This window comes from Streptomyces sp. NPDC087845 (assembly GCF_044742755.1).
Taxonomy (GTDB): Bacteria; Actinomycetota; Actinomycetes; order Streptomycetales; family Streptomycetaceae; genus Streptomyces.
Window position 1 is genome coordinate 451819 of the sequence record NZ_JBIUVC010000005.1, and the last position, 80886, is coordinate 532704.

67 protein-coding genes and 5 pseudogenes (1 of these 72 only partly in view) are annotated in these 80886 nt (G+C 71.3%); 18 read left to right on the plus strand and 54 right to left on the minus strand.

What is annotated here, in order from left to right; all coding sequences use genetic code 11:
- Positions 1-2629, minus strand: the 5' portion of a protein-coding gene (locus tag ACIOMQ_RS16520) for a DNA polymerase III subunit alpha (RefSeq protein ID WP_402189255.1). It extends 824 nt beyond the left edge of the window; 2629 of the gene's 3453 nt are visible here — the first part of the coding sequence; its start codon is at positions 2627-2629; its stop codon lies off the left edge, out of view.
- A gap of 355 nt (positions 2630-2984) precedes the next feature.
- Between ACIOMQ_RS16520 and ACIOMQ_RS16525 the strand changes: the two genes are divergently transcribed.
- A complete protein-coding gene (locus tag ACIOMQ_RS16525; protein ID WP_362206325.1) occupies positions 2985-4019 on the plus strand; it encodes a DUF3533 domain-containing protein in 1035 nt (344 codons plus the stop codon).
- A gap of 3 nt (positions 4020-4022) precedes the next feature.
- Here the strand turns inward: ACIOMQ_RS16525 and ACIOMQ_RS16530 are convergent, their stop codons facing one another.
- Positions 4023-4643, minus strand: coding sequence for an ATP-binding protein (locus ACIOMQ_RS16530; RefSeq protein WP_401755267.1), 621 nt, complete (start codon positions 4641-4643; stop codon positions 4023-4025).
- 81 nt (positions 4644-4724) lie between these two features.
- Between ACIOMQ_RS16530 and ACIOMQ_RS16535 the strand changes: the two genes are divergently transcribed.
- The 6 genes and pseudogenes from ACIOMQ_RS16535 (at position 4725) to ACIOMQ_RS16560 (ending at position 9451) form a co-directional block, all read left to right on the plus strand.
- The gene (locus tag ACIOMQ_RS16535; RefSeq protein ID WP_401269965.1) at positions 4725-5570 is read left to right on the plus strand and encodes a helix-turn-helix domain-containing protein; all 846 of its coding nucleotides are present in this window, start codon (positions 4725-4727) and stop codon (positions 5568-5570) included.
- A complete protein-coding gene (locus ACIOMQ_RS16540; RefSeq protein WP_401755262.1) occupies positions 5567-5773 on the plus strand; it encodes a DUF397 domain-containing protein in 207 nt (68 codons plus the stop codon). The genes ACIOMQ_RS16535 and ACIOMQ_RS16540 overlap by 4 nt, the downstream gene beginning before the upstream one ends.
- Before the next feature lie 50 nt (positions 5774-5823).
- Positions 5824-6044, plus strand: a pseudogene (locus ACIOMQ_RS16545) (IS5/IS1182 family transposase); the annotation flags it as partial.
- Positions 6045-6852: 808 nt separating this feature from the next.
- On the plus strand, positions 6853-7449 hold the full coding sequence (locus ACIOMQ_RS16550; RefSeq protein ID WP_362206329.1) for a hypothetical protein: 597 nt from the start codon (positions 6853-6855) through the stop codon (positions 7447-7449).
- Positions 7450-7603: 154 nt separating this feature from the next.
- Positions 7604-8191, plus strand: coding sequence for a hypothetical protein (locus tag ACIOMQ_RS16555; RefSeq protein ID WP_362206330.1), 588 nt, complete (start codon positions 7604-7606; stop codon positions 8189-8191).
- A gap of 384 nt (positions 8192-8575) precedes the next feature.
- Entirely contained in the window at positions 8576-9451 is an 876-nt protein-coding gene (locus tag ACIOMQ_RS16560; protein WP_362206331.1) for an alpha/beta fold hydrolase, read from the plus strand.
- 55 nt (positions 9452-9506) lie between these two features.
- Here the strand turns inward: ACIOMQ_RS16560 and fxsT are convergent, their stop codons facing one another.
- The 5 genes from fxsT to ACIOMQ_RS16585 all read right to left on the minus strand — a co-directional run bounded on the left by fxsT (position 9507) and on the right by ACIOMQ_RS16585 (position 18393).
- On the minus strand, positions 9507-13439 hold the full coding sequence (gene fxsT, locus ACIOMQ_RS16565; RefSeq protein WP_362206332.1) for an FxSxx-COOH system tetratricopeptide repeat protein: 3933 nt from the start codon (positions 13437-13439) through the stop codon (positions 9507-9509).
- Positions 13423-14778 (minus strand): FxsC protein, encoded by a 1356-nt coding sequence (gene fsxC, locus ACIOMQ_RS16570; protein ID WP_401270016.1) that lies wholly within the window; start codon positions 14776-14778, stop codon positions 13423-13425. Before fsxC ends, fxsT begins: the two co-directional genes overlap by 17 nt.
- Positions 14779-14988: 210 nt before the next feature.
- Complete coding sequence (gene fxsBH / locus ACIOMQ_RS16575) at positions 14989-17223, minus strand: radical SAM/SPASM protein FxsBH, inactivated beta-hydroxylase extension form (RefSeq protein ID WP_402189258.1); 2235 nt, start codon at positions 17221-17223, stop codon at positions 14989-14991.
- A gap of 30 nt (positions 17224-17253) precedes the next feature.
- The gene (locus tag ACIOMQ_RS16580) at positions 17254-17421 is read right to left on the minus strand and encodes an FXSXX-COOH protein (protein WP_362206335.1); all 168 of its coding nucleotides are present in this window, start codon (positions 17419-17421) and stop codon (positions 17254-17256) included.
- A gap of 282 nt (positions 17422-17703) precedes the next feature.
- Positions 17704-18393, minus strand: coding sequence for a hypothetical protein (locus tag ACIOMQ_RS16585; RefSeq protein WP_362206336.1), 690 nt, complete (start codon positions 18391-18393; stop codon positions 17704-17706).
- 263 nt (positions 18394-18656) lie between these two features.
- Here ACIOMQ_RS16585 and ACIOMQ_RS16590 point away from each other — a divergent pair, with 263 nt between their 5' ends.
- Positions 18657-19583, plus strand: a complete 927-nt coding sequence (locus tag ACIOMQ_RS16590) for a DUF4231 domain-containing protein (protein WP_402189260.1) — start codon at positions 18657-18659, stop codon at positions 19581-19583.
- Between the two features lie 55 nt (positions 19584-19638).
- On the opposite strand, the gene ACIOMQ_RS16595 is transcribed toward ACIOMQ_RS16590, so the two are convergent.
- The 9 genes and pseudogenes from ACIOMQ_RS16595 to ACIOMQ_RS16635 all read right to left on the minus strand — a co-directional run bounded on the left by ACIOMQ_RS16595 (position 19639) and on the right by ACIOMQ_RS16635 (position 28711).
- Positions 19639-20115: a hypothetical protein gene (locus tag ACIOMQ_RS16595; RefSeq protein WP_401755253.1), complete on the minus strand. Its 477-nt coding sequence runs from the start codon at positions 20113-20115 to the stop codon at positions 19639-19641.
- Positions 20116-20325: 210 nt separating this feature from the next.
- Complete coding sequence (locus tag ACIOMQ_RS16600) at positions 20326-21225, minus strand: S1 family peptidase (RefSeq protein WP_401269952.1); 900 nt, start codon at positions 21223-21225, stop codon at positions 20326-20328.
- Positions 21226-21477: 252 nt separating this feature from the next.
- Entirely contained in the window at positions 21478-22293 is an 816-nt protein-coding gene (locus ACIOMQ_RS16605) for a DUF1684 domain-containing protein (protein WP_402189262.1), read from the minus strand.
- A gap of 4 nt (positions 22294-22297) precedes the next feature.
- Entirely contained in the window at positions 22298-23617 is a 1320-nt protein-coding gene (locus ACIOMQ_RS16610; RefSeq protein ID WP_402189313.1) for an NtaA/DmoA family FMN-dependent monooxygenase, read from the minus strand.
- Positions 23618-23634: 17 nt separating this feature from the next.
- Complete coding sequence (locus tag ACIOMQ_RS16615) at positions 23635-24702, minus strand: LLM class flavin-dependent oxidoreductase (RefSeq protein WP_362206341.1); 1068 nt, start codon at positions 24700-24702, stop codon at positions 23635-23637.
- Between the two features lie 225 nt (positions 24703-24927).
- A complete protein-coding gene (locus tag ACIOMQ_RS16620) occupies positions 24928-25680 on the minus strand; it encodes an amino acid ABC transporter ATP-binding protein (protein WP_401270010.1) in 753 nt (250 codons plus the stop codon).
- Positions 25681-25718: 38 nt separating this feature from the next.
- A pseudogene (locus ACIOMQ_RS16625) lies at positions 25719-25829 on the minus strand (amino acid ABC transporter permease); the annotation flags it as partial.
- Between the two features lie 156 nt (positions 25830-25985).
- Positions 25986-27845, minus strand: coding sequence for an FAD/NAD(P)-binding protein (locus ACIOMQ_RS16630; protein ID WP_402189264.1), 1860 nt, complete (start codon positions 27843-27845; stop codon positions 25986-25988).
- Positions 27842-28711 carry an amino acid ABC transporter permease gene (locus ACIOMQ_RS16635; protein WP_401269943.1) on the minus strand — a complete coding sequence of 290 codons (870 nt, stop codon included), beginning with the start codon at positions 28709-28711 and terminating at the stop codon, positions 27842-27844. Before ACIOMQ_RS16635 ends, ACIOMQ_RS16630 begins: the two co-directional genes overlap by 4 nt.
- A 543-nt stretch (positions 28712-29254) precedes the next feature.
- Between ACIOMQ_RS16635 and ACIOMQ_RS16640 the strand changes: the two genes are divergently transcribed.
- A complete protein-coding gene (locus tag ACIOMQ_RS16640) occupies positions 29255-30199 on the plus strand; it encodes an ABC transporter substrate-binding protein (protein ID WP_401938968.1) in 945 nt (314 codons plus the stop codon).
- A gap of 87 nt (positions 30200-30286) precedes the next feature.
- Here ACIOMQ_RS16640 and ACIOMQ_RS16645 read toward each other — a convergent pair whose 3' ends face one another.
- A complete protein-coding gene (locus ACIOMQ_RS16645; RefSeq protein WP_401269937.1) occupies positions 30287-31462 on the minus strand; it encodes a DUF5685 family protein in 1176 nt (391 codons plus the stop codon).
- A 368-nt stretch (positions 31463-31830) separates the two neighbouring features.
- Here ACIOMQ_RS16645 and ACIOMQ_RS16650 point away from each other — a divergent pair, with 368 nt between their 5' ends.
- Complete coding sequence (locus ACIOMQ_RS16650) at positions 31831-32274, plus strand: cell division protein SepF (RefSeq protein WP_362206345.1); 444 nt, start codon at positions 31831-31833, stop codon at positions 32272-32274.
- 22 nt (positions 32275-32296) lie between these two features.
- Here ACIOMQ_RS16650 and ACIOMQ_RS16655 read toward each other — a convergent pair whose 3' ends face one another.
- Positions 32297-33511, minus strand: a complete 1215-nt coding sequence (locus ACIOMQ_RS16655; RefSeq protein ID WP_401269935.1) for an acyl-CoA dehydrogenase family protein — start codon at positions 33509-33511, stop codon at positions 32297-32299.
- Between the two features lie 73 nt (positions 33512-33584).
- On the minus strand, positions 33585-35291 hold the full coding sequence (locus tag ACIOMQ_RS16660) for an MFS transporter (protein WP_362206347.1): 1707 nt from the start codon (positions 35289-35291) through the stop codon (positions 33585-33587).
- A gap of 544 nt (positions 35292-35835) precedes the next feature.
- Here ACIOMQ_RS16660 and ACIOMQ_RS16665 point away from each other — a divergent pair.
- Complete coding sequence (locus tag ACIOMQ_RS16665; RefSeq protein WP_401938973.1) at positions 35836-36867, plus strand: phosphatase PAP2 family protein; 1032 nt, start codon at positions 35836-35838, stop codon at positions 36865-36867.
- Between the two features lie 112 nt (positions 36868-36979).
- On the opposite strand, the gene ACIOMQ_RS16670 is transcribed toward ACIOMQ_RS16665, so the two are convergent.
- From ACIOMQ_RS16670 to ACIOMQ_RS16685, 4 genes are all read right to left on the minus strand, one after another.
- Positions 36980-37195 (minus strand): I78 family peptidase inhibitor, encoded by a 216-nt coding sequence (locus ACIOMQ_RS16670; protein ID WP_362210464.1) that lies wholly within the window; start codon positions 37193-37195, stop codon positions 36980-36982.
- Positions 37196-37653: 458 nt separating this feature from the next.
- Complete coding sequence (locus ACIOMQ_RS16675) at positions 37654-38613, minus strand: YafY family protein (RefSeq protein ID WP_362210462.1); 960 nt, start codon at positions 38611-38613, stop codon at positions 37654-37656.
- A 57-nt stretch (positions 38614-38670) separates the two neighbouring features.
- Positions 38671-39540 carry a transferase gene (locus ACIOMQ_RS16680; protein ID WP_402189266.1) on the minus strand — a complete coding sequence of 290 codons (870 nt, stop codon included), beginning with the start codon at positions 39538-39540 and terminating at the stop codon, positions 38671-38673.
- Positions 39537-40820: a glycosyltransferase gene (locus tag ACIOMQ_RS16685; RefSeq protein ID WP_362210456.1), complete on the minus strand. Its 1284-nt coding sequence runs from the start codon at positions 40818-40820 to the stop codon at positions 39537-39539. The genes ACIOMQ_RS16680 and ACIOMQ_RS16685 overlap by 4 nt, the downstream gene beginning before the upstream one ends.
- Before the next feature lie 357 nt (positions 40821-41177).
- Here ACIOMQ_RS16685 and ACIOMQ_RS16690 point away from each other — a divergent pair, with 357 nt between their 5' ends.
- Both ACIOMQ_RS16690 and ACIOMQ_RS16695 read left to right on the plus strand, forming a co-directional pair.
- The gene (locus ACIOMQ_RS16690; protein WP_362210453.1) at positions 41178-41951 is read left to right on the plus strand and encodes a hypothetical protein; all 774 of its coding nucleotides are present in this window, start codon (positions 41178-41180) and stop codon (positions 41949-41951) included.
- Between the two features lie 137 nt (positions 41952-42088).
- Entirely contained in the window at positions 42089-42445 is a 357-nt protein-coding gene (locus tag ACIOMQ_RS16695; RefSeq protein WP_362210450.1) for a hypothetical protein, read from the plus strand.
- Positions 42446-42512: 67 nt separating this feature from the next.
- Here the strand turns inward: ACIOMQ_RS16695 and der are convergent, their stop codons facing one another.
- From der to ACIOMQ_RS16725, 6 genes are all read right to left on the minus strand, one after another.
- Positions 42513-43982 carry a ribosome biogenesis GTPase Der gene (gene der, locus ACIOMQ_RS16700; RefSeq protein WP_362210447.1) on the minus strand — a complete coding sequence of 490 codons (1470 nt, stop codon included), beginning with the start codon at positions 43980-43982 and terminating at the stop codon, positions 42513-42515.
- Positions 43983-44034: 52 nt separating this feature from the next.
- A complete protein-coding gene (locus ACIOMQ_RS16705; RefSeq protein ID WP_401269923.1) occupies positions 44035-44745 on the minus strand; it encodes a lysophospholipid acyltransferase family protein in 711 nt (236 codons plus the stop codon).
- Positions 44703-45419 (minus strand): (d)CMP kinase, encoded by a 717-nt coding sequence (cmk, locus tag ACIOMQ_RS16710; protein WP_362210444.1) that lies wholly within the window; start codon positions 45417-45419, stop codon positions 44703-44705. Before cmk ends, ACIOMQ_RS16705 begins: the two co-directional genes overlap by 43 nt.
- Positions 45420-45543: 124 nt before the next feature.
- A complete protein-coding gene (locus ACIOMQ_RS16715; RefSeq protein WP_362210441.1) occupies positions 45544-46629 on the minus strand; it encodes a prephenate dehydrogenase in 1086 nt (361 codons plus the stop codon).
- Positions 46626-46988: a chorismate mutase gene (gene aroH / locus ACIOMQ_RS16720; RefSeq protein ID WP_362210438.1), complete on the minus strand. Its 363-nt coding sequence runs from the start codon at positions 46986-46988 to the stop codon at positions 46626-46628. Before aroH ends, ACIOMQ_RS16715 begins: the two co-directional genes overlap by 4 nt.
- 400 nt (positions 46989-47388) lie before the next feature.
- Positions 47389-47814 carry a YidB family protein gene (locus ACIOMQ_RS16725; protein WP_402189269.1) on the minus strand — a complete coding sequence of 142 codons (426 nt, stop codon included), beginning with the start codon at positions 47812-47814 and terminating at the stop codon, positions 47389-47391.
- 150 nt (positions 47815-47964) lie between these two features.
- Between ACIOMQ_RS16725 and ACIOMQ_RS16730 the strand changes: the two genes are divergently transcribed.
- Positions 47965-48660, plus strand: coding sequence for a DNA polymerase beta superfamily protein (locus tag ACIOMQ_RS16730; RefSeq protein ID WP_402189271.1), 696 nt, complete (start codon positions 47965-47967; stop codon positions 48658-48660).
- Here ACIOMQ_RS16730 and ACIOMQ_RS16735 read toward each other — a convergent pair.
- The 14 genes and pseudogenes from ACIOMQ_RS16735 to ACIOMQ_RS16800 form a co-directional block, all read right to left on the minus strand.
- Positions 48657-49446, minus strand: a pseudogene (locus ACIOMQ_RS16735) (DNA polymerase beta superfamily protein). The gene ACIOMQ_RS16730 and the pseudogene ACIOMQ_RS16735 overlap by 4 nt on opposite strands.
- Before the next feature lie 3 nt (positions 49447-49449).
- Entirely contained in the window at positions 49450-50472 is a 1023-nt protein-coding gene (locus tag ACIOMQ_RS16740; protein WP_362210426.1) for an ADP-ribosylglycohydrolase family protein, read from the minus strand.
- Entirely contained in the window at positions 50469-51203 is a 735-nt protein-coding gene (locus tag ACIOMQ_RS16745; protein WP_362210423.1) for an NUDIX domain-containing protein, read from the minus strand. The genes ACIOMQ_RS16740 and ACIOMQ_RS16745 overlap by 4 nt, the downstream gene beginning before the upstream one ends.
- Positions 51200-52279 carry an AAA family ATPase gene (locus tag ACIOMQ_RS16750; RefSeq protein ID WP_402189273.1) on the minus strand — a complete coding sequence of 360 codons (1080 nt, stop codon included), beginning with the start codon at positions 52277-52279 and terminating at the stop codon, positions 51200-51202. Before ACIOMQ_RS16750 ends, ACIOMQ_RS16745 begins: the two co-directional genes overlap by 4 nt.
- On the minus strand, positions 52276-52929 hold the full coding sequence (gene pnuC / locus ACIOMQ_RS16755; protein ID WP_402189275.1) for a nicotinamide riboside transporter PnuC: 654 nt from the start codon (positions 52927-52929) through the stop codon (positions 52276-52278). Before pnuC ends, ACIOMQ_RS16750 begins: the two co-directional genes overlap by 4 nt.
- Before the next feature lie 132 nt (positions 52930-53061).
- Positions 53062-54165, minus strand: coding sequence for a pseudouridine synthase (locus tag ACIOMQ_RS16760; protein WP_402189277.1), 1104 nt, complete (start codon positions 54163-54165; stop codon positions 53062-53064).
- The gene (gene scpB / locus ACIOMQ_RS16765) at positions 54165-54812 is read right to left on the minus strand and encodes an SMC-Scp complex subunit ScpB (protein ID WP_392185543.1); all 648 of its coding nucleotides are present in this window, start codon (positions 54810-54812) and stop codon (positions 54165-54167) included. Before scpB ends, ACIOMQ_RS16760 begins: the two co-directional genes overlap by 1 nt.
- The gene (locus ACIOMQ_RS16770; protein WP_402189279.1) at positions 54809-55963 is read right to left on the minus strand and encodes a segregation and condensation protein A; all 1155 of its coding nucleotides are present in this window, start codon (positions 55961-55963) and stop codon (positions 54809-54811) included. Before ACIOMQ_RS16770 ends, scpB begins: the two co-directional genes overlap by 4 nt.
- Positions 55964-56069: 106 nt before the next feature.
- Positions 56070-56681, minus strand: a complete 612-nt coding sequence (locus ACIOMQ_RS16775; RefSeq protein ID WP_401270008.1) for a hypothetical protein — start codon at positions 56679-56681, stop codon at positions 56070-56072.
- Positions 56678-57796: a ParA family protein gene (locus tag ACIOMQ_RS16780; protein WP_362210405.1), complete on the minus strand. Its 1119-nt coding sequence runs from the start codon at positions 57794-57796 to the stop codon at positions 56678-56680. The genes ACIOMQ_RS16775 and ACIOMQ_RS16780 overlap by 4 nt, the downstream gene beginning before the upstream one ends.
- Before the next feature lie 370 nt (positions 57797-58166).
- Entirely contained in the window at positions 58167-59282 is a 1116-nt protein-coding gene (ald, locus tag ACIOMQ_RS16785; RefSeq protein WP_401270005.1) for an alanine dehydrogenase, read from the minus strand.
- 143 nt (positions 59283-59425) lie between these two features.
- Entirely contained in the window at positions 59426-61489 is a 2064-nt protein-coding gene (locus tag ACIOMQ_RS16790) for a tetratricopeptide repeat protein (RefSeq protein WP_402189281.1), read from the minus strand.
- Positions 61490-61715: 226 nt separating this feature from the next.
- Entirely contained in the window at positions 61716-62342 is a 627-nt protein-coding gene (locus ACIOMQ_RS16795) for an NUDIX hydrolase (protein WP_362210399.1), read from the minus strand.
- Between the two features lie 89 nt (positions 62343-62431).
- Complete coding sequence (locus ACIOMQ_RS16800) at positions 62432-64117, minus strand: CTP synthase (RefSeq protein ID WP_362210396.1); 1686 nt, start codon at positions 64115-64117, stop codon at positions 62432-62434.
- A 439-nt stretch (positions 64118-64556) separates the two neighbouring features.
- Here ACIOMQ_RS16800 and ACIOMQ_RS16805 point away from each other — a divergent pair, with 439 nt between their 5' ends.
- Positions 64557-66359, plus strand: coding sequence for a glycoside hydrolase family 15 protein (locus tag ACIOMQ_RS16805; protein WP_362210467.1), 1803 nt, complete (start codon positions 64557-64559; stop codon positions 66357-66359).
- A gap of 227 nt (positions 66360-66586) precedes the next feature.
- Here the strand turns inward: ACIOMQ_RS16805 and ACIOMQ_RS16810 are convergent, their stop codons facing one another.
- Entirely contained in the window at positions 66587-67480 is an 894-nt protein-coding gene (locus tag ACIOMQ_RS16810) for a sulfurtransferase (RefSeq protein WP_402189283.1), read from the minus strand.
- Between the two features lie 296 nt (positions 67481-67776).
- Here ACIOMQ_RS16810 and ACIOMQ_RS16815 point away from each other — a divergent pair, with 296 nt between their 5' ends.
- Positions 67777-69402 carry a PucR family transcriptional regulator gene (locus tag ACIOMQ_RS16815; RefSeq protein WP_402189285.1) on the plus strand — a complete coding sequence of 542 codons (1626 nt, stop codon included), beginning with the start codon at positions 67777-67779 and terminating at the stop codon, positions 69400-69402.
- A 28-nt stretch (positions 69403-69430) separates the two neighbouring features.
- Here the strand turns inward: ACIOMQ_RS16815 and ACIOMQ_RS16820 are convergent, their stop codons facing one another.
- The 6 genes from ACIOMQ_RS16820 to ACIOMQ_RS16845 form a co-directional block, all read right to left on the minus strand.
- On the minus strand, positions 69431-70528 hold the full coding sequence (locus tag ACIOMQ_RS16820; protein ID WP_401269899.1) for a glycosyltransferase family 4 protein: 1098 nt from the start codon (positions 70526-70528) through the stop codon (positions 69431-69433).
- Positions 70529-70712: 184 nt separating this feature from the next.
- Positions 70713-71477 (minus strand): hypothetical protein, encoded by a 765-nt coding sequence (locus tag ACIOMQ_RS16825; RefSeq protein WP_362210384.1) that lies wholly within the window; start codon positions 71475-71477, stop codon positions 70713-70715.
- Positions 71478-71641: 164 nt separating this feature from the next.
- Positions 71642-73387: a DNA repair protein RecN gene (gene recN / locus ACIOMQ_RS16830; RefSeq protein ID WP_362210381.1), complete on the minus strand. Its 1746-nt coding sequence runs from the start codon at positions 73385-73387 to the stop codon at positions 71642-71644.
- 108 nt (positions 73388-73495) lie between these two features.
- A complete protein-coding gene (locus ACIOMQ_RS16835) occupies positions 73496-74401 on the minus strand; it encodes an NAD kinase (RefSeq protein WP_389804956.1) in 906 nt (301 codons plus the stop codon).
- Positions 74398-75213, minus strand: coding sequence for a TlyA family RNA methyltransferase (locus tag ACIOMQ_RS16840; RefSeq protein WP_362210375.1), 816 nt, complete (start codon positions 75211-75213; stop codon positions 74398-74400). Before ACIOMQ_RS16840 ends, ACIOMQ_RS16835 begins: the two co-directional genes overlap by 4 nt.
- Positions 75214-75220: 7 nt before the next feature.
- A complete protein-coding gene (locus tag ACIOMQ_RS16845) occupies positions 75221-75583 on the minus strand; it encodes a hypothetical protein (RefSeq protein ID WP_362210372.1) in 363 nt (120 codons plus the stop codon).
- 43 nt (positions 75584-75626) lie between these two features.
- Between ACIOMQ_RS16845 and ACIOMQ_RS16850 the strand changes: the two genes are divergently transcribed.
- Positions 75627-75974 (plus strand): SCP2 sterol-binding domain-containing protein, encoded by a 348-nt coding sequence (locus ACIOMQ_RS16850; protein WP_362210369.1) that lies wholly within the window; start codon positions 75627-75629, stop codon positions 75972-75974.
- A gap of 119 nt (positions 75975-76093) precedes the next feature.
- Here the strand turns inward: ACIOMQ_RS16850 and ACIOMQ_RS16855 are convergent.
- Together ACIOMQ_RS16855 and ACIOMQ_RS16860 are read right to left on the minus strand one after the other, a co-directional pair.
- Positions 76094-76935, minus strand: a pseudogene (locus ACIOMQ_RS16855) (ABC transporter ATP-binding protein).
- A 215-nt stretch (positions 76936-77150) separates the two neighbouring features.
- The gene (locus ACIOMQ_RS16860) at positions 77151-78179 is read right to left on the minus strand and encodes an HAD hydrolase-like protein (protein ID WP_362210366.1); all 1029 of its coding nucleotides are present in this window, start codon (positions 78177-78179) and stop codon (positions 77151-77153) included.
- Positions 78180-78250: 71 nt separating this feature from the next.
- Here ACIOMQ_RS16860 and ACIOMQ_RS16865 point away from each other — a divergent pair, with 71 nt between their 5' ends.
- The gene (locus tag ACIOMQ_RS16865) at positions 78251-79528 is read left to right on the plus strand and encodes a DUF1015 family protein (protein ID WP_402189288.1); all 1278 of its coding nucleotides are present in this window, start codon (positions 78251-78253) and stop codon (positions 79526-79528) included.
- 62 nt (positions 79529-79590) lie between these two features.
- Here the strand turns inward: ACIOMQ_RS16865 and ACIOMQ_RS16870 are convergent, their stop codons facing one another.
- Complete coding sequence (locus ACIOMQ_RS16870; protein WP_362210360.1) at positions 79591-80298, minus strand: tetratricopeptide repeat protein; 708 nt, start codon at positions 80296-80298, stop codon at positions 79591-79593.
- Positions 80298-80886 (minus strand): annotated as a pseudogene (locus tag ACIOMQ_RS16875) (hypothetical protein); the annotation flags it as partial. The gene ACIOMQ_RS16870 and the pseudogene ACIOMQ_RS16875, both read right to left, overlap by 1 nt.

Consider the following 80886-nt stretch of genomic DNA (forward strand, 5'->3'; position numbering starts at 1 on the left):
GCGATCCGTACGGCCGGCCCTCCTCGATCCGGGCACACTCCCCCTCGCTGATGCCGCGCACCGCGGACAGCGCGAGCCGCACGCCCCACTGCTCCCCGTCGGCCCGCTCCACGGTGTGCTCCGCCCCGGAGCGGTTGACGTCGACGGGCAGGACGGGAACGCCGTGCCGGCGGGCATCGGCGACGAGGACGCGCTTGGGCCACATACCGGGGTCGTGTTCGAGCAGCCCGGCCAGCAGGAACGCCGGGTAGTGCGCCTTGAGCCAGGCGCTCTGCAGGGCCGGTACGGCGAAGGCGACCGCGTGCGCCCGGCAGAAGCCGTAGGCGCCGAAGGCCTCGACGGTGCTCCACACCTCGTCCCGGACCTTCGCGCTGTAGCCGCGGGCTCCCGCCTGGCGGTGGAACCAGCCCTTGATCCGGGGCAGCCGGTCCTTGTCACCGAGCGCCCGCCGGGCGACCTCGGCCAGGGCCCGGTCGCAACCGGTCAGCACCGACAGCGTCTCGATGATCTGTTCGTGCCAGATGGTCACGCCGTAGGTGTCGGCGAGCACGGGTTCGAGGTCCGGGTGGGCGTAGGAGGGATTGCCGCCGTGGCGGGCCGCGACGTACCGCTCGGGCATCCCCCCGGCGACCGGCCCGGGGCGGAAGAGGCTGATGTCGGCGATGACGTCCTGCGGGTCGCGGGGCTGCAGCCGGGACAGAAGGTCCTGCTGGCCGGGGGATTCGAGCTGGAACAGGCCCAGGGTCCGGCTCTCCTGGATGATCTTGAATGCGAAGACGTCGTCGAGCGGCACCTGCCGCGGGTCGTCCAGGTCGATGCGGTTGCCGGTCGTCCGTTCGATCTCGGCGACCGCGTGCGCCATCGCGGACTGCATCCGTACACCCAGGACGTCCAGTTTGATGTTGCCCAGCGCCTCGATCTCCTCCTTGGCCGCCATGGCCATCGGGTAGTCGCCCTGGGGGGTGGGCTGCACCGGCAGCCGGTCCAGAAGCGTCGCGTCGCTGATGACCACGCCGCAGGGGTGCATGGCCATGCCATGGATCAGGGAGTCGAGCCCTTCGGCAAGCTCCCACAGCGGCCCGTACCGTCCCGCCTCGGCCGCCAGCTGACGCAGTTCGGGCAGTTCGGCGAGCGCGCCGGTGATGTCCGACGCCCGCAGATGCGGGAAACTCTTGGCGATCCGGTCGACCTCCGCCGGTGCGATCCCCAGAGCCAGGCCGGTGTCCCGCAGGGCTCGACGGGCCCGGTAGGTCTCGGGCATCGCGGTGACCGCCACGCGCTCCTTGCCGAACCGTTCGAAGATCGTGTCGTAGCACTCCAGCCTCCTGGCGGACTCCACGTCGATGTCGATGTCCGGAAGCGACGCCCGCCGCACGCTCAGGAAGCGTTCGAACAGCAGGTGGTGGTCGAGCGGGTTGGCGGTGGCTATGCCCAGGGCGTGGCAGACCATCGACCCGGCGCCCGAGCCGCGGGCCGCGACCCGGATGCCCTTCTCCCGGATGTCGGCCACGACCTGTCCGACGGCGAGGAAGTACGAGTCGAAGTTCAGCCGGGAGATCACGGCGAGCTCTTCGTCCAGCCGATCGAGCGCGGCGCGGTCGTGGTCCAGACCGCGCCGGGCCATACCGGCCTCGCTCCGCCGGCGCAGCAACTGTGCCGCGCCGCCCGCCCCGGGCCCGGCGCCGAGCACTTCCGCCTCCGGGAAGTGCGGCGTACCCAGCCCCAGATCCGCCGCGGGATCGACGGTGCACGCCGCCGCCGTGGCGACGGTGTCCGCCAGCAGACGGTCCGCCCGCCGGGGTCCCGCCCCCGCGCATTCGGCGATCAGCCGCGCGATGCCCGCCATGGCCCTCTCGTCCTTGAGCCAGCGCTGCCCGCTGTCCAGGCGGCGCCGGTCGATGGGCCGCAGCAGCCGCGCGGCGTCCAGGACATCGGCGAGCCGGTGCTGGCCGGGGTCGGCGTAGCGGACGGCGTTGGAGAGCACGGCGGTGGTACGGGTGCGGTCGGCCAGCGCGAGGGTCCGGGCGGCCAGCCGCAGCGATCCCGGCCCGGTGCCGGGCCGATCGTGCAGGACGGTCTCCAGCCGAATCCCGCCGCCGAAGATCTCCCGCCACGGCGCCAGCAGCTTCGCCGCCACGTCCTCCCGGCCCGCCGCCAGCGCGCGTACCGGCTCCGAGAGCGGCCCGAGCAGCACGATCAGGCCGGGGCCGCCGTGTTCGCGCAGCGCCTCCCACGGGACCACCGGCGCCGCACCGCCCGCGGTCCCGGCGTGCGCGGCCGAGGTGATGCGGCACAGCCGCGCCCACCCTGCCCGGTTCCGCGCGAGCAGCACGATCCGCAGCGGCGGTTCGACCACGTGCGCACCACCGCGCGCCGGGGTGCGCCGCCGCCGCACAGGAGGCGGCGGCGCGAGAGCCTCCACCGCCAGGTCGACACCGAAGACCGGCCGGACACCGGCCCCGGCACACGCCTGCGCGAACCGCACCGTCCCCGTGACCGTGTCCCGGTCGGTGAGCGCGAGCGCCGTCATGCCGCGCTCGGCCGCCCGCCGGACAAGGTGCTCGGGGTGGGCGGCGCCGTAGCGAGCGGAGTATCCGGACGCGACGTGCAGATGGGCGTAGCCCGCCATGTCGCACCTCCGTTCTCCACCCCATTTCAGCCATACGCCCGATCCCTCCATCGTACGTCCGTTCGATTACTCTAACCCTCACCAGACCCGGTCAACGACTTAATTCGAACACCTGAACGCATCTGGAGGGCTCGTAACCAGTGGCTGAAACTGTCGCCTCCCCCGCCCGAACCGGCCTCGCCCGATCCCGCGCGCCGCCCCGGGCGCGGCACACTCCCGACCCCGCGCGCCGCCCCGGGCGCGGCACGCTCCCGACCCCGGGCGCGGCACGCCCCCGACCCCGGACCGGCTCTCCGGTCAGCCATTCGGCCCAGTCCCGCCTGCACGAACGGCCGAAGCCCCGGACCGTTGGGGCATGACTTTCGCTGACGAGGTGAAGAACGCCGTCACTCCACGGGCCGCGCTGCTTGTCATCGGCGTGCTCGGACTGCAACTGCTGTTCATCGCGTCCTACGTCGGGGCACTGCACAGGCCGAAGCCGACGGACGTACCCTTCGGGGTCGTCGCGCCCCGGCAGATGTCCGCACAGCTCCTCACCGAGCTGAAGAATCTCCCGGGCGGCCCGCTGGACCCCCGTACGGTCGCCGACGCGGCCACGGCCCGCGAGCAGATCCTGAACCGCGAGATCGACGGCGCCCTGATCGTCAGCCCCACCAGCACCACCGACACCGTCCTCGTCGCCTCCGGCGGGGGAACCTCCATGGCCGACACCCTGACGAAGATCATCACGAAGGCCGATCTGGCCCAGCAGCGCACGGTGCGCTCCGTGGACCTGGCCCCCGCCTCCGGTCAGGACTTCAACGGCATCTCGTCCTTCTACCTGGTCGTGGGCTGGTGCGTCGGCGGCTACCTCTGCGCCTCGATCCTGGCGATCAGCGCCGGCTCCAAGCCCGCCAACCGGCAGCGCGCGCTGATCCGGACCGGCGTCATGGCGCTGTACTCCGTCGTCGGTGGAATCGGCGGCGCGGTCATCATCGGCCCGATCCTCGGCGCCCTGCCCGGAAGCTTCTGGGGCCTGTCGGGGCTGGGAGCGCTGACCGTCTTCGCGGTCGGCATGCTCACCCTCGCCCTCCAGGCCCTCACCGGCATCGTCGGCATCGGCCTGGCCGTCCTGATCGTGGTGATCGCGGGCAACCCGAGCGCCGGCGGCGCCTTTCCGCTGCCGATGCTCCCCGACTTCTGGCGGGCGATCGGCCCCGCGCTGCCGCCCGGGGCGGGCACCTGGGTGGCCCGCTCGATCGCGTACTTCAGGGGCAACGCGGTCACCGGACCACTGCTGGTGCTGTCCGCATGGGCGGTGGCGGGCACGCTTGTCACCCTCCTGGTGTCCCTGCGCAAGCCGGACGACACCACCGGTGCCCGGCCGCCGTTCGGCTCGACGGTCGACTGATTCTCAGGGGGAGTGCCGCACCTCCGCCCAGACCGTTTTGGTGTACGCGTCGCGGACGGTGCAGCCCCAACGATCCGCGTACGCCTCGACGAGCAGCAGGCCGCGGCCCGAGGTCGCATCGGCGGACGCGGGTCCCGCCGCCGGAACAGACGGCAGGCGCTCCGGTCGGGTGTCGGTCACCTCGATACGGATGGCATGGGGCAGAAGGAGCAGCGTCAGCCTGAAGTCACGGCCGGGGAGGCGGCCGTGGGTGATGGCATTGGCGGACAGCTCGGCGGTGACGAGGGCCACGGTTCGAGCGGTCTCGGAGTCGTACGGGCCGCCGCACCACTCGGTGAGCTGCTGGACGGCAAGGGTGCGGGCCAGCCGGGCGCCACGGCGGGTACTGCTGAGGCGAAGGCTGAACTCGGCGGTGGGGGCCGGTGATTCAAGGGGGATGCTCTCCTGGTGCGTCACGACGTCATCGTCGGACTCCGCCGCCACCGCTGACCAGGTGCAACGACCGTACGGAAGAGCGGCGGTACGGGCCGGGCGGAGCAGCACCGCCCTGAGTTGTACGGGTCCTGTACGGGTGCCGTACGGGACCGGGGCCGTGTCCCCGGAAATGGCCTTTCCGTTGAACATTGCCCAGCCGTAGTGGAGTTGAGGAACGCTACAAGTGGCTGGCGGACGGGCGCGAACGGTGGCGGAAAGGGCGTGAGGACCATGCGCGATACACGGAACAGCCGCGCGGCGAAGACGAAGGGGGACAGCGACCTGCCGGGGGTGTGGGTGGCCTACGGCAGGCTCCTCCAGCACCTGCGCAAACGGGCCGAGTTGAACCAGCAGGCGCTCGGGGACGCCATCGGCTACTCCCTGGAACAGGTCGCCTCGGTCGAGCAGGGACGACGGCCCGCGAAGGAGGCGTTCACCGTCGCGGCGGACCGGGTGCTGACAGCGGGCGGGTTGCTGGAAGTACTCCAGGTCGATGTGGACCGGGCGAAGCTCCCGCAGTTCTTCCGCAACTTCGCCCTCATCGAGGCGGAGGTGCTGAGCCGCTTCTCGTACGACCCGCTGCTGGTGCCGGGCCTGTTGCAGACGGAGGCGTACGCACGGGCCGTGTTCGGCGGCCACTGCCCGCCGCTCAGCAAGGAGATCATCGACCAGCACACGGAAGCGCGGCTGAGCAGGCAGAAGCTGCTGACCCGGGACCCGGTGGCAGAGCTTTCGTTCATCATCGGGGAGGAGGCGTTGCGCAACCCGGTGGGCGGCGCCGAGGTGATGCGCGGACAGTGGCAGCGCCTCTTGGAAGTAGGCACGTCGCGCACGGTGGAGGTTCAGGTCATGCCTGCCGGGCTCGGATTCCATTCGGGTCTCGACGGACCGTTCGTCCTGGTGGAGACGAAGGAACTCCGCCGCCTCGGGTACATCGAGTCTCAGGAGGTCGGGTGTGTCATCAGTGATCCGGCAGAGGTCAGCGCCTTCGGGTTGCGATATGGCAAGCTGCGATCGCAGGCCCTGAACGTCGAGGCGTCTGCGCGGCTCATCGAACGGCTGGTGGGAGAGACATGAGCGTGGAGCAGGTAACCGAGAGCGTTGACGAGCTGCGCTGGTCCAAGAGCAGCTACAGCGGATCGGGCGGTGGCGACTGCGTGGAGGTGGCCGCCGACGCCGGTGCGATGTACGTACGGGACTCGAAGGTCGCGGCCGGCGGGCCGGTACTGCGGGTCGGACGTGACACATGGGCCGCATTTGTAACGTTCGCGCGCGGGTAGTACCGACAGGCTTCTGTCGTGGCTGGTCAAGGTGAACTGACGGATGCGGTGTCCAGGTCCGTGACGACACGGTGGGCAAGGTGGAGTGGAAGGTTTCCGTGGACTCCACGATCAATCATGCCCGCCAACACGCGGCCGGGCTCGTAAAAGAGGGGAACCCCGCGAGGACAAACCGGAAGATCCGCAACGAGCGGAGGCGAGGCAGACCCTCCGCCGGTCTCGGGGTGGGCTGACCACCAAAGTCCATCTCGCAGTCGATGGGCGAGGGCTGCACCCCTGCATCCTCGGCCGACTCCGTTCCGACCGAGTGATGCGTCGGACGGCACCGCCGCGGGTCTACGACCTCAAAGGCGGCCAACCACCCAAGCAGGGCGGCAGGTTCGTTCATGGACGAACGAAACCCCTGGCAAAGCCGGGCGACCGCCAACGTCCCAGTCACCTCGCCAGCGGGGCGGCCGGTGTTGCAGAGCGAGCCGTTTTCCCGTCGCGTCAACTTGCCGGGGCGATCGTCCGGTCACCCGTTGCACAAGTGGTGCGCGGTGCTGGGGGAGCCCGCCTGATGCCAACTGGTGACCGAGTGCCAGGAACGGGCCCGTCAATCGAACGAGGCTCCGGGGCGGTTGGAATTGACCGGACCGCGAGAGTGCACTGTGGAAGCCGATGCCGAACGCGTTCAGAGCGGTCTTCCGGCGCATGCCCCAGCGGGCTCGGCCCTTGCGGGCGGGGCCAGGGAAATAAAGGCAATGGACGCGCTTGAGAGCTGCGGTCTCGCTCGGGAAGTCCACGGGCCCTTCCTGTCGAAATTTCAATTGTTGATTTGAGAATCGCAGCTCCCACGGGTGCATTCTCGACTCGTACCGGTGGATGTTTCCGGTGAGGGTGGCGGCGGGGCAGCGCAGCGCGATAGAAGTGTTCAGCGTTCAGCAGGGTGAGTTCCGAGAACTTCTTCGTGCCGAACCCCGGTTCCCGCATGCCATCTTGCATCGCAGGACAGTTCCGCGCGGTCCAGCGTTTGAAATCTTTACGTCATTCCTGTCCGCGCTTGATTCGTTCACCTAAAAACGAAAGAGACGGTACCCATGACCACGCAAGCCGCCGCCCCCCAGCTGACCCAGGAAGAGTTCGACACACTCCTCGACCAGATCAACGCCCACCACAAGGCGACCCTCGCCGCGATCACCGCCGGCCGCCCGAAGCCTGCCCCCTTCCAGCTGCCCGAGGGGATCACGGAGAACGACGACTACCGTGACCTGCCCCAGAGTGCAATCGATGCTTTCGGGGTGTCCCGGGACAACAACTCGAACCAGGCGACGAACAACCAGAGCCATGTCTCCGACATTGCGGACAAGCGCAACTCGGGCAGCATCAGCGAGGACGATTTCGACAGTCAGCTGGACCAGCAGAAGGAAGACAACAAAGACAAGTTCGGAAAGGATCAGGACGACCTGACCAACGAGCTCAAGAAGGCGGGGCACGCACACCCGGAAAAGCAGAACGAGATCCTTGCCGCTTTCAAGAGCGCCGGTGATTGGATCATCGACAACGTCTGGAACAAGGTCAAGGAATTCTTCCAGCAGCTCGTCGACAAGCTCAAGGAGCTGTGGAACAAGGTCGTCGACTGGTTCGAGGACAAGGTGCAGGGCCTCGTCAACTGGTGGCACGGCATCTTCGGCTGAGCCGGCCGTCACAGCGATCCGGTGAACCGCCCGGACGCCACGGCACGGCAGCAGGGACCGGACGGGCGGGGCAGCCGCACGACTGCCCCGCCCCTCCCGCCCAAGACCCACGCCACCCCCGCACCCACGGACAAGAAACAGCCCAGGAGACACGATGACAGCGCTCAGCGCCGACCAGCAGATGACCGACGACGAGTTCTACTCCCTCCTCAGCGAGCTGAACACCCATCACAAGCAGTCCCTCGCGGCGATCACGTCCGGTGAAACACGCCCCGGGCGTCCCGAGAGCGCGTCCGGACTCACCGACGACGACTACAGCAAGCTCCCCGTCGACGCCAAGAAGGCCTTCGCGGACACCCTGCAAGGAGAGCTCGGCCTGCTCGCCGACAGCAAGAAGGACATCTCCTCGCTACTGCGCCAGGCCCACGAGGGAAAGATCACCGCGGACGACCTGGCCTCCGGAGTCGAAGACAGGGAGACAAAGAACAAGGAAGGCCTCTCCGCCCTGAACGACGCTCTGACAGCAAGCCTCAAGGAATCCGGGAAAGCCCACCCGGAATCCCGGAACCTGATCCTCAGCGCCTTCAAGGCCGCGAGTGACACCTCCACAGACGTCTGGGACAGGGCCAAAACCCTCGACGACACGTCCGTGAGCGACGTTGAACACTTCTGGGACAAGGCCGGTCCCTCCTACGACGCACTGGCCGAGGACCTCAGCAACCGCTGGAAGATCTTCGCCTGACCACACGCTGCCCAGCGATGCCCCGGGGAGACTCCGCCCGCCGACACCGGCAATCCCCCGGGCCCCACTCGGCCAGAACGGCGGTCTTCACAAGTCGGTCGAACTCGCCGTCGGCCGCGGCGGCGAGGGCGGAGACGGCAGGAACAGCGGGGCGGGCGGTTCAGGGGCCATAGCTGTACGAGAACAGGGCCCTGCAGGATCTCCCTCGGCGCCCTCACCGAAGCCGAGCCGCCCCACGCCCCCGGCCAAAAGCGCCACCGCGCCCTCCAAGACCTCCACCTTTACCCAACACGCCGTCCCTGTACGTGCTCTGATGGTCCATCATCGAATTGGGCGGGGAAAAGCCGGGCACGCGGTGCCCGCACCATACGGAGGAGGCACGGAGTGCGTAGTCGGGTGCGCGCAACGGACGGGCGGCATCTGGTGGTGGAGCGTCTGGGAGATCCCCGCGGCAGACCGGTCTTTCTGCTGCACGGAATGCCCGGCAGCAGGCTCGGTCCGGCTCCGCGCGGCATGGTGCTGTACCAGCGCAAGACCCAGCTGATCACCTACGACCGGCCGGGATACGGCGAATCCGACCGGCTGCCGGGCCGCTGTGTCGCCGATGCCGTCCAGGACGTACGGGCCATCGCGGACCACCTCGGGCTGGAGCGGTTCGCCGTGGTGGGCCGCTCCGGTGGTGCCCCGCATGCCCTGGCCTGTGCCGCGCTGATGCCCGAGCGGGTCACCCGTACCGCCGCACTGGTCGGGCTGGCCCCCTGGGGTGCCGACGGCCTCGACTGGTTCGACGGGATGGCCGCCTCCAATGTGCTGGCGTACTCCACCGCGGCGGCCGATCCGGACGGGCTCGCGGAGTCGTTCATCTCACGGTCCGCGGTGATCAGGAAGAACCCGGTCCGGCTCATCGACGATCTGCGCCGGGAGCTGACGGACTCCGACCGGATGGTGGTCAACGATGCCGGGGTCCGCACCATGCTGCTGCGCAACTACCGTGAGGGGTTGCGCACTTCGGCATGGGGGTGGATCGACGACGCGATCGCGTTCAGCTCTCCATGGGGGTTCGACCCCGCGGACATCACCGGTGCGGTGATGCTGTGGCACGGCGAGAAGGATGTGTTCTCTCCGGTGGGCCACTCCCGCTGGCTGGCCGAGCGCATCCCGAACTCCACCGTCGTGGTGGAACCGGCGGCCGCGCACTTCGACGCGCTGCACGCGCTGCCCAGGATCCTCAACTGGCTGCTGGAACCGGCCGCCTGCTGAGGAACGGGCCCGGGAGAAGGGGAGCGTCCGGTCGCGGCCGGACGCTCCCCGCTGCTCATACCTGCATCGGTTCCAGTTCACGTTCGAACCGGCGCTCGTCCCGGGCGATCCGGGTCATCGGATGGTCGTCGCCGAGCTGCCGGGACAGCTCGTCGACCGTCTCCGCCCTCAGCCGCATCGCCTCGCCCTTGCGCCCCATCGCATCGAGCGTGACCGCCATGTTCGACATCATGGCCAGGGTCTCCGGGTGGTGCGCCCCGATGACGTGCCTGAGCTGTCCCGCCACCTTCCGTTCGGTCTCCAGCACGATGTCGAGATCGCCGCGTTCGGCCGTGGCGTTGGCCAGGTTCATGACGCAGAACAGGGTGTTGGGGTGCTCCGGCCCGTACACCTCCCGCATCGACGCGACCACCCGGGTCAGCACCTGCTCCGACTCCTCCACCGCACCGGCCCCCAGCTGGTAGACGCCGAGGTTGTTCAGGGCGGCCAGGGTGTACGGGTGCTTCTCCCCCGGCACCTTCATGTACTGATCGACGACCTCCTGCGCGGTGTCCCTGGCCTCGGCCGCCTCACCCGCCGCGTACAGGTCGGCCGCCAGATTGAGGTCACAGGCCAGCGACTCCGGGTTGGCGGCGGTGTACTTGGCCCGGTATCTGGCACGGGTGGCCACCGTGAGCCTGCGCGCGTCCTCCAGTCTGCCCGCCCGGCGCAGCGACACCGCCAGGCTCTTCGCCGCGCTCAGCGTGCCGGGGAAGGCCCGGCCGAGCGTGGCCTTGTAACTGTCGTACGTGCGGCTGAGGATGCCGACCGCGTCCTCGTACCGTCCGACGTCGCGCAGGTCGCGGGCCAGGTTCATGGCCGAGGAGAGGCTGTACGGGTGCTCCGCGCCGAGCACCTCGACGCGCCGGTCGAAGACGTCCTGGTCGATCTCCCTGGCCCTGGCGTACTGCCCGATGGACCGCAGGGTGAACGCCAGGTTGTTGGCCGCCGCCAGGGTCCGCGGGTGCGAATCGTGGAAGATCTGGTTGAACCCGTCGGTGGCCTCGGTCGCCAGCTCGATCGCCCTGGTGTACTCGCCGAGCGTGCCGAGGTCGGTCGCCAGGCTGCTGGTGCTCATGTACGTGTGCGGGTGCTCCGGGCCCAGGACCTCCTGCTGCATCGCCAGGGTGATCTCGTCCAGCTCCCGCGCCTCCACGTAACGGCCGCGCGAGCGGTAGATGTTGGCGAGATGGAAGCAGAGGTAGAGGTACTGGATGTCCCGCTCCCCCAGTGTCTCCTTCCAGATGGCGCGCAGCTCCTCGCAGAGCGTGGCGGCGGTCCTGAAGTCACCTCGCTTCCAGAGGTAGCGGACACGGTCGATCAGCAGCCTGCGGGCCTCCGGCTCCCTGCAATTGCGGGCGTCGGACGGGCCGAGGTGCGGCCAGATGGTGGCGAACTGCGGCCAGGTGGAGGGGTTGTCGATCGGCTCGTCGTCATCCGGCCGGGCGCCCGCCAGGATGCGGTGGACGGCGTGCCGGGCATCCCGCTGCTCCTCCTCGCTGAGCTGCGCCCGGATGACGGCCTGGACGAGCCGGTGCACCTGGATGGAGTTGGAGACCTGGTCGACCTTGGCGAGGGCGAACCGGCCGATCTCCCGGATGACCCGGCCCAGCACCAGCTTCTCCTGGAGCGAGGCGTCGTACGGCTTCAGTGCCTCGATCATCTCCTTGCTGTAGAGGAGGTTCCCCGAGATCGGCTCGGGGGCGAAGAAGGCGCAGAGCTGGAGCAGCCGCACCGCGGCGGGCGAGCGCTCCTTCAGGCGCTCGATGGAGATGTTCCAGGTGGCGGCGACCGGCTCCGGGTATCCGGCCGGCTGGTTGAGCGCCAGGACCTCCGGGGCCTGCTGCGCCAGCTGCTCCAGATAGGTGTCGATCGGGGTGGCGGTCTCCGCGATCCAGGCCGCCGCCTGTTCGACGGCGAGCGGCAGGTCGCCGACCGCGGTGGCCACCTGCGCGGCGTCCTCCTCGCTCAGCCCCGGAGCCCGGCGCTGGAGGTGCTCGATGGACTCCTCGCGCAGGAAGACGTCGACGGGCAGTGCGTCGCCGTGCTGGGACCATGCCTGGTTCCGGGAGGTGACCAGGATGTGCCCGGAGCCGCCCTGCGGGAAGTAGCGCCTGAGCCGCTCGGGGTCGTCGGCGTTGTCGAAGACCAGCAGCCAGCGGTCCGAGGGCACACCGCGCCGCAGCAGGTCCACGGCCTCCTGGGAGGCGGCCGCCATGTCGTCGCCGCCCTGGGCGCCGAGCCGGACGGCGAGCTCGGCGAGCGAGGCCACCACGTCGTCGGTCTGCTCGGACGATATCCACCAGACCAGGTCGTAGTCGGCCATGAAGCGGTGCACGTACTCCAGGGCGACCTGGGTCTTGCCGACGCCGCCGAGTCCGTACAGGGTCTGCGGCTGCGGCAGCACGACGGCCATGCCGCCGCCGAGCTGGTCGCGCATCCGCTCCAGGACCAGGGAGCGGCCGGTGAAGCCGGGGTTGCGCGGCGGCGCGTTCCAGATCCTGGGGACGGTGCCGGGGAAGCGCGGTCCGGGCGACACACCGTCGGTGAGCTGTACGGGCCGGTCCAGGGCGCGCAGCAGGGCGGCGGTGGCATGCACCTCGTCGAGCCGGAAGAGGTCGACGGGGTTGCGGTCGATGTAGGGCGCGGACAGCCGGACGTCACCGACCCTGAGCGGCAGGAGATGGCGCCGGCCGCCGCCGGGGTCCTCCGCCACGGCGCGGTCCCAGAGGTTCACCGCACGCTGCGACTTGAGGTAGGCGCTGGACAGCAGCACCACGGTACGGGCCGCGTTCTCGGTGGCGGTCGCCGGTTGCGGTGTCTCGTGCTCGGCGGACACATCGCGCGGCACGACACGGAACCCGGCCCGGGTGAGCACGGATTCGATCCAGTCGGCCCACATCCGGTTCTCCGCCACATAGCTGAGGAAGAGATCGGCCGGCAGCGCGGGCCTGCGCCGGGTGAACGCGTCACGGATGCGCAGCCGTACCTCTTCGCCGACCGGCGGCATCGAGGTGATCTGCTGGTCGGTGATGACGGAGGTCAGGCGTTCGAAGGCGGAGAGCAGCGAGTTGGTGAGGCCGGCCTCGTCGCCGAAGGTGGCGAGGGTCTCCTCGTACGCGTAGTAGGGGCGGTACGGAATCTCCACCGCGCCCCAGTAGGCGGTGAGTTCGTCACCGGACAGATCGCGCGGCAGCCGGTCGAACTTCAGCCGGGCCAGTGCCCGTCCGGCATCGGCTTTCTCCTTCTCGCCCTCGTCGATGCGCATCGGGACGGGGAAGATGGAGATGGGGCGGCCGGTGTAGCGCTCGGAGATCTGCCGGGCGACGGAGGCGGCGCCGTCGATGGACTGGTCGCTGAGGGTGAAGCAGTCGACCAGGATGTCGGGCAGGTGGACGGTGCAGATGTCGGCGATGTCGCTGAGGCCGGTCCGGCTGTCGATCAGGACGTAGTCGTAATTGGCCTTCATGTCGTCGCGCAGGGCGTCGAAGAAATGGCCGCCGCCGAGCCGGTCGTAGAAGTTGTCCCAGTCGAAGGTGGAGACGGTCGCGGAGTATTCGCGGTTCTGCCGTCCGGCGGAGACGAAGTCGAGGGTCCCGCCGTGCGGGAACTCCCAGCCGAGCGCCTCGGGCGTGAGGGACACGGCGTGCGGCTGGATGCGGGCGTAGTCGCGGTGCCAGTCGTCGGCGCGCTGGACGGGGCTGGTCGCGGCCCACGCGTACTCGGTGATCAGATCGATGACACCGGTGGTGGCACCGAGGGTCGACGGGTCGAGGAACGGGTGGAAGAACCGGTGGAGCCCCGGTGCCTCCAGGTCCCAGTCGACGGCCAGTACCCGCTTTCCGTTGGCGGCGAGTATCCAGGCGGTGTTGGCCAGGGCCATGGTGCGCCCGGTGCCGCCCTTGTACGAGTAGAAGGTGACGATGCGCCCGTCACGACTGGCCGTCATCCGTGTCCTCCGCATCCGTCGCAGGGTCGTGTGTCTCGGGGATGTAGTTCGTCTGCGCCATCGGCCCCATCAACCGTGTCCGTTCGGTGTGCCCGCCGCCGGTGGCGGGCGGGTAGACCGCCGCGTGTCTCAGATACTGCTGGGCCGCCACCTCGACCACCTGCGGCAGGATCTGCCCGAAGGCATCCATGCTGGGTACGCCCTTGGCTGCGACCCGGCAGTAGGCCCGTCCCTGACGCATCTTGGTCGGCATGGTCTGTTCGAGCTTCTCGGTCAACTCGGCCTCGGCGGCGCGGCTTTCGGGGTCCTCGCGGTTCCACGGCACGACCATCGTCACCCAGGGGCGGTTCTCGGCGTCGAAGGCGGCGAGCCGTCGGCACCGGTCCTCGTCCTGCAGGGCCCAGCGGTCGACGAGCAGGATCTCCGGCCTGCTGGGCGGCTGTTTGCCCTCCGGGTGCCCGGACTCCTCGTCGAAGGAGGAGACGGTGGCCTGGTAGTTGAGGGAGCGCACCAGGTCCTCGGCGACATAGGCCAGAGGACGGGCGGCGGCCGGGTGGTAGGGGTTCCAGTCCTGCGGATTGTCGCCGTAGTACTCGACGTTGCGCCCTTCGGGCAGGTCGTGCCGGGTGGGGGCGGCGATGGTCACCTGCATGGGGCGGGGGCCGCCGACTCCGCTGTTCGGCGGACCGAAGGCGCTGGGGGCCAGCCGGTAGTCGACGGGGCGCCCGGTGCCGAGCCTGATGGTGTCGGCGACGTTGACGATGCGCTTGGCGAGTTCGTACACCGCGCGCTCGTACTCCTCGGCGAAGAGCCTGAGCTTGATCAGTCCGTAGAGTCCGTCACTGACGTAACGGTCCCCGAAATCGCGGTGGTTGAACTGTAATCGCTCGGCCGGTCCCGGAAGCTGGCTCGGCGGTACGGGCACCCAGAGCGCCGGAACGATCGCCTCGGCGCGCTGGTTGGAGCGGGCCCGGTGATGGATGGCGCGCTGAGCGAAGGCGTACCACTCCTTGCCGCACATCTCACTGGCGAAATAGCGCGGCGAGAACAGCGGAACGAACACCCGGCAGGTGGCGAGCACCTCACCGAGCCGTTCCGACCAGCCCTCGCCGGAGCGTATCTCGCGGTCTATGAAGCCCGCGGGCGCGCCCGCGGGCAGATCGGTCATGGCCATCACATGGCCGCAGAGATCCTGGAAGAGCCGCTCGACCCACATGTCGGGGTCCGTTCCACCGCCGTACCCCGGTGTATGTGCGTAACTCAAGAAGAAGTACGGCCGATGGTCCGCCGCTCGCTGCTGCGTTGTTGCGTGCACACGACCCCCGTCCTGTGTGAGCACCCGCACCCGAGGAGTGAAGTGAATGCGAGCGAATTCATCATTCCGGAGCGGACGTTGCTCCACCCCCATGGCGTTCGGTCATTCAACGCCGGTTTTCAGTCATACGTTCCCAGACGCCGTCGATCATTCCTTGATCGAATTCGGTCTGCTCCCGTTCCTCCCAGTTGTCCTGTGCGTACGGACGGCCCCGGCTAAACCGGAATGCGAGGCTCAGATTTCTTTTCGCATCTGATCCAGCAGTCGTTTTCCGCTGGTGGTCAGCTCGGCGGCACCTTCCAGGGTGTCGAGCGCCTGCGGTACACCCTCCAGGAAGTGCGGGTCGAAATCCCCCAACGCCATCCGCTCATAGGTTTCGGCCAGCAGCCGGGAAAACGGAACCGGTTCTTCCCGCCAGGGCATCCGATGTTCCCAGGAGCCGTCCGCCGCGTAAAGATCCGCGACATCCCGAAGCGCCCGCAATTCGGCCCGCCGGAAACCCCGCAGCAGCGCGAAAGCCAACTCCTCGGCACTGCCGTCCGGGGAGATCCCCAGCGCGCCGAATCCGTGCTGTCCGACGGCGGGCTCCGCCGGGGCCAGGCCGGTCAGCGGCGTGAGGGTGGTGAGGCGGCCGGCCATCTCCCGGGTGCGTCCGGGCGCCTTCGTCCCGATCAGCGTCCACGCCTCGCCGATCCTGGCCTCCAGGCCGGCTGCGGCCCGGTCGCCGAGGGCGTCCGTGGCGCGCACGGCGAAGCACTTGCGGTACGGGTCGAGGTCGTCGAGCACGAAGCCGGGCGTCGGACCGGGCGTCGCGAGGCGGCGCAACGGCCGCCAGCCGGGTCCGGCCTCCTGCGGCCGCACGATCCGCCGCTCGGCCCCGCCGTCCCCTTCCCGCCGGACGAGGAAGCCGTCCCCGGTGGCCCGCACCAGCGCCGTGCCGCGCTCCCCCGCACCGGCGATCCGCAGTTCGCCGAGGCCGGGCAGGAAGATCCTGCCGCCGGAGAAGGTCACGCGTACGGGCAGATCGAGGCCGGCCCGCACGACGGCGGACGCGAGGTACGCCGGCATCCGGCGCGCCACCTGCACGGCCCCGGGCCGGTCCTCGACCAGCTCCATCGCGTCGAGCAGCCAGGTGCGGGTGTACGGGTGCGCCAGCACCTCGTCCAGGCCGCGGGCCCCTTCCTCGGACGCCTCGATGGTGGTGGCCAGCTCCCAGGCGGCGGCCCACCGCTCGCCGCCGTACCGGCCGATGTCGGCGTTCAGCCGGGCGAGCAGGGTGCGGGTGAGGTCCTGCTGGGCGGCGAGCAGTTCGTCGGGCTCCGCCACGGCGGGTGCGACGAGGGCCGCCGCCGTGCGCGCCTCGATGCCGCGCACCAGGGCGGCCAGATCGGCGCAGTACACGGACGGGTTGTCGAATGCGCCGGACGGCCCCGTGGAGCGGTACCGGTGGGTGTACAGGCCACCTCCGCACGAGCGCACGACCGGGCATCGGCGGCAGGTCTCGCTGACGCCGGCCAGCCCCAGCTGGCGGGCCCGCACCCCGGGGTGGGCGGCGACCTCGTCGAAGGCGTGGGTGAAGACATCGAATCCGGTGGCCGCCGCGCCTTCGTAGGCGCTCTTGAGCGAGTCGACCTGCTCCAGCTGACCGTCGGTCTCCACGACGACGAGGTCGGTGGGGGCGAGTCCCAGGGATTCGGTGAGGCTGGGGCCGCCGCTCAGCGTGGACAGCACCGAGGAGAAGAGCCGTACCGGCACCGGGCGCCCCCGCTCCTGCCAGTGGTCGAAGACCGCGAGCAGCCAGTCGGCGTAGGCGGTGGGTGATCCGTCCGGGCGGGGCGGCGGATCGTCCCAGGTGGCGTGCGGGAGCAGGAAGTCGACGAGCGGGGGGTCGAGCTCGGCGAGCGCGTCGAGGACCGCGCGCGGGTCGTTCTGGATGTCGACGGTGCACAGGAGCCCGAGGTACAGATGGCGGTAGCGCTCCTGCCGGAGCAGCTCGACGGCCTTGAGGACCAGGGGGTGGCTGCTGCGCCCGTCGGCGTAGCGGCGGTGCCGGTCGTTGGCGGCCCGGTCTCCGTCGAGGGAGATGCCGACCCTGACGCCGAATTCGTCGAAGAGGTCGAGGTAGCGCGGGCTGAGCTGGGTCCCGTTGGTGTGGATGCGGAGGTCGAGCTCCGCGATGCCTTCGAAGGCGGAGGTGAGCTCTTCGCAGACGCGCCGCAGTCGGGCGGGGCCTGCCAGCAGAGGCTCCCCTCCGTGCAGGATCACTGACACGGAGGGCAACGCATGCGTTCTGGCATGCTCGGCCAGGCGCTGAGCTGTCCGGAAGATGACGTCGTCAGAGATTGCTTTGGGGCGGGTACGCCAACTCTGATCGGCATGTTCGTAGACGTAGCAATGATCGCAGGCAAGATCGCACCTGCTGTGCACTTTGAGCACAATTTCGCGGAATGGGACCAGGGGTCCTGTCATTCCCTCAGTCTAGCCAGCATGGAACGCGATTCAGAGCGCAGAACTGAAGGTCGACGCCTGGGTGTGGCGGTCGGTCGAGGCCGAAAACACCCGGCCAAGCTTCCTGGTGGCTTCTGCGGTGCGGGTGTCGATCTTGGAGAGCGGCACAGGGTCCTTCTTCGCAACAGCGAAGGCGCGAGGGGAATCAGAGATCTTCACGGCCGTCCTTGAGGGGAGTTTTCCGGATCATGAGAAATGCAGCCAGTTTCTGTACGACCACAGCGCCCGGCGGCACGACTTTACTCCCCTGAACGGGCTTGGCAACTGCGGAGATCCACTCGTCACACGAGTGGCACACAGGGCCGTGCCTTCCGTTCGAACGGAAGGCACGTCGCGCCGCACAGGCGAGGGAAAACCCAGGTGGGGCAGGCGATTGAGGACGAGGCCGGTCCGGTCCGTGCCGCCCCGCCCCGGTGCCCGCGGCCCACGGCGCAAAGGGTGTCATTCGGCCGGGGCTGCCCGGTCGGTCCACACACCCTTCATGCAGTCCAGGGTCCGCTCGTGGGTGTCACCGACGACATCCGTGACCCTGACCCGCACATAGAGCGACTGGACCCGTTGGGCGAAGAGCTCGGAGAACGCACCCATCAACACCGTCTCGTGCCCGCCCACAGCTCCCACCAGGGGGAATCCCGCGCCGAACTCGATCAGCCGGAAGTCCTCCCCGACGGTGAATCCGGCCTCGGTCAGTTCGGCCACAGTGCCGGAGACGCTGTTCCACTGCGCGTCGGCGGAGTCGTCCGCCCCCTGCATGACCACCCGGGTGTCCCAGGACTCGATCACGGCCATGTGCTGGCCGCCGTTGAGTATCCCGACGCGCCACGCAGGCGCCTCCGCCGCCAGCAGCCCCGTCGTCCAGGCGGCCCGCCAGCCCAGGTACGGCCTGACCGTGCGGGCATACTGCGCCCGGGCCAGTACGGCCCCGAGCGAGACCGCCAGCAGACTGCCCAGCACCTGCGCGTCGATCAGCTGCAGACGCCACGGCCACTCGGTCCGCGCCTCGGCCGTCGTGTTCACCCGGATCGCTTCCCAGACGAGCAGCGCGGTCAGCAGACCGAGGAGCACGAGCGGCGTGGTGAACAGCAAAGGGCTGCGGCGGACCCGCCGTTGAGCGTCGGACAGGGGATCCATGTTCTCACCGTATGCCTCACTCATCCCCGTTCCCCCCGTCGGTCGGTCGCGAGGAAGGCGCCGGACATCAACCAGCCTCACCACGCGGTCAGTTGGAACACATTGCCACAGTGTCCCCGATCGCACGAGGGGGCCTTCCCAGGGACCGAAAAACGCCGTTGGCACCCCGCGTCCATTGCCGTGCCAACGGCACACCTCTACGCTCATGCCCCCCTTTCGACTCACCGGACGAGCACGCCCCTGACCGCAGACGGAGAGTGAACATGACGGCGATTCCCGGACCGCTCCAGAGCATGGTGTTCAGGAACGCCGATCTGCCGGAGCTCTTCCACCACACCGACGCGATCGCCGTCGCACGCCAGCGGGAGGCCGTGAACACCACCCGCGTCCAGCTGATCCTGCTGGTCGTGGGCACGGTTCCGGCCTCGGTGCCGTGGCATGTGGAGGTGGCCGAAGCGTTTCAACTGGCGGATGTGATCGCCGTGTTGGCCTATGCGGGCGTCCTGATCACGACGTATCTCACCGCCCGGCGCAAAGCAAAGTCGCAATGGCAACTCAACCGGTCCGCGGCGGAGTTCATCAAGTCGACGTGCTGGCGCTACTCGGTGCACGGCTCCCCCTTCGACACCAGCACCCAGCACCCCGAGGCCATGTTCGCGAACCGCCTCGAAGAGGGCCTTCAGGAGCTCCGGAAGGTGGGGTGGGCCGACCCCCGCGATCTGACGGCGGATTCGGGCGGACTGATCACGGACTCCATGCGCGAGTTGCGGAACAAGGCGTTCACCGTGCGCAAGGAGACGTATGTACGGGACCGGCTGATCGAGCAGCGCAGTTGGTACCGCAGGCGCCAGGAGGTGTCCCGGCGGGCCACCCTGGTCTGGTCGACCACCATTGCCGCACTCACGGCGCTGGCCCTGGTGTTCGCGCTGCTGAGGACGTTCTCCGTCACCCAGTCCTTCGCCCTGACGGGGGTGCTGTCGGCCGCCGCCGCGGCCTGTCTGGCATGGAGCGAGATGCGCCGCCACCACCCGCTGATCTCGGCCCACTCGCTGGTGGAACAGGACCTGGAGTCGATGCAGGTGGCGATGGAGACCACCCTGACGGAGCGTCAGTGGCCCCGGGCCGTCTTCGAGACCGAGCGCATCGTCTCCCCGCAGCACACCGACTGGCTTGCCAGACACCAGATGTGACACTACGTCACTGCTTGCGCGCGCGGCCGTGTGCGAGGACGGCCGCGCGCACCGGTCAGCGTTCCACGCCCTCGCGCCAGATCACGGTGACCGGGCGGCCCAGGCTGCGGGCGTACGTCACGATGTCGCCCGTGCCGCCGAGGCCGCGGGCCGGCCGGCCGTCCCACACCGCGAGCAGCCGGTCGCAGTGGTCCGCGATGTACGCGCCCGCCGCGTAGTACGCCTCGTCGGTGGAGTGCGGGTAGCCCAGCCGGACCTCCCGGACCGCCCGGTCCTTGAGGGCCCGGTAGCGGGCGAGTTCGGCCGCGTCCGCGAAACAGGATTCGTAGTCGCCGCTCGGGATGACCACGGTCAGGTCCGCGCCGCGGGCCAGGGCCAGGTCGGCGAAGAGCTGGTCCGCTCCCACCGCCAGGCTGGAGAGTGCTTCCAGGGAGCCTTCGAGGTCGCAGAGCGCGGCCTGCAACCCGGCCAGCACATGGGCTCGGGCCTCCTGCGGAATGCTGCGATGGCCGGTCACTCCGATGCGTTTCACGGACCTGGAACCCCCTGAGGTGTCTGCCGGGGGGCCCCGGAGGGCATCCTCCGGGAGGCACAGCATCCGCCCCCGTTTGCTCCTGCATGACCGACCTGCCCCACATTCTCTCAAAAACCGTGGGGTGAACGGGAGCCCCCGCCCAGGATTCGGGCGAGGGATCCGTCTTGATCGACTGCACGTTCGAAGGTCGGACTGGGGTACCGGACGTCAGTTGAGGGTGACCCCGTACGCGCTGAGTGCCTCGGTGACCGGCTGGAAGAACGTCGTACCGCCGGAGGAGCAGTTGCCGCTGCCGCCCGAGGTGAGACCGATCGCCTTCGAGCCGGAGTAGAGCGGCCCGCCGGAGTCGCCGGGCTCCGCACACACGTTGGTCTGGATCATGCCGTAGACGATGTCGCCGTTGCCGTAGTTGACCGTGGCGTTGAGGCCCGTGACGCTGCCGCTGTGGACGCCGGTGGTGGAGCCGCGGCGGCTGACGGACATGCCGACCGTGGCGTTGGCCGCGCCGGTGATGGTGACGCTGCCGACGGTGCCCGGATGGGCGAGCGAGGCATTGTCGTAGCGCACCAGGCCGTAGTCATTGGTCGGGAAGCTGGATCCGACCGTCGGGCCTATGCTCGTCGAGTTGGAGGAGTTGGTGTACCAGGGGGGATTGCCGTCGGTGCAGTGACCGGCGGTCAGGAAGTAGTAGGTGCTGCCACTGTGGACGTTGAAGCCGAGGGAGCAGCGCCAGCCGGGGGCGTAGATCGCGTCGCCGCCGGAGAGCAGTTTGCTGAGCTTTCCGGAGGTGCGCTCGATCCGCAGGGCGCCGGCGTTGGCCCCGACGGACTGCTTGATCTGCTTGATCTCGGCCTGCGAGACCGTGCTGTCCGCGGTGACCACGAGAGTGTCGGTCGCCGGGTCGATGCTCCAGGCGGTCCCCGCCACATCGGCGCCGAGGACGGCGTCGCTCGCGGCGGAGAGCTGCTTGGCGCTGAAGGTGGTGGCGCTGTTGGCCTGGGCGCTGGGGACGGCGAGCGCGGCGACGGCGACGAGGCCCGCTGCGACGGCGACGGCCCTGCGGCGTCTCGCGGTACCGCTGAGGGGGGTGGTGCGCTTGATCCTCACTTTTCATTCCTCCCGAGGGGAAGTCGGGGGTCCGCCTGTGGGGTGGCCGGACCCGTGAGGCGCAGTCGTTCGCACGGCGGCTTCCGCGGTTGCGGAATGCCGTGCTCCTGACAAGCGCTGCTCGGGAGTATTCAAGGCGTCAACTTCCGGCGCAAGAGGGCCTGCTGACCCGAAAGCGCCACCCCGCACGCGGCGGCCCCGGCAGCACGCGGGCTGCCGGGGCCGTTGTCCCGAGGAGGAGATGGCGGCGCGTCAGCCGTCGACGCGGCTCCGCTCCCCCGCCTCGACGGCGAGGGGAAGGGTGTTGCCGGGCGGCGGGAAGGGGCAGATGAAGTGGTCCGCGAAGGCGCAGGGCGGCAGGAGCGCACGGTTGAGGTCGACCGTCACGCTGCCGTCCTCGGCCGGGGCCGCGGGCCGCAGGAACCGGAAGCGGTAGCTGCTGTTCCCACTGGTGGCATCTGCGAAGACCGCCCAGAGCGAACCGTCGGGCTCGACCGCGACCTGCAGGGTGTGCTCCGCACCGCCGGCCTCGAACACGATCTCACCGCCGAGTCCGAGCCCCCGCTCGACGCCGTCGGCGTTCTCGACCCGGACCGTACGGGCGGTGTCGTACGGGCGGAAGGTGCCCGGCAACGCCCAGCGGGCGTCGTACGGGGTGGCCTCGATGGCCCGGAAGGCGCGCCGCGCGGCGGAGTGCGGGTCGAAGTCCCGTACCGCCCAGAGCCCTTCGCGACGGAGCACGACCAGCCGCCGCTCGCCGTGCGCGACCCGGGACCCATGGATCGGGCCGCGGTCGGCGGTGAGGCGGACCCGGCCGGTGAAGGGCTTGCCGTCGACTGTCAGGCCGTCGGCGGCGTCGGCGCCGAGCACCAGTTCCCCGCCGTCCTCCTGCCACTCCCCGGGCACCCCGGGGATGTGACCGTCCGGGTGGTCGGAAAGCCAGTGGGTGCCGGTGAGGGAGAGCGGTCCGTACGGTGCGGCGACCGTGGTGGTGCGCTCCTCGTGCCAGTGCTTCCAGTCCTGCGCCGCCTGCTCTGAACCGTGCGGCTGCTGTGCGTCCGTGCTCATGTGTTCAACCTTTCCACACCGGTTCGGCGAGCCCGAGATGCGACCGCAGCGTGAGACCGGTGTACGCGGAGCGGAACGCACCGCGTTCCTGGAGGAGCGGGACGACCCGGTCGACGAAGTCGTCCAGGCCGCCGGGGGTGAGATGCGGTACGAGAATGAAGCCGTCGGCGGCATCGGCGGCGACGAACTCCGTCAGCTGCGCCGCGACCGTCCGGGGGCTGCCGATGAAGGACTGCCGTCCGGTCGCCTCGATGACGGTCTGCCGGATGGACAGCCCCTTCTCCTTCGACAGCGCACGCCAGCGGGCCGCGACCGCGAGCGGGTCTCCGTGCCTGACCCGGCCCTGGACCAGCGAGGACTCGGGGTCCGGGTCGGTCTCGGGAAGCGGTCCGTCGGGGTCGTAGGAGGAGAGGTCACGGCCCCAGACCTGTTCCAGGACCAGCAGCGCGTTCTGCGGGGAGACCTGCTGGAGGCGGATCTCGGCCGCCCTCTCCTGGGCCTCGGCGTCGGTGTCGCCGAGTACGAAGGTGACCCCGGGCATGATCTTCAGCTCGTCGGGCTCCCGGCCGTACTTCGCCAGCCGCGCCTTGACGTCGGCGTAGAAGGTACGGCCGGCCTCCAGGGTGCCGTGCCGGGTGAAGATGACATCGGCGGCGGACGCGGCGAACTCGCGGCCCTCCGGGGAGTCCCCGGCCTGGATGACGACCGGATGGCCCTGCGGGGAGCGCGGGACGGTGAACTCGCCCTCGATGCCGAAGTGCTGCCCCTGATGCGTGAAGGGGCGCGAGGTGCCGTCGGGGGTCCAGGTGTCCCACAGTTCGCGGGCGGTGGCGACGAACTCGGCGGCCCTCGTATAGGGGGTCCCCCCTGTTCGAGCGGTGCCGAGAACTTGGGGGAGGTCGGCCCGGTCGAGATAGCCGCCGCGCCGGAAGTTCTCCCCCGTGAAGGCGTCCGGGGAGGTGACGGCGTTCCAGGCGGCCCGGCCGCCGCTGAGGTGGTCCAGGGTGGCGAGGCGGCGCGCCAGTTCGTACGGCTCGTTGAAGGTGGTGTTGACGGTGGCGGCGAGGCCCAGCCGGTCGGTGACGGCCGCCAGCGCGGCCAGCACCGTGAGGGATTCGGGGCGGCCCACCACGTCCAGGTCGTGGATCCGGCCGTTGTGCTCGCGCAGCCGCAGCCCCTCGGCGAGGAAGAAGAAGTCGAACCTGCCGCGTTCCGCGGTGCGGGCGAGGTGTTCGAAGGAGGAGAAGTCGATCTGGCTCCTGGAACGGGGGTCCGCCCAGACGGTCGTGTTGTTCACACCCGGGAAGTGGGCGGCGAGATGCATCTGCCTCGGTGCGGTGCTCATGCGCGTCCCCCTTCGAGGGCGTACCGGTTGGCGGGGCGGGCCAGCCCCAGGTGCTCGCGCAGGGTGCCGCCGGGGTAGAAGGTGCGGAACAGGCTGCGGTGCTGGAGCAGGGCGACGGTGCCGTTGACGATCCGTTCGAGGTCGCGCCCGGGGGTGATGGGCGTCAGGTGGAAGCCGTCCACCGCTCCGCCGCGGTGCCACCGGGCGATCAGTTCGGCGAGGTCGACCGGGCCGCCGCGGTAGTAGGAGCCGCCGGCGGCGAGCGGCGGTCCGCTCTCCAGTCCGGGTTCCGGGGCGGTCTCGGCGTCGCCGAGGTCGACGGTGAGCGCGACCAGGACCCGGAGCGTGCCGGGGTCCCGTCCGTACGCCGCGGCGCGCCGGCGCAGATCGGTGCGGATCGCGGCGGCCCGCTCGGGGGCGGTGGCCCGGACGAGGACGACATCGGCGTGGCGGGCCGCGGTCTCCCTCGCCGGGCCGCCGGTTCCGTCGACGACGGTGACCGGGTGCCCCTGCGGAGGGCGGGGCACGATCGCCGGGCCCCGTACCGAGAAGGAGGCCCCCTCGAAATTCACAGGGTGCAGCTTGTCGCGGTCGATGAAGCGCCCGGTGGCGACGGACCGGATCTCGGCGTCGTCCTCCCAGCTGTCCCAGAGCCGTGCGCTCACGTCGGCGACCTCACCGGCCTCGCCCCACAGCTCGTCGGCGGGCGCCGCCGGGCGCCGGCCGAAGAGCCGGGCCTCGGCCTCGGTCGTGGACACATCGGCGTTCCAGCCCGCCCGGCCGCGGCTCACCCAGTCCAGGGTGGCGACGGCGGACGACACGTGGAACGGCTCGGTGTGGGTGGTGGTGACGGTCGGCACCAGACCGATCCGGTCGGTGGCGGGCGCGACCCGGGCGAGCACGGCGAGCGCGTCCGGCCCCGGCCTGGCGAAGGAGTCGCCGAGGGTGACGAAGTCGAGGGCGCCGCGCTCGGCGAGCCGGGCGAGAGCGATGTAGTGGCCGGGGTCGTAGCGGGGCGGGCCGCCGATCTCGGCGGCCAGGTGGAGGGGTGCGGTTGTGGGCATGGGGGTACCTCTCGGGGCTCTCGTGGGGCTCAGTGTTCTCGGGCTTGGGCAGGCCGGACGGGTTGATCCCGGATCTCTCGACGGTCTCGTCGGCCCCCAGCGCTTCAGCACCTCGGCGTACGAACCGTCCCGCGGCGGCGAGGGCGGCGAGCGCCGCGGCGAGGGTGCGGGGGACGGACACGTGCGTACCCCTCGAAGAGAACACGGGCATGGGCATGGGCGGGGTCACAGGACCTTGGAGAGGAAGGCGCGGGTGCGCTCGTGGACCGGGTTGTCGAGTACGTCGCCGGGGGCGCCCTGTTCGACGATCCGGCCCTCGTCCATGAAGACGACGGTGTCGGCGACCTCGCGGGCGAACCCGATCTCGTGCGTGACGACGATCATCGTGGTGCCCTGGAGCGCCAGGTCCTTGATGACGTCGAGGACCTCACCGACCAGTTCGGGGTCGAGCGCCGAGGTCGGCTCGTCGAAGAGCAGCAGCTTGGGTTCCAGGGCCAGGGCGCGGGCGATGGCGACCCGCTGCTGCTGCCCGCCGGAGAGCTGCTTGGGGTACGCCCCCGCCTTGTCGGCGAGCCCGACCCTGGCGAGGAGCTTCTCCGCGGCGGCGACGGCCTCCTTCCTCGGGCGGCCGAGGGCGGCCACCGGGGCCTCGATGAGGTTCTCCCGCACGGTCAGGTGCGGGAAGAGATTGAAGTTCTGGAAGACGAAGCCGATCCGGGTGCGCTGTCGCAGGACCTCGCGCTCACGGAGCTCGTACAGCTTGTCGCCGTCCCTGCGGTAGCCGACCAGGGTGCCGTCGACGCTGATCCAGCCGTTGTCGACCTTCTCCAGGTGGTTGATGGTGCGCAGGAGCGTGGACTTGCCGGAACCGGAGGGGCCGAGGACGACGGTCACCTCGCCGGTGCGCACGGACAGGTCGATGCCGCGCAGCACTTCGAGGCTGCCGAAGCGCTTGTGGACGGAGCGGATCTCGACCATGGCGTCCGTGGATCCGGTGGTGCGGTCGGTGGTGCGGCTCATCGCGCGGCCCCCTTGGCGTAATGACGTTCGACGTGGTGCTGGAGGACGGAGAGCACGGTGGTCAGGAGGATGTACCGGACCGTCGCGACCCTCAGCAGGGGGACGACGGTGGGTGTGCCGTGGTCGACGGCGGTGGGCGTGGCGACATGTGGTCCTGTCGATGTGCCGATCGGTGGATCGCAGGTGAGGGACATGAGGGGTCCTTGAGCTGCTCGGGCCGCGGGGTGGGAGGAGGCGGACGGGGCCGACCGGGGGTCGCCGGGTCAGGCGCCGAGGGGGCCGTCGCTACAGGAGAGGTCCCGGAGGAAGGCGAGGGCCGCGCGGGCGGTGGCGTCGTTCTGCCGGAAGGCCGGGCCGCCGGTGCGCGGCCGCGTGAAGGCTCCGCCGGCGCGCGCGGTGGTGAACGGGCCGAGCGCGAAGCGGCGCGGGTGCGGGCGGCCGTCGCGCCCCAGGATCCGGCCGTCCTCGGGGCCGACCGAGAGCAGCCCGGTGCCCGTGGCGGCGGCCCCGTCCTCGTACAGCTCCCGCAGCAGCGGGCTGCGGGTGCGCTCCAGCGAGGGGTCCGGCAGCCGGGCCTCGACCAGGGCGCGGGCCTCGATCCGCTCCCCGGGCACGGTGGCGCTGCCGGCCAGGAAGACACCGCGGTGCTCATCGGTCCCGACGGTCATCCCGGCGCCGAGGAAGCGGACGACACCGGCCCGGGAGAGCGCGAGGAGCTGGTGCAGCCGGGGTCCCGGCGGACCGGAGGCGAGGTAGCTGAAGAAGCCGTGCCACCAGCCGCCGATGTCGCCGAGCCGGATCAGTTGCCCGTAGGCGGACAGCAGCCCGAGGAAGACGGCGAGGTCCGGGCTGTGGTCCGGGTCGTGGCGGCGTTCCAGGTCGGCGGTGATGTAGTCGCGCAGCCCCTCCTGGAGTGCGTCGTACGAGGGGTGGCGCACCCCGTCCAGGGGGTGGTCGAGCGCTTCGAGGTCGAGCCGGTCGGCGGGGTCGGGGACGGCGGCCGCCACCAGGGCGCGCAGTTCGGGTCCTGCCGGGTCCGCGGCGGCGTACCTCGCCTCGAAGTCGGACCAGTCGCCTTTCGTGCGTCCGGGGTGGGCGGTGAAGAGCCGGTGGTAGTGGGCGTGGCCGAGCTCCTTGTCGACATGTGGCCATACATCGCGCCGGAAGTCGACCGGCTCACCGGTCTTCAGCAGCGCCTCGGTCCGCTCCGGGCCCAGGAAGCGCGGCAGGGGCGGCCGTTCGCCCTGCCAGGCATAGCCGATCTTGGAGTGGTACGGAACGCCCCGGCGCGAACCGACGTGGAGCACCGGCTCCCTGCCGGACGGCACGTACGCGCCGTTCTCGTACCGTCCCCCGCGCCCCTCGGTGAGCAGCACCATCAGGTCGACGAAGGCGAGTCCGAAGCCCCGGACGATGACCGGTTCGCCCGCGGGCAGGTCGGTCAGATCGGTGTCGGCGGTGAAGTCGGGCGGCAGGTGGACGAGCCCGTGCCGGGCCGCGAAGCGCGCCAACTCGACCTGTTCGGGCTCCGGTTCGGCGTCGAGGTGGCCGATGGTGAGGGCGACGAGATCAGCGAGGAGCGGCCTTTCGCGCCCCTCCAGCCAGACGCGCTGGCGCCCTTCGCGCGGCCCGGTGACGCGCAGGGCCCTGCTGCGGTGCCAGTGGACGGTGGTGCCCTCCGGGAGTTCCGCCACCGCCTGCTCGTACACCCAGCGCAGGTAGACGCTCTGCAGTCGCCTGCTCGGGAAGTCGCTTCCCGTCAACGCCTTTATCTCTGCCAGGAGTTCGGGTTCTGTGCCCGCCCCGTCCGGAAGCGTCAGACGTCCGTCCCGAAGGTCCGCCGCCCAGGTGTGGAGCGCGGGCCCGGGGCGTATCGGCCCTTCCTGCCGGACCGTGTCGTCGGTGAACATCGTGACGTCCTCGGCCATGGAGTTCATCCAGAGCAGGGGCGACTGGTCGTGCCGCCAGATCCGTCCGCCGCCCGGCGGGTACGGGTCGACGAGATGGATGTCCAGCGGCCGGCCCCCGTACAGGCCGGGGGCGTTGGCGGCGATGCGCTCGATCAGGCCGGTGCCGCGCGGTCCGGCGCCGATGACGACGAGCGCCGGCGTCGTCCCGCTCACCGGGCGCCGGCCGTGCCGCGCGCGTAGTGGCGCTCGATGTAGTGCTGGCCGATGCTCAGCAGCGAGGTGACCAGGGCGTACCAGAGGGTGGCGACCAGCAGCAGCGGGATGACCTGGTAGGTGCGGTGGTACACGAGCTGCACCGAGTACAGCAGGTCCTGTACCGCGATGATGCTGACGATCGAGGTGCCCTTGAGGGTGCCGATCAGCATGTTCCCGGCGGGCGGGACGATGGAGCGCATCGCCTGCGGCAGCACGATCCGGCGGAGCCGGCGCCAGGGTCCGAGGCCGAGCGACTGCGCGGCCTCGATCTGTCCGCGTTCGACGGAGAGAATGCCGCCGCGGACGACTTCGGCGGCGTAGGCGGCCTCGTGCAGGGTGAGTCCGACGACGGCGACGGTGACGGGACCGAGGAGGTTCACCGTACGGACGCCGAGGATCTCCGGGTAGAGCGCGCCGATGTTGAACCAGAACAGCAGCTGGACCAGGATCGGGGTCGACCTGAAGAGCCAGACGTACCCCCAACCGACCGCTTGCAGAACGCGGTTGCCGGAGAGTCTGAGGACGGCGAGCAGCGTGCCGAGGGCGAAGCCGAGCACCATGACCAGCGCCGTCAGCCACAGGGTGAGGCCGAGGCCGCGCAGGACGGCGGTGGTGGTGAAGTAGTCGGCGACGACATCCCATTGGAAGGCGTCGTTGCGGACGACGGAGTGGAGCACCAGGGCGAGGAGCGCCAGTACGGCAACGGCCGCCGCCCACTGACCTGTTCGGCGCACCGGGACGATCCGGAGCCGGTCGGCCCCGTCACTCTTGACGAGCGGGGTGGTGGAGGGGGAGGAAGGGAGGGTATCTGTCTGCGCGGGCATGCGAAGGCTCCGTGGATGCAGAGATCGAACACGGGGCGTGCCTTCAGCGGAAACACAACGCGGACCGGGCCCCTCAGCACCGGTCCGCTTTCGAGATAAGCGCTGTTCGCCGCGTGTTGTCAAGCTTGTCCACACTGTGAGTCGTACGTCTCAGCTCAGTTGACGGACCACCGAATGCCTGTTCCACTTGGGCCATGCATTCGCAGCAGTGGCTGGTCAAGCGCTCCCACATCGACTTCGGTCGCGTGTGGTCCTCCTCCTGTTGAGCCGACCCCCTGTCCTTCTTTTCCGTGTGTCTCTGCCTCGCGCCGTGCGCGGCGCCTGAGCACTGTTTCCTGCGTGTCCTCACGTAACACGACGTCGCTTCGCGCTCCCTCCCCTCGCTCTGCGGAATTCGGCTGTGCGGCTTCCCCGCTCGGCCGCTCCGCCGTTTCCCGTTCCACCGCTTTCCTCGCCCCGGCCGTGGGGGCACCGCGTGCTGCCCTGCTCATGGGAGCGCCGCCGCGCCCGCGCACGGCCGACGACCCAGGAGAACCACGCCTCATGCCCCGAACCCGGCACACCGCTGCCTTCGCGCTGATCACCGCCGCCGCTCTCGCCCTCACCGCGTGCGGGTCCGGCGATCCGGCGGCCGCACCGGCCGGCGCCGCCGGGACCGCGGCCACCAAGGGAAAGGTCCCGACGACCGATGTCGTGTCGGCGGTGCGCGAGGACGAGGCCGCGGCGAAGCTGCTGCCCGCCGGCGTCCGCTCCTCCGGCACCCTGGCCATCGCCTCCAGCATCGGCAGTCCGCCCGGTGCCACCTATCTCCCGGACGGGAAGACGGTGGCCGGTACGGACATCGACTTCGCGGACGCGGTGGCCAGGAAGCTCGGGCTGAGGCTGAAGCGCGAGGTGGCCTCCTTCGAGGCGATCCTGCCGGCCCTGGACAGTGGGAAGTACGACGTGGGCACCGGGAACTTCGGGGTGACCGAGGAGCGCCGCAGGACGATCGACTTCGTCACGTACATCAATGACGGCCAGGGCTTCGCCGTCCGCGACGACAGCGGGCTGAAGGACGTCACCGACCTCACGCAGCTCTGCGGACTGACCGTGGGCACCGGCGCGGGCACCACCTTCGAGGTGACGCTGGAGGAGAACAGGCACCGGTGCTCCGACGCGGGCAAGAAGCCGTACGAAGTGAAGACCTACAGCGACCAGGGAGCGATCTGGGGCTCGCTCCAGCAGGGCCGCAGCGATGTGGTGATGTCGACCATCAACGGGCTGCGGTACGCGGTGGAACAGCAGGAGGGCGTGCGGTTCCTCAATGAGTTCAAGCGCCTCGACGTCGGCTTCGCCTTCAAGAAGGGCACCCCGCTGGCGCCCGCCTTCCAGGCCGCGGTCAACAGTCTCAAGGCGGACGGCACCTACGACCGGATCCTGAAGAAGTGGGGCATCGGCGCGTCGGCGATCAAGACCTCGCAGATCTCGCCGCCCGAGATCGAGTGACCCGGTCCGGGCCCGGTCCGCGAAGTCCCGCCCGGTCCGGACCCGGTCCGCGAAGTCCTGCCCGGCCCGCGCCGCCGCGGACCCGGCTCAGCAGTCGCACCCGCAGTCGCAGCAGTCACACGAACCGCAGCAGTCCCCGCAGTTGCTGCAACAGTCACAGGCGTCGCAGCAGTCCCCGCAGTCGCACTGCTGGCACAGTCCTTCGCGGCGCTGGTGGCTCCACGGGTCGTTGAAGGTGCCGCAGCACATCTGGCAGGTGCAGGCCAGCCCCGCCCACACCAGGCAGCCCGCGATCAGCCCGCGCCGGTCGCGCGGCGGCTCGGGCGGGGGCTGCGGCGGGCCGACCGGGCCGCCGGGGGTCGGGGCGTACGGGTTGCCGGGCGGCGGCCCGAAGGACCCGGTCTGCCGCGCGCCCGACGGCGGAACGGTTCCGTCCAGGACCGGGCCGCCCGCCGGGTGCGAGCACGCCGTGGTGCCGAACGCCCGGTCCACCGACTGCCGCAGTTCGTGCGCCAGCAGCACATGGGCCAGCTTGCCGTCGGTGAATTCCGCGTCGCGCAGCGCCAGCCGTACGCCGCGCAGCGCGTCGTCGCACAGCCGCCGGGCCTCGGCCCGCGAGGTGCCGGTCGCGGTGAGCGGGTTCCAGGCACCCGACGCGGCGTCGGCTTCCTGGTCCTCCACGGCGTCCAGCAGATGTGCCAGACGCCCGAAGAGCCGGCCCGCCTCGGCCAGCGGAGCCGCGTTCTGCGGCTTGCCCGCGAGGATCGCGGTGTGGGCGAAGGCGGCCGCGGTGGCGGTCTCGGTGGGCTCGGTGACCGTGAGCAGCGGGGTGCCGGGCCCGGCGAGCAGCTCGATGCCGGTCTGCCGGTCGACGGCGTCGACGAGCAGCGCCGTGTCGAAGCCGAGCTGTGCGCCGGTGCGCGCGCCCGCCCGGTCCCACCCCGCGGCGACCCGGCGCGCGGCGGCGGCGACCGGGCGGCGCTTCAACAGGCCGTCCCCGTCGGCGACGTGGTCCCGCACCTTCGCCGATGCCAGGACCAGGGAGACGGCGGCGGCCAGCCTGGCGCCCTCGCCGCGGGCGACCGGCGCGGTCCGCATGGCGCGCAGCGGGCAGGGCCCCGCGGTGCGTCGCCGGCCGGTGGTGCGCTCGGACTGAGCCTCCGTCAGGACCGAGACGATCAGGCCGTCATAGTTCGTGACGATCCGGGCGAACTGCCCGTGATCCGAGCGAAGTGCGAGGCAGAGCCCGCAGAGATGGGCCATCCATTCGGTTCTGAGTCCCTCGGACAACCGGTGCGTACAGGGCCTCACGATTCCGAACACGACGATCCCCCGAGAGTCGTTCACCTGTGCGCCGAGCTCGTGCGCGCGCACGACGTGCATCGTATCGAGCGCCCCGTTCACCCGTACGTCCCCCATGTCACCCGTACGGACCGGTGCAACATATTTTATTTCTTTCAGCCCGCTGATGTGGGACGAACCTTGACGAACCGCCACATCTTCTGCACCAGTACCGTCACGAATCCCCTGCGCGCCGACTATCCACTTGGCGCACGATCCGCATCATGGACGACCATAGGGACACGAAAGAGATGCGGAACGCCACGGAACCGCGGTGAGAGGAGGCGTCCATGGGATCGGTGCGCAAGGCGAGTGCCTGGCTGGGCCTCGTAGAGGACAACGACGAGCGGTACTACGACGACGACGAGTACGCCGAGGGCGCGCAGACCGGGACCGGTCAGGGCTGGGTGACGGACCCCCGGGTGCAGGTGGCCTCCGAGACGGCCGAGGAGACGGGCCGCCGGATCGCCACCGTCACCCCGGACAGCTTCCGGGACGCGCGGGCCATCGGGGAGCTCTTCCGGGACGGCGTCCCGGTGATCGTCAACCTCACGACCATGGACCCCACCGACGCCAAGCGCGTCGTGGACTTCGCCGCCGGACTGACCTTCGGCCTGCGCGGCTCGATCGAACGCGTGGCCACCCGGGTCTTCCTGCTGACCCCGGCCCACACCCAGGTCGTCAACGGCGAAGCCGTCGGCCGGCCGGCCGACGGCTTCTTCAACCAGAGCTGAGCAGGGCGCTCGCCGGACCGGTCTACCGGAACGCGTCGAGACCGGTGAGCGCCTTGCCCAGCACCAGCTGGTGCATCTCCACGGTCCCCTCGTAGGTGAGCACCGACTCCAGATTCGTCGCGTGGCGCATCACCGGGTACTCCAGGGAGATCCCGTTGGCGCCGAGGATCGTGCGCGAGGTACGGCAGATGTCGATCGCCTCCCGCACATTGTTGAGCTTTCCGAAACTGACCTGCTCCGGACGGAGCCTGCCCGCGTCCATCCGCCGGCCCAGATGGTGGGCCAGCAGGATGCCCTTGTGCAGTTCCACGGCCATGTCCGCGAGCTTGGCCTGGGTGAGCTGGAAGCCACCGATCGGCCTGCCGAACTGCTCCCGGGTCCTCGCGTAGTCGAGGGCCGCCTCGAAGCTGGCGCGCGCCGCGCCCATCGCTCCCCAGACGATGCCGTAGCGGGCGTGGCCGAGACAGCTGAGCGGGCCGCGCAGCCCGGTGACCCCGGGGAGCACGGCGTCGGCCGGCAGCCGTACCTCGTCGAGGACCAGCTCACTGGTGACCGAGGCGCGCAGCGACCACTTGTGCTTGATCTCGGGTGCCGAGAAGCCCGGGGAGTCGGCCGGCACGACGAAGCCGCGGATTCCGCCGCCCGCGCCGCCGCCCTCGTCGGTCTGCGCCCAGACGACGGCGACCCCGGCGACCGAGCCGTTGGTGATCCACATCTTGCGGCCGGTGAGCACCCAGTCGTCGCCGTCGCGCTTGGCGTACGTCCGCATCCCGGCCGGGTCGGAGCCGTGGTCCGGCTCGGTGAGGCCGAAGCAGCCGATGATCTCGCCGGCCGCCATGCCCGGCAGCCACCGCTGTCGCTGCTCCTCGGAGCCGAAGCGATGGATGGCGTACATGGCGAGCGATCCCTGTACGGAGACCAGGGAGCGGATCCCCGAGTCCGCCGCTTCGAGTTCCAGGCAGGCCAGCCCGTACTGAACGGCGGTGGCGCCCGCGCAGCCGTATCCCTGGAGGGACATGCCGAGGGCGCCGAGCGAACCGAGCTCGCGGGCCAGCTCGCGGATGCCGGGCAGCTCACCGTTCTCGTACCACTCGGCGATGTCCGGCAGGACCCGGTCGGCGGCCCAGTCGCGGACGGTGCCGCGGATGGCGAGGTCCTCGGCGCTGAGCAGGTCGTCGATGCCGATCGGGTCGGCGGGGTCGAAGGGCGGGAGCTTCGAGGGCTCGGTGGTGGACAAGAGGGTGCCTCCGGCGGCTCGCACGATGCTAAAACTAGCAGTGTTAGTCATGGCGTCGTTCCGACGTTACGGCTCAGTGTCCCGCCCGTCCAGAGCCGGTCGCCTCGGCGGGCCGCCGACGCCGGGCGGGTATCGCGAGCGGCCGCTGCGTACGGCCCTCGACGGGCGCCCCGGACGGACCCTGGAGTTCCGGCACCCCGTCCGCCCCGTCCTCGCGCGATTCACGGAGAGCCGGCGACGGGCACTCCATCACCCGCGGCAGCCGCAGCGCGGCGAGCGCCCCGAGCAGCAGCAGGGCCGCGCTGACCAGCAGCGTGACATGCAGCCCGGTGATGAAGGAATGGCGGGCGGTGGAACGCAGCGCCTCGCCCAGCGGGCCGCCCAGCCGGTCCGCCACCTGGTAGGCCTCCCCCAGCGAGTGGGCGGCGGCCGCGCCGTCCGCGGCGGGGACGCCCTCTTCGGGAAGTTTCGCGAGTCCGGGGGTGTAGGCGGCGTTCATGACACTGCCGAGCAGCGCGATCCCCATGCCCGCGCCCAGCTGGTACGAGGTCTCGCCTATCGCCGCCGCACCGCCCGCCCGGTCGGCGGGGGCGTCGCTGAGCATGGATTCGTAGGCCCCGAAGAGCGTGGACTGGAGTCCGAGGCCGAGTGCGACGAAGGCCGCCGTCAGCAGACCGGGCCGGTCGTGCTGCCCCATCGCGGTCAGGATCAGCACCGAGGCGGCCGTGAGCACGAAGCCCCAGCCGACCATCCGGCGCGGCCCGAGGCGGCGCAGTGTGTACGAGCCGGTGGCGCCCGCAGCCATGGCCGCGAAGGTGAGCGGCAGCAGCCGCAGCCCGGTCTCCAGCGGGCTCAGGCCGAGGACGAGCTGGAGGTACTGCACGGCTATCAGTTCCAGCCCGACCAGGGCCAGCATCGCGAGGATGATGCAGCCCACCGCGGTGGAGAAGGCGGGCCTGGCGAACATCCCGATGTCGATCAGCGGATGCGTACGGCGCTTCTGGCGGCGCACGAAGGCGATGAGCAGTACGGCGCCGATCAGCAGTGGGCCCAGCGTGGCCGGACTCAGCAGCCCCTCACCGGTGCCCGCCCGCTTCACCCCGAGGACGACACCGAGCACTCCGGCCGCGGCCATCAGCGCACCGAGCACGTCCCACGGGCCGTCGCCACCGCCGCGCGACTCGGGCAGCAGCAGACGGCCGACCGGCAGGACCAGGGCCATCAGCGGGACATTGATCAGAAAGACCGAGCCCCACCAGAAGTGCTCGACGAGAAAGCCGCCTATGACGGGTCCGGTGGCGGCGCCCACGGCGGCGACCGCGGTCCAGACGCCGATCGCCACGGCCCGTTCGCGCCGGTCGGGGAAGACCTGGCGGAGGATCGACAGCGTCGCGGGCATGATCATCGCGCCGCCGACGCCGAGCAGGGCACGCGCCGCTATCAGTACGCCGGGACTGCCGGCCAGCGCGGCAACCGCGGAGGCGACACCGAAGAGGGCATAGCCGAGCAGCAGGATGCGGCGCCGGCCGACCCGGTCACCCAGCGTGCCGAAGAGGATCAGCAGCGAGGCGCAGACCAGCGGATAGGCGTCCACGATCCAGAGCAGGCCGACGGCGCTGGGCCGCAGGTCCTCGGTGACGGCGGGGACGGCGACATGGAGCACGGTCGCATCGAGCGCGACGAGCAGCAGACTGAGGCAGAGGACGACGAGGACGACCCATCGATTGGCACCGTCGGCGGCTGAGCGCAGCCGGAATCGGGCTGTGGTCGTCCCGGACATGCATGTACCTCCCAAAAGGTCCCTCGCGCTCGGCAGGCCAGCCGGGAACACAGCGGTCCGCTGTCCCTCGGGGCCCGGCATCGACGGGCGAGTGATCCGTCAGCGTACGCGAGTTCGGAACACTCACACGTGGTCCACCTCATACCTCGACGACCCGTGGAGTGTGGCGTACGCCACGCCGAGCCGCCGCTCCGGGCCCCTCGGACCTGCGCGGACGACCCCCGCACCCGGCACAGAAGGTACTCGGCGCCACTCCGCGCGCAGGCGCCGGGCCCGCACGGAAAGCGTTCGGTGACCGGACGGATACCGTCCGTTTCCCCCGCCCGAGGGCCGCACAAAATTCATACCGGCACCTTCTGCGCTTTTCTGCCCGCACCCAAACACCCTTCCGAAATGAGTGCGAAATAAAAAGCACGGAGACTCACCGGCGCACTTCTTCGGATCGGAATTCATGGGCCGGCTGAGACGTACTCCACATCACATCGTCATCACAAAGAGACCGGATCGACCTGCTCGTGCACTCACTCGCTGTAACGTCGATTGGGTGCGTACCGACATCTTTGCCCGCCTGGACCGGGAGCCGGAGCCGCCGAAGATAGAGCCGCCGCGGATGAGCCGTCACCGCATCGCTCTCTTCTGCGGGACGTTGGCGTTCTATCTCGCCATCGTCGTTGCCGTGCTGGTCTCTTCCTGGCTGGTGACCCTGGACTGGAAGGTCATGCTCTTCCGGCCGTATCAGCAATGGCCGGAATTCCATGCCTTCCTCGACTACTACATCGTGCTCGGTCAGCGTGGCCCCACGGCCACCCTGGTCGCCTGCTGGCTCGGCTGGCGCTCCTGGCGGCAGCACACGCTGCGGCCGCTGCTGACGCTCGGCGCCTCGCTGCTGCTGCTCAACGCGACGGTCGGCGCGGTCAAGATCGGCCTCGGGCGGCTCGGCCCGCACTACGCGACCCAGATCGGCTCGGCGGAGCTCTTCGCCGGCGGCGATATATTTCCCTCGGGTCACACCGCCAACGCGGTGGTGACCTGGGGAATCCTCGCCTATTTGGCCACCACCCCGAGGGCCAGGCGCTACTTGTCGGCCGCCTCGGCGATCGTCTCGCTCGGCGTCGGGCTCACCACCGTCTACCTCGGCACCCACTGGCTCAGCGATGTCCTGCTCGGCTGGGCGGCGGGACTGCTGATCCTGCTGGGTCTGCCCTGGGTCGAGCCGCTGATCACCCGGGCCGAAGCCTGGATCTTCGCCCAGCGCGAGGCCCTGCGCGGGCGCGGCCGTCCCGTTCCCTCCGTGCCCGTCGCGGCCGGAGGCCCCCGGCCCGTGGTGCTCCCGCAGCCGGCCGGCGGCAACGCGGTGGAGAGCCCGGCGCTGGAGCCGGTGGCCGCCGGAGGACACACGGCGGCCACCGCAAGCACGGTCACCGGCGCCCGCCCGCGGGCGCACCCGCCCGCCCCGACGCATCTGGTGCGTTCGGAGCGGACCCCCGTCACGCCGACCGGCAGCCGCCGCCCGCCGCACGCGGACCGCACGCCGCGTGGTGGCACGGCCCCGGCCCGCCCGATGTCCGGCGGCTGAACGCCCCGGAAGCCACGGGACCGGTACGCACAACCGCTGCCCCGGACATGAGTGAAGGCCCCGACTCCGGTCGGGGCCTTCACTCATGTCCGGGGCCGGGCCGCAGGAATCCTCAGCCCACCCAGCAGCGGATGACGACGGCCTCGTCGACCTCGAAGTTGATCCGCCCGGCCCGGAACTCCATGGTGATGATCGCGCCCGGCGGCAGGGATCTGACGGTCGTCCAGCCCTGCCTGCGGGCCCGCTGCTCGGCTGCGTCGGCGGCGAGGCCGACGTACGCACCGGGTGTGTCGTCGGGCTGGGCGGGAGGGCTCGGTAGAGGTGCCATGCCTCCCACCGTAGGCGGCCGCGGACCGCGGCGGAAGCCGGGGCGCCGACCGCCGCACGGCATCCCGGCGTCCCCTGCCGGTCACACTTGTGTCACAGGATCACGACACTCGTTCCGCTCGAATCACGCCTCCTGGAGAGGGGGTCCCGGACCCGACACACAGTAATCACACAGTCCCTGAAACGATCATGTGGAAGGCCTGAAAACAAAACAGAATACCCATTGCCGGGCCACTGGGATTTCCGCACCGAATAACCCGCGTAAATGAGCATGCCGCCGAGAATTCACGCTTCCTTATGGCAGCCTTATCTTCTGGTCACAAAATCCGCATCACGGACCGGGGAGACCCCCCGCTCCCCCGCACCGCCGCCCGTATAACGGACAACCCGAACCGTCCGTGACGCGTCCGCGAACCGCCCCACCGGCCCGCCGTATCGGAACGGCGGCGGTGGCAGTGCTCAGCCCAGGGCCCGGGACAGCCGGTTCCTGGCCGCCCTGATCGCGTCCTTGAGCTCCGGCGGTTCGACGACCTCGAAGTCGATCCCCAGCATCACGACGTGGATGACCAGCACGTCGAGGCTCGGGGCCCCGGTGCGCAGCAGGCAGCTGTCGGCGCCCTCCGCCTCCAGCACCCCGGAGGACGGCGAGATCCGTTCGGCCGCGCGCTCGATCCCGGTCTTCAGCCGGATCACCGCACGGCTCGCGTACACGGTGGTGGAGATCCCCTTCGAGACATAGGCGGCCAGATCCTCGGCCGGTGCGTCGCGGGGGACGAATCGGGGGCCGTGCGGTGGCGTGGGGGTGATCCGGTCCGCGCGGAAGGTACGCCAGTCCGCCCGGTCCAGGTCCCAGGCGACGAGGTACCAGCGGCGCTCGGTGCACACCAGCCGGTGCGGCTCGACGGTCCGGCGCGACACGGAGCCGGAGTGGTCCCGGTACGCGAAGCGCAGCCGTTCGCTGTCCCGGCAGGCACCGGCCAGTGCGGTGAGCACACCCGGATCGGCGGTGGACGCGACGGGTCCGCGGAGCAGCGGGACGGTGAAGGCGTTCAGCGCGCTCACCCGGCGCCGGAGCCGGTCCGGCAGCACCTGTTCGAGCTTGGCCAGGGCGCGTACGGAGGCCTCGCCGATGCCCTCGACGCCGTTGCCCGCCGCGGTGCGCAGCCCCACGGCGACGGCGACGGCCTCCTCGTCGTCGAGGAGCAGCGGCGGCAGCCGGGCCCCGGCGCCGAGCTGGTATCCGCCGCCGGTGCCGGGGCTGGCGTTGACCGGGTAGCCCAGTTCGCGCAGCTTGTCGACGTCACGCCGGACGGTCCGCGGGGTGACTCCGAGCCGGTCGGCGAGATCGGCGCCCGACCAGTCCCGGTGCGCCTGGAGCAGTGAGAGCAGACGGAGCAGCCGTGCCGAGGTCTCCAACATGGGGCGAGTCTGCCAGGAGTTGCGGACAGCATCTGTCCGCGATCGGCCGCCGCCGGGCTACCGTGCCCGGGCCGGTTCGATCCGTACGCAGAGGTCGTTGTCGCCCGAGTAGCAGGGGGTGGCCCGAGCCCCCTCTCCGGCACCGCGGCCCGGGTAGACGAAGCTGTTCCTGCGGTCCCAGACATCGTCCAGGATGCGGGAGATCCGTACGCCGTCCGCGGACTTCCCGCCCGTCCCCTTCCCGCCCGCCGTCCCGGGCACCAGCCAGAGCGTCCACAGCTGCTTGCCCGTGACCGGCCCGGTGGCCAGCCGGTCCAGGGGCAGCGTGAAGGAGAACGCGCCCTCCGTCCCGGTGGCCGGCACGGAGCACGTCCGGTCGGGGGCGCCGGCCAGTCGCGCCTCGACGCGGGCGCCGTCGCCGAGGGCGGTCCCGTACAGCGCGCCCTCCACGGTCATTCCGTCCCGGTCGAAGGTGACCGGCCCGGCCTCGGCGTGCGGCGCGCGGATCCAGCAGCGCACGGCGAGCCGGCCGTCCGCGGTCGGGTACGGAATGCGCACCGCGATCCGTCCGGTGTCCGGCGTGCGGTCCATGAGCAGCCGCACGTCCCTGATCCCGGCCTCGACGGCCACCGCTCCGTCGTCGGCCGCGTCCGGCTCACGCACCTGGACGTCCCAGCGCCCCTCGGCGGGCTCCACGGTGCTCGGCAGCACCGCGCGCAGCCGTCCGCCGCGCAGGCTCGTGGGCAGCCGTACGGTCGTGCCGTCGCCGTCGCCGTCGCCGCCGCGCAGCCGGAGCAGCAGTTCGGGCGCCTCCCCGTCGCGGTACCGATCGAGGCCGGGGCCGAGATCGAGGTCGAAGACGATCCCGCCGTCGGCACCCACCGTGCAGTCGGCTCGCGGTGTCGGTCGCTCTGTGGAGACGGTCATGCGGGCTTCCCCTTGCGGATGGCATCGGCGGCCTTGTAGCGCAGGGCGTACGCCCCGTCCAGCACCCTGCCGCGGGTGCGGTGCAGCGTGGTGCGCAGAGCGCCGTGCGCGCGGTCGCGCGGTGCCCGGGTGGCGAGTTCGGTGAAGAGCCGCTCGTGGCGTTCGGCGATCCGCGACGGGTCGAACCGCTGCGCCGCGGCCAGTGCGGCGCGTCCCGCGCGGTGCCGTGCCTCGTCGTCGTCGATCAGGCCGAGCAGGGCGCCCGTCACCGCCGCCGCGTCGCCCACCGGCACCAGGCGTCCGTCGGCGCCGTCCTCGATGATCTCGCGGGGCCCGTGCGGGCAGTCGGTGGCGACGACGGGCAGTCCGCAGCGCATCGCCTCGACGATGGTCATGCCGAAGGACTCGCGGTCCGAGGTGACCGCGGCGATCGCCCCCTTGGGCCACTCGGCTTCCAGCGGGTTGACCGACCCCATCAGGAACACATGGTTGTGCAGGCCGAGTTCACCGATGAGCGCGAGCAGCGCCTGGCGCTCGTTCCCGGTCGCGTCGCCGCCGCCGTAGATGCGCAGCCGCCAGTCCGGACGGACGGCGACGACGTCGGCGAACGCCCGGACGAGGAGGTCGTACCGCTTGACCCTGTGCAGCCGGCCCGCGGCGATCACCCACTTGCTGGTGCCGTCGGCGGGCGCGATGCCCGGCGCGGGCACGCTGTTGGGAATGGACTCGATCCGCACGCCGGGCAGCTTGAACCCCTTCCGGTAGGCACGTGCGTCGGCCTCGGTGACGGTGGTGATCGCGTCGAGCAGGGCGTAGCGGTGCCCGATCTCGCGGCGCAACCGGTAGCTGTGGCTGTCGAGGGTGAGGTGCTCCTGCCCGACCAGGACCGGACCGCGCCGGGTCTGCCTGCTGATCTGCACATTGAGTCCGGGCCGGGTTCCGACCACCACATCCGCGTCGAGGGAGCGCAGATGATCCGCCACCCGTGCGTCGGTCAGCCTGCTGTACTGCCGGTGCCTGCTGTCGCCGCGCGGGAACACGGTTGCGGGGAGGGTGTGTTCGGCGGCGTCGCCGTCGTACGTCGGACTCTTCTTCCGCAGGTCGACGAGGTGTTTCAGGCGCACGCCCGCGGGGGCGCCGAGCGCGGGGACGTCCCGGTGCCGGAAGACCGACACGATCTCGATGTCGTGGTGCTCGGCCAGCGCTCCGGCGAGATTGAACGTGGTACGGATCGTGCCCCCGACTCCGTAGGCGTTGTGGAGCAGGAACGAAATGTGCATGAAACGCCATATCTCCCGGGTTGACTGATCAGCGACATACGCCGCTTGCCAAGACGGCAAAGGCTGACTCGCGGTTCACTCCGGATACGAGCCGGTTTCAGCCACTCTCATGGTCACCCGATCTCCCGATTTATCAATGTATCGGTGAACCCATCCATGGTCGAGTCGACCACACCACCGCGTGATCAATCGGGATGAATAGGTGGCAAACGACCTCTCGGGTCCCGAGATTCACCCTCTGCGTCGGATGGTTCGATTACGTTCCCTTTCTCGCGTGACCCCGGCCACGGATCGCCCGTTGTCTTCTTCATGAGCCGGGAACCGCCCGGCGCACGCACCGAGTTCGAGGAGCCAACCGTGCCGCGCATGCTCGACGTCAGCGAGGACGTACGCGCCGAGATCGGCGATGCCGAAGCCGACCGGCTGCTCGTCGGCGACAACACCCCAGGCAGCTACGACTGCACCTCCTGCCGCACCCCCGGCGACTCCGAACAGGAGCGCACCAGCACGGTGCTCTTCGTCGGTGACGAGACCGCCGTCCTCGCCTTCGCGCACGCGACCTGCATCCCCTCGCAGGTCGTCCGGGTCGCCGAGGAGCAGTTGCAGGGCGCGGTACGCAGCATCACCGGCGGCGACGCGGAGGGCCTCAGCACCGAGCAGGCCGTCCTCGGGGTCACCAGCGGCCTCGTCCTGATCGACGACGAGCTCCACCCGGCCCTCGTCGTCGAGCCGACCGGCGCGATCGCCCGACCGGGCACGGACGGCAGCCGGGGCGATGAATTCCTCCAGCTGCTGCTGGAGCAGGGCTTCCAGCCGGTCCACCGGATGGAAGCGATGCCCGCGGTGCTGCACGGCTGGTCGATCCTGCTCGCGATGGGCCAGCTGCATGCCGTGCTCCAGCCGGGCACCCACGGCAGCGCCCCGGTCGCCTGGTGGCAGGCGCATGCCCCGCTCCAGGTCACCGAGGGCTGGCGGTCCGCCGCCAACAAGTCGCAGACGGTGCTCGTCTTCGCCACCCCGGCGGGGGTGATCGGGCAGCAGCCCCGCGAGGACCTGCTGCGCGACGCTCTGGACAAGGCCGCCGCCGGCGGCCTCCTGGTCGCCGCCGCGATGCCGCTGGCCGGGACCTGATCGTGGCCGTACGTTCTTCGCACCTGCGGCGAACAGCTATTTCTCCGCCGGGCCCGCATCCGACGGCCGGTGGGGTCGTTGGCACATACGTGCACTCATACGACTCCTCCCACCAGCGCCAGAGCCCGATCCCTGCCATGCGCCCCGCGCAGGACCCCTCGGGCGGTCAGTCCCACACCCCGATCTACGACGCGCTGTACTCCGAGTACCGCCGGTCGTTCCGGGCGCTTCCGGGTGATCGTAGCGGCGAGGAGAATCTCGGCTTCGTGGCCTTCGGCAGTGGGTTCTTCGGCAGCCGCGTTCCGCTGAGCGGCCACTCCGGTCACTCCGCCGCCCTCTCGGTCGGTCTCTCCGTACACGGCGGGGCCTCGGGGCACGGCAGCGGCCCGAGCGCGCACACCAGCGCTCTCGGTTCCTGGCAGCGGGTGGGGCGGCACTCCGGGCGGCCCCAGCCCGCGGCTCTGCCCCCGGGATCGGGATCGCGCGGGGCCTGACCCATGACGGAGCCCCGGACCGTTTCGGCTACGAAACGGTCCGGGGCTCCGTCATGAGGTCTGCGTGCTACTTGTTGCGACCGCGCTTCTCGCGGACCCGCACCGAGATGTGGATCGGGGTGCCGTCGAAGCCGAACTCCTCGCGCAGCCGGCGTTCGACGAAGCGCCGGTAGCCGTGCTCCAGGAAGCCCGAGGAGAACAGCACGAAGCGCGGCGGCTTGGTGCCCGCCTGGGTGCCGAAGAGGATCCGGGGCTGCTTTCCGCCGCGGACGGGGTGCGGGTGGGAGGCGACGATCTCGCCGAGGAAGGCGTTCAGCCGGCCGGTGGGGACGCGGGTCTCCCAGCCGGCGAGGGCGGTCTCGATCGCCGGGACCAGCTTCTCCATGTGCCGGCCGGTGGCGGCGGAGACGTTGACCCGCGGGGCCCACGCGACCTGCGCGAGCTCCGTCTCGATCTCGCGCTCCAGGTAGTAGCGGCGCTCCTCGTCGAGGGTGTCCCACTTGTTGTACGCGATGACCAGTGCGCGACCGGCCTCGACGGCCATGGTGATGATGCGCTGGTCCTGGACGCTGATGGACTCGCCGGCGTCGATCAGGACGACGGCGACCTCGGCCTTCTCCACGGCGGCGGCGGTACGCAGCGAGGCGTAGTAGTCCGCACCCTCCTGGAGGTGGACGCGGCGGCGGATGCCGGCCGTGTCGATGAACTTCCAGGTGATGCCGCCGAGCTCGATCAGCTCGTCGACCGGGTCACGGGTGGTGCCCGCGAGCTCGTTGACGACGACGCGGTCCTCGTTCGCCACCTTGTTCAGCAGCGAGGACTTGCCGACGTTCGGACGGCCGATGAGCGCGATCCGGCGCGGTCCGCCGATCGCCGTGCCGAAGCGCTGCGCCGGGGCCTCGGGAAGGGCTTCGAGCACCGCGTCGAGCAGGTCACCGGTGCCGCGGCCGTGCAGCGAGGAGACCGGGTACGGCTCGCCGAGGCCGAGCGACCAGAGCGCGGTGGCGTCCGCCTCGCCGCTCTGCCCGTCGACCTTGTTGGCGCACAGCACGACGGGCTTGCCCGCCCGGCGCAGCAGCTTGACGACGGCCTCGTCGGTGTCGGTCGCGCCGACCGTCGAGTCGACCACGAAGACGACCGCGTCGGCTGCCTCGATCGCGTACTCGGCCTGGGCGGCGACGGAGGCGTCGATGCCGAGCACGTCCTGCTCCCAGCCGCCGGTGTCGACGACCTTGAAGCGGCGGCCCGCCCACTCGGCCTCGTAGGTGACGCGGTCGCGGGTGACGCCGGGCTTGTCCTCGACGACCGCCTCACGGCGGCCGATGATCCGGTTCACCAGTGTCGACTTGCCGACGTTGGGACGGCCGACGACGGCGAGCACGGGAAGCGGTCCGTGACCGGCCTCACCGATCGCACCCTCGACCTCTTCGGCGTCGAAGCCCTCCTCCGCGGCGAGCTCCATGAACTCCGCGTACTCGGCGTCGCCAAGCGCTCCGTGCTCGTGGTCCGAGCCGCCGGAGTGAATCTGGTCGTTCATGAAGTCCGTTCCTCTTTGCATCATCATCGATGGGCCACGACCACGCGGCCCACTACTCAAGTCTTACCCGGCGCCCGGTGAAACGCCTGGCCTCGTCCAGGTGGGCGGTCAGCCGCCCCTGGATCCGTACCGTCGCCTCGTCCAGCGCCTTCCGGGTCCGCCGACCGCTTCCGTCCCCCGCGTCGAAGGCATCGCCGAACACGACATCGACCCGGCTGCGCAGCGGCGGCAGTGCCGATATCAACCGTCCGCGGCGCTCGGTGCTTCCCAGTACCGCCACGGGCACGATCGGTGCCCCGCTGCGTACCGCGAAGTATGCGAGCCCGGCACGCAGAGCGGCGAAGTCGCCCTCGCCCCTGGTGCCCTCGGGGAAGATCCCGAGCACCCCGCCGTTCTCCAGTACGCCGAGGGCGTGGGTGATGGCGGTGCGGTCGGCGGTCGTACGGTCCACCTTCAGCTGCCCGATTCCGCGCAGGAACGGGTCGAGCGGGCCGACGAACGCTTCTTTCTTGATCAGGAAGTGGACGGGCCGGGGCGCGGTGCCCATCAGCATCGGACCGTCGATGTTGTGTGAGTGGTTCACCGCGAGTATGACGGGTCCGGAGGCGGGAACCCGCCACGCACCGAGGACGCGGGGCTTCCACAGCCCGTACATCAGCCCGATGCCGATCCCGCGCCCGACCGCCGCACCGCGCGGCGCGGGCGTGCCCGTGGTTCGGGTCACTTCGCGGCCCGCTTCTCCTCGACGAGGGTGACGATGCACTCGATGACCTGCTGAAGGGTCAGCTCGGTGGTGTCCACCTCGACGGCGTCGTCCGCCTTGGCCAGCGGGGAGGTCTTGCGGCCGGAGTCGGCCGCGTCCCGCTTGATCAGCGCCTCCTTCGTGGCGGAGAGATCGGAGCCCTTGATCTCCCCGCTGCGGCGGGCGGCACGCGCCTCCGGCGACGCGGTGAGGAAGATCTTCAGGTCGGCGTCGGGCAGCACCGTGGTACCGATGTCACGGCCCTCGACCACTATGCCCCGGTCGGCCGCGGCGGCGATGGTGCGCTGCAGCTCGGTGATCCGGGTGCGCACCTCGGGGACCGCGCTGACGGCGCTGACGCTGGAGGTGACCTCCTGGGTGCGGATCGGGCCCGAGGCGTCCTCGCCGTCGACGGTGATCGTCGGGGCGGCCGGGTCCGTGCCGGAGACGATGACCGGCTTGGTGGCGGCGGTCGCCACCTCCATCGCGTCCCGCACGTCGATGCCGTTGTTCAGCATCCACCAGGTGATCGCCCGGTACTGGGCGCCGGTGTCCAGGTAGCTCAGGCCGAGCTGCGCGGCGACGGCCTTGGACGTGCTCGACTTGCCGGTGCCGGAGGGTCCGTCGATGGCGACGATCACTGCGGCCGGGGCCGTCCGGGCGGCGGCGCTTGCGGTTTCCACGGTGGTGGACACCTTCCTGGTTTCACGGGGCGGGCGGGACGGGGGCGCGCGAACCCGCCCCGCACAAGGTTACCGAGTGTCGGAGCGGTCCTCTGCACCCCTGTGGACAACCGCCTCCCGGGGGGCCGCCCCGGGCCTACTGGCGCAGCGACCAGCCACGCTCGCGCAGCGCCGCGCTCAGTTCGGCGGCCGCGCTCGGTTCGACCATCAGCTGGACCAGGCCCGCCTGCTGCCCGGTGGCGTGCTCGATACGGACGTCCTCGACGTTGACCCCGGCCCGGCCGGCGTCGGCGAAGATCCCGGCCAGTTCGCCCGGCCGGTCGCTGATGAGCACGGAGACGATCTCGTACGAGGCGGGAGCCGTCCCGTGCTTGCCGGGCACCCGGACGCGGCCCGCGTTGCCGCGGCGCAGTACGTCCTCGATGCCCTCGGTGCCCTCGCGGCGCTTGTCGTCGTCACCGGACTGCAGACCGCGCAGCGCCCGTACCGTCTCGTCCAGATCGGCGGCGACCCCGGCCAGCACGTCGGCGACCGGCCCGGGGTTGGCGGAGAGGATCTCCACCCACATCCGGGGGTCGGAGGCGGCGATCCGGGTGACGTCCCTGATGCCCTGACCGCAGAGGCGTACGGCGGTCTCGTCGGCCTCCTCCAGCCGGGCGGCGACCATCGACGAGATCAGCTGCGGGGTGTGAGAGACCAGGGCGACGGCCCGGTCGTGGGCGTCGGCGTCCATGACGACCGGGACGGCGCGGCAGAGCGCGACCAGTTCCAGGGCGAGGTTGAGGACCTCGGTGTCGGTGTCGCGGGTCGGGGTGAGGACCCAGGGGCGGCCCTCGAAGAGGTCCGCGGTGGCGGCGAGGGGGCCGGATCGCTCCTTGCCGGCCATCGGGTGCGTACCGATGTACGGGGCGAGATCGACGCCGCGGGCCTCCAGCTCGCGGCGCGGGCCGCCCTTGACGCTGGCGACGTCGAGGTAGCCGCGGGCGATGCCGTCCCGCATGGCGGTCGCCAGCACCGTGGCGACATGGGCGGGCGGCACGGCGATGATCGCCAGGTCGACGCGGCCCACCGGCTCCTCGTCCGTGCCGGCGCCGAGCGCGGCGGCGGTGCGGGCCGATTCGGGATCGTGGTCGACGAGGTGGACATGGATGCCGCGCCCGGCCAGGGCGAGGGCTGCGGACGTGCCGACGAGGCCCGTTCCGATGACGAGGGCGGTTCTCACTGGGCGATGTCCTTGCGGAGGGCGGCGGTGGCGCCGAGGTACACGTGCGCGATCTCGGACTTGGGAAGGTACGTCTCGACGTGCGCGAGAATCCGCACCACCCGGGGCATGGCGCCCACGATGTCCAGTTCCTGGGCGCAGATCAGCGGTACGTCGACGATACCGATCCCGCGCGCCGCGGCGGCCGGGAAGTCGCTGTGCAGATCGGGGGTGGCCGTGAACCAGATGCTGATCAGGTCGTCAGCGACGAGGCTGTTGCGCTCCAGGACCGCGGTGAGCAGGGCGCTGACCTGTTCGCCCATGTGTCCGGCCTCGTCCTGTTCCAGTTGGACGGCTCCACGGACCGCTCGTACCGCCACGTCGTGCTCCTCGCTTTTTCGTACGTGTCGCGCCTGCTGTCCGCCTGCGTGATCTCGCTGCGTGATCAGCCTAAAGGCTGTCCGTAATCCCTGGTGGATCGGTGTGGGGAGTCGGATGCGGTGCATCGCAAGGCGGAGGGACGCCCGAATACCGGATGTATTCGGGCGTTCCGACAACGCGGCGAGGTGCCGTAGCTGTCGTCGCACGCCCGCCGGGGACTACGGGACAGCCCTTGGAGGGGCGGCGCGGTCGGCGGTCCGGGGCGCTCTGTCCGTGCGACGGGGCGGGCACGCGGGCACGGCCCGGGACCTGCCGCCCCGGCCGCCCGGGGCGATCCGGCCGGGAGGCCGATGCGAAGCCCGCGCGGGCCGTTCCGCACGGCCGCTCGGGCCGCCGCCGTCAGAGCTGCTGCTCCCGGACCAGGTCCTCGATCGAGCGGCCCTCCGGCACCTCTCCCGACGGAGTCAGTCTGTCGACCGCTGTCGGCAGCGACCGGGCGATCTCGTCGGCCGCCTGCTCCGTGCTGACCCCCGCTTCCCGGGCGACCTTCCGCAGGGTCTCGTCCGGCAGCGCCCCGGCGATCTGGGCGCCGCTGACCGCCTGGTTCTCACCGGTGCCGACCCAGGACTGCGCCTGGTCGACGAGGCCGGACTTGGTGAGCATCCCGATCAGCCCTTCGAGCGCGTTGCCACCGCCGCCCGTACCGCCCTGGCCGCCGAGCGCGCCCAGCAGCGCGCCGAGGATGTTCCCCGCACCGCCCGAGGCGCCACCCGAAGCGCCGCTCCCGCCGCCGCCCAGCAAGCTGCCGAGATCGTTTCCCGCCATGGTTCTGCCTTTCCAGAGGGGATGATTTATCGACAATGTCGATCAGAACCCGGGCTTCTGCCACCTGAGCGGGGCACCCTGGGCACTGTCCCGGCCGCGGCACGCGAATCCCCCGGTGCAACCCGATTCCGCTCACGTACTCTCGCCGGCATGATCACCCCGGATCCCGAGGCTCTCGTACGCGACCACACGGTCTACTCCTGTGTGATGGGTTCACGCGCCTTCGGGCTCGCCACGGAGGGGAGCGACACCGACCGGCGCGGCGTGTTCCTCGCGCCGACCCCGCTGTTCTGGCGGTTCGAGAAACCGCCGACCCATGTCGAGGGCCCGGCGCGTGAGCAGTTCTCCTGGGAGCTGGAACGCTTCTGCGAGCTGGCGCTGCGCGCCAACCCCAATGTGCTGGAGTGCCTGCACTCACCGCTGGCGGACCACGTCGACGCCGTAGGGCGTGAACTGCTCTCCCTGCGCGGCGCGTTCCTCTCCCGGCTGGCCCATCAGACCTTCGTCCGCTATGCGTTGGGCCAGCGCAAGAAGCTGGAGGCGGACGTGCGGCAGCACGGGGCACCGCGCTGGAAGCACGCCATGCATCTGCTGCGGCTGCTGGCCTCCGGCCGGGACCTGCTGCGCACGGGCGAGCTCACGATCGAGGTGGGCGCGGCCCGGGAGGAGCTGCTGGCGGTGAAGCGGGGCGAGGTGCCGTGGGCGGAGGTCGAACGCCGCATGAACCGCCTCGCCGCGGAGAACGACGAGGCCGTGAAGGACTCCCCGCTCCCCGCGGAGCCGGACCGGTCCCGGGTGGAGGACTTCCTGATCCGCACCCGCCGGGCATCCGTGTCCTGGCCCTAGGACGCCCGCCCCGTCAACCGCGCCCGCACCACGAGGTCGTGCAGCCCCTCGAACCCCCCCGGCCGCCTCGGGCAGCCCCGATTCCGCCTGGGCCCGGTCCAGCACCCCGTGCAGCGCCTCGACGTCCCGGGCCGCCGCCGCACCGGCCGCGTCCCCCGCTCCCCCGTGCTCGGCCCCGGCCTTCGCGTCGATCAGCTCGGGCAGATACGCGGGCGCAGCCACCTCCCCGAGGAGGGTCGGCAGATGCGCCCGCACCTCGCCGCTGCGCATCAGGTGGATCCCGGTGAGCAGCGCCCGGAACGTGTACAGCAGCGGCTTCAGCTCACCGGTCTTCTCGAAGAGCCGCCACTGGGTGCGGGCGAATCCCCGGTAGTGGTGGGCGTGGTTGCGGGTGATCACACCCGGCGCCAGGTCCACCAGTTCCGCGTGCGTCTCGCCGGTGTGCACGACCAGCGGCGAGAGCAGCTGCTCCAGCACATAGCCGTTCGGCTTCAGCATCAGCCGGACGAACTTCCGCAGGTCGTGCGTGACGAGATCCATCTCGACCCCGTCCCGGTCCCACATCCGCGAGCGCGTCTCCTCGGCCTCGCGCAGCCCCACGAGGTCCTCCGCGGGCAGGAGATGGACCCCCCGAAGGTCCACATCCGAGTCCTTGGAGGGGAACCCGTACAGATGCGCCCCGGAGACCGTGGCGAACAGCAGCGGGTGGCGCTCTTCGGCGAGGACCGGGCCGAGGTCCATGGCCGGCAGCCCGGCGTCCTTGAGGTGCTCGGTGTCCGTACGCATGGGTCAGGAATCCCAGAGCGCCCCCAATGCCAGCAGGTCGCTCCGGTACTCGATCCGCTCCGACCACTCCTTGGGCCAGGCCCCCGCCCCCAGGTGCGCCCCGGCGAGCGCGCCGGTCAGGCAGCCGAGGGAGTCCGAGTCGCCCCGGGTGCAGGCGGCCCGGCGCAGCGCGGTGACGGGTTCCTCGGGGAAGAGCAGGAAGCAGTGGAGGGCCGTGGCCAGGGACTCCTCGGCGATCCAGCCGTCACCGGTCGCCTCGCAGGGGTCGGTCTCCGGGGAGGGGTCGCGCAGGGCGTCCTGGACGCGGGCCAGGGCCGTGAGGCATTCGTCCCAGCCGCGCTGGATGTACTGCTCGGGCGAGGAGTCGCCCGCGTACCGCCAGAGGTCGCCGAGCCAGCGCGTGAGGTAGCGTCCGCTGTTCTCGTAGGCGTAGCTGCGCAGTTGCCCGATCAGGCCCATCGGCTCCGCGCCCTGCGCCAGCAGGTACACCGCGCGGGCCATCAGGTCGGACGCGGCGAGCGCGGTCGGGTGCCCGTGGGTGAGGGCGGCCTGCAACTGGGCGGCACCGGAGCGCTGTTCCTCGCTCAGCCCCGGAACGAGCCCGACCGGGGCGACTCGCATGGTGGCGCCGCAGCCCTTGGAGCCGGTCTGGCCGGCCTCCTGCCAGAGCCGGTCGCTGTCGAGCAGGCGGCAGGCGGTCATGCAGGTGCGGCCGGGGGCGCGGTTGTTGTCGGGCGAGTGGTACCAGTCGACGAACTCCTCGCGCACCGGGCGGACCAGCCGCAGCGGGGTGAGCAGCCCGCGGTCCATGGCGGTGCGGATGCCCCGCCCCAGGGCCAGCGTCATCTGGGTGTCGTCGCTGACGATCGCGGGCTTCGGCAGCCGCATCTGGCGCCACGGCCCGCACTTGGCGAGGATCGACGGAACGTTGTTGAACTCGGTCGGGAAGCCCAGTGCGTCGCCGAGCGCGAGCCCGGTCAGTGCGCCGGTGGCGGCCTGCTTGGTGATGGTCCTGGTCACGATCACGTGGTTCTTCCTTCCGGTCTCAGGAGTGGAGGGTGCAGGGCGGTAGCGGCACCCGCCCGGTAGAGAGCGGCCGGCTTTCCCCGTCCGCCGGTGCGGCGCGGTGATCCCTCCACGGCCTGGACGAAGCCGGGCGTGGTGAGGACCTTGCGCCGGAAGTTGGGCCGGTCCAGCTCGACGCCCCAGACCGTCTCGTACACCTGCTGAAGTTCCCCCAGGGTGAATTCGGGCGGGCAGAAGGCGGTGGCCAGGCAGCTGTATTCGAGTTTGGCGCCGACGCGGTCGTGGGCGTCGGCGAGGATGCGGTCGTGGTCGAAGGCGAGCGGGCCGAGGGCTCCGGCGTCCCACCACCGGGCGTTGGCGGCGTCGCCGCCGCCGCGGGGTTCGGGAAGGTCGGGGACGAGCGCGGCGTAGGCGACGGAGACGACCCGCATCCTCGGGTCGCGGTCCGGTTCGCTGTAGGTGCGCAGCTGTTCCAGGTGGAAGGCGGAGACGGTGCCCTCGGTCAGGCCGGTCTCCTCGGCGAGCTCCCGGCGGGCGGCGTTCTCCGCGGACTCGCGGGGCCGGACGAAGCCGCCGGGCAGGGCCCAGTGGCCCTTGTAGGGGTCCTCGCCCCGTTCGACGAGCAGGACGTTCAGCCGGGTGTCGCGGACCGTGAAGACGGCGAGGTCGACGGTGACCGCGAAGGGTTCGAAGGCGTACGGGTCGTAGCCCGCGGGGGCACCGGTGCTCATCGGCGCTCCGGGAGAGGTGCGGCGAAGTTCCAGCCGGCGGCGAGCAGGGTGTCGACGGCGGAGACCGCGGTGTCCAGGCGTTCCCGGTGGGTTCCGGTGAGTTCGATGAACCTCCTTCCGGTACGGGTGAGTTCGGCCCGGAACCGGTCGGTCATCCAGGGCCGCAGCTCCTCGCCGTCGCGCAGTCCGTCGTCCTCGAAGGCGACGCCCTCGTGGTCGGTGAGCAGCCACAGGTGGTGAGCCACGCGGTCGGCGGCCTCCTCGACGAGCGGGTTGCGGCCGCCGATGTACCGCTCGTGCCAGACGGTGGTGGCGAAGGAGTCGGTGTCGCAGAAGAGCACCGGCGACCCGGTGCGCGCGGCCGCCTCCTCCTCGGCGTTCTGCGCCTCGGCGATCAACGGGAAGTCCTCGGTGGCGAAGGCGACGTCCTCCCACTGGGCCCCGGGCCACCGGGCGCGCAGCGCGGCCAGCTTCCGGGCGCTGAACTCCCGTCCGTACTCGGCGACGCAACGGGTCTGCGCCCAGGCCCCGCCGCGCCGGCGGTAGTGGTCGGTGAGGGCACGGGCCATGGTCGTGGTACCGGTGGATTCCGCGCCGAGGACGACGATCCGGCGGGTGAGCGCGGCCCGTACCGGCGGTTCGAGGTAGTCCCAGCAGCCGACCGGGTCCTTGCGGACCGCGGTACCGGACACCGGGAAGACCGTGCGTTCGGGGTCGACGCAGACGGACTCGGCACCGAACCTGCGGGCCAGTTCGTCCCCGTACGACTCCGATGTGAAGACGGCGTCCACCGGATCGGGCACGGCCCCGGTGAAGACGGCCATGTGCGCGTCCCAGATCACCGGGTCGTGGAGATCCATGCGGATGTCGTCGACCGCGCCCACGACCCGTACGTCCGGGTGCACCTCCCGCATCCAGGCCACCCGGTCGGCGAGCGATATGGACTCGACGGAGGCGGCGCACACCAGGACGGTCAGCCGCTCGCAGCGGTCCTGCGCGGTGCGGACGAGGTGGTGGTGGCCGGCGTGCGGCGGGTAGAACTTCCCGAGGACGAGCCCGTGCCCGAAGCGCTTCATGCCGCCACCTCCACGGGCCGGTGCTGCTGTATGGCGGCATCGCGGCGCCAGTTGCGCAGGCCGATCAGACACAGCGTGAGGAAGCCGGCGTACAGCAGGGAGGTCAGATAGAGCTCCTTGTACGCGTACAGCGGGATGTACACCACGTCGGCCGCGATCCAGAGCCACCACGACTCGACGAGCTTCCTGCACTGCCCGTACGTGGCCGCCAGGGACAACGCGGTCGTCAGGGCGTCCCAGAAGGGCACGGTCGAGTCGGTGGCGCGGCCCAGCAGGACGGTGAGGGCGGCGGTCCCCACCGCCCCTGCCGCGAGCAGCCAGACCCATTCGGTGCGTGTGGTGCGCCGCACCGGCAGGTCCCGTGCACCTGGTCCACCCCCGTGGGTCCAGGTCCACCAGCCGTACGCGGCAAGGGCGATGAAGACGATCTGGAGGCCGGCGTCGGCGTACAGACCGGACTGGGTGAACAGCGCGATGAAGAAGAGGTTGTTGGCGATGCCGATCGGCCAGTTGGCGAGGTGTTGGCGGGCCACGAGCCAGACACACAGCGCCCCACTGCCGAATCCGAGCACCTCGGTCCAGCCGACCGGGGTGCCCAGGACCGTCACCAGGGGTTGCTGCAAGGGATCGAGGACATCCGCGAGACTCACTCCCGCCTCCTTAATAGTCACTCTGACTATAAAGGCGGAACGGTGGCAGCAAAAGACCCGCGGCCGATTCCTGTTCGAAAATCGAAAACAGGAACCGGCCGCGGGCCGTGGAACGGACGGAGCCGGACGCTCCTACAGGCCGACCTCGCGCATCAGCATGCCGACCTCGGTGTTGGTGAGGCGGCGCAGCCAGCCGGACTTCTGGTCGCCCAGCGGGATCGGCCCGAAGGACGTCCGTACGAGCCGCTCGACCGGGAAGCCCGCCTCGGCCAGCATCCGGCGGACGATGTGCTTGCGGCCCTCGTGGAGGGTCACCTCGACCAGGTAGTTCTTGCCGGTGTTCTCGACGACCCGGAAGTGGTCGGCGCGGGCGTAACCGTCCTCCAGCTGGATGCCGTCCTTGAGCCGCTTGCCGAGGTCGCGCGGGAGCGGTCCCTGGATGGCTGCCAGGTAGGTCTTCTTCACCCCGTACTTGGGGTGGGTCAGACGGTGGGCCAGCTCACCGTGGTTGGTGAGCATGATGATGCCCTCGGTCTCGGTGTCCAGCCGGCCGACGTGGAAAAGCCGCGTCTCACGGTTGTTGACGTAGTCGCCGAGGCACTGGCGGCCGTCCGGGTCCTCCATGGAGGAGACGACACCGGCCGGCTTGTTCAGCGCGAAGAAGAGGTACGACTGGGCGGCCACGGTCAGACCGTCGACCTTGATCTCGTCCTTGTGCACGTCGACGCGCATGCCCTGCTCGACGACGATCTCGCCGTTGACCTCGACGCGGGCCTGCTCGATCAGCTCCTCGCACGCGCGGCGCGAGCCCATGCCGGCCCGGGCGAGGACCTTCTGCAGCCGCTCACCCTCCTGCTCGGCGCCCGGGAAGGTCTTGGGCGTCCTGATGTCGGGCTTGCCCGCGTACCTGTCCCGGTTGCGCTGCTCGATCTTGGCGTCGAGCTCGCGCGGACGGGACAGGGCGCCCTGGCGCCGCGGGCCGCCGCTCCGGCCGCCGGACTGCGCGGGCTTCGGGCCGCCCTTGGCGCCGCCGCGGGCCGCCGCGCCGCGGCCCTTGCGGGGGCCTTCGCCGCTCTTCTCGCCGGTGGAGCCCACGTCGTAGCGGCGCTCCTCGGGCCGGGGCCGACGGGGCCGCTGCTCCTGCTTGCCGTCGCGCCCGGCGCCGGCACCCCGGGGATTCCGGTTGCCGCCGCTCCTGTCGCTGCCGCTTCCGCTGTTCCTGCCACTGCTTCGCATCAAAATTCCGTCTTGTCGTCTGCGTGAGTATCCGGGGTGTCCGGTGCGTCCGGATCGAACGACGGCACACCCTCTGGCGTCTCAGCCTCGATCGCGTCCGCCTCGGGGAGGAAGGGCGCGAGTTCCGGGAGCTCATCCAGGCCACGCAGGCCCATCCGCTCCAGAAAGTAATTCGTCGTCCTGTACAGGATCGCACCTGTTTCGGGTTCCGCGCCCGCTTCCTCGACGAGGCCCCGCTGGAGCAGGGTCCGCATGACCCCGTCGCAGTTCACTCCGCGGACCGCGGAGACCCTGGACCGGCTGACCGGCTGGCGGTACGCGACCACGGCGAGGGTCTCCAGGGCCGCCTGCGTCAGACGGGCCTGCTGGCCGTCCAGTACGAAGCCCTCGACGGCCGCCGCGTACTCGGGCCGGGTGTAGAAGCGCCAGCCGCCCGCGACCAGCCGCAGATCGAAGCCGCGGCGCTGCACGGTGTACTCGTCGGCGAGCTCGCGCAGCGCGTCGGCGACGGCTCTGCGGGGCCGCTCCAGCACCTTGGCGAGGTGCTCCTCGGTGGCCGGCTCGTCGACGACCATGAGGACGGCCTCCAGCGCGGGCTTGAGATCAAGGTCCGCGACCGTGGAGCCGGTGGTGTCCTGCTGACTCATGCCTTCACATCCTCCTGGTCGTCCCGCACCTCGGTCACCTCGGCGTCGAACTCGTCCGTCACGACGGGCTCGGCCCCCGCTCCCCCGGCCCAGCGCACCAGGAGCTCCCCGAGGGCCTCGTCCTGGTCGAGGGCGACGGCCTTCTCCCGGTACAGCTCCAGCAGCGCGAGGAACCTGGCGACGACGGTGAGGGTGTCCCGGGCGTCCTCGGTGAGCACCCGGAAATTCATCTCCCCCGCCTCCCGCAGCCGCGCCACCACGATCTCGGCCTGTTCCCGCACACTGACCAGCGGGGCGTGGATGTGGTCGACGTACACCTGCGGCTCGGGCTTCGGCTGCATCGCCTTCACGGCCAGCTCGGCGAAGCGTGCGGCCCCGATGCGGATGACGACCTCGGGCAGCAGTTCGGCGTGGTGCGGCTCCAGCCCCACGGTCCGCGGGAAGCGCCGCCCCTCCGACTCCAGCCGGTCGCTGAAGATCTCGGCGACGCGCTTGTACGCGCGGTACTGGAGCAGCCGGGCGAAGAGCAGGTCCCGGGCTTCGAGCAGCGCCAGGTCCGCCTCGTCCTCCACCTCGGCGGCGGGCAGCAGCCGGGCGGCCTTCAGATCGAGCAGGGTCGCGGCGACGACGAGGAACTCGGTGGTCTGGTCCAGGTCCCAGTCCGGCCCCATGGCGCGGATGTGCGCCATGAACTCGTCGGTGACCTTGGACAGTGCGACTTCGGTCACATCCAGCTTGTGCCGGGAGATGAGCTGCAGGAGCAGATCGAAGGGCCCCTCGAAGTTCGCCAGCCGTACGGTGAACCGCCCGTCGTCGGCGGGCTCGGGTGACGGACCGGGTGATGCCGGTACGCCGGGCTCGGCGGGCTCGGCGGGCTCCGCGGGCGCTTCGGGTGGTGCCGCGGCCGGCTCAGGGGCCGGGCCGGGAAATGCCGGTACGGCGGGCTCGGAGGGCGCTGCGGATGGCACCGGTGGGGCGGAGGCGTCGGCGGCCGCATCGGCCACCGACGGGGCCGGGGACGCCTCCCCGGCCCCGGGGAGCTGCGGGGCAGCGGCTCCACCGCCCCCGCCGCCCGTCGGCGCGGCCCGGCCGCCCGGACCGCGGCCCAAGGGGCGGCGAGGGGTGCGGGCGGGCTCGTCGGTCGTCGGCATGAGGGTCCAGGGGCAGCGGGATACGGGCGGCGGTCTGCGGCCCGTACGGGAAGGGCCGGACCGCTGGGCCGGCGGCGGCGCTCCGGGCAGGCTAGGGCCTGTCCGGTCAGCGACCGCGCAACCGCCGCACGAGGATGCTCGCGTCGCCCCTCGACTCCAGGTCCGCGAGAACCACCGCGACCGCCTCGCGGACGATCCGCCCGCGGTCGACCGCGAGCCCGTGCTCCCCGCGGAGCACCAGGCGGGCGTGTTCGAGGTCCATCAGTTCCTCGGCCGAGACATAGACGGTGATCTTCTCGTCGTGCCGCTCCCGGCCGCTGGGCCGCCGGTTCGCCCCGCGCCCGCCTCCGCGGCTGCGCTGCTGCTGGACACCGGGGGCGGGAGCCGCCTCCTGAGCGGGCGGCTGCGTGGACGGCTGTGCGGACGGCGCGGACTGCTGGGGCCTGCGCCCCGGCTGCCCCGCCACCGCGCCCCGGCCGCCGTCACCGCCGCGGCTGCGCGACTCCCCCGCGTCGGCGTCCGCCGCGGAGTGCTCCTCCCGCGCGGCGGCCTCCGCCGCGCCCGCCGCGGCCCCGTCGGCCCCGGCATCGCTCTCGCCGGCCGGGCCGGGTACCCGGGCCTCGCCGTTCGCCTTGCGCCGCCGGTCACCGGGGGACGACGCCTGCAGCCCCATCCCCCCGGTGGTACGGAACAGTTCGTCGGCCCCGGGCAGACTCACTCGGCGTGACACCGGGCGAGCACCTCCCTGGCGAGCTGGCGATAGGCGGCGGCACCGACCGAGTTGGAGGCGTACGTGGTGATGGGTTCACCGGCGACCGTGGTCTCCGGGAAACGCACGGTGCGCCCGATGACCGTGTGGTAGACGTGATCGTCGAATGCCTCGACGACGCGCGCGAGGACCTCGCGGCTGTGCACCGTACGGGAGTCGTACATGGTGGCGAGGATGCCGTCGAGCTCCAGATCCGGATTGAGCCGCTCCTGGACCTTCTCGATGGTCTCGGTGAGCAGCGCCACACCTCGCAGCGCGAAGAACTCGCACTCGAGCGGCACTATGACCTTGTGGGCCGCCGTCAGGGCGTTCACGGTGAGCAGGCCCAGCGAGGGCTGGCAGTCGATCACGATGTAGTCGTAGTCGGCCAGCAGCGGCTTCAGGGCGCGCTGCAGCGTGGACTCCCGGGCCACCTCGCTCACCAGCTGCACCTCGGCGGCCGACAGGTCGATGTTGCTGGGCAGCAGGTCCATGTTCGGGACCGCGGTCTTCAGCAGCACCTCGTCGGCCGACATGCCCCGCTCCATGAGCAGGTTGTAGACCGTGAGGTCGAGCTCCATCGGGTTGACGCCGAGTCCGACCGACAGGGCTCCCTGCGGGTCGAAGTCGACGAGCAGGACGCGGCGCCCGTACTCCGCGAGCGCGGCACCCAGGTTGATGGTCGACGTGGTCTTGCCCACGCCGCCCTTCTGGTTGCACATCGCGATGATCTTCGCGGGACCGTGATCGGTCAGCGGGCCCGGGATCGGGAAGTAGGGCAGGGGCCGGCCGGTCGGGCCGATCCGCTCGCGGCGCTGGCGGGCAGCGTCGGGCGCGAGGGTGGCCGCGTACTCCGGATCGGGCTCGTACTCGGCGTCGGGGTCGTAGAAGTGCCCCTGGGGCACCTCGTCGAAGTCGGCGAAGTGGGCGGAATCTCGGCCACTCTCGTTGCCGGCCATGGCGTTCACGTGTAGGCCGTCCATCATCTGGGGGGCTGTCGTCATGTGCTGATTGGTGGCGAAGGTGCGGACAGCGACGGAGCCGACAGCCTCCAGCCCGTTCGGGCTCTGGCCCCGTGCAGGCATCCCTGGTTGAACACCCCCGGGAGTAATTGTCGACTCATTCACAAGTCGTCTTACCTCCTTGGACGTGACCAGGAAACTTTATCGATAGGTCAGCGTGGCACCATGCCGACGATTGGCGACTCTATGGCGTGTCACCGGTCCGCAGCAACACAATCCGCCGGACCCGGCCCGATGTGTCGGCAATCGAACACCTCCCTGTCAAGGGCACGCAGCCACCGGGGCACACTTTTAACAGGTGCACGAATCGGTTAAAGGGCTACGTTCGAGACGAGTTGGACGGCGACCCCGCAGGGACCCGACACGAGTCCGGCCGGACCTTGCTCGGCAAGGTCCGGCCGGACTCGTCAGGTTGACGGGAAGTGTTGACCCGTCAGCCGAGAAGCGAGCTGAGCTCGACGTGCTCCAGGCCGTGCGCCTCGGCCACCTCGCGGTAAACGACCTGCCCGTCATGGGTGTTGAGACCCTTGGCGAGCGCGGCGTCGCGGCGCAGCGCCTCGGCCCAGCCGCGGTTGGCGAGCTCCACGATGTACGGCAGCGTGGCGTTGGTGAGGGCGTACGTGGAGGTGTTCGGCACCGCGCCCGGCATGTTCGCGACGCAGTAGAAGACCGAGTTGTGGACCATGAAGGTCGGCTCGGCGTGCGTCGTCGGGTGGGAGTCCTCGAAGCAGCCGCCCTGGTCGATCGCAATGTCGACAAGTACACTTCCAGGCTTCATCTTGGCGACGAGCTCGTTGGTGACCAGCTTCGGAGCCTTGGCGCCCGGGATGAGCACGGCACCGACGACGAGGTCGGCCTCGATGACGGCCTTCTCCAGCTCGAAGGCGTTGGAGACGACCGTCTGCACCTTGGTGCCGAAGATCTTGTCGGCCTCGCGCAGCTTGTTGATGTCCTTGTCGAGCAGCGTGACGTGGAAGCCGAGGCCGACGGCGATCTGCGTGGCGTTCCAGCCGGAGACACCGCCGCCGATGACGACGGCCTTGCCGGCCGCCGTGCCCGGGACGCCGCCCGGCAGCACGCCGCGGCCACCGGCCGAGCGCATCAGGTGGTAGGCGCCGACCTGCGGGGCCAGCCGGCCCGCGACCTCGGACATCGGGGCGAGCAGCGGCAGCGCCCGGTTCGCGGTCTCGACCGTCTCGTACGCGATGGCCGTGGTGCCCGACTCCAGCAGCGCGTCCGTGCACTCACGGGAGGCGGCGAGGTGCAGGTAGGTGAAGAGCGTCTGGTCCTTGCGCAGGCGGTGGTACTCCTCGGCGACCGGCTCCTTGACCTTGAGCAGCAGGTCGGCGGTGGCCCAGACCTCGTCGGCGGTGGGAAGGATCTGCGCCCCGGCGGCGACGTACTCCTCGTCCGTGATGGAGGAGCCGGCCCCGGCGTTCTCCTCGACGACGACCTGGTGGCCGTGACGGACGAGCTCGTTCACACCGGCGGGCGTGATCGCCACGCGGAACTCGTTGTTCTTGACTTCGCGGGGGATGCCGACCTTCACGTCGATCACGGTCCTTGGCTCTGAGGGTTATCCGGACATAGCTACAGATACCCGGATAGACACTGCGTAAATGGAGACACCGCGAACGTACGCGGTAGAGCCAGTCTAATGAAGGGCTTCGCGCTGTCTAGCCTTACAAAGCATTAATTTTCAGTCACCACGCTACGGATTTCGCAGGCTGAGCCCTCTTCGCCCAGCAATCTGTCGGCCAGACCCCGGTGCAGCCGGGCCGCAGCCGGGTCGCCGAGCCGGTCGAGCGTGTCGGCCAGCCGCAGCTCCAGCGCCGCCTGCAGCCGCACGTCCCCGGCCCTCCTGGCCCACGTAACGGCCTCCTGGCAGGTGTGCAACGACTCGCGCGGCCGTCCCGCGTACTCCTGCACCCGCGCCGCCTCGCTCAGCGCCCGCGCCTGTGCCGGCACGTCGCCGAGCCTGCGGTACCCGGCCGCGGCGGCCCGCCAGTTCCGCAGCGCCTCGCCGTACCGCCCGGCGTAGGTGTGGACGGCGCCGAGCCGCCCGTACAGCCTCGCCTCGTCGGCCCGCTCGCCCTGGGTGAGCCGCTGCGCCAGCGCCCGGCCGTACCAGTCGGAGGCCCGCTGGAAGTCCCCCAGCTCGGCGTATGCGCCGCCTACGGATTCCATCGCGCGGCCGATGGCGTACGGGTCCTTCGCCGCCCGCCCGGCGTCCAGCGCGGACCGGTAGCGGGTCAGCGCCTCCCGCGTACGGCCGGTCCTCGCGTCGAGGTCGGCGAGGTTGAGCAGCGCGGCGGCCCGCTCGCGCGGCAGGTCGCGCCGCTCGGCGACGGCCAGCACCAGACCGTGCAGTCCGTACAGCTCGGGCGCGGCGGCCTCGGTGCCCTGGTGCACGGCCAGCGCCCGCACCAGCGAGGCGACCAACCGCCTTGCCAGCGTGTCCAGTTCACCGTCCTCGACGGCGATCCCGGCCGAAGCCAGCAGGGCGGGCCGACGGGTCCGCAGCCACTCGGCGGCCGCGTCGGGGCCGGGGAAGCGCAGCGAGCGCGGCAGCCCGGCGAGCTTGCGGCGGGCCGCGGAGCCCTCGGGGTCGGTGACCGCCCGGCAGGACTGCAGCAGGCGTACGGTCCGCTCCAGCATCCGGGCCCTGGCGAGCTGGATCTCGGCCGGCCGGTCCTTGGCCTCCAGCAGCGCCCGCAGCAGCGGGGCGAGGCAGCCGGGCACCTCGTACTGCGGTTGCTCCGCCCCATCGCTCCGCAGCAGCCCCAGGGCCACGAAGTCGTCGAGGGTCGTCTGGGCGGCGGAGACGGAGCAGCCGGCCAGCGCGGAGGCCGTGTGGGCGTCGGCCAGCCCGGCGGGGGCGAGGGCGAGCAGGCGCAGTATCCGTGCGGCGGTCGACGGCAGGGAGTCATGGACCAGCCGGAAGGCGCGGGCCAGCGGGCGGGCGCCGGTGGACTGCTCCGTGTCGTCCGGCAGCTCGCGCAGCTGTTTGGCGGCATCGGCGACGGACGCCATGGGATGGGCGGCGAGCCAGCCGCCGACCATCACCAGGGCGGCCGGCAGCCCACCGCACTCCTCGGTGAGGGCCTCCGCGGTCCGCGGGTCGACGGTGATCCTGACCTGGCCGATGAGGCGGGCGAGCAGCCGGACGGCGGAGGCCGGGTCCAGGCCGCCGATGGTGCAGGGGCGCACGCCGGGGATCCCGGTCAGAGGGCCCTCGGAGGTGGCGACGACCAGGCAGTCGGGGTTGTCCGGCAGCAGCGGGTCGACCTGTTCCGCGTCCACGGCGTCGTCGAGGAGGAGCAGGGCGCCGCGCCCGGCGAGCGCCTCGCGGACCATCTCGGAGAGTTCGTCCCCGTCGGCGCCGGGCGGCCCCGTCACGCCCAGCTGGTCGAGCAGCTCCCGGGCGGTGCGTTCGGTGGGGACCGGTGCGCCGCCGGGGTCGGTGAGCCTGGCCCGGAGCAGACCGTCCGGGTGGTCACCGGTGGAGAGCAGCCGGCGGGCGAGCTCACCGGAGAGTGCGGTGCGTCCGGAGCCGGGGCGTCCGGCGATCAGCAGGACCCGGGCGCGGGCGGCCTTGCGACCGGCCAGGGTGTCCAGTCCGGCCCGCTCGATGTCGGCCCGCAGCGCTTTCAACTCACGTTCGCGGCCGAAGAATTGGGGTGGTGCGGCGCCGGAGGGCTCCTCGGTTCCCGCCGCCTTGGCCGGGCCGCTGGTGTCCACCGCCTGATCCGTCACGGGCCACGCTCCACTTCGCTGCACGCGTTGCCCGCCGGGACTCCGGTCAGGGCATTCCGAGCGTAGTTCAGGCGTGTGGACGAATTCCGTGGAGCGGGGCGCAGAGGTCCCCCGATCGGATCAGCATCTTTTCCGATCGGAGGGCCTCGGTGACCCGTTCAGCGGCCTCCGGGGGCCGCCGAACGGCGAACGGTCCTCACGGACCGCCGGGCCGTGACAGGAAGCGTCAGACCTCGAACGGGCGGGCCGGCCACGGCGCCTCGGCCGGCCGCAGCGAATCGATCCCGTCGCCGGCGAGCACCGTCGCGAGCGAAAGGACGCCCACCACAAGGCAGTTGTTGTGCAGATCCCCGGCCAGCACCCCCCGCACCAGCTCCTGGAGCGGCACCCGGGCCAGCTCCATGTCGGCCTCCTCCTCGGAGACCGCGAAGCGCTCCCCGTCGGCCTCGGAGAGATGCCTGGCCAGGAAGATCCGTACGGCCTCGTCGCAGCCGCCCGGCGTGGTGTAGACGTCGGTCAGCACCCGCCAGTCCTCGGCCTTGGCGTGCGCCTCCTCGTAGAGCTCGCGCTGGGCCGCGTGCAGCGGGTTCTCACCGGGGACGTCGAGCAGTCCGGCAGGGATCTCCCAGAGCTTGTGGCGCACCGGGTGGCGGTACTGCCGCAGCACGAGGACCCGGTTCTCCTCGTCGAGCGCGAGCACGGCGACCGAGCCCGGGTGGACCTGGTAGTCGCGGCGTACGACCGTGCCGTCGGGCATCACCACTTCATCGGTGCGGACGCTGGTCTTGTTGCCGGTGAAGGGCGTCTCGGTCGCGGTGACCTGCCACTCCTCGGGCGTGTCCTGGAAACCCATCTACGTCCTCCCACACGAAACAGAAACCGGGGCACGCATCCTCAGTGGATCCGTACCCCGGTCAACGTTAATGCCTGTGTACCGCCGGACTACTTGCCCGACTCGGTGCCCTGCCCGGCACCGGCCCCGGCACCCGTCTTGCGCGCGACGGCCGCCTTCACGAGGCCCGCGAAGAGCGGGTGCGGGCGGGTCGGGCGGGAGCGGAGCTCCGGGTGCGCCTGGGTGGCGACCAGGTAGGGGTGGATCTCGCGCGGGTACTCGACGTACTCGACGAGCTTGTTGTCCGGGGAGGTGCCGGAGAAGACCAGACCGGCCTTCTTCTCCAGCTCGGCGCGGTAGGTGTTGTTGACCTCGTAGCGGTGGCGGTGGCGCTCCTCCACGTACGGCTGGCCGTCGTACGCCTCACGGACCAGCGAGCCCTCGGCGAGCTTCGCCGGGTACAGGCCGAGCCGCATCGTGCCGCCCAGGTCGCCCGCGCCCTCGACGTACGCGAGCTGCTCCTCCATCGTCGAGATGACGGGGTGCGCGGTGGCGGCGTCGAACTCGGTGGAGTTGGCGTCGGGGATCTCGGCCAGGTTGCGCGCGGCCTCGATCACGATGCACTGGAGGCCGAGGCAGAGGCCGAGCAGCGGCACCTTGTTCTCGCGGGCGTACTGGATGGCGCCGATCTTGCCGTTGACACCGCGGTCGCCGAAGCCGCCGGGGACGCAGATCGCGTCGACGTCGGAGAGCTGCTTGGCGGCGCCGGCCGAGGTCTTGCAGTCGTCGGACGCGACCCACTTGACCTTGACCCTGGCCTTGTTGGCGAAGCCGCCGGCCCGGATGGCCTCGGTGACCGAGAGGTAGGCGTCGGGCAGGTCGATGTACTTGCCGACGAGCGCGACGACGACCTCGTGGTCGGGGTTGTGGACGCGGTCCAGCAGGTCGTCCCACGTGGTCCAGTCGACGTCGCGGAACGGCAGGTCGAGCTTGCGCACGACGTAGGCGTCCAGGCCCTCGGTGTGCAGCACCTTGGGGATGTCGTAGATCGACTTGGCGTCCACGCAGGCCACCACGGCGGCCTCGTCGACGTCGCACATCAGCGAGATCTTGCGCTTGATGGCGGTCGGCACGTCGCGGTCGGCGCGCAGCACGATGGCGTCGGGCTGGATGCCGATGTTGCGCAGCGCGGCGACGGAGTGCTGGGTCGGCTTGGTCTTGAGCTCGCCGGACGGGCCGATGTACGGCAGCAGCGAGATGTGCACGACGAACACGTTGTCCCGGCCCACCTCGTGGCGGACCTGGCGGACGGTCTCCAGGAACGGCAGCGACTCGATGTCACCGACCGTGCCGCCGACCTCGGTGATGACGACATCGACGTCGTCGGTGGCCATGCGGCGGATGCGGTGCTTGATCTCGTTGGTGATGTGCGGGATGACCTGCACGGTGTCACCGAGGTACTCGCCGCGCCGCTCCTTGGCGATCACCTGCGAGTAGACCTGGCCGGTGGTGACGTTGGCGGATCCGTCGAGGTCGACGTCGAGGAAGCGCTCGTAGTGGCCGATGTCCAGGTCGGTCTCGGCGCCGTCGTTGGTGACGAACACCTCACCGTGCTGGAAGGGGTTCATCGTGCCCGGGTCGACGTTCAGGTACGGGTCGAGCTTCTGCATGGTGACCCGGAGGCCGCGCGCCTTGAGCAGGGCACCGAGGCTGGAGGCAGTCAGACCCTTGCCGAGGGATGAGGCGACACCCCCGGTGACGAAGATGTGCTTGGTCGTCGTGGATGTGGGCTGCATAGCCAAAGGGGGCTCCCGTGGTCGCGATCGTGAGGTGCGTACCGGCGTTGCCGTCCGGAGACTCCGGAGGTGCCGTCGCTGCGGTTCGGGGGCCTCGTCTGCTGTTGCGAACGACCACCGGTCCACGGGCTACCAGGGTATCAGCGACAAAGAGGGCCTGCTTCCGGCCACACGCCGCACGGACTTTTGGCCACACGCTGCACAGTCGCGACACATGATCGCCGCAGGTCCCTCACACCGCACCCGTTCGGCTCAGGCGCATCGACGAGCGTTGATGAGACCGTCGCGCAGATCATTCCGGTGCGTCGTATCCTGCACGGACACTCGCTCCGGGCGAGGTACCGAGTTCGCGGGCTCACCCACAACAACGCCTTGCGACAACCTCTTGACCCGCAGTAATGCCCTACGGGGCGACATGGCCGTTCGACTGGAGATGCACGTGGCCGGGCGCATCGAGGATTACGCACTCATCGGAGACATGCAGACCGCCGCCCTGGTCTGCCGGGACGGCACAGTGGACTGGCTGTGCCTTCCCCGCTTCGATTCGCATGCCGTTTTCGCGGGACTTCTGGGTACCGAGGAGCACGGCTTCTGGCGCCTGGGACCGGCGCGGGAGGACGGGGAGGAACCGCAGTCCGCGGACCGCCGCCGCTACCGCGGGGACTCCCTCGTCCTGGAATCGGAATGGGATACACCACGCGGAACGGTCAGAGTGACCGATTTCATGCCACCGCGTGACGGTGCCCCGCAGGTGATCCGGATCGTGGAGGGGATCAGCGGCCGGGTGCCGATGCGCTCCGAGCTGCGGATGCGGTTCAGCTACGGGCGGGTGACGCCGTGGGTGCACAAGGTCGACGGCCGTACGGTCGCGGTCGCGGGCCCGGACTCCGTCTGGTTGGACACCCCCGCCGACACCTATGGCGAGAACCTGACGACGTACTCCGACTTCACGGTCGCGCCGGGTGACCGGATCGCGTTCACGATCAGCTGGCAGCCCTCGCACCACGAGCCGCCGGCCCTGCCGGACCCGGAGGGTTCGCTGGACGCCACCGCGGACTTCTGGCGTGAATGGGTCGAGCAGTGCACGTACCACGGGCCCTACCGCGAGGCCGTGGTCCGCTCCCTGATCACCCTCAAGGCCCTGACGTACGCGCCGACCGGCGGGATCGTCGCCGCGCCCACCACCTCCCTGCCCGAGGACATCGGCGGCTCCCGGAACTGGGACTACCGCTACACCTGGCTGCGCGACGCCGCGATCACCCTCTCCTCCCTGCTGCGCACCGGCTACCGCGAGGAGGCCCGCGCCTGGCGCGAGTGGCTGCTGCGGGCGGTCGCCGGCGACCCGGAGAACCTGCAGATCATGTACGGCATCGCGGGCGAGCGCGAGCTCGGCGAGGCGGAGCTGGACTGGCTGCCCGGATACGAGAACTCCGGCCCGGTCCGGGTCGGCAACGGCGCCGCGGGCCAGCTCCAGCTGGACGTGTACGGCGAGGTCATCGAGGCACTGCACCTCGCCCACATGACGGGCCTGACCCGCAACGACTACGCGACGGGCCTCCAGCTCAAGCTGATCGAGTACCTGGAGAAGCACTGGGACGAGCCGGACGAGGGCATCTGGGAGGTGCGCGGCCCGCGCCGCCACTTCGTCCACTCGAAGGTGATGGCCTGGGTCGCCGTGGACCGCACCATCAAGCTGATCGAGTCCGGTGACGCGGAAGGGCCGCTGGAGCGCCTTCACGAGCTGCGCGACGACATCCACCGCGACGTCTGCGACCGGGGCTACGACAAGGAACGCAACACCTTCACCCAGTCCTACGGATCGACGGAGCTGGACGCCTCCCTCCTCCTGATCCCCCAGATGGGATTCCTGCCGCCCGACGACAAGCGCGTGATCGGCACGATCGAGGCGATCCAGCGCGAACTGTCCACGGAGGACGGCTTCATACTGCGCTACCCCACCAAGGGCGAGGACGCGGGCGTCGACGGACTGGAGGGCGACGAGGGCGCGTTCCTGGCCTGCTCCTTCTGGCTGGCCGACGACCTGGCGATGATCGGCCGGGTCGACGAGGCACGCCAGCTCTTCGAGCGGCTGCTGTCCCTGCGCAACGATCTGGGCCTGCTCGCGGAGGAGTGGGATCCCCGGCTGCAGCGCCAGGTGGGGAACTTCCCCCAGGCGTTCAGCCATGTGCCGCTGATCGACACGGCACTGCGCCTGACGGCGAGCGGGGCATACGTCGGCTGACCCCGGCGACCGGGGGAGGGGCGGGGACCGCGTGTACGGCGGCCCCCGCCCCTCCCCGTTTCCCTGTCCGGACAGGTGGCCCGCCTTCTCCGTTCTCCGTCCGTCCGGGACAGCCGGGCGCCGGCACTGGCGGGGCGGCGGGCAGCCCCGGGACGGCGGGCAGCCACGGGGTGGTCGCGCACCGGAGGCGGTCGCGCACCGGAGGCGGTCGCGCACGGACCGCGGCGTCAGCGCCGCGGTCCGCCGCTCTCCGCTCCGGTCACGACGGGCAGCTCCGAGGGCAGCCCCCATTCGCTCCAGGAACCGTCGTACACGGCCAGTTCGCGGTATCCCGCGAGCGCGGCCCCCAGCGTCAGGACGCAGGCGGTGACGCCCGATCCGCAGCTGAAGAACAGCCGCTCCCGCTCCCCCGCGAGGGCGGCGAACGCGGCGCGCAGCTCGTGCGCCGGGCGCATCCGGCCGTCGCGCTGGAGCTCGCCGAAGGGCAGATTGAGCGCCCCCGGCATATGGCCGGCGCGCAGCCCCGGTCGCGGCTCGGCGACCGCGCCGGAGAACCTCTCCCTCGACCGGGCGTCGAGAACGGCCGCGCGGGGATCGGCCAGGGCCGCGACCACCTCACCGCTGCCGACGATCAGCCCCGCACGCGGCCGGGCGGTGAAGTCGCCATGTGCCGCGTCGGGCGCGGGACGGCCGCTCTCCAGCGGCAGCCCGGCGTCGGCCCAGGCGGGCAGGCCGCCGTCGAGCACCGCGGCCCGGTCGAAGCCCATCGCGCGCAGCATCCACCAGGCACGCGCGCTGGAGTAGATGCCCACGCGGTCGTAGACGACGACGGTGTCGGCGTCGTGGAGCCCGAGGGCGCGCAGCTCGCCGGTGAACCGGTCGGCGTCGGGCATCGTGTGGGGCAGCGGCCCCGAGTGGTCGGACAGCGCCCCGTCGATGTCGAAGGGTCGCGCTCCGGGAATCCGCTGATCCGAGCCCCGGTGCGCGCCCACGGAGGCGTCGAGGACCACCAGGCCGGGCGAACCGAGCCGCGCCGCGAGCCAGTCGGTCCCGACCAGAGGGCCGGGAAGCGGGCCTGGAAGGTCCTCCCGGTCCGCGCTCGCCGCTACGTCGTCGCCCACGTCTGCTCCAGGTCGGTGTCCGGGCCCGGTCGGGGTCCGGGGAGGAGTGCCGCTCCGCCCTCGTGCCCGGACCGTGCGGCGGTCACAAGATCGCAGCGGCCCTCGACCCGTGTCAACAGCGGTCCGATGCCCCCGGCAGGTCGACAGCGGCTGTTCGCCGCCGCGGCCCCGGCCGCGGACTCCTCCGACGGCTCCCCGACGACGCCTCCCGCGCCCCGGGCCGGTACCTTCCTGAATCAGGGCTTAATCAGGGCGGCTGCCCGCCCGACCCAAGTGGAAACGCGAGGCCAGAGCCAGTGGAGACCCAAGGCGGAATCACCGTGCAGCGGGCCCTTGAGCTGCCCGGGCTGCGCAGCGGGCTCCCGGAGGTGGTGACCGGCGCGGACCGGCTGAACCGTACGGTGCGCTGGGTGCACGCCGGCGAGGTCCCGAACATCGCCTCGCTGCTCAAAGGCGGCGAGCTGCTGCTCACCACCGGTCTGGGGCTCGGTACCCGCCCCGCCGAGCAGCGTGCCTTCGTCCGCAGGCTCGCCGACCGCCAGATCGCCGCCCTGGTGGTGGAGCTCGGACCGCGCTTCAGCAGGCTGCCCGCATCGATCGTGGACGCCGCCCGCGCGGCCGGTCTGCCGCTGGTGCAGTTGCACCGCGAGGTGCCGTTCGTGACGGTGACCGAGGAGATCCACACCGAGATCGTCAACGGTCACTACGCGCTGCTGCGGCAGGCCGAGGACGTCCACCGGCGGTGCACGGAGGCGCTGCTCGGCGGTGGTGGGGTTCCCCAGGTGCTGGGCATCCTCGCGGATTTCGCGGCCAATCCGGTCTTCCTGGAGACGGCGGACGGCCAGCTGCTGTATGCCGCGGGGCCCGCCTCCGGCCCGGTCTCCGCCGACCCGCTCCAGGTGTGGGAGGGGATGCGTGGCGACCGGGCGGCCCGCGAGTCGCCGCCCGCCGGTTCGGTGCTGGTGGATGTGCCGGGCGGCGGCCCGGGGACCGGTTCGGTGCGGGCCAGGCTGGTGCTGCTGGCCGTGTCCGGGCCGCTGGTGACCGTGCACCGGATGGCGGCGGAGCGCGCGGCCGGGATTCTCGCCGTCGTACTGATGCAGGCCCGCCAGGAGGAGGAGCTCGCGGCGCGCGGCCGGGGCGACTTCCTGACCGATCTCGCGGAGGGCCGGATCACGCCGGAGGACGCGCCCGCGCAAGCCCGCGTACTGGGCTTCAAGCCGGGTGGGATGCCGCTGCTGCCGGTCGTGATGCGGCTGGCCCCCGAGTTGTCCGTGTCGGGGAACTGGGCGCTGCTGGCGCGCGCGGTGCTGGAGGAGCTCTCCTCGGTGGGTGTGCCGGTGCTGCTCGGTGTGCGGCCCGTGGAGGGCCGGGTTCCGGTGCTGCTGGGGCTGCGGTCCGAGACGGAGCGCACGGCGGTCGCGGACCGGGTCGCGGCGGCGCTGCGCGCCGGTGTGGAGCGGGCCGGTCTGGAGCGTGCCGGATCGCACCCGCCGGTCGTGGTGGTGGGCGTGGCGGGCAGCTGGGCGGCGGCCGGGGCGGGGCTGCGGCACGCCGCGGAGACGGCGACGGCCGCGCACGGCCTCGACGACCGGCCCTGGTACGACGCCCGGCGCCTGGACATCGATCTGCTGCTGTGGCGGCTGCGGGACCATCCGGACCTGGCGGCGTTCGTGGACCGGGCGATCGGTCCGCTGCGCGATCACGACCGCACCTCGCGCCCTCCGCTGCTGCCGACGCTGGAGACGTATCTCGCCCACGCGGGCCGCAAGGCGGAGACGGCGCGCGAACTGCATCTGAACCGCCAGACGTTGTACAACCGGCTGGCTCGCATCGGCGAGCTGCTCGGCACCGACCTGGACGACCCCCAGGCCGTCCTGGCCCTGAGCCTGGCCCTGCGGGCCCGACGTCACACGTCGTAGCTCCGGACCCGCCCGACCGACAGCCCGTTCACCGCGTCCGGGATGCCGCCAACGGCTGTGTCAACTCGTCGTAGACGCTGAGCACTTGGGCGATCGTGTCGTCCTCCGTCGGCCAGCTCGCGGCCTGTGCGCGCCCCGCGGCCACCAGCTCCGCACGCCGCTCCGGATCGCCGAGCAGTCTGACCACCGCCCGCGCGAGCGCCTCCGCGTTCCCGTACGGTACGAGTTCCGCCGCGTCCCCCACGAGGTCGGGCACTCCTCCGACCGCGGTGGCGACCAGCGGAACGCCGAGCCGCAGCGCCTCCTGGGCCAGCACCGAGCGCGCCTCCCACCGGCTGGACAGCACGGCCAGGTCGGCGACGGCGAGGAGTTCCGCGATGTCGTCGCGGCCGCCGGCGATCCGCACGGGCAGCTCCTCGTCCCTGATCCGGCGCTGCAGAGCTGCCCGCTCCCGTCCCTCCCCCGCGATGATCAGCAGCGGTGCCGGGTCGAGTCCGCGCCATACCCGTGCGGCGTCGAGCAGCATGCCGTATCCGTGATGCGGCACGAGACTCCCGTACGACACGATCAACGACCGCCCCACCGCACCGAGTTCGGCACGCGCCTTGTCCTGGTGGACCGGGGCGGGCGGGTGCGCCACCGGCGCGGAGACCGGCGAGAGCCGGGCATCGCGCGCGCCTCGGTGCCGCGCCCGGTCGACCAGCTCCGAGGTCGTACCGAGCACAACCGCCGCTGCCCGGGCGGCCCTTCGCTCCATCAGGTGGACCAGCCGGCCGCGGGCGCCTTCGGCATGGGCGCGGGCGTGCCAGGTGACGACCAGCGGAACCCGCCTGCCGCCGAGCGCGAGAGCGGCGCGCACGGCGGCGTGCAGACCGTGCGCGTGAACCACGTCCGCCGTCAGGCAGGCGGTGCGCAGCGCGGCGACGGCCGCGGGATCGCTGCGCCGCGGTACGGGGGTGAACCGGGCGCCCGTACCGGAGAAGTCGTAGGCGTGGTCCAGTTCGGCCGGGGCACAGACGGTGACATGCACGCCTCTCGCCACCAGCCCCGCGGCCAGCGAGCCGACGTGGGCGCTGCTGCCCGCGCTGCCGCCGCCCAGGACTTGGACCGTACGCAGCTGTGACACGTTGAATGGCTCCCGGGGGTCCCGAGTCGGGGTGATGGCACCGCCAAGGATGCCAGTCCGTACGCACGTTCCGGCACAGTCCGGCCACTGCTCCGGCGCGGACCGCAGCAACCGGCCATCGCACACCACTCGCACGGGTGATGAGACGGCGCGATGTTGCCGCGTACGTGCGCCCCGCTTCCCGTCAGCGTTCCGACAGCCGCCGGGCGAAATGGCTGATCCGGTCCCCGTACACCGTCGCCGCGACGAGCCCCGCCGCGTGGGCGGCGAGCCCGGTCCGGCCGCGGCCCGCGACGACGGCGACACCGACCGCGGCGCCCAGGGCGTGGGCCCCGGTGTCCCCGATCATGGTGCGCTGCCCCAGGTCGTCGGCGACGAGGGCTGCCACGGCCCCCATCGGTGCGGCGGCGAGCGCGCCGGCCGGCAGGCCCGCGGCCCCGAGGGCGAACACGGTGGCGGCGGCCGCGGCGGGCCGTACATCCGTCAGATTGACGAGGTGCGCGGCCCCCGCGATCACCACCCCGGCGAGGATCCGGTCGACGGGCCGCTCCTTGAGCAGCGCACCGGCCACGAGCCCGGCGGCCCCGATCCCGAACAGCTTCACCGCGCCGCTGGTCACCTCACCGCCCCGCAGCGCCCCCAGATGGGCACGGAACCCGCGGCGCGGGCCGTCCGCTCCGACGAGGTCGTCGTAGGCGCCGCAGCCGCCCGCCGCGAGAACGGCCAGGGCGGCGGCGTACCTGGTGCGGGCCGGCAGGGGGAGGACGGCCGCGCCGGCCGCCGCGCCGAGGGCGACGGCCGGTCCCGCGTACAGATCGACGGTGCGACCCGCGTAGTTGGTGCGCTGCCAGCGCCCGCGCGGCCGGGTCCGCAGTGCCCGGTACACACCCCCCGCGACGGCGGCGGCGACGGCACCGGACACGGCGGCCCTGCTGAATGCTGCTCCCATGCGGGCCAGGCTACGCACCGGTCCGCCCGGCCCGTCCGGCGGCCGTTCCGCCCGCAGACCACCGGGCGGGCCCGAACAGCCGGACCCACCCACCGGTCGAGCACACCCACCGGCCGGGCCCACCCGCGATCGAGCATGCGCCCGGGGCGGCCGCTCGGCGCCCGCTACCCGTCCGCCCGCGCCGCGGCCAGCAGCTCCTCCGCATGGGCCCGTGCCGTCTGCGAGTCCTCCTGGCCCGCGAGCATCCGGGACAGCTCCCGTACCCGGTCCTCGCCCTCCAGGACCGTGACCCCGCTGCTGGTCACCGCCCCGTCGACCGTCTTCTCGACCAGCAGCTGCCGGTCGGCGAAGGCCGCCACCTGGGGCAGGTGCGTCACGACGACGACCTGTGCGGACCTGGCCAGCTTCGCGAGCCGCCGGCCGACCTCGACGGCGGCCTTGCCGCCGACCCCCGCGTCGACCTCGTCGAAGAGGTACGTGGGTACGGGATCGGAGCCGGCGAAGACCACCTCGACGGCGAGCATCACCCGGGACAGCTCGCCGCCCGACGCTCCCTTGGCGATCGGCCGCGGCTGCGCGCCGGGGTGCGGGGCGAGCAGCAGCTCGACCTCGTCGGCGCCGGACGGCCCGTAGACCACGCTCCGCCCGCCGATCTCGATGCCGGACTCCTCGTCGGCCGCCTCGGTCTGCCGGATGTCGAACGAGACCCGGGCATGCGGCATGGCCAGGGAGGCCAGCTCCGCGGTCACCGCCCCGGCGAAGCGCTCCGCCGCCCCCGTACGCGCGTCGGTCAGCGCCTGCCCGAGACCGGAGAGCTCGGCGCGCAGCGCGTCGCGCTCCGCCGTCAGCTCGCCGATGCGGTCGTCGTCGCCCTCCAGCTCGGTGAGCCGGGCGGCCCCTTCCTCGGCCCAGGCGAGCACGGCGGTGATGTCCTCGCCGTACTTGCGGGTGAGTCCGGTGAGGGCGGCGCGCCGCTCCTCCACCGCGGCGAGCCGCAGGGGATCGGCGTCCAGCTGGTCGGCGTACCCGGCCAGTTCGCCCGCCACGTCGGCGAGCAGGATCGAGATCTCGCCGATCCGGTCGGCGAGCGCGGCCAGCGCCGGATCGTGGGCGCGTACGGCGTCCAGGGACCGCCCGGCGGCCGCGACCACGGTCGTCGCGTCGACGCCCTCCGGGTCCTCCGGGTTGCCCGCGAGCGCGGTGTGCGCGAGGGCCGCCGCGGAGGCGAGCGCTTCGGCATGGCCGAGCCGCTCGGCCTCGGCGGCCAGGTCGGCGTCCTCGCCCGCCAGTGGTTCGACCGCGGCGATCTCGCCCAGCCCGAAGCGCAGCAGGTCCGCTTCCTGGGCGCGTTCACGGGCGCGTGTCGTCAGCTCGTCGAGCTCCGTGACGACGGCCCGCAGCCGCCGGTAGGCCACCGCGTACTTCGTGTGCGGCACGGCGACACCGTCGCCCGCGTACCGGTCGAGTGCCTGCCGCTGCCGCGCGGGCTTGAGCAACCCCTGCTGGTCGGTCTGGCCGTGCACGGCGACGAGTTCGTCGGCGAGCTCGGCGAGCACCCCCACCGGCACGGATCTGCCGCCGAGGTGCGCCCGGGAGCGCCCCTCCGCGGAGACGGTCCGGCTGATCAGCAGCGCGCCGTCGTCGAATTCGGCCCCGGCCTCCTCGGCCCGCAGGGCCACGGCGTCGCCCTCCGCCACCGTGATCCGGCCCTCGACGACCGCGGCCTTGGCCCCGATCCGTACCAGGGCGGGATCGGCACGCCCGCCGAGCAGCAGCCCCAGGCTGGTGACGACCATGGTCTTGCCCGCGCCGGTCTCGCCCGTCACCGCGGTGAAACCGGGCGACAGCTCGACCACCGCGTCGTCGATGACCCCGAGCGACCGTATCCGCATCTCCTCCAACACGGACATGACCTTACGAGGTCCGGGCCCCGATGTGCGACGGACCCCGCCCCCCGGGGTTCACTCTCCCGTGTGCTCCTGAAGCACGCGCACCGCGTCCGGGACCATGTCCGCCGGTCAGTGCGGCGCGCCCCGCCACCCCGAGACGGGCAGTGCGAACTTCGCCACCAGCCGGTCCGTGAACGAGGCGTGGTGCAGCCGCGCGAGGCGTACGGGCACCGCACCGCGCCGCACCTCGACCCGCGCGCCCGCGGGCAGCTCCACGGTCCTGCGCCCGTCGCACCACAGCACTCCGTGCGGGGTGTGCTGCTGGACCTCGACGGCGAGCACCGAGGTGGGCGAGGTCACCAGCGGCTTGGCGAACAGCGCGTGGGCGCTGATCGGCACCATCAGCAGCGCCTCGACCTCGGGCCAGACGACGGGGCCGCCCGCCGAGAAGGCGTAGGCGGTCGATCCGGTCGGGGTCGCGCAGACGATCCCGTCGCAGCCGAACCCGGTCACCGGCCGGCCGTCGATCTCCAGGACGACCTCCAGCATCCGCTCGGGCGACACCTTCTGCACGGCCGCTTCGTTGAGCGCCCAGTCGGTGTGGACGACGCCGCCGTTGCTGCGCACGACGACATCCAGGGTCATGCGCTCCTCGACCTGGTACGCCCGGGTGACGACCCGGTCGACGACCTTGTCCAGGTCGTCGCGCTCGGCCTCGGCGAGGAAGCCGACCCGGCCGAGGTTGACGCCGAGCATCGGCACCCCGGAGGCCCGGGAGAGCTCGGCGCCGCGCAGCAGCGTCCCGTCCCCGCCGAGCACGACCAGCAGCTCACAGCCGTCCACGGCCGCCGACGAGGTGTCCGTGACCGTCTCGACGGACGGCGGCAGCGGCAGATCGGCCGCCTCGGTGGCCAGTACGCGTACCCCGAGGCCACTGCGCAGCAGTCCCTGGACGACCAGCTCGGCACTGCGGATGGCGGCCGGACGGCCGGTGTGCGCCAAAAGAAAGACAGTTCGTGCCGCATTCGTCGTCAACGAGGCCCCTCCGCCACTGCACGGTCGACATCCGCGGGATCCAGCTCAGGTGCTCCGGCCCGCAGCCAGAGAAAGTACTCGACATTTCCCGAGGGCCCCGGCAGCGGGCTCGCCGTCACCCCCCGCACTCCGAGGCCCAGCGCCCAGGCCCGGCGCGCCACCTCCCGTACCGCTTCGGCCCGCAGTTCGGGGCTGCGCACCACACCGCCGCTGCCGAGCCGTTCCTTGCCCACCTCGAACTGCGGCTTGACCATGAGGACCAGGTCCGCGTCCGGGGCCGCGCAGCGCGCCAGGGCGGGCAGGACGAGACCCAGCGGGATGAACGACAGATCGCCGACCACCAGGTCGACCGGCTCGCCGTCGATGGCCTCCAGAGTCAACTCCCTTACGTTGGTACGGTCCTTGACGGTGACGCGCTCATCGGACTGGAGGGACCAGGCGAGCTGCCCGTAGCCGACGTCGACGGCGACGACATGGCCGGCTCCGGCCCGCAGCAGTACGTCGGTGAAGCCGCCGGTCGAGGCCCCGGCGTCCAGTGCCCGCCGCCCCTCGACCGTCAGTCCGAGGGGTACGAAGGCAGCGAGGGCGCCCGCGAGTTTGTGCCCGCCGCGCGAGACGTACTCGGGGTCGCTGTCGTCCTTGATCACGACGACCGCGGCGCTGGTCTCGACCTGGGTGGCGGGTTTGGTCGCGGTGTTGCCGCCGACGGTCACCCGCCCTGCGGCGATCAACTGGCTCGCGTGCTCTCGCGAGCGGGCGAGCTTACGGCGTACCAGCTCGGCGTCGAGGCGGCGTCGTGCCACTCCTGCCACGTTCGGTTCAGCTCCTGTTGTCGTACGAGGGCATCGGTGCGGGTACCGGTGCGGGGGCGGGGGCGGGCCTGGCATCCAGCGCGGTCAGCGCGTCGCGCAGCCCGCCGTGTACATCCTCGTACACCTCGATGTGCCCGTCCGCCGGGAGGTGGTCCGCATCGGCGAGACGCTCCAGCCGCGCGTCGACCTCGGCGTTGCCGGTGGGGGTGCGTCCGATGCCGAGGGGCGCGGGTGCGGGTGGGGGCGCGGCGGCCAGGGCCGCACCCTCGCCGGACGGGTCTTCCGCGGACGGGGTCTGCGCCCTCGCCGCGGGCGCCGCTCCGGGCACTGTTCCGGCCGCCGTCCCGGGCCCCGGCATCGAGTCGCTCATGCGGGAAACGCTACCGCGAAGGGCTGCGGTACCGTCGATCACGATGGCGACCATGGCGGAGTGCCGCAGCGCACTCGACGAACTTTCCGGCAACCTCGCGGGGGCCGACGGCGACGTGCGCAGCGCCGCCGCACTCGACCGCTCCCTCAGCTGCCACATCAGGGATCTCGACATCACCTTCACCGGCCGGCTGGCCAATGGCCGGATCCGGGTCCTGGACACGGTCGAGGGCCCGCCCCGGGAGAAGGCCGAGATCCGGCTCGCGATGACCGGAGACGACCTGGTGGCGATGGTGAACGGCGAGCTGAACTTCGCCAAGGCGTGGGGTTCCGGCCGGGTCCGGCTGGAGGCCGGCTTCCGCGATCTGCTGAGACTCCGGACGCTGCTGTAGCCGCGGGACGGGCCTCCTCCCGGCTGTCCTGAACCGAGCCGGCACCCAGCTGAACCGCCCCGGCCCGCCTCGCCCGTCCGTCCGGTGACCGGGGGCAGCCCGGAGGCGGGGCGGCGCGATCAGCCCCTGGCGGAGGCCCCGGCGGACGCCTTGCCCTGCACATCCACTCCGCCGCTCCGCGGCCGGCGCGCGGCCGGCACCACCAGCGGCGTCCCGGTCTCCGGATCGTCGACGACCTGGCAGCGCAGCCCGAAGACCCGCTCCACCAGCTCCGCGGTGACGACCTCGCCCGGCGCCCCCTCGGCGATCACCTCGCCCTCCCGCACCGCGACGAGGTGCGTGGCATACCGCGCGGCGTGGTTCAGATCGTGCAGAACGGCCACCAGCGTGCGCCCCTGCGTCTCGTGCAGCTCGGCACAGAGGTCGAGGACATCGATCTGGTGCTGGATGTCGAGGTACGTCGTGGGCTCGTCGAGCAGCAGCAGCGGCGTCTGCTGGGCGAGCGCCATGGCGATCCAGACCCGCTGCCGCTGCCCGCCGGACAATTCATCGACATAACGACTGGCGAGCGCACCGACTCCGGTGGCCGCCATCGATTCCTCGACAATGCGCTCGTCGTCCGGCGGCCACTGACGCAGCAGCCCCTGGTGCGGGTACCGGCCGCGCCCGACGAGGTCGGCGACCGTGATGCCGTCCGGTGCGATGGAGGACTGCGGCAGCAGCCCCAGCGTCCTGGCGACCTTCTTCGCAGGCATCCCGTGGATCGTCCGGCCGTCCAGGAGCACCCGCCCGCTGTTCGGCTCAGCATCCGTGCGAGCGCGCGCAAGAGGGTCGACTTGCCGCAGGCGTTGGGGCCGACGATCACCGTGAACGAGTTGTCGGGAATCTCGACCGAGAGATTCTCCGCGATGACCCGCTGGTCGTAGCCGAGGGTCACCGAGTCCGCGGTGAGGCGCTGCATGCTCGTACTCCCGGAGTCGGAGGTGATCGGGTGCGAGGGCCGTCCTTCACCACGATCGGCGGGCGGAGCCGGTCCCGGTCACCCGCGACCGGGCCATCCGGACGGCGGCACCCCGCACAGAACAAAATTAGGTAAGCCTACCCTCTCTTGAATTCTTCTTTACGGGCCGGGCTCACCGGGAGCCGCCCACCCCGCAGCCAAGTCCGGCGACCGCCCTACAGCCCCAGCCTGGCGACCGCCTTCCCGCTGTCCAGCCCGCACGAGCCGTCTCCGGCGTACGACCACGCCGCCCCGCAGAGCGCTCGCAGCCCGTCGAGCGCGTCCCCGTCCCCTTCCAGCACCAGGCCGTCACCGCGCGCCGACGCCGTCCAGCCGCCACAGCCGAATGCGTCGCCCGTCCGCGTCACCTCGGGCTGCCCGGTCAGCAGTCCCCGCAGATCGGCGTCCACATACGTCGGCCGGTGCTTCGGCTCGGCGGCCACCAACTGCGCCGCGTCCGTCACCCCGGTGAGCACCAGCAGGGAGTCCACACCGCCGTTGAACGCCCCCTCGATGTCCGTGTCCAGGCGGTCCCCCACCACGAGTGGGCGTACGGCCCCGGTCCGCAGCACCGTCTCCCGGTGCATCGGCGGCAACGGCTTCCCGGCGACCTGCGGCTCGGCCCCGGTCGCGATCCGCACGACCTCCACCGCCGCACCGTTTCCCGGCGCGATCCCCCGGGCGCTGGGAATCGTCAGATCCGTGTTCGACGCGAACCACGGCACCCCCCGAGCGATCGCGTACGCCGCCTCGGCGAACCGCCCCCACGCCATATCGGGCCCGCCGTACCCCTGCGCCACCGCGACCGGCTCGTCGTCCGCCGATTCCACCGGCACCAGGCCGCGCTCGCGCAGCGCGACGCGCAGTCCCTCGCCGCCCACCACCAGCACCCGCGCCCCGACGGGCAGCTGATCAGCCATCAGCCGGGCCACCGCCTGCGCCGAGGTGATCACGTCGGCGGCCTCGGCCGGGACACCTAGTTCGGTCAGATGCTCGGCCACCGCGGCCGGGGTCCGCAGGGCGTTGTTGGTCACGTACGCCAGGTGCATTCCGCCGTCCCGAGCCGCCCCCAACGAGTCGACGGCGTGGACGATCGCGTGGCCGCCCGCGTACACCACCCCGTCGAGATCGAGCAGCGCCGTGTCGTACGCCTTGTTCAAAGCGGTGCTGCTGCCGCCCGGCCTGGTCCTGCTCGCCTGACTCATTCTTTGCGCTCCTCATCCCATGCTTCTGTCCCGATCATCGCGCATCGCGCCCGCGCACATACGATGCAGAAATGAACACATCAGGTCCGGCCGGTCGGGGACTGCGTCTGATCCCGTTCCGTGGGCTGCGGTACGTCCCCGAGCGGGTCGGCAGTCTCGCCGCGGTGACCTCACCGCCGTACGACGTCGTGGTGCGCCCCGACGGGCTGCACCACCTGGAATCAGCGGATCCGCACAACATCGTCCGGCTGATCCTGCCGCAGGCCGACACCGCCGCGGCCCGCCACGCGCAGGCCGCGGAGACCTTGAACCGCTGGCTGGCCGAGGGTGTCCTCGCCCCCGATTCGGAGCCCGCGCTTTACGTCTACGAGCAGCGCGACGCCGAGATCCTGCAACGCGGCATCGTCGGCGCGCTGGCACTCTCCGCCCCCGCCGACGGCATAGTCCTCCCGCACGAGGACGTGATGGCCCATGTCGTCGAGGACCGGGCCGACCTGATGCGCACCACGGCCGCCCACCTCGAACCGCTGCTGCTCACCTACCGAAGCGACGGCGACGCCACGGGCGCGACCGCCGTCATCGAGCGGACCGTCGATCGCCCGCCGCTGCTCGCCACCACCACCGAGGACGGCTACAGCCACCGCCTCTGGGCGGTCACCGACGCCGCCGAGCGGGCCGAGATCGAGACCGATCTCGCCCACCACCAGGCCCTGATCGCCGACGGCCACCACCGCTGGGCCACCTACCTCCGCCTCCAGCAGGAGCACACCGCGCCCGGCCCCTGGGACTTCGGCCTGGTCCTCCTCGTCGACACGCGCCGCTACCCGCTCCGGGTCCGCGCCATCCACCGGCTGCTGCACCGCCTCCCCGTCGACGACGCTCTCGCCACACTGAACGGCCTCTTCCGCATCCGCGACATCAAGAGCCCGCTCCCCGAAGCCATGGCGTCACTCGCCGAGGCGGCCGCCGAAGGCAACGCGTTCCTGCTCGCGGGCGACGGCGACTTCCACCTCATCGACCGTCCCGACGCCGGACTTCTGCACCGTACGATTCCGGCCGACCGTCCGACCGCCTGGCAGACCCTCGACGCGACGGTCCTGCACGCTGCTCTGCTCGACCACGTCTGGCAGATCCCCGACGCCCCGGATCACATCGCGTACATCCACGACGCCGCGGCCGCCGTCGAACAGGCCGAACGCCACAACGCCACGGCGGTCCTGATGCATCCGGTACGCGAGGAAGTCGTCCGGGACCTCGCCCGGCAGGGCGTCACCATGCCCCGCAAGTCGACCTCCTTCGGCCCCAAGCCGGCCACCGGCCTGGTCCTGCGGAGCCTCACCCTCGACTGACGCGCCCGACAACGAGAAAGAGGGCGGCGCCCCGGAAGGGGTGCCGCCCTCTTTCTCATGCCTCACGCCTCGGACGGACCGTCCTCGCCCGTGCGCTCGTCGCCATCCGCGACGTCGTCCCTGCTCTCGTCCTCGTCCTCGTTCTCGTCCTCACCGAGGGCGTCGACGAACTCGACACCGTCCAGCTCGGCGAGACGGTCCGAGGAATCGGTGGCGCCGTCCTTGTCGGCCTCCAGCGCCTTCCCGAACCACTCACGCGCCTCGTCTTCACGCCCCGCCGCCAGCAGCGCGTCCGCGTAGGCGTAACGCAGCCGCGCAGTCCACGGGTGCACGGCGTTGGAGGCGAGCTCGGAGCTCTGCAGCGTGACGATGGCGGCGTCGATCTGCCCCATGTCCCTGCGGGCTCCCGCAGCCACCAGACGCATCTCGACCTGGCCGGCCTTGTCCAGCTTCTGCACCTCGGGCTCGCCGGCCATCGCCATCGCCCGCTCGGGCCGCCCGAGTCCACGCTCGCAGTCCGCCATGACGGGCCACAGCTCCACCGACCCGGTCATCCGCTTCGCCGCCCGGAACTCCGCCAGCGCCTCCGAGTACTTCTGCGTCGCATACGCGGCGAACCCGGCTGCCTCACGCACGGCAGCGACCCGCGAGGCCAGCCGCAGGGCGATCCGCGAGTACGCGTACGCCTGCTCGGGGTCCTCGTCGATCAGCCGCGCCACCATGACGAGGTTCCTGGCGACGTCCTCGGCCAGGGTCTTCGGCAGGCTCATCAGCTCCTGCCGCACATCCTTGTCGATCTCGTCACCGGTGACGTCGTCAGGAATCGGAAGGCGCTTGATGGGCTCACGGTCCCGGTCGTCGCGCCGCTCGTACCCACCACGTTCGTCACGCCCTCGGTAACCGCCCCGGCCACCACGGTCGTCACGCTGCCCGCGGAAACCCCCGCCGCGGCTGTCGTCGCGGCGGAATCCGCCGCTTCGGTTGTCGTCGTCGCGGCGCGGTCCACGCGGCCGGTCGTCCCGACGCTCGAACCCGCCACCGGGACGCCCGCCCCGGTCGTCATCACGACGCGGCCCCCGGTACCCACCACGCTCATCATCCCGACGCGGCCCACGGTCACGATCCCGGTCATCCCGACGGAACCCACCACCAGAACCACCACCGCGGCTGTCATCACGACGGAACCCACCACCGGAGCCACCGCCACGATTGTCATCGCGACGATCGTCCCGACGGAACCCACCACCAGAACCACCACCGCGACTGTCATCACGACGGAACCCACCACCGGAGCCACCGCCACGATTGTCGTCGCGGCGGAATCCGCCGCTTCGGTTGTCGTCGTCGCGGCGCGGTCC

What these genes read in the sequence shown, in the direction of transcription:
- ACIOMQ_RS16870 (WP_362210360.1), bottom strand. Translation starts at nt 80,298, where the DNA reads ATGAGCCTGCCGAAGACCCTGGCCGAGGACGTCGCCAGGAACCTCGTC.
- ACIOMQ_RS16615 (WP_362206341.1), bottom strand. Translation starts at nt 24,702, where the DNA reads ATGCCCACAACCGCACCCCTCCACCTGGCCGCCGAGATCGGCGGCCCG.
- ACIOMQ_RS16550 (WP_362206329.1), top strand. Translation starts at nt 6,853, where the DNA reads ATGACCACGCAAGCCGCCGCCCCCCAGCTGACCCAGGAAGAGTTCGAC.
- der (WP_362210447.1), bottom strand. Translation starts at nt 43,982, where the DNA reads ATGAACGACCAGATTCACTCCGGCGGCTCGGACCACGAGCACGGAGCG.
- fxsT (WP_362206332.1), bottom strand. Translation starts at nt 13,439, where the DNA reads ATGACGGCCAGTCGTGACGGGCGCATCGTCACCTTCTACTCGTACAAG.
- ACIOMQ_RS16845 (WP_362210372.1), bottom strand. Translation starts at nt 75,583, where the DNA reads ATGAGCGACTCGATGCCGGGGCCCGGGACGGCGGCCGGAACAGTGCCC.
- ACIOMQ_RS16730 (WP_402189271.1), top strand. Translation starts at nt 47,965, where the DNA reads ATGATCACCCCGGATCCCGAGGCTCTCGTACGCGACCACACGGTCTAC.
- ACIOMQ_RS16525 (WP_362206325.1), top strand. Translation starts at nt 2,985, where the DNA reads ATGACTTTCGCTGACGAGGTGAAGAACGCCGTCACTCCACGGGCCGCG.
- ACIOMQ_RS16795 (WP_362210399.1), bottom strand. Translation starts at nt 62,342, where the DNA reads ATGGGTTTCCAGGACACGCCCGAGGAGTGGCAGGTCACCGCGACCGAG.
- ACIOMQ_RS16685 (WP_362210456.1), bottom strand. Translation starts at nt 40,820, where the DNA reads ATGCACATTTCGTTCCTGCTCCACAACGCCTACGGAGTCGGGGGCACG.
- ACIOMQ_RS16660 (WP_362206347.1), bottom strand. Translation starts at nt 35,291, where the DNA reads ATGTCCGGGACGACCACAGCCCGATTCCGGCTGCGCTCAGCCGCCGAC.
- recN (WP_362210381.1), bottom strand. Translation starts at nt 73,387, where the DNA reads ATGTCCGTGTTGGAGGAGATGCGGATACGGTCGCTCGGGGTCATCGAC.
- ACIOMQ_RS16605 (WP_402189262.1), bottom strand. Translation starts at nt 22,293, where the DNA reads ATGAGCACGGACGCACAGCAGCCGCACGGTTCAGAGCAGGCGGCGCAG.
- scpB (WP_392185543.1), bottom strand. Translation starts at nt 54,812, where the DNA reads ATGAGTCAGCAGGACACCACCGGCTCCACGGTCGCGGACCTTGATCTC.
- fxsBH (WP_402189258.1), bottom strand. Translation starts at nt 17,223, where the DNA reads ATGACAGGACCCCTGGTCCCATTCCGCGAAATTGTGCTCAAAGTGCAC.
- ACIOMQ_RS16675 (WP_362210462.1), bottom strand. Translation starts at nt 38,613, where the DNA reads ATGTTGGAGACCTCGGCACGGCTGCTCCGTCTGCTCTCACTGCTCCAG.
- ACIOMQ_RS16555 (WP_362206330.1), top strand. Translation starts at nt 7,604, where the DNA reads ATGACAGCGCTCAGCGCCGACCAGCAGATGACCGACGACGAGTTCTAC.
- ACIOMQ_RS16780 (WP_362210405.1), bottom strand. Translation starts at nt 57,796, where the DNA reads ATGCCTGCACGGGGCCAGAGCCCGAACGGGCTGGAGGCTGTCGGCTCC.
- ACIOMQ_RS16695 (WP_362210450.1), top strand. Translation starts at nt 42,089, where the DNA reads ATGCGCCCCGCGCAGGACCCCTCGGGCGGTCAGTCCCACACCCCGATC.
- ACIOMQ_RS16745 (WP_362210423.1), bottom strand. Translation starts at nt 51,203, where the DNA reads ATGAGCACCGGTGCCCCCGCGGGCTACGACCCGTACGCCTTCGAACCC.
- ACIOMQ_RS16650 (WP_362206345.1), top strand. Translation starts at nt 31,831, where the DNA reads ATGGGATCGGTGCGCAAGGCGAGTGCCTGGCTGGGCCTCGTAGAGGAC.
- ACIOMQ_RS16825 (WP_362210384.1), bottom strand. Translation starts at nt 71,477, where the DNA reads ATGGGAGCAGCATTCAGCAGGGCCGCCGTGTCCGGTGCCGTCGCCGCC.
- ACIOMQ_RS16770 (WP_402189279.1), bottom strand. Translation starts at nt 55,963, where the DNA reads ATGCCGACGACCGACGAGCCCGCCCGCACCCCTCGCCGCCCCTTGGGC.
- ACIOMQ_RS16640 (WP_401938968.1), top strand. Translation starts at nt 29,255, where the DNA reads ATGCCCCGAACCCGGCACACCGCTGCCTTCGCGCTGATCACCGCCGCC.
- ACIOMQ_RS16645 (WP_401269937.1), bottom strand. Translation starts at nt 31,462, where the DNA reads ATGGCCCATCTCTGCGGGCTCTGCCTCGCACTTCGCTCGGATCACGGG.
- ACIOMQ_RS16590 (WP_402189260.1), top strand. Translation starts at nt 18,657, where the DNA reads ATGACGGCGATTCCCGGACCGCTCCAGAGCATGGTGTTCAGGAACGCC.
- ACIOMQ_RS16635 (WP_401269943.1), bottom strand. Translation starts at nt 28,711, where the DNA reads ATGCCCGCGCAGACAGATACCCTCCCTTCCTCCCCCTCCACCACCCCG.
- ACIOMQ_RS16800 (WP_362210396.1), bottom strand. Translation starts at nt 64,117, where the DNA reads ATGCAGCCCACATCCACGACGACCAAGCACATCTTCGTCACCGGGGGT.
- ACIOMQ_RS16750 (WP_402189273.1), bottom strand. Translation starts at nt 52,279, where the DNA reads ATGAAGCGCTTCGGGCACGGGCTCGTCCTCGGGAAGTTCTACCCGCCG.
- ACIOMQ_RS16610 (WP_402189313.1), bottom strand. Translation starts at nt 23,617, where the DNA reads ATGCATCTCGCCGCCCACTTCCCGGGTGTGAACAACACGACCGTCTGG.
- ACIOMQ_RS16540 (WP_401755262.1), top strand. Translation starts at nt 5,567, where the DNA reads ATGAGCGTGGAGCAGGTAACCGAGAGCGTTGACGAGCTGCGCTGGTCC.
- ACIOMQ_RS16760 (WP_402189277.1), bottom strand. Translation starts at nt 54,165, where the DNA reads ATGCGAAGCAGTGGCAGGAACAGCGGAAGCGGCAGCGACAGGAGCGGC.
- ACIOMQ_RS16850 (WP_362210369.1), top strand. Translation starts at nt 75,627, where the DNA reads ATGGCGACCATGGCGGAGTGCCGCAGCGCACTCGACGAACTTTCCGGC.
- ACIOMQ_RS16670 (WP_362210464.1), bottom strand. Translation starts at nt 37,195, where the DNA reads ATGGCACCTCTACCGAGCCCTCCCGCCCAGCCCGACGACACACCCGGT.
- ACIOMQ_RS16865 (WP_402189288.1), top strand. Translation starts at nt 78,251, where the DNA reads ATGAACACATCAGGTCCGGCCGGTCGGGGACTGCGTCTGATCCCGTTC.
- ACIOMQ_RS16535 (WP_401269965.1), top strand. Translation starts at nt 4,725, where the DNA reads ATGCGCGATACACGGAACAGCCGCGCGGCGAAGACGAAGGGGGACAGC.
- ACIOMQ_RS16680 (WP_402189266.1), bottom strand. Translation starts at nt 39,540, where the DNA reads ATGACCGTCTCCACAGAGCGACCGACACCGCGAGCCGACTGCACGGTG.
- ACIOMQ_RS16530 (WP_401755267.1), bottom strand. Translation starts at nt 4,643, where the DNA reads ATGTTCAACGGAAAGGCCATTTCCGGGGACACGGCCCCGGTCCCGTAC.
- ACIOMQ_RS16725 (WP_402189269.1), bottom strand. Translation starts at nt 47,814, where the DNA reads ATGGCGGGAAACGATCTCGGCAGCTTGCTGGGCGGCGGCGGGAGCGGC.
- ACIOMQ_RS16585 (WP_362206336.1), bottom strand. Translation starts at nt 18,393, where the DNA reads ATGGATCCCCTGTCCGACGCTCAACGGCGGGTCCGCCGCAGCCCTTTG.
- ACIOMQ_RS16860 (WP_362210366.1), bottom strand. Translation starts at nt 78,179, where the DNA reads ATGAGTCAGGCGAGCAGGACCAGGCCGGGCGGCAGCAGCACCGCTTTG.
- ACIOMQ_RS16620 (WP_401270010.1), bottom strand. Translation starts at nt 25,680, where the DNA reads ATGGTCGAGATCCGCTCCGTCCACAAGCGCTTCGGCAGCCTCGAAGTG.